Source organism: Peribacillus sp. FSL E2-0218 (assembly GCF_037992945.1).
Classification (GTDB): Bacteria; Bacillota; Bacilli; order Bacillales; family DSM-1321; genus Peribacillus; species Peribacillus simplex_B.
This window is the reverse complement of the sequence record NZ_CP150304.1, coordinates 2,685,455-2,800,797: the sequence shown is the minus strand read 5'-3', so window position 1 is coordinate 2,800,797 and position 115,343 is coordinate 2,685,455. Positions and strand designations below refer to the sequence as shown.

Annotated in this window: 99 protein-coding genes and 2 pseudogenes (1 of these 101 cut by a window edge); 72 read left to right on the top strand and 29 right to left on the bottom strand. The window is 41.8% G+C overall.

Going from position 1 to position 115,343, the window contains the following annotated elements; genetic code table 11:
- Positions 1-947 (top strand): annotated as a pseudogene (locus tag MHI53_RS13420) (glycosyl hydrolase 53 family protein) (its annotated part extends 46 nt beyond the left edge of the window); the annotation flags it as partial.
- A gap of 693 nt (positions 948-1,640) precedes the next feature.
- On the opposite strand, the gene MHI53_RS13415 reads toward MHI53_RS13420, so the two are convergent.
- Together MHI53_RS13415 and MHI53_RS13410 are read right to left on the bottom strand one after the other, a co-directional pair.
- The gene (locus MHI53_RS13415; protein ID WP_232732202.1) at positions 1,641-2,357 is read right to left on the bottom strand and encodes a GntR family transcriptional regulator; all 717 of its coding nucleotides are present in this window, start codon (positions 2,355-2,357) and stop codon (positions 1,641-1,643) included.
- A gap of 133 nt (positions 2,358-2,490) precedes the next feature.
- Positions 2,491-3,690, bottom strand: coding sequence for an enolase C-terminal domain-like protein (locus MHI53_RS13410; RefSeq protein WP_340371506.1), 1,200 nt, complete (start codon positions 3,688-3,690; stop codon positions 2,491-2,493).
- A 317-nt stretch (positions 3,691-4,007) separates the two neighbouring features.
- On the opposite strand from MHI53_RS13410, the gene MHI53_RS13405 reads away from it, so the two are divergent.
- Positions 4,008-5,357 (top strand): PTS transporter subunit EIIC, encoded by a 1,350-nt coding sequence (locus MHI53_RS13405; protein WP_340371505.1) that lies wholly within the window; start codon positions 4,008-4,010, stop codon positions 5,355-5,357.
- Between the two features lie 1,420 nt (positions 5,358-6,777).
- On the opposite strand, the gene MHI53_RS13400 is transcribed toward MHI53_RS13405, so the two are convergent.
- Positions 6,778-8,397: an ATP-binding cassette domain-containing protein gene (locus MHI53_RS13400; RefSeq protein ID WP_340371504.1), complete on the bottom strand. Its 1,620-nt coding sequence runs from the start codon at positions 8,395-8,397 to the stop codon at positions 6,778-6,780.
- A gap of 541 nt (positions 8,398-8,938) precedes the next feature.
- Positions 8,939-9,328, bottom strand: a complete 390-nt coding sequence (locus MHI53_RS13395; RefSeq protein ID WP_340371503.1) for a nuclear transport factor 2 family protein — start codon at positions 9,326-9,328, stop codon at positions 8,939-8,941.
- Between the two features lie 1,011 nt (positions 9,329-10,339).
- On the opposite strand from MHI53_RS13395, the gene MHI53_RS13390 reads away from it, so the two are divergent.
- Positions 10,340-11,071, top strand: coding sequence for a hypothetical protein (locus MHI53_RS13390; RefSeq protein ID WP_340371502.1), 732 nt, complete (start codon positions 10,340-10,342; stop codon positions 11,069-11,071).
- 312 nt (positions 11,072-11,383) lie between these two features.
- Complete coding sequence (gene helD / locus MHI53_RS13385) at positions 11,384-13,633, top strand: RNA polymerase recycling motor HelD (protein ID WP_340371501.1); 2,250 nt, start codon at positions 11,384-11,386, stop codon at positions 13,631-13,633.
- A 38-nt stretch (positions 13,634-13,671) separates the two neighbouring features.
- Here the strand turns inward: helD and MHI53_RS13380 are convergent, their stop codons facing one another.
- On the bottom strand, positions 13,672-14,193 hold the full coding sequence (locus MHI53_RS13380) for a GNAT family N-acetyltransferase (RefSeq protein ID WP_340371500.1): 522 nt from the start codon (positions 14,191-14,193) through the stop codon (positions 13,672-13,674).
- A gap of 141 nt (positions 14,194-14,334) precedes the next feature.
- On the opposite strand from MHI53_RS13380, the gene MHI53_RS13375 reads away from it, so the two are divergent.
- A complete protein-coding gene (locus tag MHI53_RS13375) occupies positions 14,335-14,526 on the top strand; it encodes a hypothetical protein (protein ID WP_100531668.1) in 192 nt (63 codons plus the stop codon).
- A gap of 73 nt (positions 14,527-14,599) precedes the next feature.
- A complete protein-coding gene (locus MHI53_RS13370; RefSeq protein ID WP_061140335.1) occupies positions 14,600-15,013 on the top strand; it encodes a hypothetical protein in 414 nt (137 codons plus the stop codon).
- Positions 15,014-15,443: 430 nt separating this feature from the next.
- On the opposite strand, the gene MHI53_RS13365 is transcribed toward MHI53_RS13370, so the two are convergent.
- Complete coding sequence (locus tag MHI53_RS13365) at positions 15,444-16,631, bottom strand: hydrolase (protein WP_340371499.1); 1,188 nt, start codon at positions 16,629-16,631, stop codon at positions 15,444-15,446.
- A gap of 278 nt (positions 16,632-16,909) precedes the next feature.
- Between MHI53_RS13365 and MHI53_RS13360 the strand changes: the two genes are divergently transcribed.
- The 4 genes from MHI53_RS13360 to MHI53_RS13345 all read left to right on the top strand — a co-directional run bounded on the left by MHI53_RS13360 (position 16,910) and on the right by MHI53_RS13345 (position 22,835).
- Positions 16,910-18,532, top strand: a complete 1,623-nt coding sequence (locus MHI53_RS13360) for a diguanylate cyclase (protein ID WP_340371498.1) — start codon at positions 16,910-16,912, stop codon at positions 18,530-18,532.
- 88 nt (positions 18,533-18,620) lie between these two features.
- Positions 18,621-19,004 (top strand): response regulator, encoded by a 384-nt coding sequence (locus tag MHI53_RS13355; protein ID WP_340371497.1) that lies wholly within the window; start codon positions 18,621-18,623, stop codon positions 19,002-19,004.
- Positions 18,979-21,843 (top strand): ATP-binding protein, encoded by a 2,865-nt coding sequence (locus tag MHI53_RS13350; protein WP_340371496.1) that lies wholly within the window; start codon positions 18,979-18,981, stop codon positions 21,841-21,843. The genes MHI53_RS13355 and MHI53_RS13350 overlap by 26 nt, the downstream gene beginning before the upstream one ends.
- Positions 21,844-21,962: 119 nt before the next feature.
- Positions 21,963-22,835: a S1-like domain-containing RNA-binding protein gene (locus tag MHI53_RS13345; protein ID WP_061140330.1), complete on the top strand. Its 873-nt coding sequence runs from the start codon at positions 21,963-21,965 to the stop codon at positions 22,833-22,835.
- Between the two features lie 75 nt (positions 22,836-22,910).
- Here MHI53_RS13345 and cotJC read toward each other — a convergent pair whose 3' ends face one another.
- The 3 genes from cotJC to MHI53_RS13330 are packed head-to-tail and all read right to left on the bottom strand — an operon-like array spanning position 22,911 to position 23,990.
- The gene (cotJC, locus tag MHI53_RS13340; protein ID WP_061140329.1) at positions 22,911-23,480 is read right to left on the bottom strand and encodes a spore coat protein CotJC; all 570 of its coding nucleotides are present in this window, start codon (positions 23,478-23,480) and stop codon (positions 22,911-22,913) included.
- A gap of 12 nt (positions 23,481-23,492) precedes the next feature.
- The gene (locus tag MHI53_RS13335; RefSeq protein ID WP_340371495.1) at positions 23,493-23,756 is read right to left on the bottom strand and encodes a spore coat protein CotJB; all 264 of its coding nucleotides are present in this window, start codon (positions 23,754-23,756) and stop codon (positions 23,493-23,495) included.
- Entirely contained in the window at positions 23,757-23,990 is a 234-nt protein-coding gene (locus MHI53_RS13330) for a spore coat associated protein CotJA (protein ID WP_340371494.1), read from the bottom strand. It lies immediately after the preceding gene.
- Positions 23,991-24,246: 256 nt separating this feature from the next.
- On the opposite strand from MHI53_RS13330, the gene MHI53_RS13325 reads away from it, so the two are divergent.
- From MHI53_RS13325 to MHI53_RS13310, 4 genes are all read left to right on the top strand, one after another.
- Positions 24,247-25,080 carry a LysM peptidoglycan-binding domain-containing protein gene (locus MHI53_RS13325; RefSeq protein WP_340371493.1) on the top strand — a complete coding sequence of 278 codons (834 nt, stop codon included), beginning with the start codon at positions 24,247-24,249 and terminating at the stop codon, positions 25,078-25,080.
- Positions 25,081-25,235: 155 nt separating this feature from the next.
- Complete coding sequence (recQ, locus tag MHI53_RS13320; protein WP_155645338.1) at positions 25,236-27,359, top strand: DNA helicase RecQ; 2,124 nt, start codon at positions 25,236-25,238, stop codon at positions 27,357-27,359.
- Positions 27,360-27,490: 131 nt separating this feature from the next.
- Entirely contained in the window at positions 27,491-27,697 is a 207-nt protein-coding gene (locus MHI53_RS13315) for a cold-inducible protein YdjO-related protein (protein WP_061140325.1), read from the top strand.
- Positions 27,698-28,551: 854 nt separating this feature from the next.
- Positions 28,552-28,746, top strand: coding sequence for a cold-shock protein (locus MHI53_RS13310; protein WP_034307294.1), 195 nt, complete (start codon positions 28,552-28,554; stop codon positions 28,744-28,746).
- A gap of 91 nt (positions 28,747-28,837) precedes the next feature.
- Here MHI53_RS13310 and MHI53_RS13305 read toward each other — a convergent pair whose 3' ends face one another.
- Positions 28,838-29,752: a YitT family protein gene (locus tag MHI53_RS13305; protein ID WP_232732207.1), complete on the bottom strand. Its 915-nt coding sequence runs from the start codon at positions 29,750-29,752 to the stop codon at positions 28,838-28,840.
- A 334-nt stretch (positions 29,753-30,086) separates the two neighbouring features.
- Between MHI53_RS13305 and MHI53_RS13300 the strand changes: the two genes are divergently transcribed.
- From MHI53_RS13300 to MHI53_RS13270, 7 genes are all read left to right on the top strand, one after another.
- Complete coding sequence (locus MHI53_RS13300; protein WP_340371492.1) at positions 30,087-32,273, top strand: PAS domain S-box protein; 2,187 nt, start codon at positions 30,087-30,089, stop codon at positions 32,271-32,273.
- 153 nt (positions 32,274-32,426) lie between these two features.
- Positions 32,427-33,623: an MFS transporter gene (locus tag MHI53_RS13295; RefSeq protein WP_260320072.1), complete on the top strand. Its 1,197-nt coding sequence runs from the start codon at positions 32,427-32,429 to the stop codon at positions 33,621-33,623.
- Between the two features lie 252 nt (positions 33,624-33,875).
- Positions 33,876-34,667 carry an SGNH/GDSL hydrolase family protein gene (locus MHI53_RS13290; protein WP_340371491.1) on the top strand — a complete coding sequence of 264 codons (792 nt, stop codon included), beginning with the start codon at positions 33,876-33,878 and terminating at the stop codon, positions 34,665-34,667.
- On the top strand, positions 34,664-35,578 hold the full coding sequence (locus MHI53_RS13285; protein ID WP_061140324.1) for an ABC transporter ATP-binding protein: 915 nt from the start codon (positions 34,664-34,666) through the stop codon (positions 35,576-35,578). Before MHI53_RS13290 ends, MHI53_RS13285 begins: the two co-directional genes overlap by 4 nt.
- On the top strand, positions 35,571-36,551 hold the full coding sequence (locus tag MHI53_RS13280; protein ID WP_340371490.1) for an ABC transporter permease: 981 nt from the start codon (positions 35,571-35,573) through the stop codon (positions 36,549-36,551). Before MHI53_RS13285 ends, MHI53_RS13280 begins: the two co-directional genes overlap by 8 nt.
- A 92-nt stretch (positions 36,552-36,643) precedes the next feature.
- A complete protein-coding gene (locus tag MHI53_RS13275; protein WP_061140322.1) occupies positions 36,644-37,480 on the top strand; it encodes an MBL fold metallo-hydrolase in 837 nt (278 codons plus the stop codon).
- Between the two features lie 77 nt (positions 37,481-37,557).
- Positions 37,558-37,989, top strand: a complete 432-nt coding sequence (locus MHI53_RS13270) for a CBS domain-containing protein (protein WP_340371489.1) — start codon at positions 37,558-37,560, stop codon at positions 37,987-37,989.
- A gap of 685 nt (positions 37,990-38,674) precedes the next feature.
- Here the strand turns inward: MHI53_RS13270 and MHI53_RS13265 are convergent.
- Positions 38,675-40,483 (bottom strand): BlaR1 family beta-lactam sensor/signal transducer, encoded by a 1,809-nt coding sequence (locus MHI53_RS13265; RefSeq protein WP_340371488.1) that lies wholly within the window; start codon positions 40,481-40,483, stop codon positions 38,675-38,677.
- Position 40,484: 1 nt separating this feature from the next.
- Positions 40,485-40,871 (bottom strand): BlaI/MecI/CopY family transcriptional regulator, encoded by a 387-nt coding sequence (locus MHI53_RS13260; RefSeq protein ID WP_061140318.1) that lies wholly within the window; start codon positions 40,869-40,871, stop codon positions 40,485-40,487.
- Positions 40,872-41,446: 575 nt separating this feature from the next.
- Here MHI53_RS13260 and MHI53_RS13255 point away from each other — a divergent pair.
- The gene (locus MHI53_RS13255; protein ID WP_340371487.1) at positions 41,447-43,477 is read left to right on the top strand and encodes a penicillin-binding transpeptidase domain-containing protein; all 2,031 of its coding nucleotides are present in this window, start codon (positions 41,447-41,449) and stop codon (positions 43,475-43,477) included.
- Positions 43,478-43,775: 298 nt separating this feature from the next.
- Complete coding sequence (locus MHI53_RS13250) at positions 43,776-45,797, top strand: penicillin-binding protein 2 (protein ID WP_340371486.1); 2,022 nt, start codon at positions 43,776-43,778, stop codon at positions 45,795-45,797.
- A 357-nt stretch (positions 45,798-46,154) separates the two neighbouring features.
- Here the strand turns inward: MHI53_RS13250 and MHI53_RS13245 are convergent, their stop codons facing one another.
- Both MHI53_RS13245 and MHI53_RS13240 read right to left on the bottom strand, forming a co-directional pair.
- A complete protein-coding gene (locus MHI53_RS13245; RefSeq protein ID WP_340371485.1) occupies positions 46,155-48,128 on the bottom strand; it encodes a S9 family peptidase in 1,974 nt (657 codons plus the stop codon).
- 171 nt (positions 48,129-48,299) lie between these two features.
- Complete coding sequence (locus MHI53_RS13240; RefSeq protein ID WP_061140314.1) at positions 48,300-48,620, bottom strand: YckD family protein; 321 nt, start codon at positions 48,618-48,620, stop codon at positions 48,300-48,302.
- Between the two features lie 269 nt (positions 48,621-48,889).
- On the opposite strand from MHI53_RS13240, the gene MHI53_RS13235 reads away from it, so the two are divergent.
- The gene (locus MHI53_RS13235; RefSeq protein ID WP_155645337.1) at positions 48,890-49,036 is read left to right on the top strand and encodes a lmo0937 family membrane protein; all 147 of its coding nucleotides are present in this window, start codon (positions 48,890-48,892) and stop codon (positions 49,034-49,036) included.
- 325 nt (positions 49,037-49,361) lie between these two features.
- On the opposite strand, the gene MHI53_RS13230 is transcribed toward MHI53_RS13235, so the two are convergent.
- Both MHI53_RS13230 and MHI53_RS13225 read right to left on the bottom strand, forming a co-directional pair.
- Entirely contained in the window at positions 49,362-50,279 is a 918-nt protein-coding gene (locus MHI53_RS13230) for an NAD(P)/FAD-dependent oxidoreductase (protein ID WP_061140313.1), read from the bottom strand.
- 153 nt (positions 50,280-50,432) lie between these two features.
- Positions 50,433-50,756, bottom strand: a complete 324-nt coding sequence (locus MHI53_RS13225) for a winged helix-turn-helix transcriptional regulator (RefSeq protein WP_061140312.1) — start codon at positions 50,754-50,756, stop codon at positions 50,433-50,435.
- A 253-nt stretch (positions 50,757-51,009) separates the two neighbouring features.
- Here MHI53_RS13225 and MHI53_RS13220 point away from each other — a divergent pair, with 253 nt between their 5' ends.
- The 3 genes from MHI53_RS13220 to MHI53_RS13210 all read left to right on the top strand — a co-directional run bounded on the left by MHI53_RS13220 (position 51,010) and on the right by MHI53_RS13210 (position 53,679).
- Positions 51,010-52,089 carry a nitric oxide synthase oxygenase gene (locus tag MHI53_RS13220; RefSeq protein ID WP_340371484.1) on the top strand — a complete coding sequence of 360 codons (1,080 nt, stop codon included), beginning with the start codon at positions 51,010-51,012 and terminating at the stop codon, positions 52,087-52,089.
- Between the two features lie 63 nt (positions 52,090-52,152).
- Positions 52,153-52,422 carry a hypothetical protein gene (locus MHI53_RS13215; RefSeq protein ID WP_340371483.1) on the top strand — a complete coding sequence of 90 codons (270 nt, stop codon included), beginning with the start codon at positions 52,153-52,155 and terminating at the stop codon, positions 52,420-52,422.
- Positions 52,423-52,740: 318 nt separating this feature from the next.
- Positions 52,741-53,679: a magnesium transporter CorA family protein gene (locus MHI53_RS13210; RefSeq protein ID WP_061140310.1), complete on the top strand. Its 939-nt coding sequence runs from the start codon at positions 52,741-52,743 to the stop codon at positions 53,677-53,679.
- A 394-nt stretch (positions 53,680-54,073) separates the two neighbouring features.
- On the opposite strand, the gene MHI53_RS13205 is transcribed toward MHI53_RS13210, so the two are convergent.
- Together MHI53_RS13205 and MHI53_RS13200 are read right to left on the bottom strand one after the other, a co-directional pair.
- Positions 54,074-54,265, bottom strand: a complete 192-nt coding sequence (locus tag MHI53_RS13205; RefSeq protein WP_061140309.1) for a hypothetical protein — start codon at positions 54,263-54,265, stop codon at positions 54,074-54,076.
- 338 nt (positions 54,266-54,603) lie between these two features.
- Positions 54,604-54,738 carry a YuzL family protein gene (locus tag MHI53_RS13200; protein ID WP_155645336.1) on the bottom strand — a complete coding sequence of 45 codons (135 nt, stop codon included), beginning with the start codon at positions 54,736-54,738 and terminating at the stop codon, positions 54,604-54,606.
- 99 nt (positions 54,739-54,837) lie between these two features.
- Between MHI53_RS13200 and MHI53_RS13195 the strand changes: the two genes are divergently transcribed.
- Positions 54,838-55,089 (top strand): YkuS family protein, encoded by a 252-nt coding sequence (locus MHI53_RS13195; protein WP_061140308.1) that lies wholly within the window; start codon positions 54,838-54,840, stop codon positions 55,087-55,089.
- Positions 55,090-55,138: 49 nt separating this feature from the next.
- On the opposite strand, the gene MHI53_RS13190 is transcribed toward MHI53_RS13195, so the two are convergent.
- A complete protein-coding gene (locus tag MHI53_RS13190) occupies positions 55,139-55,594 on the bottom strand; it encodes an OsmC family protein (RefSeq protein WP_061140307.1) in 456 nt (151 codons plus the stop codon).
- 248 nt (positions 55,595-55,842) lie between these two features.
- Between MHI53_RS13190 and MHI53_RS13185 the strand changes: the two genes are divergently transcribed.
- The 3 genes from MHI53_RS13185 to MHI53_RS13175 are packed head-to-tail and all read left to right on the top strand — an operon-like array spanning position 55,843 to position 58,134.
- Positions 55,843-56,604 (top strand): SDR family oxidoreductase, encoded by a 762-nt coding sequence (locus MHI53_RS13185; RefSeq protein ID WP_340373685.1) that lies wholly within the window; start codon positions 55,843-55,845, stop codon positions 56,602-56,604.
- Between the two features lie 23 nt (positions 56,605-56,627).
- On the top strand, positions 56,628-57,089 hold the full coding sequence (locus tag MHI53_RS13180; protein ID WP_340371482.1) for a hypothetical protein: 462 nt from the start codon (positions 56,628-56,630) through the stop codon (positions 57,087-57,089).
- Complete coding sequence (locus MHI53_RS13175; protein WP_340371481.1) at positions 57,082-58,134, top strand: alpha/beta fold hydrolase; 1,053 nt, start codon at positions 57,082-57,084, stop codon at positions 58,132-58,134. Before MHI53_RS13180 ends, MHI53_RS13175 begins: the two co-directional genes overlap by 8 nt.
- A 145-nt stretch (positions 58,135-58,279) precedes the next feature.
- Here the strand turns inward: MHI53_RS13175 and MHI53_RS13170 are convergent, their stop codons facing one another.
- A complete protein-coding gene (locus MHI53_RS13170) occupies positions 58,280-58,879 on the bottom strand; it encodes a nitroreductase family protein (RefSeq protein WP_155645335.1) in 600 nt (199 codons plus the stop codon).
- Positions 58,880-59,109: 230 nt separating this feature from the next.
- Here MHI53_RS13170 and MHI53_RS13165 point away from each other — a divergent pair, with 230 nt between their 5' ends.
- From MHI53_RS13165 to MHI53_RS13150, 4 genes are read left to right on the top strand one after another with little or no spacing between them, the layout of a single operon-like run.
- Positions 59,110-60,087 (top strand): ring-cleaving dioxygenase, encoded by a 978-nt coding sequence (locus MHI53_RS13165; RefSeq protein ID WP_340371480.1) that lies wholly within the window; start codon positions 59,110-59,112, stop codon positions 60,085-60,087.
- A 24-nt stretch (positions 60,088-60,111) separates the two neighbouring features.
- The gene (locus tag MHI53_RS13160) at positions 60,112-61,062 is read left to right on the top strand and encodes a ring-cleaving dioxygenase (protein WP_340371479.1); all 951 of its coding nucleotides are present in this window, start codon (positions 60,112-60,114) and stop codon (positions 61,060-61,062) included.
- Entirely contained in the window at positions 61,059-61,667 is a 609-nt protein-coding gene (locus MHI53_RS13155) for an alpha/beta hydrolase (protein ID WP_340371478.1), read from the top strand. Before MHI53_RS13160 ends, MHI53_RS13155 begins: the two co-directional genes overlap by 4 nt.
- A gap of 21 nt (positions 61,668-61,688) precedes the next feature.
- Entirely contained in the window at positions 61,689-62,297 is a 609-nt protein-coding gene (locus MHI53_RS13150; RefSeq protein ID WP_061140301.1) for a flavin reductase family protein, read from the top strand.
- 212 nt (positions 62,298-62,509) lie between these two features.
- On the opposite strand, the gene MHI53_RS13145 is transcribed toward MHI53_RS13150, so the two are convergent.
- Entirely contained in the window at positions 62,510-63,115 is a 606-nt protein-coding gene (locus MHI53_RS13145) for a hypothetical protein (RefSeq protein WP_340371477.1), read from the bottom strand.
- Between the two features lie 146 nt (positions 63,116-63,261).
- Between MHI53_RS13145 and MHI53_RS13140 the strand changes: the two genes are divergently transcribed.
- The 5 genes from MHI53_RS13140 (at position 63,262) to MHI53_RS13120 (ending at position 68,099) form a co-directional block, all read left to right on the top strand.
- Positions 63,262-63,705, top strand: a complete 444-nt coding sequence (locus MHI53_RS13140) for an SRPBCC family protein (RefSeq protein WP_340371476.1) — start codon at positions 63,262-63,264, stop codon at positions 63,703-63,705.
- Positions 63,706-63,871: 166 nt separating this feature from the next.
- On the top strand, positions 63,872-64,135 hold the full coding sequence (locus tag MHI53_RS13135; protein ID WP_053346459.1) for a metal-sensitive transcriptional regulator: 264 nt from the start codon (positions 63,872-63,874) through the stop codon (positions 64,133-64,135).
- Between the two features lie 196 nt (positions 64,136-64,331).
- A complete protein-coding gene (cls, locus tag MHI53_RS13130; protein WP_061140299.1) occupies positions 64,332-65,789 on the top strand; it encodes a cardiolipin synthase in 1,458 nt (485 codons plus the stop codon).
- Positions 65,790-65,869: 80 nt separating this feature from the next.
- Positions 65,870-66,619, top strand: coding sequence for a (S)-benzoin forming benzil reductase (locus MHI53_RS13125; RefSeq protein ID WP_061140298.1), 750 nt, complete (start codon positions 65,870-65,872; stop codon positions 66,617-66,619).
- A gap of 217 nt (positions 66,620-66,836) precedes the next feature.
- The gene (locus MHI53_RS13120; RefSeq protein ID WP_340371475.1) at positions 66,837-68,099 is read left to right on the top strand and encodes a LysM peptidoglycan-binding domain-containing protein; all 1,263 of its coding nucleotides are present in this window, start codon (positions 66,837-66,839) and stop codon (positions 68,097-68,099) included.
- Between the two features lie 85 nt (positions 68,100-68,184).
- Here the strand turns inward: MHI53_RS13120 and MHI53_RS13115 are convergent, their stop codons facing one another.
- On the bottom strand, positions 68,185-69,387 hold the full coding sequence (locus MHI53_RS13115; RefSeq protein ID WP_061140296.1) for an MFS transporter: 1,203 nt from the start codon (positions 69,385-69,387) through the stop codon (positions 68,185-68,187).
- Positions 69,388-69,597: 210 nt separating this feature from the next.
- Between MHI53_RS13115 and MHI53_RS13110 the strand changes: the two genes are divergently transcribed.
- The gene (locus MHI53_RS13110; RefSeq protein ID WP_061140295.1) at positions 69,598-71,313 is read left to right on the top strand and encodes an ABC transporter ATP-binding protein; all 1,716 of its coding nucleotides are present in this window, start codon (positions 69,598-69,600) and stop codon (positions 71,311-71,313) included.
- Positions 71,314-71,552: 239 nt separating this feature from the next.
- Here MHI53_RS13110 and MHI53_RS13105 read toward each other — a convergent pair.
- A pseudogene (locus MHI53_RS13105) lies at positions 71,553-71,788 on the bottom strand (NAD(P)-dependent oxidoreductase); the annotation flags it as partial.
- Positions 71,789-71,806: 18 nt separating this feature from the next.
- On the opposite strand from MHI53_RS13105, the gene MHI53_RS13100 reads away from it, so the two are divergent.
- The 4 genes from MHI53_RS13100 to MHI53_RS13085 all read left to right on the top strand — a co-directional run bounded on the left by MHI53_RS13100 (position 71,807) and on the right by MHI53_RS13085 (position 75,690).
- On the top strand, positions 71,807-72,337 hold the full coding sequence (locus MHI53_RS13100) for an MFS transporter (RefSeq protein WP_340371474.1): 531 nt from the start codon (positions 71,807-71,809) through the stop codon (positions 72,335-72,337).
- 438 nt (positions 72,338-72,775) lie between these two features.
- The gene (wecB, locus tag MHI53_RS13095) at positions 72,776-73,867 is read left to right on the top strand and encodes a UDP-N-acetylglucosamine 2-epimerase (non-hydrolyzing) (RefSeq protein ID WP_340371473.1); all 1,092 of its coding nucleotides are present in this window, start codon (positions 72,776-72,778) and stop codon (positions 73,865-73,867) included.
- The gene (locus MHI53_RS13090) at positions 73,860-74,846 is read left to right on the top strand and encodes a polysaccharide biosynthesis protein (RefSeq protein WP_061140292.1); all 987 of its coding nucleotides are present in this window, start codon (positions 73,860-73,862) and stop codon (positions 74,844-74,846) included. Before wecB ends, MHI53_RS13090 begins: the two co-directional genes overlap by 8 nt.
- A 1-nt stretch (position 74,847) precedes the next feature.
- Positions 74,848-75,690: an SDR family oxidoreductase gene (locus MHI53_RS13085; RefSeq protein WP_061140291.1), complete on the top strand. Its 843-nt coding sequence runs from the start codon at positions 74,848-74,850 to the stop codon at positions 75,688-75,690.
- Between the two features lie 297 nt (positions 75,691-75,987).
- Here the strand turns inward: MHI53_RS13085 and MHI53_RS13080 are convergent, their stop codons facing one another.
- From MHI53_RS13080 to MHI53_RS13070, 3 genes are all read right to left on the bottom strand, one after another.
- Positions 75,988-76,902 carry an NAD-dependent epimerase/dehydratase family protein gene (locus tag MHI53_RS13080; RefSeq protein ID WP_340371472.1) on the bottom strand — a complete coding sequence of 305 codons (915 nt, stop codon included), beginning with the start codon at positions 76,900-76,902 and terminating at the stop codon, positions 75,988-75,990.
- Between the two features lie 139 nt (positions 76,903-77,041).
- Entirely contained in the window at positions 77,042-78,274 is a 1,233-nt protein-coding gene (locus MHI53_RS13075) for a glycosyltransferase family 4 protein (RefSeq protein WP_340371471.1), read from the bottom strand.
- Between the two features lie 225 nt (positions 78,275-78,499).
- The gene (locus MHI53_RS13070; RefSeq protein WP_061140288.1) at positions 78,500-78,940 is read right to left on the bottom strand and encodes a hypothetical protein; all 441 of its coding nucleotides are present in this window, start codon (positions 78,938-78,940) and stop codon (positions 78,500-78,502) included.
- 513 nt (positions 78,941-79,453) lie between these two features.
- Here MHI53_RS13070 and MHI53_RS13065 point away from each other — a divergent pair.
- The 3 genes from MHI53_RS13065 to MHI53_RS13055 all read left to right on the top strand — a co-directional run bounded on the left by MHI53_RS13065 (position 79,454) and on the right by MHI53_RS13055 (position 82,089).
- The gene (locus MHI53_RS13065) at positions 79,454-80,353 is read left to right on the top strand and encodes an NAD-dependent epimerase/dehydratase family protein (protein WP_340371470.1); all 900 of its coding nucleotides are present in this window, start codon (positions 79,454-79,456) and stop codon (positions 80,351-80,353) included.
- Between the two features lie 49 nt (positions 80,354-80,402).
- Positions 80,403-81,116: a glycosyltransferase gene (locus MHI53_RS13060; protein ID WP_061140285.1), complete on the top strand. Its 714-nt coding sequence runs from the start codon at positions 80,403-80,405 to the stop codon at positions 81,114-81,116.
- A gap of 253 nt (positions 81,117-81,369) precedes the next feature.
- Positions 81,370-82,089 carry a sulfotransferase family 2 domain-containing protein gene (locus tag MHI53_RS13055; RefSeq protein ID WP_340371469.1) on the top strand — a complete coding sequence of 240 codons (720 nt, stop codon included), beginning with the start codon at positions 81,370-81,372 and terminating at the stop codon, positions 82,087-82,089.
- Between the two features lie 73 nt (positions 82,090-82,162).
- Here the strand turns inward: MHI53_RS13055 and MHI53_RS13050 are convergent, their stop codons facing one another.
- Positions 82,163-83,242, bottom strand: a complete 1,080-nt coding sequence (locus MHI53_RS13050; RefSeq protein WP_340371468.1) for a glycosyltransferase family 4 protein — start codon at positions 83,240-83,242, stop codon at positions 82,163-82,165.
- 273 nt (positions 83,243-83,515) lie between these two features.
- Here MHI53_RS13050 and MHI53_RS13045 point away from each other — a divergent pair, with 273 nt between their 5' ends.
- From MHI53_RS13045 to sat, 4 genes are all read left to right on the top strand, one after another.
- Complete coding sequence (locus tag MHI53_RS13045; RefSeq protein WP_061140282.1) at positions 83,516-84,232, top strand: glycosyltransferase; 717 nt, start codon at positions 83,516-83,518, stop codon at positions 84,230-84,232.
- Between the two features lie 363 nt (positions 84,233-84,595).
- Complete coding sequence (locus MHI53_RS13040; RefSeq protein ID WP_340371467.1) at positions 84,596-85,450, top strand: sulfite exporter TauE/SafE family protein; 855 nt, start codon at positions 84,596-84,598, stop codon at positions 85,448-85,450.
- A gap of 13 nt (positions 85,451-85,463) precedes the next feature.
- A complete protein-coding gene (cysC, locus tag MHI53_RS13035; protein ID WP_340371466.1) occupies positions 85,464-86,060 on the top strand; it encodes an adenylyl-sulfate kinase in 597 nt (198 codons plus the stop codon).
- A gap of 59 nt (positions 86,061-86,119) precedes the next feature.
- Positions 86,120-87,301, top strand: coding sequence for a sulfate adenylyltransferase (gene sat / locus MHI53_RS13030; RefSeq protein ID WP_340371465.1), 1,182 nt, complete (start codon positions 86,120-86,122; stop codon positions 87,299-87,301).
- Between the two features lie 191 nt (positions 87,302-87,492).
- Here sat and MHI53_RS13025 read toward each other — a convergent pair whose 3' ends face one another.
- Positions 87,493-88,407 (bottom strand): DMT family transporter, encoded by a 915-nt coding sequence (locus MHI53_RS13025; RefSeq protein ID WP_340371464.1) that lies wholly within the window; start codon positions 88,405-88,407, stop codon positions 87,493-87,495.
- 374 nt (positions 88,408-88,781) lie between these two features.
- On the opposite strand from MHI53_RS13025, the gene MHI53_RS13020 reads away from it, so the two are divergent.
- From MHI53_RS13020 to MHI53_RS12985, 8 genes are all read left to right on the top strand, one after another.
- Complete coding sequence (locus tag MHI53_RS13020) at positions 88,782-89,738, top strand: sugar kinase (RefSeq protein WP_061140277.1); 957 nt, start codon at positions 88,782-88,784, stop codon at positions 89,736-89,738.
- A 25-nt stretch (positions 89,739-89,763) separates the two neighbouring features.
- Positions 89,764-90,786: an ureidoglycolate dehydrogenase gene (gene allD / locus MHI53_RS13015; RefSeq protein WP_340371463.1), complete on the top strand. Its 1,023-nt coding sequence runs from the start codon at positions 89,764-89,766 to the stop codon at positions 90,784-90,786.
- Positions 90,783-91,814 carry a zinc-binding alcohol dehydrogenase family protein gene (locus MHI53_RS13010; protein ID WP_061140275.1) on the top strand — a complete coding sequence of 344 codons (1,032 nt, stop codon included), beginning with the start codon at positions 90,783-90,785 and terminating at the stop codon, positions 91,812-91,814. Before allD ends, MHI53_RS13010 begins: the two co-directional genes overlap by 4 nt.
- Positions 91,811-92,434, top strand: coding sequence for a bifunctional 2-keto-4-hydroxyglutarate aldolase/2-keto-3-deoxy-6-phosphogluconate aldolase (locus MHI53_RS13005; protein ID WP_061140274.1), 624 nt, complete (start codon positions 91,811-91,813; stop codon positions 92,432-92,434). The genes MHI53_RS13010 and MHI53_RS13005 overlap by 4 nt, the downstream gene beginning before the upstream one ends.
- Positions 92,435-92,449: 15 nt before the next feature.
- On the top strand, positions 92,450-93,526 hold the full coding sequence (gene uxuA / locus MHI53_RS13000) for a mannonate dehydratase (RefSeq protein WP_061140273.1): 1,077 nt from the start codon (positions 92,450-92,452) through the stop codon (positions 93,524-93,526).
- A complete protein-coding gene (locus MHI53_RS12995) occupies positions 93,523-94,359 on the top strand; it encodes an SDR family oxidoreductase (RefSeq protein WP_061140272.1) in 837 nt (278 codons plus the stop codon). The genes uxuA and MHI53_RS12995 overlap by 4 nt, the downstream gene beginning before the upstream one ends.
- A 204-nt stretch (positions 94,360-94,563) precedes the next feature.
- A complete protein-coding gene (locus tag MHI53_RS12990) occupies positions 94,564-95,565 on the top strand; it encodes a substrate-binding domain-containing protein (protein WP_061140271.1) in 1,002 nt (333 codons plus the stop codon).
- 145 nt (positions 95,566-95,710) lie between these two features.
- On the top strand, positions 95,711-96,952 hold the full coding sequence (locus tag MHI53_RS12985) for an MFS transporter (RefSeq protein WP_340371462.1): 1,242 nt from the start codon (positions 95,711-95,713) through the stop codon (positions 96,950-96,952).
- Positions 96,953-97,075: 123 nt separating this feature from the next.
- Here the strand turns inward: MHI53_RS12985 and MHI53_RS12980 are convergent, their stop codons facing one another.
- Positions 97,076-97,951, bottom strand: coding sequence for an AraC family transcriptional regulator (locus MHI53_RS12980; protein WP_061140269.1), 876 nt, complete (start codon positions 97,949-97,951; stop codon positions 97,076-97,078).
- A 162-nt stretch (positions 97,952-98,113) separates the two neighbouring features.
- Between MHI53_RS12980 and MHI53_RS12975 the strand changes: the two genes are divergently transcribed.
- From MHI53_RS12975 to MHI53_RS12920, 12 genes are all read left to right on the top strand, one after another.
- A complete protein-coding gene (locus tag MHI53_RS12975) occupies positions 98,114-99,619 on the top strand; it encodes an altronate dehydratase family protein (protein ID WP_340371461.1) in 1,506 nt (501 codons plus the stop codon).
- Positions 99,620-99,666: 47 nt separating this feature from the next.
- Positions 99,667-100,680 carry a zinc-binding alcohol dehydrogenase family protein gene (locus MHI53_RS12970; protein WP_061140267.1) on the top strand — a complete coding sequence of 338 codons (1,014 nt, stop codon included), beginning with the start codon at positions 99,667-99,669 and terminating at the stop codon, positions 100,678-100,680.
- A gap of 35 nt (positions 100,681-100,715) precedes the next feature.
- Entirely contained in the window at positions 100,716-102,233 is a 1,518-nt protein-coding gene (locus MHI53_RS12965; protein ID WP_061140266.1) for a tagaturonate reductase, read from the top strand.
- Positions 102,234-102,597: 364 nt separating this feature from the next.
- Positions 102,598-103,302: a TerC family protein gene (locus MHI53_RS12960; RefSeq protein ID WP_061140265.1), complete on the top strand. Its 705-nt coding sequence runs from the start codon at positions 102,598-102,600 to the stop codon at positions 103,300-103,302.
- A gap of 334 nt (positions 103,303-103,636) precedes the next feature.
- Entirely contained in the window at positions 103,637-104,407 is a 771-nt protein-coding gene (locus MHI53_RS12955; RefSeq protein ID WP_340371460.1) for a nucleotidyltransferase domain-containing protein, read from the top strand.
- Positions 104,408-104,857: 450 nt separating this feature from the next.
- Positions 104,858-105,985 carry a histidine kinase N-terminal domain-containing protein gene (locus MHI53_RS12950; RefSeq protein ID WP_061140262.1) on the top strand — a complete coding sequence of 376 codons (1,128 nt, stop codon included), beginning with the start codon at positions 104,858-104,860 and terminating at the stop codon, positions 105,983-105,985.
- A gap of 691 nt (positions 105,986-106,676) precedes the next feature.
- Entirely contained in the window at positions 106,677-108,083 is a 1,407-nt protein-coding gene (locus MHI53_RS12945; protein WP_340373684.1) for an amino acid permease, read from the top strand.
- A 343-nt stretch (positions 108,084-108,426) separates the two neighbouring features.
- A complete protein-coding gene (locus MHI53_RS12940; RefSeq protein ID WP_340371459.1) occupies positions 108,427-109,182 on the top strand; it encodes a hypothetical protein in 756 nt (251 codons plus the stop codon).
- Between the two features lie 213 nt (positions 109,183-109,395).
- Positions 109,396-110,391: a cation diffusion facilitator family transporter gene (locus MHI53_RS12935; protein ID WP_061140260.1), complete on the top strand. Its 996-nt coding sequence runs from the start codon at positions 109,396-109,398 to the stop codon at positions 110,389-110,391.
- Between the two features lie 216 nt (positions 110,392-110,607).
- Entirely contained in the window at positions 110,608-111,348 is a 741-nt protein-coding gene (locus MHI53_RS12930; RefSeq protein WP_061140353.1) for a Cof-type HAD-IIB family hydrolase, read from the top strand.
- Positions 111,349-111,521: 173 nt separating this feature from the next.
- On the top strand, positions 111,522-112,520 hold the full coding sequence (locus MHI53_RS12925) for a nitronate monooxygenase (protein ID WP_061140259.1): 999 nt from the start codon (positions 111,522-111,524) through the stop codon (positions 112,518-112,520).
- Between the two features lie 360 nt (positions 112,521-112,880).
- The gene (locus MHI53_RS12920; protein ID WP_340371458.1) at positions 112,881-115,271 is read left to right on the top strand and encodes a YhgE/Pip domain-containing protein; all 2,391 of its coding nucleotides are present in this window, start codon (positions 112,881-112,883) and stop codon (positions 115,269-115,271) included.
- The last annotated feature ends 72 nt before the right edge of the window (positions 115,272-115,343 follow it).

Genomic DNA, 115,343 nt, shown 5'->3' with positions numbered 1-115,343 from the left:
ATGGGGGCGTAAGTTGGGTCGATGACAATGGAAAACCAGCAGATTCTTTACAGATACTTAAAGATCACGGAATTAATTCCGTTAGGTTAAGAGTCTTTGTTAATCCGCCAAGTGACTATTATTGGTTAAAAGATGGAACAACTTGGACCATGCTGGGCTATAGTGACAAAGCAGGCGTGCTTGCTGCAGCAAAAAGGGCAAAAGCTTTGGGAATGAGGATAATGGTTGACTTTCACTATAGTGATGTTTTTGCAGATCCGGGTCATCAAATTAAGCCAAACGCATGGACAAGCTACACCAATACCCAGTTACAAACAGCGGTTTACAACCATACTTACGATGTCATGAACGAGCTAAAAAGTAATGGCATATATCCTGAATGGGTACAAGTTGGGAATGAGATGAACTCAGGGATCATGCTTCCAGATGGCAGTACTGACAATTTCAGTAAATTGACGGCGTTCCTTAATAAAGGCTATGACGCAGTTAAGGCTGTAAGCCCATCCTCCAAGGTGGTCAGTCATTTAGCACATGGGACTAACAACAGTCAATTCAGATGGTGGTTTGATAACTTCTTTAGTAATGGCGGTAAAACGGATGTTATTGGTGCATCTTTCTATCCATATTGGGATGGTCAGCCATATTGGGAGATTACCGATGATTTATCTTACAATCTGAACGACATGGCTTCACGCTATAACAAGGAAGTTATGGTTGTTGAAGTAGGTGGAGACGAAAAAAACCCTAAAGATTCTTATTGGACGATCAATGATACAATCAAGGTTGTGAAAGCGGTTCCGAACGGAAAAGGGATCGGAGTTTTTTATTGGGAACCCCAGGCTAACTCAAGTGTTCTTTCTGATGGTTATGCATTAGGCGCAACTACCGAGGTATCTAAAAATGTCCTGAAATATACAACGGCCATCGATGCTTTCAGTGATGCAGCTAAAGGATCGGCATCAAGCGGGAATCTTGTAAATAATGCCGGTTTTGAAACAGATGGAGCTACACAGAATCCAACAGGTTGGACCACTTGGTCAAATGGTAATGACCTTGCCAATTACACGGAAGCTGGCGGATATTCAGGAAGCTACAAATTATCTCATTGGAATAGCGTTGCTTATCAGGTTAGTACCCATCAAATAAAAACAGGCCTTCCTAATGGAACGTATACATTGAAAGCATGGGTAAGAAGCGGTGGTGGATTTAAAACGAGCCAAATGTACGTTAAGAACTTTGGAAGCTCAGAAAAAAACACTCCTATTCCGACAACAAGCACCTGGACTCAAATTACTATAACGAATATTCATGTAACGAACGGACAAGCTGAATTCGGTTTTTGGACTGATGCAAATGCAAATAACTGGATCAGTGTCGACAATGTGGAGTTTTTCAAAAATTGAAAAGGCATGATAAAACAATAAATAACTGAAATTTCGGTCTTTAACGGAATATGGGATGCTTTGTTCACTAGTGCTTTTTGTGGTGCCGGTATCCCATATTCACGAGACCATATTTAAAAATTCAGACATAGGCATGAGAAAAACAAAACAGTGGGCAGGTGGAAGGGAGTACGTTGTACCTATAAAGATTCCTTCGTACACTTGGGCCGGTACGGAAAAATGATTTAGTGAGAAATGTTAGGTTTTTCGGTGTTGATGACTATAAGGGTTAAACGGTGTAAAATAGGAACATGAATAATCTAAATTAATCATTTCACTATATTCAAACACTCTGCCATTTTGAAGAATTCCTCTGTTTATGATTTTCATCGCGGCAACCCCTTTCTTGCAATTTAGAAGCTCAGCATCCTCTTTGCTTACATTTACTGCGCTGTATGTTGTGATGAAATGAGATATTTGATAGCCGCATTGTTGTACATAGTCATGAACTGATTTTTTAACTTCTTCTTTATTAAGGTGTGGGAAAAAAGAGCATGGTAATCTTGAAGTTTCAATTTGCCTTTTTTGGTAATCGGCAATTCGAACCCGTTTATATTCCCATAATTTCTTCTGTTCTCCATTTATATCAAAAATTTTTTCAAATGTTTGATCAGGTTTAATCTTTTTAAGATAGATAATTTCGGATTGTATATCTTTGAATTTCTTTTCTGTTAATGAATTGTAAATTAATGGACTTTTATATTTTGTATCATTGACGAATATACCCGAACCTTGAATAATTCTGATACATCCAATATTCATAAGTTTTTTTAATGCCTCGCGAATTGTGTATCTGGATACATCATATTGATTTGCCAGATCCCTTTCGGTAGGGATTTTTTGACCAGCTTTATAAGTATTTTGATAAATTTTACTTAGAATATCATCTGCAATAAAATCACGTTTTTTCATCATCGATTACCTCAAGACAGATTGTTTTTTCTTACTGCATATAATATTAGCATAAAAGGATCCATTCGTTATCTTTCTTGTAATGTAAAACCCTTGAAGCGCATTGCTTCAAGGGTTTTCCTGCATTTTTATAACTTTATGGGGTATGGATGGTACCATTTGGAATACGAGCTTGAGTCCATTCATGTTTTCGATAAATGACTGGATATTCTTTTGCCATGTCTTCATTGAAATCAACACCGATGCCAACTTTTTCAATAGGATAAATATACCCGTCCACTACTTCCACTGAGTTAGGGAACATTTTTTTCGTAGTTTCATCAGGCTCTTGAATTTCTTGTATCGCTGCATTATGAAGGTGAATATTCAAGTGTGTATTCACTGCAACTCCAATAGGGGTCATATCCGATGGGCCATGCCAGGCAATTTGAACACCAAAATTTTCACATAGTGCAGCTAGTTTAAGAGCGGGTGTGATGCCCCCAATCTGTGAAACATGGCAGCGAATGTAATCAATTTGACGATTAACGATGAGATTTCTCCATTCAGTTGGGTTATTGAATAATTCCCCGGATGCTATAGGTGTAGTGCATTGTGATCTCAATTGAACCAACCATTCATTTTGATCAGGAGGTAAGATATCCTCTAAAAAGAATAGCTTATAAGGCTCTAGGTCTTTTGCCAATTGGAGGGCTTGGTTTGGAAATAGTCTTTCATGAACATCATGAAGCAAATGAATGGAATATCCATATTTTTCACGTAATGCTTTAAACATGGTCACGACATCTTTCATATAAATGTCTGGATCATAATATTCTCCTGCACTTAACTCTTTTGTTACGTGCATCGTATGATTTTTGCCGCCATAGAACCCCAATTGACAGCGAATATGGCGGTATCCTCTCTCGATCAAAGAATCAACATTGTTAAAGAGCTCTTCTAATGTTAATCCGTCAGCATGTGTATAGGCCGCAATTGCGTTTTTTGACTTTCCTCCAAAAAGTTGATAAAGGGGCATCTCGGCCAATTTAGCTTTAATATCCCATAAAGCCATGTCAATCCCTGCAATTGCATTGTTAATAACAGGACCATTTCTCCAATAAGAATTGACCATCATTAAGTGCCACAAGTCTTCAATGGCGTTCGCATCACGATCTATTAGAAGCGGTTTTAAATATTCATCAATCATGGTTTGAACAGCTAGAGGCCGTTGCTGGAATGTTGCACACCCATATCCAATAACACCTTTGTTTGTTTCTATTTTGACTACAATAAGATTATGTCTATTCGGGTTAATCACAAATGATTGTATATCTGTAATAAGTGTGGGTTCCAAGGTTGAATCTCCTTTTTTCATTAATTTCAATTATTCGTCAAATCAAAGTGAAATAATTAACTAGATTAAAACATAGTAAATATCCAACGTCAATTTGGTAAAGAAAGAAGGTCCGTTACGATAATTTACCATACCAATTTTCAAAAAACTGTGCAATAAATGTTGATAATATTGGATTTTTCATTATTTCATGGTTTATTTAAGCGTTTTCATTTATTTTTTTTATATGCTATCATAACCCTGTCAAATCGGAGTGAAAGAAAGAAAGTAATAGATTGAGATTTATCAATAATTTCTAGAAAGGGAATGATCCAAATATGAAAGATAAAGAGAGTGTCAAGAAAATTATAGAATATGTTGGCGGCCAAAAGAATATAAAGAAAGCTTGGCATTGCATGACAAGGCTGCGCTTTGATTTGTATGATAATTCTTTGATCGCCCATGAAAATGTAAAGCGATTGAGTGGTGTTATCGGAGAACAATTACAAAACGATCAATATCAGATAATAGTCGGGACAAATGTACAGCAATATCATTCAGCTTTAATGGAAGAAATAGGGATGGAAGGAGAAGAAGTTAAGAAAGAAAGTAGCAAGAAAAAAGGTCTCTTTTCACGATTGTTGGATGTTGTATCGGGTGTATTCGGTCCAATAGTTCCGGCAATCGCTGGTGCAGGCATGCTCAAAGGGCTTTTGGCAGGTCTAATTGCTTTGAATTTATTATCGAAGGATAATGAAACAATAATAATCCTAGACTTGATTTCAAGTGGAGTCTTTTATTTCTTGCCATTCTTTTTAGCTGCTTCAGCTGCCAAAATATTTAAAACAAATCAATATCTTGCCCTTGCTATTGCTGCTGGCTTTATGTATCCATCTTTAATTGACGCTGCTAAATTAGGTGAGGTAAGTCAATTTCATTTTATAGGTTTACCAATACCCGTTATTAATTACTCTGGTGCTGTCATTCCAGTCATTTTATCTGTGTGGGCATTAAGTTATATCCACAGATGGATTGATAAGTATATGCCAAACATTTTGAAAACTGTATTTACTCCTACATTAACTCTATTTCTTGCCATTCCTTTTGCATTGATCGTATCCGGACCATTAGGTAGTTACGTTGGTAAGGGATTAGCTTATATTATTGAAAGATTATTCGATATATCTCCCATCTTAGCAGGAGTTGTAATGGGCGGAGCGAGACCGATAGAAGTTGTATTTGGTATGCATCACGCTCTTACACCAATTGTGCTTCAAAACTTCGCGGATAAAGGATACGACATGTTAATGCCTATGATGTTTATGACAAACATGGCCATTGCAGGTGCCACTTTTGCAATGTTTTTTAAAGCCAATAGCAAAACTGAAAAGTCTATAATTCTATCAGCGACTATTTCTGCTCTTCTGGGCATTACAGAGCCTGCTATATTCGGGGTACTTATTAAAAATCGTAAAGCCTTCATAGCCTGTTCGATTGGTAGTGCAGTAGCCTCAACTTTTTTTGCTGCCATGGGTGTAAGAATTTATGGGTATATCCTTTCAAGTATTGTAAGTTTAGTCGCATATGTGGGCCCTTATTTTCCGTATGCGTTAATGGGAATCGTAATCGCAATAGGTACATCATTTGGAATATCTTTCGTCACTGTAAAAAAGACTCAATCAATATGAATCATAACTAATATCCAATAAGGTGATTTATAAGTGCTGGTGGGGGAGATGCCCCTTCGGTAGGGATTGGATTATACGGTATCATTTGCAACTGCTGGCTCAGCAAGAAGGCATACATACATTTTCCGGTGAGTGCAATCGATTCAATGAGAAAGGAAAGTATGTAAGAACCATAAAGAACAAAGAATTCTAGAAAGAACGTCATTTCAAATCCGGCTACAATCGTTGAAGAAGATAAAGAAGAACATGGGAGGTGTGAAGCTTGGAATACCATTTATAAAGCAACGCTAATTCTTCTTTCAATAAGGGGCGCTTGTCGAAGAAAGAATCTTTATCCAATCTTCACATCCAAAACTTTAAAAGCTTTTATACAAGGAGCATATCTAATTTATCATGAGCTTCCCACCGATATTTTTTAGATCTATTTTCTTATAAATAACCACCAACTGGTGTGAATTGGTAGGGGAGGCAGTAAAGAGGATACACACGTATAGTATCGGACACCTAGCAGAAAATTGCGGAAGCTTTTGAACAGTTCGGCCATATAGCAGACAGCATTTTGAAATTACTACCGGAGTATACTAAACTCATTTTGTAATATCGACAACATTAATGTTGTGAATAAAAAAGGAAGCTATGTAATGGCGGATCCTAATATTCAAAAGTTACTAAAAATATCTTCGGGCAATGAATTCATACACTTGCTTGTTTCTCGGGTAAGCGCATTAGACTATTAGCAGCCATCATAACATGAATACGGAAGCAGTCTAGGAGGAAGAGGGTACGGAGATTAAAAGCTTGGAGGGCGGGGAAAAAAGGGTATCGGAATGGCTCTTTCATTCCTATACCCTTTTTTGAATTTGTTGGATTTGAAGCAGTTAAGAATCAAATTATAAGATCCTCAAGTGAAACGGAGTTTGCCTTCAATCTCAGGTAAGGGCATTCAGATGTCCTTACCTTTCATTCTTAGTCAACAAATATGGTCATCATATTCAGGTTTGAGGAAATCTAACATTTGTTGCTTTTGCTGGGAGTAATGAAAGCAATTAAAGTAAAAGGAAAAGTCATCAAAAAAGAGTGAATTTTTTTCGTCAAAGGCAAATGCGCGTAAGAAATCAGATATGATCCGCTCTTGATCGACTGAGTCAAACAGTCCCGATACATAAAATTGATAATTGAATTTATCGTATAGGAAAAAATTTCCGGTATCTTCAAATATATGTTTCACTGAGTGCCCATCCAAACCAACCCACTCCTTTCTTCACAATATAGCTTTAAGTCAATGATTTTATACAGGACTCATCTTTGGTTTATTATTATATTTCAAGTAGATCATTTTTTATACCTTCAATAAGTGGGTAGGCAGGCATGGAGGTGAAAAAAAGCACATCCAATGAGGATGTGCCGCTTGTAATGAAGCTTATTTGTACATTTCAGCCACTTGTTTTTGCAATTGGCTATTATCCAGATACTCATCATAACTGACTTGCTTATCGACCGTACCTTTTGGTGTAAGCTCAATGATCCGGTTCGCAACAGTTTGGATGAACTGATGGTCATGAGAAGAGAAGATCATCGATCCTTTAAAGGCGATCAACCCGTTGTTCAATGCTGTAATCGACTCTAAGTCCAGATGGTTTGTCGGTTCATCAAGCATAAGGACATTGGATCCGCTTAACATCATTTTCGAAAGCATGCAGCGGACTTTCTCGCCCCCTGAAAGAACACTTGCCTTCTTCGTCACTTCATCACCAGAGAATAGCATTCTCCCTAAGAATCCGCGCAGGAAGCTTTCGCTTTGATCATTCGGGGAATATTGACGAAGCCAATCGACAAGAGTCAAATCGACGCCTTCAAAGAATTCGGCATTATCTTTAGGGAAGTATGCCTGTGAAGTCGTTACACCCCACTTGAAAGTACCTTCATCCGGCTCAATTTCTCCAGCCAAAATTTTGAACATGGTCGTTTGGGCAATCTCATCTTTGCCGACAAATGCAATCTTGTCGCCTTTATTCATCGTGAAGCTGACGTTATCCAAGATTTTGATGCCATCGATCGTTTTCGAAATTCCATCAACCCGCAGCAGGTCGTTCCCGATTTCACGCTCTGGTGTGAAACCGACATAAGGATAACGGCGAGATGAAGGCTGGATATCATCCAAACTGATTTTATCCAATAATTTCTTACGCGATGTTGCCTGGCTCGATTTGGATGCGTTGGCGCTGAATCGAGCGATGAAATTTTGCAGCTCTTTAATTTTTTCTTCTTTTTTCTTGTTCGCATCTTGAGTCAGTTTAAGGGCAAGCTGACTGGATTCATACCAGAAGTCATAGTTCCCGATATACACTTTGATTTTACCGAAGTCAAGATCGGCGATATGTGTACAAACTTTGTTAAGGAAGTAACGGTCATGGGAAACGACGATAACGGTATTTTCAAAGTTGATCAAGAACTCTTCCAGCCACTTGATCGCTTTTAAATCCAGATGGTTGGTAGGCTCATCCAGCAATAGAACATCCGGTTTGCCGAAAAGCGCTTGGGCAAGCAATACTTTCACTTTGTCGCCACCGGTCAATTCAGCCATTTTCTTTGTATGCAGTTCTTCTGTAATGCCAAGTCCCTTTAAGAGGATGGATGCTTCAGGTTCCGCTTCCCATCCGTTTAATTCGGCAAATTCACCTTCAAGCTCAGCAGCTTTCATACCGTCCTCGTCCGTGAAGTTTTCCTTCATATAGATGGCATCTTTTTCTTGCATGACTTGATATAATCTTTCGTGACCCATGATGACAACTTTAAGTACTTCCTCTTCTTCATAAGCGAAGTGATCTTGCTTAAGAACGGCAAGGCGTTCGCCTGGCCCCATATGAACATCACCGGATTGTGCTTCGATTTCACCGGAAAGGATTTTTAAGAAAGTGGATTTACCTGCACCATTTGCACCAATAAGCCCGTAGCAGTTACCAGGCGTGAATTTTATATTAACATCTTCAAACAGTTTACGATCGCCATAGCGTAAACCAACATTATTTACAGTAATCATTTATTTACATTCCTCCAAAATACTTTTGTTTCAACGTTTTCAACACAAGTTTGATTTTTTTCTCTGTTTCACATAAAAGACAGTTTACGTTCTTGTAGCTTTTAAATTTTAAACTGTGCATCATTTAAATTGTATCTTATTTCTGTCAAAAGTTAAAGGTTCATTAGCAAAAACCGATACAAATCATCTAAAAATTTAATGCACAAAGTGCGGAAAGGCGTATTTGAATAACTATCCTAACGTTTTTCATGTGCTTTAACGAATAGTAATGATAGAAAAATTTACATTGCTAATTACGATAAGAATGGCAAAAAAGAAGCTTTCAAGGAAATGGAAGAAGTGTTCTTGGCTGCAAGGGAAGGTAATATCTTTTGAGGGAATGAAGAAGTCGCTCCCCAAACGCAGCCGATAAGGGGACTTACAACGGTGCAATAGAAGGCAAGCCCAATAAGAAAAGGGCCTAAGCAGCTGTAAATAAGCAGGCATTTATGGATTCGCTTAGCAACAGGAAACTTCCGCTTTTTGAAATTATAGCTCTAATCTATCTATTGATTAAGTCTGTGCCATATGAATTGTCGATTGCGCAAAGCCATTCACCTTGTGAATTTTTCTTGAATACGTAAGTTGCCCTTCTATCATTTGAATATTTCGAATCCGTTTTATCGGCATGGATTAGCGTTTGCGAAATAACCAAAGCTGTGTCTCCAGCTTCCAAGATAATCATTTCTCCCTGAGTCGGTACAAGAGTGTTATTAAAATAGTTTGCAATTTTAATAAATGCTTCTTTGATCTCCTCTTTACCTCTTGCAATCATATCAGGCTTTACAACCAAAATCGCATCCTCCGTATAGTAATTCTTCAGAGTATTAAAATCTTCCTGTTGTATGGCGTGGTCACACTTTTTGATGAATTCCTTTAATTCATGTTCCATTATATATTCCTCCTCCATTGTTATTTGTGCAGTTTTCGTTTTTTGTGAGAGTGTTAATCGACTTTGTTCAGCACGCAAATCTGCGTCATCCTCATAATTCAATCAAGGTCACATGGGGGCTTTTGTGAATCTCTTTGATTTTACCATTTTTTCTCTTTATAAGCATGTTGAAAACACGACGTAATTGTCCAACTGAAAATTCTTCAATAGCAGGACGAGGGAATTTGCCTTAATTGGAACTTTTCATCTGTGTCCAGAAAGACTGTCTTTTTTGTTCCAAGCAAAGCATTGAATGGGGGTGCATCAAAAATTCGATTTGGGGAGAAGACTGGGTCTAGTTCTTCCATGTAATGAACTTGCGATTTGCTGTATTGAAGCAACAAGTCAACACAATTTCAGGGTGAAAAAATGAAAAAAACAAACGCTTAAAGAGAATAAAGTTAGAGGGGATTTGACTTGAAAAAGAATGCGGGGGAAGTGATCGGAAATTTCCCTTTATCATTATTTTTAATCTTCAATATATAAAGGTACAAAGACTCATTGTAATATGCTTTTAAATCAGTATTATAAATAATTGTGACTTATGTAATGGGAGGAACATTCATGGTTGACTGAGCAGGGTTTTAGGATGTGCACGATATGTGTAATTGTTGATAGTTACCAAATTCCTTAGGACGTCCGCCACATTTTTCGCTGGATGGTTTTAGATGGATGCAGAAGCATCATTGAAATAGTTTCAATTATAGGAAATATAGACTTCTAGCTTTATATTGTCACGTGATAGGGTCAGTTTAAGCCGATGGAAATTTAACGTAATGGAATGCGTTGAACAATATGGGGATTTATATAAAATCAAGAAACTTGAACGATATGTAATTAGCTGTTTTGTGCCATTCAAGGCTCTTTTTTTATTTTCATCGTTAAATTGAAAAAAAGGAATGCAATGTAATTGTTATTCGAATAGGATCGGTACATTCGTTGCGGGATTAAGAATCATTTGGAGGAATTGGAATGGGTTTATTTACAAGTAAGATTGCGGCTGGTGTTGTACTAGGGAGTTTTACATTGGCTGGGGCTGGATTGGTATTTACAGGTACTGGGACATTGCAGCAGGCTACGGATTTTGTTAAAGAAGCAGGAAGCAAGTTAACTCAATTCGAAGGAAATGAGAAAATATTGGTGAGCAAGATCAATACATTGCGGGATAGTGCTAATTCTAAAATTAATGAAGCGAATTCCATCATCACCGGGAAGAAAGCCGAGATCAATAAGTTAAATGAAAATATCAAAAGCATGACCTCGGAAAAAGATAATCTAACAGCGGACATAGCTTCCCTTAAACAAGATATCACAGGTCTACAAGCAAACTTAAAAGATTCCAACACGAACTTGGAGGCGACCAGGACGGCTCTTAATACTAAGACTAATGAGTATAATAGCAAAGTTGCGGAGTTGAATGCAACGAAAGAAAAGATTGCTAATTATGAAGGTTTACTTAAATATGCCGAGCAAAAAGCTGAAGAAGCTGATAAATTAGTGGCACAGCTTGAAAAAGAGATACAGAAGGCCAATGCAGAAGTCAAGGCACATGGTGAGGCAGTGAATAGTGTCAAAGAACAAACCAAAGATGACCAGCCGCTAAGCCAGAAGGAACTTGATGCATTGGATACAACTCTAAAAGATGTCAATTCCGGAGCTGCTGAAACTAAACCTACGGGAACGGGAGAGGGTTCCACCAAATAACGTTTACAATATGCTGATAAAGGGGCGGAGGTGCTTTCTCCGCTCCTTTGTTTTTGTTTATAGAACGAATCTTCATGGTCCCCTCATTAGGCCGTAGGCTCCCTGTTCAACTTATGCTTACTACCCCATCGAAATCTTCCTCCTACCTGAGTCTTCTGGATCCTGCAGCAGTCAAAGCATACAACAACTGAAAAATTGGAAAATTCATGTATTTAAATTTGTCAACCATGAGGTTTTCTGATAGTATAAATGTCCATTTCATCTAGGCATCGGTTTGATTATTCGTTTAAATCGGAAGGGAGAGTGAGGGAGTTGGGAAGTCATCCCGATTTTGAGAAGGAGCGACAGAGGCTGGATTTTACAAAACGCTATATCGATGTCGTCATCAAAACCTCAGAAACGAGCAAAGATCAATTTCAACGCAATATGCAAGAAGCTTTTGGTGATGCAGACTGGTCTGAATCCGGCTTATATTCTCAATTGCTGACGACAGCGAACTTTTTTGAAATGTCCAAAACCGAGCTTGAGAGTTTACGGAAAGCGAGTAAAAAGCCTTATTTTGCTAGAGTCGATTTTGAAAGAAATGATGGCAGCAGCGGTGAGATGCTTTATTTCGGAAAAACCTCCCTTTATCAAAGGGAAAGTCAGGAGCAGATCATCGTCGATTGGCGATCACCGATTGCCAATCTTTATTACGAGGGAAGAATTGGCGAAATTGAGTACGAAGCCGAAGGGGAAACATTTAGCGGCAGCATCACGTTAAAGAGGCAGCTAATGATCGAGGAAGGTGTCCTGGAAGACGTAAGGGACATCGATTTAACGACAACGGATGAACTGTTGCAGGAATCCCTTTCTAAAAGTTCAAGCAATCGGCTGACTGATATCATTACGACGATTCAGGAAGAACAAAATAAAATCATCCGCGCGGACTTGAACAAACCGATCATTGTCCAGGGAGCGGCCGGCAGCGGTAAAACAACAATTGCTTTACATCGGATATCCTACTTCATTTATCACTACAAAGACATGTTCGACCCACGGCAATTGATGATCCTGGCTCCGAACAGGGTTTTCATCGATTACATATCTGAAGCATTGCCTGAATTGGGTGTTGAAAAAGTAAAGCAGTTCACTTTCGCCGAATATGTCCAGGTGGCGATAGGTAAACAAGTGAAGCTCGCGCCGGATGATAAATTAACGCGATTGCTGGAAAAGGATGACGAAGAAACCAAGATCGCTGTTTGGATATCAGGCTTGAAGGGAACCCCTGCGTTTAAAAATATTTTGGACGAATATATAAAGGATATTTTCAGGGGATTTCATCCGGATGCTGATTTTTATTGTGATAAATATCGCCTCTATTCTTCTAAGAAGTTCATCAGATTATTGGAAGAGGATTATTGGTATTTGCCTCTATACACGAGATTGGATAAATTGAAGGCCATTTTACAAAATGAAGTGAAACGGAAAAAGAAAATCATACTTGAGAGGGTCACGGAGTTTTATGAGGCCAAAATTGAAAAGGCACTCTATAAGAATATCGATCCAGTCATACGTAAGGAATTCGTTACAAAATGCCACGATAAAAAGGAAGAGAGGATCCGGCAGGCCCAAAAAGCGATCCGAACTTCTGTAAAAGCCTATTTCAAGCAATTTCAAATGAAAAACCTCTTCCAATACTATCAGGAATTGTTCGAAGACCCAGAGCGGCTGGTCTCGTACAGTAACGGCAAACTGACTTTGGAAGATGCCGGCACATTATGCAGCTACAATCGTAAATCATTTTCCATGAAAAGCTATGAAACCGAGGATTTGGGTGCATTATTATATCTTCAGGAGCGGCTATTTGGCGTCGCCAAAGAAAATAAAGCAAAAAATGTCGTCATTGACGAGGCGCAGGATTATAGTTTCATGCAGTTACAAGCGCTCAAGACGGCAGTGGATACTGATATGTTCACATTGGTAGGTGACCTGGCACAAGGCATCCATTCATATCGTGGCTTGCAAACATGGGAAGAGGTTCACAGGCGTATTTTCCCGCGGGCGACCTATACGGAATTGCAAAAAAGCTACAGGACGACCGTCGAAATCATGAACCAGGCTAACCGAGTTCTTCAGTTGCTAACCTACGATTTCCCTGAAGTTGAACCTGTTGTCCGTCATGGCAGGGAACCTGAATTCATCTCCATTGATAAGGATGGGTGGGAAGAAGAATTGACCGAATTGATTGAAACACTTAAAGGGGAAGGATTCAAAACGTTCGCGGTAATTGCCAAAACGATGAAGGATTGTAAACTGGCGAACGATAAACTAAGTGAAATCAATCAAGACTTCCACCTAATAGATGAGGCGGGAAGCATCCCGAAAAATAAAACCCTTATCGTTCCCTCTTACCAAGCGAAGGGGCTGGAATTCGATGTTGTATTTGCCATATCGCTGGAGGAAACGTACGGCACCGAAAATGAGCTTGACATCAAGCTGCTATACGTCACGATGACAAGGCCTTTGCACCGTCTCTATTTTTTAGGACGGAAGAAAAACGCTTTCCTTATCGAGCCGTAAGATGGCCTGGCTGGAGGATGCCCAGCCTCCGGGAAGTTTTACAAATGAACAAGGATATCCTGGATATCATCCCATCCATATCCTACTTCGATTAGCTCGATTCCGGCCATTTTAACCGTTTTTTCAGCAATGACGTGACCGCCTAGCGCTTCGTAAAAACCGCATGAAGGATTATCCTTCAATGCCCAGATGATTAAATTCTTATGGCCCATTTTCATAAGTTCATCGATGATGGATTTTACCATTTGCCTGCCCAGTCCCCTTCGTTGATAGGTTTTCAAGAAGTAGATGGCATATACTTCACCTTGAATATGCGGGTCTTTTGTTTGTTCAGGCCCGCCTGAAGCGAAACCGATGATTTCCCCGTTGGAATTTTCCGCTACAAATGTGGCATTATGGAGCATTTTTAAATTCCTTTGCCAATTTTTCATCCTGGTTTCGATATTCAATGAAGCTAGATAGTGATGTGGCAGGATTCCTGCATAAGTAGATTGCCAACTGCTTATATGCACATGGGCTATACCCTTTACATCTTTCTCCGTCGCTTTTCTTATTTTCATGAAAAGTCCCCTTTGATTTCATTGTTTTTACCTAGAATATCATGGTAAAGGTGAATAAGCATTTAATTTATGTTTATAACTACCTTAGAAGGGATAAGAAATAAAAGAGCAATTCAACGAGATGAAGGGAAGGATGAGAAGATGACATTGAAAGTTGGTTTTTATTTTCCAGGAGGTAAAGAATTAGAGCATGAGGTTGAGGGTGACGATTCAACTCAAATGATTTCAAATATCCAAAAGCACCGTTATTATAATTTAGTTAAGGGCGATTGCCATTATGTCGTGGATACGGAAAAGGCAGCTTATTTTTCCGTAACGGAAATATCGGAGTAAGGGTGAGCCGCATTGGACTTTTGTTCCAATGCGGTTTATTCTTTTTAGTATCGATATAAAGGAGTTTAGGCCAATGAAGATCAATTTCACGAAAAAACAATATGAAACCTTATTCAAAATGGTTCAATACGGATATTGGGTTGCTTCCGATACGGAAAATAATAAAGAGTTCGGTGAACTGGAGCAGTATATCAATTCCCATGCCAAAGATTTCGGCATCGAAGGGGTTCAATTTGAACCGGAGTATGAACTATACGATATAAGCAGGGAATTGGAGGATCAGCTCCATAAAGTGATAGACGAATATGAAGAAGGAGTCTTCCAGGATAAGCTTGCCTATCATATGGCTAGAAAGGAGTTTATCGCTGAATCGGAAAAACATGATTACAATCAAGAAGAAGCGATGAAACGGATCATGGAGCTTGAAGAAAAGTATCACCTTCATATTGAAGAGCACGGCATTCAGAAATTGAAGATAGAAGAATAAAGGGAAAGAGGGCGGGTGGCCCTCTCAAACTGAAGGAACTTTCGGTGAATTGCAGTTTGTTTTCAGGTTTTTAAGATAAATATTTACCTATTCCATTCCGGTTTGCTTGAAAACGAAGATGGACTCCTGCTTGCCCATATTTTAGAATATTGTACGAAGACCGTTGTTTTCCACTGTGGGCACTGCACTGAGCATCCCGGAGGTTACTGAAAAAGTGTCCCACTGAATAATTAACAGGAATCCTTATCAACATATAATGAAAAAAAGAAGTTGATTATCTACATCCAGTAGGTATTCAACTTCTTTTTTTCTTGATTATGCGTTTATCCGTGCCCTCGCTTTGCGCCTAACTGGTTACGCTTGGACGAGCATTCCTAACCATTTCCATCCACATTGGATGATTTTAGGCGATTGTTCCTTTTGGGTTTGTTTATTCGGCGGAATTAGGACTCCATTTTTCGATAGTGAACTGATAAAAGGCATGCAGATCATTTAGTGAGCTAAACCCTGCTTGGGCGGTCTGTTCACTTCCGCCGCCTTTCCCGTTAAAGAGATTAAGCTCGGCTTTGAAATATTGTCCGCAATGTATGGGCAGCGGTCCGCTGTTGGATAGAATCATTTTTTGATCCTTCTTGGAAGCTAATAATACAAGCACTTTTTCTTTTTTTATTATCGTAGCTGCTAAATATTGCAATTCTTTCAGTGAGCTTTCTTCGAATAAATGATGGATGAACCCTTCCTGATTTCCAGTAAGCAAGGAGTCAGCCAGGAATTTTGCATTTTCAAGCTTTAGGTTTTCATTTTCCGAAAGCAGCTGTTTGTAGTCATTGTCCATTTTTTCGACTCGATTGAAGATTTCAGTGCGTCCGGTATTGAATTTATTTGATAGGGCCGAGAGGGTGCCTAGCCCTTCGGAGTAATCTTTCAATGCCCTGGAGCCGCATTTGAAATAGAGGCGGGTATGGTCCTTCTGCTTCTCGGTTTTGAGGATTTTTATCAAACCAATTTCCCCAGTTCGTTCAACGTGGGTTCCGCCACACGGGTTATACTCTATCCCTTCGATTTCGACAATGCGGATATTCTCGGAAACCTTAGGCATCTTTACGACAGCAAGTGTCTGTAATTGCTCCTTGGTGACGTAATATGTGTGCAGTTTGCGATTATCGAAGATATATTGATTCACCTTTTTTTCAGCTGCCGCCGTATGTATTTCAGTCCAATTGGCTTCGGTTATATCGATGGTCAAATACTCTTTGCCAAGATGGAAGCTGACTGTATTCGCATCGTAAAGTTCCCGGCAGACAGCTGATAGGAGATGCTGGCCGCTATGTGATTGCATGTGGTCGAAGCGGCGGGACCAATCCAGTTCACAGTGTACAGTCCTTGAATTTGGCTTTCTCTCAAGCTTATGAAGAATGCTTCCATCAGTGCCTTTCATTACGTCAAGAACGGGGAGGCCATCGATGGTTCCTGTATCCGAAGGTTGGCCGCCTCCTTCTGGAAAGAAGGCTGTTTCATCAAGTGTGATATAGTAATGGTCATTCTCCTTGAAGCACCCCAGGATCTCGGAATCCCATTGAGCGGTCTTGGGGGATGTGTAATACAATTTTTTTGTCATGACTGTTTCCCTATTCCTTTCTGTCATTATTTAAATTATATCATCGAAATCCCTATTTTTGAAAAGGGGAAATACCTCGCAAGACAAGTAAATAAGGAATTTTCATGAAATATTTTAAATAAATTTTGCAAGATGGCGATAATCTATTTATAGACAAACTTTTATGATGTAAAATATTCCTGAAAGTATATACTTTAGACCTAAATGACGTTGAACGACAAACAATTACTGGTCTAAAAGGCTTATTTGCATTTGAAGAAAGGGTCAAGTGATTAGAAGTGAAACTTGTAAATATGGACAAATACAAAAATAGCTTATTTGGAAATATAAAAAACCAACTTTCAGATTGGCTGGAGCTTGAAGATGTTCAAACGATCCCGGAGGATGAAGTATTCCGTTTCTTGCATTCCATCAAAGGGACCGCGGGAACGCTGCAATTATGTGGACTTATGGCAATTACGGAACAGCTATTAGAAGCCACGGATGAAGAAAGTGGCCGAGTATGGATTCCAACCGAACTTAGGAATTTCCTTTTCGAGCTTATTGAACATACATACGAATATGAGCATTTTGATGAAATTGAAGTAAAGGGAAAATCGGTACGTGATTCCCAGGCCCCGCTCATCCAGATCATTGACGATGATATTTCCATGCTCATTTTATTGAAGGATCTTCTGGAGGAACAGGGATGGATGGTGATCACGAATGCCGATCCCGTCAAGGCGACCAATCAATATTTTGAAATGCAGCCAGATTGCCTAATACTTGATATTCAACTGCCTGCAAAGGATGGGTTCCAAATCCTCCAGGACATTCATTTGCATAATGAGAAATATTTCATTCCAAAAATCATGATCAGCATCCAGAACGATAAGCCAACCAGAATCAAAGCATTCAAGATGGGAGCGGATGATTTCATCGGCAAGCCGATCGATATAGATGAGTTTATCGTCAAGATGGAAAGACATCTGCAGAGGAAGAGGATTTTTGATCAGTCGGTCCTGATCGATGAGTTGACGCAGGTATATAACCGAAGATTCCTTGAAGACACGCTGCCGCGCTATTTCAATGACTATAAGCGGTCAGGACAGCCTTTTACGATCAGCATCATTGATATAGATCACTTTAAACGAGTGAATGATCGGTATGGGCATGCGGTCGGGGATTTCGTACTGGCAGAGTTCGCCCAATTCATAAAAAGCAAGATCAGGAGCTCGGATTTGATCTGCCGCTATGGAGGGGAAGAATTCGTCCTTATTTTTCCTGATACTTCAAATGTACAAGCCAAGAATAAGCTAACAAGGTTAATCAAGGACTTTTCCGCAAAGGAATTCACCCACGAGGGGCAGCCTTTTTCGGTTACATTTTCTGCAGGAGCATTTACGGTTGAAAATGAGCAGGTTACACCAAAGGAAGCACTTGAGGAAGCGGACACTTCTTTATATGAAGCGAAACGAACAGGGCGTGCAAAGGTTGAAAGTATACAGCAAACCCGGTTTAACAAAAAATTTCTTAATGTGTCCGTAATCGATGATGACATCATTATCCGGACCATCTTGACCAAAGCATTGCGTTCGCTGCAGGTACCGTACTTCGATTTGGATATTGCCGTTTATGAAGACGGCCCTTCATTCTTGAATTCCGATCGAGCCAAGGAAGACGTGGGGCATTTTTTAATTCTTGACGGTGTAATGCCGATCATGGATGGAATTGAAGTGCTGCAGAAAGTGAAACAGGGAAGCAATGCGGATTTTTATACCGTATTGATGCTGACGGGAAGAAAAAGTACGGATGATATTGCCAAAGCGTTGACATTGGGGGCCGACGATTATGTAACCAAACCCTTTAGCATTACTGACCTGAAGTCGAGGATAGAGCGCCTGTTGACAAAGCTCATCTAACAACAATGAGATGATAGAAAGGCGCCAAAGTATGGATCGTTCATGCTTGACGATGTTAAACGTAAACCACCCTTAAGGAGATTGAATGATGAAACGAATTTTATTAGCGGAAGATGAAGAAGTGTTACGAATGCTGGTAGTGGACACACTGGAGGATGAAGATTATGTGGTTGACGAAGCGGCAGATGGGATGGAGGCCGTGCAGCTTCTCAAGCACCGGACATATGACCTGATTATTCTTGATTATATGATGCCAGGGTATACTGGTTTGGAGATCATTGAAAAAATCCAGTCTTCCGAAATACAAGCACAAGGAAAAATCCTCATGTTATCTGCCAAAAGCCAGCAATTTGAGCAAGAACGAGTATTGGAAGCAGGTGCGGACTATTTCATGGCCAAACCATTCAGTCCGTTAAAGCTAATCGAAAAGATAGAGGTCATTCTGCATGAAGCTGAATCCATACATTACTAAAAGTCTGTCAAGGCAGGTCGTGTCTTTGATGACGGGATGCATCATCCTATTCATTGCCGGGACAGGCATATTATTTTTCCATTTGCAGTCTTTGCACGCTGAATATATCCAGCACCGGCAAAGCATTGTCGGAAAACAATTAGTAATTGAAGATATACTCGACCAATATCATACGGTCTTTTTAAATTTGACAGCCTATAATTCACTTGATAAAGATGGGTTAAAGGAACAATCCACCCAAGAGGAAATTTCGATTCGGGAAAATATTGAACAGTTTAAGGCTATTGCTCATTCCAAGGAAGATAGGGTCATGACCGATAAGCTTGACAATTTTACCAGTTATTATTTTAGCGAAGCTCTCCCGTCCTTATTGGATTCCCCCGAAAACAACGGTGGCACACACATGGCGCAAGTTTCGGATTTTCGCAGCCTGATAAAATCATATTTGGGCAAGCTGACGGAGAAACGTGATGAAAACGTGAAGGATCTTACAAAAGAACAGTCCATCCTTCAAGGCGTATTTGTCGGATTCGTTCTTATTTTCTTATTCATCTTCCTGTTCATAGTCAGATCGATTATCAAGAATATCGGTAAGCCACTTGCCGATTTCTCAATGGCAGCCAATGAGATTGCTGCTGGTCGGGAGGCTGTCATTTCGGTCAATGAAAATCGCAGGGATGAGCTTGGGGCTTTGTCGATCGCCTTCAAAAAAATGTTATCCAGCGTTCAGGAAAAAGAGCAGGAATTGATGGCGCATAATGAAGAGCTGCTGGCACAGCAGGATGAACTGCAGGCCCAGCAAAATGAACTGCAAGTGACACTTGGGATCATAAGGGATAATGAACAGAAGCTAACAAGGAGAAATGAATTGATCAACGGGATATCCTCCACATTGGATAAAAACGAAGTATTGAAGAGCATTGTCTTTAATATGAGTAAGATCATTTCGGCTGATCGCGGGATGATTGCTTTAGTTCATGAAGATGCATCTTCTTCATTTGGAATTTCGGATAATGGCGTGAAGCAATTCCGAAACAACATCCACAGTGGTTTGAATTATCGTTTGCTAGAAGAAAAGAAACCCTTCACGATAAAAAGAGAACAATTGGACGCGGAGAAAGGGTATCACGAAAATACGAATTACAGTTATGATTTATATCTTCCCGTTTTATCCACGTTTCAAGAAGTAGACGCCATCATGGTTTACAGCAGATATGGAACGCCATTTAAGGATCAGGAAGTGGAAGAATGCGAAACACTGGCCAAGCAAATCGCCACGTCTCTTGACAAAATCAAGCTATACGAGCAAACCGAAGGTAATCGAAAATTAAATCAAGATATTTTGAACACGATAAAGGAAGGCATCCAGTTGATCGATCAGGATGGAAAGGTTGTGCAGGTCAATCAGCCCTTCTGCGATATTTTTAAAACCGGTTCAACCCCTGATCAAATCATTGACTTGCCATGGGAGAAGTGGAGTGCTGAGTTATCTGAACAAATGGAGGGGGATAGATTTTCCCGCTCGTTGGAGGAAGCGATTCAGCATCTTGAAGAAGCCAATCATGAACAACGCAGCTTCACTTTTAAAAAGAAAGAAACGAATCAGGTCATAAAGGTTTATTTCGAAGCTTTGCGCTATCGTGAAGAGGGTTTTGGGACTATCTTGGTTTATCGGGATATAACGATGGAATATGAAGTGGATCAAATGAAATCCGAATTCGTCAGTACGGTCAGCCATGAATTAAGGACTCCGCTTGCAAGCGTCCTTGGTTTTACCGAATTGATGCTAAATAAACCATTGAAGCCGGAAAGGCAGACAAAATATCTGCAGACGATCTACAATGAAGCGAAACGGCTGACAGCACTTATCAATGATTTTCTGGATGTTCAAAAAATGGAGTCGGGCAAACAGGTTTATGAAAAAAAATATGTGGAGGTCCTTCCATTGCTCCAGAAGGTCATCGAACACTTGGAAATAAATACAGCACACCATGATATTCAGCTTCAAGTGGAAACGACTGACGTGATGATTTTGGGAGATCGGATAAAGATCGAACAGGCCTTTACCAATCTTCTAAGTAATTCAATCAAATATTCTCCTGATGGCGGCAGGATATTGGTACGGGTTTATAGCAGCAAGGAAATGCTTTCCATTGATATCGAGGATGAAGGGCTTGGCATTCCCGAAGAATCACTGCCCCATTTATTTCAGAAGTTTTATCGGGTCGATAATTCAGATCGCCGCAGAATTGGAGGCACTGGACTGGGACTGGCAATCGTTGATGAAATCATCAAATCGCATGGAGGTCAGGTGACGGTGGTTTCACAATACGGAAAAGGGAGCACATTCACCATTTCTTTCCCTAAGGTTACGCAAAAGGAAGCGAGCTCGAATCATGATCGGCAATCGATAAAACTGAGCTATGAAATCATGGTAATCGAAGACGATATTAATTTGGCGGAACTATTGAAATATGAATTGATGGATAGCGGGTTTCATGTGAATTATTTCAATAGTGGGAGAAAAGCCTTCCAGGAACTGAAAAAATCACCGCCTGACGCCATTGTGCTGGATATCCTTCTTGAAGAAGGAGAGATGGATGGGTGGGGCATTTTAAGGGAGTTAAAAGTATCCGCTGGCTTGAAGGAGATTCCCGTTTTCATATCGACCGCACTTGATGAAAGGGAAAAAGGGCTTTCCTTGGGGGCCAAGGATTACTTAGTTAAACCTTACAAGCCGAGCCAATTATCGAAAGTGATCATGCATACGTTGTTAAGCAATCGTAAAAAAGGGCAAATCTTGATACCGCATTCCTGTAATGAAGGGGACCATGAGTAAAGAAAAAGCAGGAATGGGTATACATAACAACAAAAAGATGATAAATTCAATGATGTTGGAAAAAATAATTAATGCCATATAATTGTAGGTAAAGGTACGTTACAGGAGGATTCAAATACATGCAAAAAATTCAGGCCGGCATGGCTGTAGAGTTAGAAGTGGAACGTAAGGCGGATTTCGGCTGGTTTTTAACGGATGGTTCAGAAGATGTCTTACTTCATCATAATGAAACGAACGAAGGAACGGAGCTTGAGATTGGTGATGCGGTGACGGTATTCATCTATCATGATAAACAAGCTAGGCTTACGGCGACTATGAAAATCCCCGACATTCAAATCGATCGATATGGATGGGCGGAAGTTGTCAATGTGAAAAGGAAGCTTGGGGTGTTTGTGAACATCGGACTCTCCAAAGATATCCTTGTATCTCTTGATGATCTTCCGAATATTGACCGCTTGTGGCCGGAGGTAGGCGATCGGCTTTATGTATCCTTGAAGACCGATCGCAATGACCGGTTATTCGGTAAGCTTGCAACCGAAGATGTAATCCAGGAGATTGCCGTGAAGGCTCCTTTAAAAGGAGTCCGTAATACAACCGTGAGCGGGAATGTCTACCGGCTGCTCATGGTCGGATCATTCTTTGTATCACAAGAAGGCTATCGCTGCTTCATTCATGAAAGTGAACGCAAGGAGGAGCCTCGCCTTGGGGAATTAGTGGAGGGCCGCGTCATAGACAGTAAGGAAGATGGTACGCTGAACGTCTCTCTCATTCCGTTTAAACAAGATTTGATGGGTGAAGATGCCGATGTCATTTTCAAGTATTTAATGAATCGTGGCGGAGCGATGCCTTATGGAGACAAAACGCCTCCGGATGATATTCAATTTCACTTCGGTTTAAGCAAGGGAGCGTTCAAACGTGCTCTTGGCAAATTGATGAAGGAAGACAAGATTTATCAGGAAGACGGCTGGACTTATTCTTCAGATCGTAAATGATGATAAGCGCAGAATTCAAATGGACCCCCATTGTAGACAAAAGTCTTAGATGGGGGTCCATTTTTTTTATGCTCTTCAAAAAATCTTCTTTTTACCTTGTTCATCTTTTAAAATCTCCACTGCCTCTCTAAATCTCATGCTATGGACAATTTCCCTTTCGCGTAAAAACCTTAGGGAATCATTGATATCCGGGTCGTCTGAGATGTCAATTAACCACTGATACGTTGCTCGCGCCTTCTCTTCAGCGGCAATATCTTCATAAAGATCGGCAATCGGATCCCCTTTTGCTTGGATATACGTGGCTGTCCATGGGTTTCCTGCCGCATCATGATAAAACAGTGCACTATCATGATTGACATAATGATCTCCAAGTCCTGCTTCAGCCATTTGTTGTGGCTTGGCGTCCTTCGTGAGCTTATATATCATCGTAGCGATCATTTCCAGATGAGCGAATTCTTCCGTTCCGATATCGGTTAACAATCCAATCACTTTGTCAGGAATCGTGTAGCGCTGATTTAAGTAACGAAGGGCAGCTGCCAATTCTCCATCGGCTCCCCCGTATTGTTCAATTAAATATTTTGCCAATCTAGGATTGCAGTCCCTGACTTTAACCGGGTATTGCAGCTTCTTTTCATAAACCCACATCGATATCTCTCCTTATACTTGCCAAGGCCAGGGGCCTTGGCCCCATTCCCATTTATTTTCACCGCCGGAACTGTTTCCGAATCCCAATAAGGGACCGTATTTAGGTTCAAAAACCGCTTTCAGTTGCCTGGAATATTCATGGAATTGATTGAATTGCAGCAGGGCCTGCTGGTCATTAGGATGGGTATCCAAATAATGAGTCAGCTCGACAAGCACAAAATCCGCAGCTTGTATTTGTTCAAGCAAATTATAATATTCATCATCCAGTTTATTCATTTACGACTCCCTTTCCCGATATGGATTATCATAATAATCATAAAAAAACTTCCATAACGTCCCGTATTTCAGTGCTTCCTCTGGTGTGAATTGCTCCAGGTTCGGAGGTTGAAAATTGATATATAAATGGGGTGGCGTTCTGTAGTATTTCCTCCCTATGGGGGGACAAGGATCAAACTTACTATGAAAAGGTTTATATGATTTGACTAATGTAAAGGATTTATCGCGCGTCACGAATATGCCTCCTTCGTAAAAATATGGCCTTTAATTTTTATGCCTCGGCCGTGCATAATATGCCTATATTTCTTTGGAAAGGAGATGTTATGGAAAAAGATGTTTTTTCAGAATATTATAAATCGTTGTTATAATACCGTTATCTTCCTGTGATGTTTGTCATCTATTCTTTATCTGTTTGTTCTTTGTATAGAGAAAAACTATGTTAAGATTTAACTCGTAGCTTATAAAGTAGCTCACAAGGAGGTAACAACATATGAAAAAATCAATCTTATCGTTAGCGGCAGCGGCTGCAATATCCGGTGCATTCACCATTCCGGTACAAGCAGAAGATGTCAAAGTGAAAGATGGAGACACATTATGGGGGATATCTCAAACATATAAAGTATCAATAGAAGATATTAAGTCTTGGAATGATTTGTCTTCAGACTCGATTTATGTAGGAGAAACCATACATATCTCTCAAGAACAGCATCATAAAGTCAAGTCAGGGGAGACATTATCGGAAATAGCACACAAATATGATGTATCGGTACATGATATTAAATCTTGGAACGACCTAAATTCCGACACGATCCATCCGGATCAGGATTTAGTCATCAAGCCGGCAGGCAACAAAGTGGAAGCGGCGAGCGCAGGTCCTGAGCAAACATCAGAGCAGGCTGCACCGGAGGAACAAGAGAAGCCGGCAGAACAATCTAAACCAGCAGAACAAGCTAAACCAGCAGAACAAGAGAAGCCAGCTGAACAACCAGAAAAGGCAGATTCAAACCAGGAATCCAACGATCAAGCGGGTGTGGAAAAAGAATTGACTGTCAGAGCAACGGCTTACACGGCTGATTGTCAAGGCTGCAGCGGCACTACAGCAACAGGGGTTGATTTGAAAGCCAATCCGAATGCAAAAGTGATTTCCGTAGATCCATCAGTCATTCCGCTAGGTTCAAAAGTTTATGTGGAGGGGTATGGATACGCAACAGCTGCCGATACTGGAAGTGCCATCAAGGGAAATAGAGTGGACCTTTTTGTTCCTAATGAACAGGACGCCAATAATTGGGGCGTTAAAAATGTTAAAGTTCAAATCCTGAATTAATTTACCATGCAAAACATGTTCATATATTGAAAAGAGTAGACACGGAGAATTAATGTGTCTACTCTTTTTGTGCTTTTGGTTGATCGGAAAAGCAGGTACAATGAAAGTAATGAACCCTTACCGGACCTTACAAGATAAATAGGAGGAGTAGTGAATTGATGGAGAAGGCACGTGAATATTTACAGCAGTATTATGGTTATGAATCATTTAGAAAAGGACAGGAACAGATTATCGAACAGGTGTTAAAAGGAATGAATACAGCCGGTATCATGCCTACGGGCGGGGGTAAATCCATATGTTATCAAATTCCGGCACTTCTGTTGCCTGGTGTTACACTCGTGATATCCCCGCTTATTTCCTTGATGAAGGATCAAGTAGACGCCCTCGAACAAAATGGGATTGATGCCACATTTCTGAATAGCTCCATTTCAGGTTTGGAATCTTCAAAGAGAATGAACGATATTAAGCAAGGACGGTATAAGCTGGTATACGTTGCTCCTGAAAGACTGGAAAACCCTGCATTTCAACAGGAGTTGTTTAGTGTGGAAATTTCATTGGTCGCCATTGACGAGGCTCATTGTATCTCTCAATGGGGCCATGACTTCCGGCCAAGCTATTTAAAAATCAAAACTTTGCTGAAGAACATGCCAGCAGAGCCGACTGTCCTGGCCTTGACGGCGACAGCGACCCCGCACGTTATTGATGATATATGTCAGTCCCTTGGTATATCCAAGGAGCATGCCATTTCAACGGGATTCTCCAGGGATAACTTATTTTTTTCGGTTGTGAAGGAAGAAAATCGCGGCCGGTTTTTAATGCGCTATGTTGAAAAAAACAAAAATGAATCGGGCATTATCTATGCGGCAACCAGGAAAGAAGTGGATTCATTGCATGCGAAGCTTAATAAAGCTGGCTTCAAAACAGGACGCTATCATGCTGGGATGAATGAGCAGGATCGTTCAAAACAGCAAGATGAATTCATTCGTGATGAAGTTTCTTTGATGGTTGCGACTTCGGCCTTTGGCATGGGGATCGATAAATCGAATGTTAGGTACGTCATTCATTATCAAACTCCAAAGAATATGGAAAGTTATTATCAGGAAGCGGGCCGTGCAGGCCGTGATGGTTTGGAAAGTGAATGCATCCTGTTGTATTCCCCGCAAGATATGCAAATTCAGCGATTCTTGATCGATCAATCAAACCCATCGCAGGAGTGGCAAGCTCAGGAGCTGAAGAAGTTAAATAAAATGAAGGACTATTGCTTTACCGAAGGGTGTTTGCAGGCATTCATTCTTCGGTATTTTGGGGAAGAAGCCCCCGAGGATTGCGGTCATTGCGAGAATTGTACGGATAAACGCGATTCCGTGGACGTAACGACCCAGGCACAGATGGTGCTTTCGTGCATGCTGCGCATGGGTGAGCGATTTGGCAAGATGATGATTTCCCAGGTGCTGACAGGTTCACGGAATAAGAAAGTGGAGGAGTTTGGCTTTCAGAAGCTTTCGACTTATGGGATCATCAATAATCAAACGGCAAAGGATGTTGGCGATTTCATTGATTTCCTGACAGCTAAGCAGTATATCGAAATGACGGGCGGGCAATTCCCTGTACTGAAAGTAACCAATTCCGGCAGGGAGGTCCTTTTGGGGCATAAAAAAGTACTTCGAAAAGAAATGAAGCATGTTAGCAGCATCAGTGTCGATCATGGGTTGTTTGAAGAATTACGGCAATTAAGAAAAGAAATGGCTGCAAATGAAAATGTCCCGCCATTCATTATTTTTTCCGATGCTTCCTTAAAGGATATGGCTGCAAAACTGCCTGGAACGGAACAGGCATTCCTTGACGTCAAAGGGGTGGGCACCCAGAAGTTCGAGCGATTCGGCGCAGCGTTCCTCGAAAGGATTTCCCAATATGTACAGGCACATCCTGAAGTTGAAACCAATACAATGGTTACTAAGGAAACAAGTAAGCGCAGCACTACGCCTTCACATCTGGAAAGCTACCGCTTATACCAAGAGGGTAAATCGATGAAAGAAATTGGAGCCTTAAGAGGACTGTCCACGATTTCTATCGAAAATCATTTATTAAAGTGTGCCCAAGAACACATGGATATCAAATGGGAAGATATTTTCTCGGATGAAGAGTACGGTCTCGTATTGGAAACGGCATTACAATTGAATTCTGAAAAACTAAAACCATTGAAAGAAGCCCTGCCTGAACATATTTCATATTTTATGATAAAAGCGATCATGGTGAAAGCAGGGATGGAAAAAAGATAAGCGGATAGTTTTTTGGATAATTTTTTCCATGAATAAATAAGATTTTGGTTTAATGCGTATACTAGGGTTGATGTAAAGGTAAGGTTATTGCCTTTGGTCAGAGTCTTTATATAAAAAAGAGGAGGTTGCTCATGTATTTTGGCAAAAAGAATTCAGAGGAACCAGAAATCATTATGGAAGATACGATAGTATATGCATGCGGATCAGCAGATTGCAATGGTTGGATGAGAAAGGATTTTGCCTCGGAAAACTATGATTGCCCAATGTGCGGCAGTCAATTGATCGAAGAGGTCAGGGAACTGCCAAAAATCGAAAATGAATATAATGCATTTAAATAAAAGAGGTGAAACATTGCCTCTTTATTTTTTTGCGTTCAAGAAGGAAGAAGCTTGATTTGAATTTAACACTTTACATTTATATATATGTGTGATATTATAAAGTTTCAGTGCTATTAGCGATAAGCACTGGAGGGTAATTTAAAGTAACATTTTTATTAATCAAATAATTTTTCATCATAGGTATGATGAAGTAGAATCAAGTTAAACACATCTAGATAAAAGAAATACAAGTAGTCACCAAGTATTTTCCTCGATCCATTTCTGTTCTTCATTAACTTACTTCTATGTACCATTTATCTTTTGGAATATACTTTTCCCAATTGGAATTACGGACGGTTTTAATTAATAAACATGTACTTACAAGCTTTTACCTGATTCTCGCAGGCACGGTCTAGGAACCGTATGGATGGGAGAGAGGCAGGGCTTTCATTGTTTTAGGTTTTGGCACTAAAATTACTCTCATGCCCGGTTCATTTTGAAGCAATTCATGCGAACGGGCAGGAAGAACCATATGGAATGGATTCTTAAACAGCACAGTCCCGAATACCTCGAGGGTAATCGGGACTGTGCTTCAGATTTATCTGGCTTTTGAAAGTATTATTTACAGAATCATCTCTTCTTTACGATCTTTACTCAATTATTAACAGCTTTATATGTTATAATGGATAATGAGATATTAAAAATTCATGGTCCTACTTTCAACTTCTTGAAACTTGCGAGGTTGAGTGTGGAGAATAAGCATGAGTAACACTCACAATTATTTAGATTATTCGCCATCTATTCTTCTTTTATCTTTATGGCTTGGAAGCTTTTACGCAGGACGGAGTCAATTCAAATTCTAAGGAGTGAGATATATGTATAGAAGAAATAATACGGAAGAAATCATTCCTGAAGAAACAAAGGTATGGGAATGTACATCAGAAGATTGCAAAGGGTGGATCCGCGATAACTTTACAAGTAATGATGAACATGTTTGCCCGCTATGCAGCAGTGAGATGAAACCCGGAACCAGAATGCTTCAAGCGATCAACAATCCCAGAAATTATTAAAAGATAAAAAAAGCTGAAGGGAATTCCCTTCAGCTTTTTTTATCTTTTTGCCTAGAATCCTGGAAAAAAGCAGGAAGGGTAATTGAAAAGTTCAATGAATATCTTTTTTCTTGAACCTGCCCCCGCGAACTTCCGCGATGTCACCCACGGCAAGGAAGGCAGACGGGTCGAAACTTTTCACGATATCCTTAAGCTTTGCTTCCTCAAGCCTGTTGATTACACAAAAGATAACTTTTTTATCATCCCCGGAATAAGCGCCTTCACCAGCCAAAAAGGTTACGCCCCTTCCAAGGCGGTGCATGATTGCGTCTCCAATATCACCGAACTCATCACTGATGATCCATACGAATTTGGATTCATCCAAACCAGCGATAACGATATCCATCGTTTTGTAGGCTACGAAATACGCAATGATCGAGTACATGGCACGATCCCAAGAGAAAACGAAACCGGCACTCCCAAGGATGAATAAATTAAAGAACATGACAATCTCTCCAACGGAAAAAGGGAGCTTTTTGCTGGCGAGGATGGCCAGTATTTCCGTACCATCCAATGAGCCCCCATATCGAATGACCATTCCGACACCAATGCCAAGAATCATTCCGCCAAAAGCGGATGCTAAGAGGATATCTTGTGTGAATGCTGGTACGTGATGAAGCAATGTGGTAGTTATGGAAAGGACTAAAATTCCATACAGGGTAGATAATGCGAAGGTTTTTCCAATTTGTTTATACCCGATAAAAAAGAAAGGGAGATTCAAGATGAAAAGGAAGATACCGAGCTTCCAACCAGTTATGTAGGATAACATAATCGAAATCCCTGTTATTCCTCCATCGATAACATTATTCGGTACCAAAAAAATCTCGAGGCCGACAGCCATCAAAACTGCGCCGATCGTAATCAAAAGACCTCTCTGTAAAATTTGTCTTAGCGTCAATTTTTTATGCTGGGTCTTTTTTTGCATAATTTCCGCTGTGCTTGCTCCTGCCAGGTCTGACATAATCATGCCTCTCACTCCTTCGCTCTATACGTCTCAATTTAATTATAAACATATAGGGATCATTAAATAAAGAAATTAACATTCATATTTAATATATTTTCTGTATAATTATTTTGGTCATAAAATATACACCGCATCGACAAAGCTTGATTGGACGGTCGTTGGGCTTTGTCCTTTTTCTATTTTACTCTATACAAAAGAATAGTATTTCTATTTTTTTTGATTTTATGAAAGAAAGTCTCAACTTCAGCTGGAACGGGTCTGACAAAAGAGACGTGGGTGAAAGGAAATAAAAACCTATGAGTCACTGTAATTTTCCATTACAATATAGGAGAACGAGGTGATCATTGCAATAATGGAACATTCAATCGTAGCATTAAATCCCATCCTGTTTATGATAGCGGCACTTTTAATCATAATGGCCTGTTATACGGCATTGGATTTATTGACAACATTCCTGTCGGTCGAGAAGTATAAGCGCCTTTTATACATAGGAAGCAGCTGTTCGATGGGGGTGGCCCTATGGACACTTAATTTGGTGATCATATTTACACTCGATAATTCAGGAGTTGCATCATACAACTTTTCTACAATATTATTTTCATTACTATTGGCGATATCGCTCGCTGCGGTGGGGCTACTGGCCATTTCGTATAAAACAGAATTGCTGCAAATCACTTTCTGCAGTTTTATGTTTACGATGGCATTATTGTCTAATTATATGATGAGCATTTTAACCATCAATCACTCCGTACAATATAACCCGTATTTGCTTGTGAGTACGCTGCTCATCATTTTTAGCATTTTTGCAACAGCGCTCGTCATCTTCTTTTACTTTAAAAGGGTCAGTCAATCATCATTAAAGCCGCTGAGCACATTGATGATGAGCGGGGCGATCATTGAAGGGTATTATCTTTTGTTGCGGGTGATACCGATACCGGTCGACGGTAAGGACGAGCGGGGGGATTTTGTACAACTTACCCCATTCATGCTTTACCTAGTCTGCTTAGTTTCTTTGTTCATCCTTGCCAGCCTGATTGGTTCAAGTACGATCGTTGGTCGGCGTTTGGCAAAAAGTGATAATACGGTGAATGATATCAGGCATGCGTTAGATCAATCTGCAATCGTCGCTATCACGGATGCAAAAGGGACCATCACTTATGTGAACGAAAAGTTCATGGAAATATCGCAATATGAAGAGCAGGAACTAATCGGCACGAATCATTCCATCATCAATTCAGGCTACCATTCAAGAGAGTTTTTCACAGATCTATGGGTCACGATTGGCCAGGGGCAGACATGGAATGGTGAAATCTGCAATCGAACTAAAACCGGCGATACGTATTGGGTGGATACAACCATCGTTCCGTTTATGAAAAAGGGTAAACCTTATCAATATATTTCAATCTGTTCAAATATCTCGCCACGGAAAAAGGCGGAAAATGACTTGATGGGATCCATACAGGAACTAGAGGATATGCAATATGCCATCGATCAGTCCTCAATCGTTGCCATCACGGATGCAAAAGGTGTCATTATCGATGTGAATGAAAAGTTCTCAGAGATTTCCGGATATGAAAGAAATGAATTGATCGGCCAGACTCATAGGTTGGTCAATTCGGGGCTTCACTCCAAGGAGTTCTTCGAGGAGATGTGGCGAACCATCCATGATCGGAAGGTTTGGAAGGGGGAAATCAGGAACAAGGCAAAGGATGGGAGCTTCTATTGGGTGGATACAACCATCGTTCCGTTTTTCGGAGTGAATGGAAAGCCTTTTCAGTTTTTATCCATCCGGTATGATATAACAGAGCGTAAGCAAACGGAAGAGATGCTTCATCGGCAGGATAAATTGGCGGCAGTTGGGCAGCTTGCTGCTGGCGTTGCACATGAAATCAGGAATCCGCTGACTTCCATGAAAGGGTATACGGAATACCTGCAACTAGACGAAACGGACGAAACCAGGTTGGAATATCTCGAGATCATTCTCGATGAAATCCATCGGGTCAATGAGATCGTGGAAGAGTTCTTGCAATTGGCCAAACCGCAGTCCTTAAATTTGGAAACGAAGAATATCGTGAAAATCATTGAAAATGTTTTATCACTGACGGAGTTTGATGCAAGAAAGAAGCACGTATCGCTTAAACTCGTTGGCATCCATGAAGAAATACTCGTTAATTGTGATGAGAATCGGATAAAACAAGTGTTTCTCAATTTCATTAAAAATGGGATGGAAGCGATGCCAGGTGGTGGAGCCATTAAAGTCATGGCTGAACGTAAAGAGGAAAACGTGCAAATCTCGATAATCGATACAGGAAAGGGAATGCCGCCTGAGCAGCTAAGGAAACTGGGGGAACCGTTTTTCACCACAAAAAAATCGGGAAATGGCTTAGGCTTGATGATCAGCTTCAAAATCATTGAAAACCATTTGGGAAAAGTCTTTGTTGAAAGCGAGGTCAATAAAGGTACGGTCTTTAAGATCGTGCTTCCGATTAAACCTGTAAAGTACGCTTGGCCCCGTAAATCATGAACGAATCATCCGCCCAATAGGCCGGAATATGTCTGGTGCCGGCCTAATCATGCCTATGGACGTTGAGGCGTTTTTCATGAATGGGAATATCAGTAAAATTGGAGAAGGCAACGGTTGTCGCGGGAGAAGATGACTGCATGGGGGAAACTGGATTTGGAAAAACAAATACGAGCTAATATTGTAAGTTTAAAGGTGTTTTACCTATTTTCTTTTTTTGCTGTTGGAAGTTTAACGCCGCTGTTAAGCGTTTATTTAGCCAACGAAGCCGGCTTGTCCGGTCTTGAAATAGGATCGATTATGTCTGTAGGACCGATCGTGATGATCCTATTTCAGCCCATTTGGGGAATTGTCTGTGATTGGAGCGGAAAACCTGCAAAAATACTGGCATTGACCTCATTACTTGCTGGTGTATTCGGGTTAGGGTACTTGCTGTTCGAGCCCTATTTACTTTTAGTCGCCGTTGCGATTGCGTTGGCTGTCTTTCAAAGCGCCATCATTCCCGTCTCGGACAGCATCACGCTTCAATACACGACAAGAATCAAATCGAATTATGGGAAAATTCGTTTATTCGGTTCACTCGGTTTTGGTGTGGCCGTTTTTATGATGGGAAAGCTATCTGAATCGTTCATTGGTCCAGCGGTTATATTTTACGCCTTTTTCTTTGGTCTATTGGTTGCGGCCATTCTAGCACTCCGGTTGCCGGAAGAGCCGCCTAAAGGAAAGGTGAAGGTTTTCAGCGGGATGAAAGAATTGTTCAAAATGAAGAGATTCCTAATATTCCTTGCGATAACATTCCTGCTCTTTGGTCCGAATTTGGCAAATAACGTATATTATGGTTTATTTGTTGAGGCGAGAGGCGGGACATATACTGGAATCGGAATTGCCTTCCTCCTGGCTGTATTGTCGGAAATCCCGTTCATGAGAATGGCGGGCAGTTGGATTCATAGAATAGGCTTGCTTCCCATTACTTTATTGGCTGGAGCAGGCTCGTTGATTCGCTGGGGACTGTATTTTAGCGAACCGAGTTTAGCTACGGTATACGTGACTTCGGTCATCCAAGGGTTTTCATTGGGCCTATTCATTCCTGCAGCCTTACAGTATATCCGCAAAGTTGTCCCAGCCCATATTACCGTTACGGCCATTACGCTTTATTCGGCAATCGGCAATGGATTGGGAAATTGGTTCAGCACCTTTACTGGCGGAATCATCCTGGATCATTCAGGTATATATGCAGTGTATTTCTTCTACGGGGTACTTACCCTGATTGGCATGCTGCTTACAATCTGGCTTATGAGATTGGATAATGAACATAAAGTGCCAAGGATAAAAGCCGACAAATTAGAAATGTAATGGTATTCCATTCTTGAAGACCGCTGCAGACGACCTTGGAAGTACTGGGGGATGTCTGCAGTTTTTTGTTTTCATTTTACTGCAGGCCAATCAGCTTTCCAGAGGCGGTTCGTGAGCCATCTGCACCTGCTCGGGAGTCCGAGCGTTTAAGGGGATATGTTGATTTTTTTAATTCGGGAGCAATCAGTTTTTTGTTTTTGGAAATAATATGATTTAATGGAAAGTAGAGAATGAAGGGAAGGATGAGTGTTCTTGAGCAAAACCAAAGTGTTGGTTACTACGATAGTTTCAGCGGTTGTAGGACTGTTTTTTTTATTTTGTCTCGGATGGACGATTTTTGATCATTATGGAAAGAAATCTTCTGATATGGGAGCAAATGAAGCGGTCCCCAACAAAAAGGATCTGCCTAATGACTTTACGGTCGTGGCATTGGGTGATTCGCTCACACGAGGTACAGGTGATGAGTCAGGAAAAGGATACGTCGGACTTGTTTTAGAAGATTTGGAGAGTGAATATAAGCATAAACCGATCATTCACAACCTCGGCATCAATGGACAAGTTTCAGAAGAATTAGTGCAGCAAGTCAAGCAAACGGAAGTGAGGCGCCAAATCAAGGCGGCCGATGTTATTTTACTGACAATTGGCGGCAATGACTTATTTCAGAAAGGTCAGACGCTGATTGATTATGATAGTCAGGTCATCGCAGAATCACAACAGAAATATATGGAAAACTTACATGGTATTTTTAAGAATATCAATCAAGTCAATGATAAAGCTACCATTTTTTTGCTTGGTTTATATAATCCGTTTATAGAATTGGATGATGATCTGGATACGAACCGAATTGTTAGGGATTGGAATAATGATACGGCAGAAGTCGTGGCCCACTATAAAAATGCCATTTTCGTGCCGACCTTTGACCTTTTCCAATTGTCTGTTAATGATTATTTGTATACGGATAATTTTCACCCTAATAAGAAGGGGTATCGTTTAATAGCAGATAGGGTTGCTCCTTTAATAAAGTGGGAGGATGAGGAACGATGAAACAGGTGACATTGTCTGTCAAAGGATTGAAAAAAAAGATTGGCGACAGGGAAATTATTAAAGGAATCGATTTCGACCTGATTGAAGGCGAGGTTTTTGGCTTTTTAGGGCCGAATGGGGCCGGTAAAACGACGACCATACGCATGCTGGTTGGACTCATTAAGCCAACTGCGGGATCCATCCGAATTTGCGGGTTTGATGTACGCAAGGATTTCACGAAGGCGATGCAATATATGGGCTGTATCGTTGAAAATCCAGAACTTTACCCATTTTTGAGTGGTTGGGATAATTTGCTTCACTTTGCCAGAATGCTGCCTGAAGTGGGTAAGCAAAGAATAAGCGAGGTTGTAGAGCTGGTCGGCCTGCAAGCGAGAATTCATGATAAAGTGAAGACCTATTCGCTAGGAATGAGGCAGCGGTTGGGAATTGCACAGGCCATGCTGAATAGTCCGAAGCTGTTGATTTTGGATGAACCGACCAATGGCCTTGATCCTGCAGGGATCCGGGAAATGCGTCAGTTCATCAGGAAATTGGCTGAAGAAGAAGGGATGAGTGTTCTCGTATCATCACATTTATTAGGTGAAATCCAGCAGCTTTGTGACCGGGTTGCCATCATAAAAAATGGACAAATAATTCAGACGGATACTGTGGAAAGGCTATTAGCTACACAAGAGAGGATTTTGTGGAGGGTTGAGCCAGTCCAAAAAGGACTGGAAATCCTAAGTGGGTTCACGGAAGTGAGCATGGACCAAAAATACATCATTACCGCTTACGATGAACTTGAAACACCTGAATGGAATGCGGCCCTTATCCGGGCAGGAGTGAAGGTGCATGAAATGAACCGGAAGCTCCCGGGCCTTGAAGAATTATTTTTACAAGTAACCGGCGGCGGGGGTGCTGGTATTGAATAACCTGATCCAGAATGAAATGATGAAGTTGTTGGCAAAAAAACGATTGGTCATAATTGGGATCATCGTCGGGATTTTGGTGCTGATGTTTACGTACGCACAATATAAGCAAGCGGAAGAGCAGAAGGAGAAGTTAGGTACTACCGATTGGCGAGCTGCCCTTCAGCAGCAAATCATTGATACACAAAATCGCTTAAGCTCAAATAGGATGCTTGATGAGTGGCGTGAACAGCTCGAAGTGGGACTGAAGCAGCAGCAGTATTACCTTGATCACGATATAAACCCCTCAGAACCAGGGGCTGCCACTTTTACCCGCATGTTTTTGGAAAATGCCATCGATTTGTTCATTCCATTGCTCATCATGATTGTAGCAAGCGATTTAGTTTCCTCGGAAAATAGTCAAGGGACGATTAAACTTCTGCTGACACGGCCAGTGAAGCGGTGGAAAATCTTAATGAGCAAATATATAACCTTATTGTTGTCGGTATCGATTATCGTGGCGATGACAGCATTATTGTCCTATTTATTATCTGGTCTTGTTTTTGGCTATCAAGGCTGGGCGGCCCCGGTGATTACCGGATTCGAATTGAACGGCGCAGATGTGGATGTCAGCCAAGTAAGGCTAGTGGAACAATGGAAATTCCTTTTGATGGATTTGGGACTTGTATGGTTGGTTGCGGTCGTGATAGGAACGCTTTCGTTCATGCTATCGGTCCTCGTGCGCAGTACACCGGCAGGAATGGGTATCATGCTAGCAGCCTTGATTTCAGGAGCTATCCTGAACAATATGGTTTCTTCATGGGAATCAGCAAAATATTTCTTCATGGTGAATTTGAAGTTGACCACCTACATTAGCGGTTCGGCGCCGCCAATCGAGGGGATGACCCTTTTATCCTCCGTCATAACGCTTCTCGTCTGGTGGCTGCTTGCTTTACTCGTCTCGTTTGCCGCTTTTACCCGGAAGGATGTTTATTAATGAAAACCAGCCTATAAAAAATTATAGGCTGGTTTTTATTTTCATGTAAAGGGTAATCTAACGACAATATGTCCAAATCAGGAGGTTTAAACATGGATGATCACCATTTGAATGAAAAAATATTGCCAATGACATCAATGAGCAATGGGGATGTCAGGAAAGTTAGGGAGGGTATTTATTGTCTAACGGTTCAAATCGTCAATGTCATTTTTTTAGGACTTCCGAAAAGGGATGAATGGGTATTGGTCGATGCCGGAATGCCACGTTCAGCGGAGGTAATAAAGAAGACCGCAGAAGCCATATACGGACCGAACCATCCACCGGCAGCCATCATATTGACCCACGGCCATTTCGACCATGTTGGTGCATTGATCGAACTGATGGAACATTGGGAGGTGCCTGTCTATGCCCACCTAAAAGAAATGCCTTATTTGACGGGACAAGAAAGTTACCCTGAGCCTGACCCATCTGTAGAAGGGGGAATGGTTGCCAAGATTTCTTGGATGTTTCCGAATGAAGGAATCAATCTGGACGAAAAAGTTCAACCCCTTCCAGACGACCAGTCTATCCCATTTCTTGACGGATGGAAATGGATCCATACCCCGGGTCACACCAAAGGTCATATTTCACTTTTTCGGGAAAGTGATCGTAGTCTGATTGCAGGGGATGCTTTTGTGAATGTCAGGCAAGATTCTTTATATAAGGTTTTCACCCAGGAAAGGGAAATATCAGGCCCGCCGCGGTATTTGACAACCGATTGGGAGTCGGCTAAGCAATCTGTGAGCGTGCTGGCAGCATTGAAGCCCAAGGCGGCTGTAACGGGGCACGGGTATCCTGTCGATGGGGAAGAATTGGATAGTGGGCTATCGAAGCTATCAAGGGAATTCGACTCGTTGGCAAAGCCCGATCATGGGAAGTATGTGGAATGAACCTTGCATCAAGCTGAATAATATCTTTCCTATAGTCAACAATAAACAAGAAACGCGTGAATAATGGAGGGATTTCCATGACTACTTTAAGGGATATTATGTCTACGGATGTGGACTGTTGTACAGTGGAAGATAATATTTATGAGGCAGCCGTAAAAATGAAGAACCATGATGTGGGTATCATTCCTGTCTTGGATAGTGGCCAGTTGGTCGGCGTCATCACCGATAGGGATATCGTGCTTCGCTGTGTTGCCGGAAAAAAACCGAATTCAACCAGAATAACCGACGTGATTTCCACTCATCTTATAACGGGAACTCCCGATATGTCAGTGGACGAAGCGGAAGAGTTAATGGGTAATGAACAAATCAGGAGACTTCCTATTGTCGAAAATGGCAAGCTGCTCGGTATCGTTGCTTTAGGGGATCTTGCCATACACAAACAAACAAGTTCGGAGGCGGGCATTGCCCTAAGCTCAATTTCCGAGGATAGAGATCAAATACAGCACTAAAAATAAAAAGAGTCTGTTTAGCAAAGGGTGCCAAGGCGACTTAATCTATGCTTCGATTCATTTAGCTGATTATGGATATAATTCTTGACACTTTTAGATAAGGAAAAGGACGAAATTCAATTGCCTGTTGGCAGAGAATAAGGGGATTTAATGGACGCATCACCCATTAAAATATTGAAATGTGCTGTCAATCCGAGTGTGAAGCAGTCGATCTAGTACTGCTATGGCCAATACAAAATCATTGAATTCTCTCCCATCTTAGAGTGGTTAACGGTAGGAGTATGGCATGAATTTTGGATAAAGGTGTAAAAAGGGACAACTATGATGTCTCTTTTTTTCTTTTGTTTAGGCTCATTTCGTATAGGTTGTTGATTTTAAAACGAAACTATTTCGGGTTGCTTGGAGCAGAAGTACGAGATGCCTGCGGGAGCAGCGGGAAAGGTGAGGGTGCTCCACAGGCGTTCACGTCGAAGGGCCCCGCCGCACGTCCTCTTGGTCATGGAGTTGGTATAGTGCTGATAGTAGGGCGCAAGAAGATGAATCCCATCATAAGAGTCTTTCCTCATATAATACAGTAAGGGAAAATACAGCAAAAAAAGAAAAATAAGAGCATGTTTTGGCCCGCAGCAACAAAACATGCTCTAATCTTGGAGCTTATATCGAGAAATGAAAAAAATCGTATCGATCAGAATACGGATTGATAAATATGCTCCTTCTCCAAGATGGAAAGTGCCATCTCAGCAACATTGCTTCCACCTGAATCCTTTTCACCTTGAATGTGAAAGGCGAAGAAAAAGGTATTATCTGAAGTTTCTACATATCCTACAAACCAGCCACTTATATTTTCCCCGTTTACAGCTGTCGTCCCCGTTTTTCCGGATAACAGATTGCCATTGGATTCTTCTAAAAGCAAGGAGTCTTTCACAGTTTGAATATTAGATGGTTCAAAAGAAAATTCATTGTCATAGAATTTTTTCAACATATCCACCTGTTCGACAGGAGAAATTTTTAGTGAACCGTCTAGCCAATAATTAGATAAATCACCCGATAAATCGCGATTTCCATAATGTATCTGTTCAAAGTAATTTTGTAATTTCCTTTTTCCTATCTGGTGATCGAGTTTTTGAAAATACCATGAGGATGAGCTTTCCATTGCTGAGAATAAATCTTGATCTTTATTCCATTCCTCATATGGATATAAGCTCCCATCCCAAGTCATTTGGGAATTGTCCCTTGAAATAATCCCGGAATCAAGAGCGAACAATGCACTGAATATTTTATAAGTGGAAGTAGGGTGAAACCTGGTAGTGCTTTCTTCCTTGTTGTATATCGTATACTGCTTCATCTTGGTGTCGTATATTACAGCACTTGCCGTAAGTTTATCGAAAAAGCGGCTGTAATCCTTATACACTACATTAGTATAAGAAAGAGGATGTGTTTCTTTTTCTTTGCTCAGGGCCAATACAGATAAAGAAGGAATACTCATCAAAATGATCGCTAAAAAAAAGATGAATACTAGAGCACTTTTCATCTTTAGCATATTTGATTCAACCCGAAAATCACTGATCTTGACAATACGCCTTTTTACTTGTTTGTAAGACCTGCTAATTTCCGAAGCCACTAACAAAGATGATGTACGTTTGGAAAGAGATGCGAATTTTAAAATAACCTCACCATATTTTAGATGTGACTCATCATCCAGCGATCTTAAAACTGCATAATCGCATGAAATCTCCATCTCGGTTTTCATTTCATTCAAGAAATACCATACGAGAGGATTAAACCAATATACAGTTCTAGCTAGACACATGAAATAGTTCACTAGCATATCTCTTCGTTTACAATGATACAACTCGTGAAGCAGTATACATTTCATCTCTTCCGTAGAAAGCATGGAAATATCTTTTGGTATGACAATATATGGAGTGATGACACCAAAAGTAATGGGTGATTTTATCAATGAGGAATACCCCAAGACCACTTTTTTATTAAAATGTATATCCTTTTTACATGTATAAAAAAGCGTGGATAACTTCTTGTTTTCTATTACTTGTAGGTTTTTTCTTATCTTATAAATTCTTAGATTGCTATATAAAGTAGCCAAAAGGATAAAAATCATTCCTGATATCCATACTATGAAAAAAATAGAATCCATCATTCGGAAAGGTGATTGTTCAATTGACAGGGAAAAATCTTGTAGCCAATTTGCATTTTGAACACTTGTTGTTGATGTTTTACCTGCAGAATGGATATTCGCTAACTTTGGATTGCTTGCACCTAAGTTTATCATCCAATCAAAAAAAGAATTTGTTTTTAGAAAATGAAAAGGGATAAAAGGAACAATCAATAACAATAGGGAAATGACGCTGATATAATATTGGGTATTTACAGTTATTTGTATTTTTAATAGCTTTTTTATGAGAAGGATCATGCAATAAATGAGAGACAATGTGATATTACTGATGAGAAAGAAAGTAAAGAAAGAGCTGCTCATGTTATTCCTTCTTTCTGTTCATACGTTTTTCTAAAATTTGATACAGCTCATTAATTTCATCCTCTGACATCCTATCTTTTTCCAAGAAGTTTAATACCATAGAATTTAACGTTCCATTATAAAAACGTTCTAAAAAACTGCGACTCTCAATTTCCAAATAATCACTTTTATCAACGTTTGGTGTATAAACGAATACACGACCTTCCTTATAATGATTCAATGCCCCTTTTTTTATAAGCCTTAATAACATTGTTTGAATGGTTTTAGGGCTCCATTTACTAGTTTTGGATACCTTTTCAATCACCTCATTGGTATTGATATTAGGGTGTTTCCAAATTATTTTCATAATTTCAAGCTCTGCTTCTGAAATTTGGGGTGTTTTTTTCATATTATTTAACCATCCTTAAAATTACGATTGTAATAATTTAATTATATTGTTCATATTTTTAGAAGTCAATGCAACTAGATGAGGACGTAAAACACCTTCATGATCATATATGTCATTTTCATTTTATATGCCTTGATTCTTCAAGTCTACCTATCCATATTTTAAGAAGCGATATTTCGGTAAAATGATTTTTAGCCATTAAACTTACAAGTGTAAGTTCAATATTTTACAGTGAGTACATTAAGCATAATTGTATTGACTGGAAATCTTACATGTGTAATACTTTAAAAAACTACACGTGTAATAGTTATGTATTTGTAAACTGGAGGGGAGGTGCAGGAATAGTTCTTTCCATTGGTTATTTATTGTGAACAATTAGTAAACATTTTTGAAAGGTATAACGAAGCCAAAGCATTAGTGAACGAAGATGATAAAAATCTTTAAATATTCACCAAGTTGGAAAGAGTTCATTAAGATGGTTGATCTGATTGAGACCAACATGGTAAATTTTATGCTTTATTTTCGTCGGAATTTAAAATTGCAAATCAGGCATATATGAGGAAGAGTGAAAAACGATGAAAAAAATAATCATATTGGTGCTAGTTGTAGCATTGACAGTTGGAGTATTGCCTCTATGGCATTATCTTAAAGCGAACAAGGCTACCCCGGAAGAAGTTTTTAATGAATATGTCAGACAATTTTCCCAACAAAACTACGAGGAAATGTTAAAACTTATTGCAGAAGGAGATTTGGAAACATACGATTATTCGAAAAAGAGTTTTACCGAAAAGTATCATGCGATTTTTTCGGGTATTGAGACTTCTTCAATTGAAGTTTTATCCAAAGAGTTGCTTTACGAAGATGATAGCGAGACGTATAAAGGAATCTTCAAGGTGAAAATCAATACATTTCTTGGAGAAGTGACAGCGTCCTATCAAACTTTTTTTATAGAAGAGAAAACAGAGAATGGGGATGTATGGAAAATAAAGTGGGATCCGTCTTTGATCTTCGCTGGGATGGAAAAAGGAGATAAGGTCAGCGCTCAGTCCTTTTTGCCGCAACGGGGCGATATCCTTGACCGAAATGGTAACCCGCTCGCCCTAGATAAAGATGTGTATGAAATGGGGATCATCCCCGGGAAGCTTGGAGAGTCCAAGGAAGCTGAAATAAGTAAGCTAAGCGCTTATTTCAAGATTCCAGAACAACGCTTTCAACAGGCGCTTGATCAAAAGTGGGTGACAGAAGATATCTTCGTCCCGATTGCTGTCATGCCTGCAGAGTTTCAGCCGGAAAGCATGGATGAGGATTTAGCGGGAGTATATTTCCAAACGAAAAAGATAAGGTATTATCCTGAAAAAGATCGAGCTGCCCATCTGATTGGGTATGTGAAGCAAGCAACGAGTGAAGACCTTGAAAAGGACGCCGGCCATGAATACACTTCAGGAGATTACATCGGTAAGTCGGGATTGGAACAAGTATATGAAAAGCAGTTAAGAGGAAAGAAGGGCGGCATCATTCAAATTAAGAACGAGAAAGGTGAACAGAAAAGCATTCTTAAAAAAGTGGATGTCATCAATGGTAAAAACATAAATCTGACGATCGATGCTGCATTGCAGAGTAACATGTATGAAGCGATGAAGCAAGATGCGGGCGCGGTGTCAGCGATCCATCCTGTGACCGGAGAAATGTTAGCGCTCGTCAGCTATCCATCCTTCGACCCGAATTTAATGGTGAGCGGGATGACGGAAGACCAGTGGAAGGCATACAGTGAAAACCCGAAGCTTCCATTCTTGAACCGTTTCTCCAGCTTATATGCACCAGGATCAACCTTCAAGGCAATTACTGCAGCCTCCGGACTCACCGCCGGAACGACATTCCCGGAGAAGAAACGAGAAATATCCGGCTTGCAGTGGAGGAAGGACAACAGCTGGGGAGGCTATTTTGTCACCCGTGTTAAGGAAGCAAGTCCGGTGGACATGGTTGATGCACTGGCCTATTCCGATAATATCTATTTCGCTCAGGAAGCCCTGGAAATGGGAGCTGCCAATTTTGAGAAGAATGCTTCGGCATTTGGGTTCCAGGAGGATTTCCAGCTGCCGATTCATTTGAAAAAGAGTCAGCTATCCAATGATGGAATCGAGAATGAAGTCTTACTTGCTGACTCCGCCTATGGACAGGGTGAAGTCCTGATGTCAGTTGTCCATTTAGGGACTGCGTTTACACCGTTTGTGAAGGGCGGAAATATGGTGCTGCCTGTTTTGATAAAGGAAGAAAACAATAAGCCTATCGACAAACCCGTCATATCCAGTGAGGTTGCTTCAATCGTCCAAAAGGCACTGATTCAGGTGGTGGAGCGTGATACGGGGACTGCTCATAATCTTAAGACGGCAAAAGAGGTACTGGCTGCAAAAACGGGGACAGCTGAGCTGAAGAGCAAGAAAGGCGAAGACGGGATGGAAAATGGCTTTGTGGTCGTGTTTGATACAAAAAGTCCATCTATCTTGCTCACAGCCATTGTGGAGGATGTGAAGAATCGCGGGGGAAGCCACTATGTAACCGCGAAAATAAAGCCTGTGCTGGATCAGTACTTAGCGGAGAATGAATAAAGAAAGTCAGCTGAATTTTTTCGTAAGCTAATGGTTGGAACCAACCAATTAAAATGAAGTTGTGTGCAGGATGAGTGAATGGAGGGACCAATGAGATCCATACATATTCAGGTGATGATTATCAGCAGTGTGATATACACTATTTTTCCTCAGCCTCTTACACTTGGTTTATTTTGTACCGTAGGCATAGCTTGTGTCAGTCTGACGATGCGAAATGAAAAAAATAGGGGGAAAGTGAGGGAACAGGACGTTGGGAAATCGGCAGAGGACTAAAAAAAAGCGGATGGAATCGACCAGGATGCTTATTATTACGACCCTTGTGTTTGCATTGTTTGCCGTTCTTATATTCAGAATAGCTTTTGTCCAGCTCTATCAAGGGGATATGTACGAAAAGAGAGTGAATGGTACCAATATGAGAGAAGTGAGGCATCACCTGTCAAGAGGGAAAATATACGACAGGAACTATCAAGTGATTGTCGATAATGAAGCGTCAAACATCATTATCTATACGAAAACCGGAAATGAAACAGATCAGGAACTACTGGAAATTGCTACGAAACTGTCAGCGTGTATATCGGTCAAAACAGACAAGATTACAGAAAGGGACATGAAAGATTATTGGATTGTGACCCGTCCTAAGAAAGCACTGAAGAAACTGACAGACAAGGAGCTGCAGAACCAAGAGCTGACAAATAATGATATTTATCAGAGACAGCTGGACCGAATTGTTGAATCCGATTTAAAAGACATCGGAAATAGTGAAATGAAGGTTCTTGCCATCTTAAGAGAAATGAAGAAGGGCTATGCCTATACTCCTCAGCCAATCAAGGACAAAAATGTAACCTATCAAGAATTAGCCCGAGTGAGTGAGGCGCTGTCTGAAATTCCTGGAGTGGATATTTTGACAGATTGGGAAAGGACATATCCGTATGGAGGATTATTTCGTTCCGTATTAGGAAGCACGACGTCTCGAGATGAAGGGATACCGAAAGAGGGGGTCGACGGTTACCTATCTAGAGGTTACAGCCGGAATGACCGGGTAGGAAAAAGCCAATTGGAATACCAATATGAAGATGTCCTCAGGGGCACGAATTCCGTGACGGAAATTGAAACGGATAGAAAAGGAAACATTATTGGAACTCATGAGGTCTCAGCTGGTAAGCCTGGTAAGGACCTGATACTGACTATTGATATGGGTTTACAGGAGAAGGTAGAAAAGATACTCACTGCTGAATTGATTAATGCTAAGAGGAATGGAGGGGGGGCATTCCTAAATAAGGCCTTTGTCGTCATGATGAATCCCGTTACAGGAGAAGTTCTGGCTATGGTTGGAAAACAGATTAAAGAAGTCAACGGCAAGTGGGTAGCGACTGATCATGCCCTTGGCACTGTCAACTCATCTTTTGAAATGGGGTCATCTGTAAAGGGGGCGACAGTACTTTCCGGGTATGAGAGCGGCGCCATCCAACTTGGTCAGTCTTTCCTGGATGAGCCTATCTACTTGCTGAGTACCCCAGTCAAGAAGTCAGTACGAACGATGGGGATGGTCAATGACTTGACTGCCTTGAAGCAATCCTCCAACGTCTATATGTTCAAGACGGCTATGAGTATGCTTGGGAAGACCTATTATAGAAACATGAAACTGCCGCTGGATTCAAATGCATTTGAAACGTTTCGCTATTATTTCAATCAATTCGGGCTTGGGGTTAAGACAGGAATCGACCTCCCGAATGAAGCCAGCGGATATCGCGGCCAAGGTGGGTCCCCAGGCCATTTGCTGGATTTTACAATCGGCCAATATGATACTTATACTCCCATGCAACTGACGCAATACATATCGACCATCGCTAATGGAGGATATAGGGTCCAGCCACATCTTCTTAAGGAGGTCCGCGAACAGGACATGGAAGACCAAAATCCTGTTGTTTTCCAAAGCGTCTCCCCAGTTTATCTAAATCGCATTGACATGGATAAACAAAAGATTGAACGCGTGCAAGAGGGGTTCCGTAAAGTGTTTCACGAACAAGGCGGGAGCGCTGCCTCCCATTTCAATAAACATCCATACAAAAGCTATAAAATAGCCGGTAAAACGGGGACGGCACAATCCTTTTATTATGATCCTGTATTACGAAAGACATATACAGACAAACCGACGAACAACCTGACACTGGTGGGGTATGCTCCCTACGACAGTCCTGAAGTAGCTTTTTCAGTAGTAGTCCCGAATGCCAAGACAAACTCTCATCCAATCAGCCAGAAGATTGGACAGGGAATTATGGAGGCATTTTTCGAAGAGGATGTTCAAGAACCGCACGAATGATGAGTATATGGGATAGGCGGAGTCGTTTTATTCCTGTAAGGATGTTCAATTATTTAATGAACAATTTAGTGTTTTCCATGTTTAGATGATTATTATTAGAGTGAGGCTATGAGTAAATTAAGTGGAGGGAATCGAATATAAGAAGGTACAAGAATTTATTCACATAAAGTACCTTGAAAAGCTCGAAATCGGTGAATATATTACGAACCATGACGGAACGGTCATATTCCTCTGAGATGAAAAGAGAAGCGAAAAATGTTTGCGCGAATATTTGCATCGTGATCTTCTTATGAAGGGAGAACAAGGAGGTGCTGTCCCAAAAGTCATTTTGCGACTTTTGGGACAGCATCTTTGTTTTTAAAAATATTTATTGAACCATCCTTTGATTTCCTCAATATGCCCAAGCCGCATCTTCGGTGATCCACTGCGCGACACTTCATGAGTTTCATCTGGGAAGGTTACGAGGACCGCTTCTTTGTTTTGTCGCTTCAATGCAACGAAAAATTGCTCGCTTTGTTCTACCGGGCAGCGATAATCACGTTCGCCATGAAGTAACAATAATGGAGTTTCCACATTACCCACATATTTTAAAGGGGAGTGGTGCCAAAGCTTTTCGGCAGAATGAACGATATCTCCCCCGATTTCCCACTCTGTAAAATAATAGCCGATATCGCTGACACCATAAAAGCTTAACCAGTTACTGATGCAGCGCTGGGTTACAGCAGCCTTGAAGCGGTTCGTATGACCGACGATCCAATTTGTCATGAACCCGCCGTAACTTCCACCGGATACCCCCAAGTCTTCCGCGTTTATAAAATCATATGTAGCTAAAGCATAATCAACACCAGCCATTAGGTCGCTATAATCCATGCCTCCATAATCCCCTCGGCAAGCATTGACGAAATCCTGGCCATACCCTTTACTTCCACGGGGGTTTGTGAACAAAACTGCATACCCTTCATTAGCCAATGTCTGGAATTCGTGAACATAGGTATTGGCATACATCATATGCGGGCCGCCATGAATTTCCAGGATGAGTGGGTATTTTTGATTTTCATCAAGACGGGCCGGTTTTATGATCCAGCCGTGAATCGTAAGGCCGTCGGCAGCTGGAAACGAAATCGGTTCAGCTAAAGATACATGCTTATCCTTCAAAAAATCTTCATTTACAAAGCTGATTTGTTCTTTATCTCCATTTGTCAGGTTATAAGTAAACAGGTCGCCCGGATGAACGGAAGTGCTGATGGCCACGACGGCACGATGGCTTTCCGGATCTATAGTCAGACCGTATATATGCTGGGCATCGAGGATGGAGGGATACATGGCTCCCTCAATCGAACCATAATAGACGCCGGTATTTCCATAATCACTAATCAAAAAGTAAAAGCCCTGGCTATCGTTTGTCCATAAGATTCCTGGGTCGACTGCCCCGATTTGAAAATCCCCGATTGCTGAATCCCCGATCTCGACGTCCCACCCATCCGTTAAACACTGAGTCGTTTGATCGAAAAAGGTATATAACCAGATTTTTGAAAGGGTCGCACCGGCAAATTCCTTATCATGGCCAATGTAGGAAAGATATTCACCATTTGGAGACCATTTCGGATCTTTATAAAACCCAGTGCTATTCGTTACTTTCCGTAGAGATTTTGTTTCAACTTCCATAGTGAAAATATCTGAGAAAAGCTCATCATCACTTTTGTCTGCGTCGCCGCATACGAAGGCGATATGCAGACCGTCAGGGGACCAGGCATTAGGAAGATGGTCCACGCCATTATCGGTTAGGACCACTGATTCGTTCTTCAAGACATCCACTATCACTAGCTGGTGATATAAATGATCGAAATAGCCTCTGCCATCCCATTTATACTTGATCCTGTCATATCGATGAATCTCTTTAGACCATTCATTTTCCTCTGCCGTGTCGAGTGTTTCTCCTTTTTTCAAAGCTGTTGAAAGCAACAGCTTGGTGGAGCATGGAGACCAGATCGGGGTGGTTGCACCATTCGTGAAATGGGTAAGCTGCCGAGCTTCCCCGCCAATGCTGCCCATGATGTGGACTTGTTTTTTCCCTGACCTATCCGATAAAAATGCGATATGCTTACCATCTGGGGACCAGGCAGGTGATGTATCGCGATTATCTCCAAAGGTCCATTGTTTTGTTTCGTTCGTGATCAGGCTGAACATATACAGATTGGAAATGTACTTTTCCGTTTTTTCGTCAATTCTCGTTTGGACATAAACCGCCATGCTGCCATCTGGTGAAAGCTTTGGATCGGTTACCGATTTCAAGTGAAATAAGTCTCTTGCTGTTATACCTGTTTGGTTCATCCTATTCACCCTTTCCATTCTCATAGTTATGTATTTCGCTAAAGTGAAATATAAATCCTTTAGTAAATGGTAAACGCGTAAGGTTTATTTATCAAGAATGAAAGAAACGAAAAAAATCCGGCCTGAGGATCAGGTCGGATTATCATGCCAAATGAATAAAGGGCTGGCGGATTATTTATGCATGTTCCTTGAATGAGGGCGGTGAGGCGGAATTTGGAAATTATGTTCTTCCATCATTTTATAATGCTTTTCAAAGTGTGAAAGCATTTTATCGCCTTCTTCCTTCGAAAGAGCGCCATACTCCACGTATTTTCCAATCAATTCCTTTTTGTCCGCAAGAATCCGCTTTTGAATTTTGGCAAGCTCGGTTTTTTGAGCTTCAGTGAATTGGACTCTTTCCGGGTTTGCATGAGTATCCTGTGCAGCCGGGTGATCCAAGTTAACGAGGAAAAGGGAACAGGCAGTCAAACAGATGACTAAAAATTTTTTCATGAATGAACGACTCCTTTTATTTTGTTATATCATGCTTTCAGGTCGATAAATAATCCAAAAACAAGGGACATTTCCGCATATGAATTATTTATCGGCCTTTTGATATTCTTTATTTCGTTATTATCTTTTACATCATTTACAGTTTTATGTAAAAAAAATGGTTCACCCACTAGTGGAAGTGGGTTTGTAAATGAAAGAAATGGGTAATTTAAATGTAAGCCATCAGGAAAAATTCTTTGATGGGAAGGATATTAGAAAGGGAGATTATCATGTTTTGGACAATTATCGGTGCAATTATTTTATTATGGGTACTTGGTTTAGTTTTTAAAGTGGCTGCCGGCTTTATACATATATTGCTTATCATTGCGGTCATTCTGATCCTGGTTAAAGTGTTTAAAGGCAGGAATCGAATGTAGAGGAAATACGTAGAAGGGAGGCCAAGTGACCAGGCCGCCCTTTATGGACTGGAGGCAGACTCGTCATGAAACGAGCCTGTCTCCAGTTTTTTCGTTTTTGTACTTTAAGCATCCTCGGTTCGTTGGAACTCATTTTGCGAAAGGCTTCTTCCCGGGGGCATGCCACAGTGCGTGAGAACGGGGGAGGAAAGCCTTTTCCTCCTGTAAAATTCATCAGGGAGATGAATGCTCTCTTGGTTTTGTGTGACACCAAACCGTACGCTGTTAAAATGGAAAGGGCTTCCTGGTGAACAGGTCGCTCTTTCCATTTTCGGTATGGTTCGCATTAATCATAGGGAAGTGGCTGCCCGAGAAGTCTCTTGTGAATCCAAATCGCTGCTTGGGTTCCATCACCCATGGAAATGGTGACTTGTTCCGAATGAGCAATCAGGTCGCCGCCTGCCCACACCCCGTTAATATTCGTTTCTTTAGTGCGGGGATGAATTACGACATGATTGTTTTCATTTACCTGCACGCCTAATTGCAACGCAAGTTCATTGTTCAGTTTGTTTCCTTTGAACGCGGTAAAAGCTTTTGTGGCTTCAATGATTTGGCCACTTACCAATCGGACCCCAGTCAACCGTTGTTCATCATCGACAAGTACTTCCTCGACCTCTTCTTCGAATAAGGGGATTTGGCTTTCTTTCAGCATTTCCCGTTCCTTTTCATCAATGGTTGTTTTCAAGTGATTGACGTACAGGATATCGGTTGACCAATATAATAGTGCCAAGGCCATTTTGACCCCTGTATTTCCGCCTCCAAGCACAACGGTTTGTTTATCCATGATCTCATATCCATCACAGTCTGGACAAATGTAAGTCGATGTTCCGAGAGTGGAGTAAATGTTTTTGATCGGAGGAATATTATCAGTAATGCCCGTTCCAAGAAATATCGTTTCGGCTTGATAGTGACTGTCGTTTTCTGTGCGGACGATAAACTTGTCCTCTATTTTTTCAAGTGATGTGACCGTATCCTCCAGGAATTCCACTCCGGATTTTTCTGCGTGCTGCCGGCCCAAATTCCTTAATTGGTTGCCGCTCACCCCATCTGGCCAACCAAGAATATTGTGATAGGCCTTTGCGACGGAAGAGCGGCCGTGAGCTGAATCAATCACGATAATATCATGTTTATATCTGCCGAGCTGGATGGCAGCCTGAAGACCTGCGATGCCTCCACCGATAATAATGCAGTCTGCTTGCTTCATGAATTCACCGCCCATACTATTTTTGGATAAACCTAGTGTGGTTCTATCTGTGAAAAATATACCACCAGTATTGGATGGTTAAACAAATGCAGCATATAAAAAAGGAAAGAGCGCCATGCAGCGATCTTTCCTTTTCATTACTGTATGCCTATGTTATTGATTCTCGATTGGTTCAAGCCATTCTTGAGCCCAGTTTTGAATTTCACCCATTACCGGTGCGAGCGCCATGCCCTTTTCGGTTAAGGAATATTCGATTCTGACTGGTGTCTCAGGATAAACATCCCTTTTCACTATACCTTCCAATTCCAAGTCCTTTAAACGTTCAGATAAGATCCTGCCGCTAATCGGGAAGGCAGATTCAATATTACAAAACCGTTGAGGGCCATTTAGCAATTGATTGACAATCAATCCAGTCCAGCGTTTACTCAAGATTTGCATCCCTTTTTCAAATCGTGGACAAAGTGTCGTATTATTCATCATATCACCCCATATTACTATATTATAATGCATTTACCTCTTCTGTAACAACTTTACCGATTATTATTTAGTTACTAGAGATGTTATAGTGTAAATAATATATGAACTTACTTTAAGTATCATGATGTAGAATTACTTCCATAAGGAAAAAAGAAATGCCTGTTCCAAGGTGGTTCTTTTAGAGATTCTCCAAGAAATATGTTACTTTAGTAGTGAAAGTAAAGTTTTGCAAATGGAAGGATCCGTGGGAAAGATGAGTGATTTACTGCAAGAGGCCATTTCCTTTATCAGGTCAAGCTATACGGAATTATCTAAAACCGAAGACGAAATAAATGATAGAATCGAGCAAATCAAGAGAGAAATCAATGATACAAACAAATATGAACATACATATGAAGAATTGGTATATGGCGCTAAGTTAGCCTGGCGTAACAGTAATCGCTGTATCGGACGCTTGTTTTGGGAGTCAATGCGGGTGCTTGATAAAAGGATGGTTCAAAGTGAGGAAGAAATTGTTTCATCTCTTTTTGAACATATCGAGTACGCTACGAATAACGGAAACATCAGGCCTGTGATTACCATTTTCAAACAGAATGAACAGAAAGTAAAAGTGGATATTTGGAACCATCAGCTTATTCGTTATGCCGGATATGAGACGGAGCATGGCATCATCGGTGATCCAAGCTCCATAGAATTCACGAAGCAGTGCCTGGCATTAGGCTGGGAAGGGAAATTTGGCCCGTTCGATATTCTGCCTCTTGTGTTCCAACTGGATGGCAATCGACCGAGGCTTTATGATATTCCAGAACGACTCGTGAAAGAAGTTCCCCTCAGCCACCCGCTATACAATTGGTTCGAAGAGCTTCAAATAAAATGGTATGCTGTCCCGATCATATCAGGTATGAGGCTGGAAATCGGCGGCATAACCTATTCCGCTGCACCATTTAATGGGTGGTATATGGGAACGGAAATCGGGGCTAGAAACCTCGCTGATGAAGAGAGGTACAACCTGCTTCCTGTAATCGGCGAGAGGATGGGTCTAGATATCAAACGTGATTCTAATTTATGGAAGGATCGTGCTCTGATTGAATTGAATGAAGCTGTCCTGTATTCGTTCAAGAAAAATGGGGTCAGCATCGTCGACCATCATACTGCGGCAAAGCAATTCAAGAAATTTGAAGAAAAAGAAGCTTCAAAAGACCGGAACGTAACCGGGGACTGGACATGGTTGATCCCCCCTGTTTCACCAGCAACCACACACGTTTTTCATAAATCGTATAAAAATGAAATACTGAAGCCGAATTTCTTTTATCAAAAGCCTCCATATAAATAAAGGTTTACATGACCCGGAAGCGGGTATATATATATAAATCCAAATTTAAGGAGGATGGTAATGATGGCATTAGGGAAAAACGTAGTGTTATTTGGAGTCGGAGTTGCCGGAGTCTCATTTTTAACAACTAAAGCGAACAGAGGTAAAGTAAAAGATATTTGGATTAGTGCAAAAGATAAGACAATGAGCTTTTTAAATAGGAAGTGTTCAGAATTGGATCCTTTGATTGAAAAGGCGGGTCACCCAGATCCATATGATCATGAGGACAATAAAATGGTCGATGAAGGCGCCATGTATGGGGTCCATTATTATAATAACGCAAAGCATGGTTAAGGTAGTGCAAATCGCTTGGGAATTCCCAAGCGATTTTTTCATGAATAAATCCGGTCGTTAGTGGTTGGTAAATCAGATAATTTTGAATTTAAAGTGAGGGATACCAGAAGGAAATTCGTTATTGTGCTTTAAAAGAATAAGGATTAAGATAAAAGAATCGAAAGGAAGTGGATACGAGTGAGCAGCAGTTCTTATGATCCTGAACCCAGAAAGCAAGAGGAAGCCAATATGATGCTTGACGTCGAGACTGTTATTCTTCCTGAGTATCTGCTCGAAGAAGGTAAATAGGGCTTCCTCTAAAGATGAGGAGGTCAACGAATGATTGAAATCTACAAAACAAATGAAAACCGTCTCTTGAACAATATCGAGGAGATGACTAAAGGCTCATGGGTGAACATTGTCGCACCTACAGAAGCAGAAATTGAATACATTTGCAACACCTTGGAGCTACCAGTCAATTTCATGAAAGATCCACTGGATGATGAGGAAAGGCCGAGGATTGAAAAAGAAGATGATAATGTTTTAATCATTGTCGATTTTCCGTATTTGACCCGTGACGAGGCCAACTTACCCATTTTTGAAACGATTCCCATCGGGATGATTTTTACCAAAGATTGCTTCATTACCGTATCTTTGAAGGAAACACCGATATTAGCGAATTTTAAGAATAATAAAATCAAAGGTTTTTTCACCAACAAAAAGACAAGGTTTGCCTTGCAATTATTATTTGAAATTTCATCTTACTATTTACGTTACTTGAAACAGATTAATAAAATGACCAATGAAGCGGAACGGGAATTGCACCAATCCATGAAAAATAAAGAGTTATATACTTTTCTCGCTTTGGAAAAAAGTCTTGTTTATTTCACGACATCATTAAAATCAAATCGTGTCGTGCTTGATAAGATCCTTCGCTTTAATTATTTGAAAATGTATGAAGAAGATAAAGAATTGCTCGAAGACGTGATCATCGAAAATGCCCAGGCAATCGAAATGGCAGAGGTGTATCTTTCCATCCTGAGTGGGATGATGGACGCATTTGCTTCGATTATATCCAATAATGTCAATAATGCCATGAAGTTTTTAACTTCGGTTACCATCATTTTAACGCTCCCGACGATGGTGGCGAGTTTTTATGGGATGAATGTGAAACTTCCGTTCGAGCAAAATTCGTATGCTTTTATCTTCACTTTATTGATTGCCATCACTTTAGCTGGAACGACAGCATTCATTTTTTGGAAGAAGAAATATTTTTAAGGAAGATTGGCTAAACCGGATTCAGACCACAGGCATACTCGATTTATCGAGTTGCCTGTGGTTTTTTTGTTTCATTTTTTGAAGGTTAGTTTCCAAACCCCAAAATCCTTTACCCTTAGTAATGATTATTTGTCCTAGACCCGTTTCATTTCACTGCAGGCGCTCCCTTTCCTCGTGCGGTCAGGGGGCCTCTCCGGCGTACATGCGCCTTGCGGTGTCATCCCAATGCCCGTATAACCCGCAGGAGGTCTGCAGGCATTCTCTTGAAGGGGTAAGGCTTTACTCAGTGGCGAGTCTACCCCTGTTCATAAGGCTGCTGCCATAGAGCTTTTTGTAGGGAGGTAGTTTTAATTTACATAACAACATACAGAAACCGGCTTTTAAGCCGGTTTTTTCATTCTTCAAAATAGTCTTCAAAGCCTTCACTGTTAATTCTATCGGAGTAGGGATTTCCGTCCTTTACGTTCTTGGCATCCAAGTTTGTTCCGATGACTAGGCGTGGACTTTGGGAAGCCTCCCTGAAGATTCGGTCATTCATCTCCTTAAAATCCGGAATATCCTTTTTCCCTGGCTTATTTGGTTCCAAAAAAACACCTCCATTGTTATTCTTGCATGAAATGAAACGGGGTATTCATCAATATTCTCATGTTTGGTGACTGTAGAGAAACAGGTGAAGGGAAGATGAACCGATCAAGCCGCTCTTGAAAAGATATTAGAGGCACAAGTTTTGCATCTCAATGGTTCCGACTGGAAAAGCAGGGTGCGGAAACCAATGCCCAGTTCGATTAGCTACCTTAATGGTTTGTGGGAAATTAAAAAATAAATGGATGAAAGCTTGATTATAAAACGACAGGGCAACAGGACATGAAACAGGAAAACGCTTGGCGGTGGAACCAAGCGTTTTTGTGAATGGTGATCGGTTTGTCAAGAACGCTTTTGCTTTTTTAGGGAAGAGGGCCGAGTGAAGGACCCGGTTTCTTTCGTAGTGGTACCTTGCCCCTCTATTTGAGAAGACCCTAAACGAGTTTGAGTGGCATCTTTTTTGTTTTTTCCATTCATAATTCATCACCTCAAGATTACTTTCCCTATTTCCTTTGCCTTCTATACATATATAGAAGGGAAAAAGGACAGGTTAGCAAGTAGAGGGGGTGTGTGTTCATGTCAAAAATCGGTGTTGAAGAATCATTAACGAACATTCAGGAAGCACTTCGTGAAAAAGGTTTTGATGTAGTGGAGATTAAACAAGAAGCTGACGCAAAAAACCTGGATTGTTGTGTAGTGACAGGATTGGAAAGCAATGTGATGGGAATCAGCGATACTTCAATGAAAGCGTCCATCATCGAAGCGAATGGTTTAACGGCTGATCAAGTGTGCAGTGAGGTTGAAAACAAGTTGAACGCAATTCAATAGTTCCAAAAAAATGCCTAACCCTTTTGCGAGGTTAGGCATTTTCTTTTGGTCAGGTGTGCTGAGCAATGGAAATCGTTGCGTCCAATTCTATTGCTACATTCCCTTTGACCGCTCTTGATATCATGCAGGAGGATTCTGCTTTTTCAGCAAGTTTTCTCGCTTTTTCCGCCGTTTTTTCAGAAGTGTCCGGTGCCAATACAAGTGTCGGGCGATGAATGATTTTCTTGTAGGTGAATACACCGTTCGTAACATCGACCAATGCTTCGGACTGCATGGTCAAGCTGTGATTTTTGATTGAGCTTCTCTCCAGCATTGCTGCCAAGGTGATGATATAGCAGGTCGAGGCTGCTCCAAGAAGCATTTCATCGGGATTGGTGCCAACCCCGGGTCCTTCCATATCGGTGGGGATGCTTATCTCTGTCTGGAGATTACCCGAATGAATTGTGCCAATATCATTTCTGCCCCCAGGCCATGAGGCCGTTAAATGAAAGTGATGCATTGTCATAGTAAAACCTCCTTCATAACCCTTAGTCTAAACGATTAAGGCGGTTTAGTATGTGATTTTGCTCTAAGTTTTAAAGAGAACAATTCGAAAATAGTCATTCGAAGGAGAACGGAACGTGAAACAAAAGGCTAAGGCATTAGGCTATTTTAAGCACAATATCGGCCGGGCTTTTCTATAATGATATAGATAGTTTATCTCCATAATAAATCATGACAGAAAGGGCTGAAAAGTTGACAACATTGAGTGATATGTTCAATCTTACAAATAAAACGGCTATTGTCACCGGAGGCGGAAGAGGATTGGGCAAGCAGATTGCCATGGCATTGGGGGAGGCTGGAGCTAATGTCGTCATTGCATCCAGGAATCTTGCGGCATGCAAAGAGGCATGCGAGGAGCTGAAGGCTCTTGGCGTTCAAGCAAAGGCTTTTGAGTGCGATATCACCAACGAGAGTGAAGTTGATCTGGTTGTGCAAGAAACGGTTGCTCAATTCGGCACCATCGATATTCTCGTCAATAATAGCGGTACGTCCTGGTCAGGCCCCTTGCTAGATCTTCCTAAGGAAAAGTGGGAGAAAGTATTGAATGTCAATGTTACAGGGACATTTTTATTTTCACAGGCCGTTGCAAGGATCATGGTGCAGCAAAATTCGGGAAAAATCATCAATATAGCATCCGTTTCGGGTCTTGGCGGCACATTTCCGGAACTATTGGATACCATTGCTTATAACACGAGTAAAGGCGCTGTCATAACGATGACCAAGGACCTGGGAGTCAAGCTTGCTAGACATAACATTCAAGTCAATGCAATAGCACCAGGTTTTTTTCCGACCAAGATCACCAAGAAAATCCTTGAAAAATCAGATTATGATATTCTTGGCAAAACCCCTGCCCGCCGATTTGGAAATGAAGCTGATTTGATGGGGGCAGCCGTATTTTTGGCTTCACAGGCATCTGATTATATGGTTGGACATGTGTTAATCGTTGACGGAGGAATATCGGCATTAGTGTAAACGGAGAAGAAAGGAAGATATATATGGCGAAAAAGACAGATTTTTATAAAGGGCTAAAATTGCTTGGATCTCAAAAAGAGCAAGAGCTGAATAGCCGCATTCAAGGCTTGCTCAATAATCGCAAATTATTGGAATCCGTAAGTGAAAACGCACAACTGCAGGTTCCGAAGATAAATAGGATGCAGGAAGCGTCAGAAAGAATGTCAATCATCATGAATTATCCTACAAAAAAAGACGTGGCAACTGTAGCCAAATTGGTCATCCAGCTAGAAGAAAAAATTGATAGGTTAGAAGAAATGCTTTCAAGCCTTGAAAAGAACGGATATGTGAAAAGCGGGAGTTCTTCATCACGGGGAAAGAAGAAGTCGAGAAGCAGCTCCGCTGAAAAGGAAGGGAGTAAAAAAAGGATATCGGATTTCATCACGGAGTCCTTGTTATTAAGTGCAAAGTTACCTGAGGGCAATGGACAGAATAATAATGTCTAAACGGAAAGTGCCGTCAAATCAAGCTGGGATCGAGCCCAAATGGAAGCATTTTTTGAATATTCCCAATCAACCTATGCCTGAAATGGGACTCACACCGAAAATTCCAGTGTGGAAAAAAAATAAATCCACACTATGGCACTATCCATCGGCACAAAAAAAATATGATGTGCCGGTTTTTCTCATTTATTCATTGATTAATACTCCCTTAATCCTTGATTTGTCTCCAGGGAATAGTTTAATAGAGTCTTTCGTTAATGAAGGGTTCGACGTATATTTACTTGATTTTGGAAGTCCGGGATTTGAGGATGGAGAAATATCGATAGAAGATTATATCGTCGATTATATTCAAAACGGAGTAAAGCGTGCTTTGCACCATTCAGGGGCAACAGAAATTACCGTAATGGGGTTTTGTCTCGGTGGCACGATATCGGCCATTTATGCAGCCATTGCAGACGAGCCAATCAAGAATTTAATCCTCTCCGTTACCCCGATCGATTTCAGCGCCTCGCAATTTTTCGACCAGTGGCAAGAAGCCATGAAAGAAGGCACTGCGGATTTCGACGAGACGATCGATATATATCAAACGATTCCGGCCAGTGCTGTTAAATATGGAATTCGCTTAATTACCTCACCCGTCTATCTATCACCTTATTTATCCTTGCTGAATCAAGCAGATGACGAGAAATATGTACAAAATTGGCGCCGTTTCAATGCCTGGGCCAATGGACATGTGCCATTATCGGGAGCCGCCGCAAAACAGATAACCAAGGATTTTTTGATAAAGAACCGCTTGGTCAATGGCGGATTCAAGGTACGGGGGAAAAAAGCGAAGTTATCGAAAATCAATGCCAATGTATTGGTCATTGCTAGTAAGTATGATCGTTTGGTCCCCCAAGAAATGATTCATCCGGTCATGGACCATTTAACTTGTAAAGATAAGACATATAAAGTATTAAAAAGTGGACATGCATCCAAGCAATATGCGGGGAGTTTACCATCTTATTTAAAGGATTGGCTGCCTAAGCGTTCTTCGCCCATACAATAAGATCTGTATAGGGGATGCGATAGGGAACGCAGCGGACAAAATAGGGAAGTCCATGCCATTCCCAAGATCTAGTGCGACAATCCTGGATTGTTAGTCGACATCATATTAAGGGGCTGGCTCGGCATATCGAGCCAGCCCAAAATCATTATTGATAATACTTCACTCGTTCATCTATTGGGTTGAATGCTTTATCACCAGGTTCCGCAGTAGCCTTACCAAAGGGCATCTGGGCAATGAGCTTCCAATGTGGGGAAATGTCCCATGTCTTTCTCACTTCATCGTCAATTAACGGATTGTAATGCTGAAGACTCGCACCAAAGCCCTCGATTTCCAATGAAGTCCACACAACAAACTGTAAAATGCCTGATGATTGGTTCGACCAAATCGGAAAGTTTTCGGAATATGTTTTGAATTGATCTTGGAGTCTTTCAATAATAACCTGGTCTTCAAAGAATAAAACAGTACCATAGCCATTCTTGAATGATTGAATTTTTTCCTCCGTTTTGCCAAAGTCCTTTTCACCGACGGCCTTTCGTAATGACTCTTTCGTAATATCCCATACCAGGTCATGGTTTTGACCGGTTAAAACAACCAGCCTGGCGCTTTGGGAGTTGAAGGCGGAAGGGGAATATTGAACGGCATGGTCGATCACTTCTTTAATCCGATTATGAGGGACAACCTTTTCCTTGCTAAGAGAATAAAAAGAGCGCCTATCTTCAATTGCGTTATAAAAATCCTTAGTCAAATAGCACACCTCCATCATCTATACCGACCTTATTTTGACCTGAATTCATTTTTTTATGATACGGGTGGTAGGAAAGGTTGACAAATGGGCTTTCATCAATTATCTTTAAATCAAGATATTTTTATTAAAGGTATTTATGGTTGGTTTAATATCTCGAATTCGAGATAAAATATTAGCGTTAATTTTTCTTGGTTAAGGAAAGATTGATAATAAAGATAGGAGTGATATGGATGGAACTAAAGGGATTGCACCATGTTTCGGCCATTACAGCAAAAGCGGGAAACAATTTTGAATTCTACACGAAAGTGTTGGGAATGAGATTAATAAAAAAAACGGTGAATCAGGATGATATAAATGTGTATCACTTATTTTATGGCGATCAAATCGGGTCACCGGGTACGGAACTGACATTTTTTGAAATTCCCCATGCTGCACGGACGCATGAAGGAAATAATAGCATTTCGGAAATCTCTTTACGAGTGAGTAATGATGAAGCACTCGAATTTTGGGAAAACCGTTTCATTGAGTACGAGGTAGATCATGATGAAGTAACGACCCGCTTTCGGCGACGGGTCCTGCCATTTAAAGATCCGGAAGGCCAGAGGCTTCTTCTTGTATCCGATCAGGAAAATAGGGGCGTCGAAGGTGGAATCCCTTGGGAGGGAAGCCCTATTCCCCACGAGTATTTCATTCTTGGTCTGGGACCAGTCAAACTTACCGTACCAAATATTGAACGGACAGAAGCTGTTTTAACTGAATTGCTTGGGTTCAGGAAATCAGGCACATATCCGTCGCCTATAAGCGGACAAAATCCGATTGTCGTTTACGAGACAAGTGAGGGTGGAACAGGAGCGGAAATCCATATAGAAGAAAGGACGGATATCCCCCGCGAACGATTAGGTAGGGGCGGAGTGCACCATGTCGCTTTTAGGGTCGATAATGAAGAAGAATTGAGAAATTGGATAGCAAAAATCAACGAATCCAAATTCGCGAATTCGGGATATGTGGACCGCTTTTATTTCCGCTCCCTTTATTTTAGGGAGCCGAATGGCATATTATTTGAATTGGCAACCGATGGCCCCGGATTTGCAACGGATGAAACGGAGCAGCATCTAGGTGAAACCCTTGCTTTACCCCCTTTTCTGGAATCGAAAAGAAAAGAAATTGAATCTAAGCTAAAACCGCTGAATACAAAGTCTACCAATTAATCTCACGGAAAGGGAGGTATCGGCATGATTAAGCAAACGGATGGAATCCATCATATTACCGCAATTGTTGGTGATCCCCAAGAAAATGTTGATTTTTATGCTGGAATATTAGGATTAAGGATGGTGAAAAAAACCGTCAATTTTGATGATCCAGGGACCTATCATTTATATTTTGGAGATGAGTCGGGTTCCCCAGGCTCCATCATCACATTCTTCCCCTGGCCTGCAGCCTATAAAGGGCAAGTCGGATCTGGTCAAGTCGGGACTACCACGTATGTCGTTCCTGAGCATTCGATGGCTTTTTGGGAAAGGCGATTGGATAAATTCAACATAGATTATGAAAAAACGAGCCGGTTCGGCGAGGATTATATGAAATTTCAAGATCCACACGGATTACAACTTGAACTGGTTGAACGTAAGGAAGGGAAAATGAACCGGTGGTCCTTTGGCGGGGTCCCATCTGACAAGGCTGTCAAAGGCTTCGGCGGTGCCGTTTTATTGTCAGCAAATCCGACCAAGACGATGGAATTATTGGAGCATGTGATGGGCCTGCAGAAAGTGGGGGAAGAGGGGGACTACATCCGTTTCAAAGCCGTTTCGGACATCGGTAATTTAATCGATGTGAGGAAAACGGTCTTGCCAACTGGTAAAATGGGAGTTGGAGTGGTTCATCATATTGCATGGCGGGCGAGTGATTCTACTGATCATAAAGATTGGAGACTGCATATCGGAAACCATGGGTACGTGGTGACGCCATTTAAAGACAGGCAATACTTCGATGCCATTTATTTTCGGGAAGACGGAGGGGTGCTTTTTGAAGTTGCCACAGATCCCCCCGGATTCGCCAACGATGAAACGAAGGAAACGATGGGCAGTAAATTGATGCTGCCCCCTTGGCTTGAAAAAAAGCGGGAGCACATGGAAAAAACGCTGCTGCCGGCAGTAACGCGAGTATTGGAGGAGGATAAATCATGAAACATATTTATCAAAAAGGAAGTAATGTAGAGGCACCGGTGCTTTTGCTTTTACATGGTACAGGCGGAACGGAAACGGACCTCCTGCCATTAGCGGAAATGGTTTCACCTGGTTCTTCGGTATTGAGCGTACGTGGAAATGTGCTTGAAAATGGAATGCCCCGTTTCTTTCGACGGTTATCTGAAGGGGTTTTTGATGAAGAAGATTTAATCCTTCGTACAAAGGAACTTTATGATTACTTGGAATGGGCGTCACAAGAGTATGATTTTGATAAAAACAAGGTAGTGGCATTAGGCTATTCCAATGGTGCCAATATAGCTGCAAGTTTGATGTTCCATTACAAAGGGGCTTTGCAGGGGGCGATCCTTCATCACCCGATGGTCCCAAGGCGGGGGATTGCCTTGCCGCCCCTTTCTGATACGCCTGTCTTTATCGCTGCTGGGAATAACGATCCAATCTGCCCGGCAGCAGAAACGAACGAACTTACCCGGATTCTAGAGGCAGCAGGCGCCAAGGTGGATAATCACTGGGAAAACTTCGGTCATCAGTTGACGCGCTCAGAGGTTGAGGCAGCAGGCTCATGGTTTCATAGAAACTTTTTATAAGATTGGTAAGGGGGGAAATAAATGATCTCCGTAAATCCTGAAAGCTTAACCGAGAGGGAAAACTATAAGTTTTTGACAGGAAGTATCATTCCGAGACCTATAGCCCTTGTTTTGACAAAATCTGTGAATGGGACGGTCAATATAGCTCCCTTCAGTTTTTTTAATATTGTCAGTTCCAATCCTCCGATGATTTCCATTTCGGTGCAACGGAAAGAAGGAATTTCCAAGGATACAGCGAGAAATGCCATCCAAACAGGAGAATTCGTCGTTCATATCACCGATGAAGAAAATGTTGCGGAAGCTAATCGAACGGCCAAGGAACTTCCGCCTGAAGAAAGCGAGCTTGCATTGACCAATTTCACAACCACTGAAAGTGATGTCGTATCCGTACCAGGGTTACTTGAAGCGAAAGTCCGGTTTGAATGCAAATTGGAAAAAGCCATACCGTTAGCAGGCACACCGGAAAAACCGGGTTGTGATTTATTGATTGGGAAAATAGTCCGCTACCATATAGGGCAAGAGATTTACCATAATGGCCGGATTGACCCAATTGGACTGAAGCCTGTAGCCAGATTGGCAGGCCAGACCTACACAAAACTGGGCGAATTATTTGAGATCGTTCGTCCCTAAGTCCATATAAAGGTATCGGAAGGGGATCCATTCCGATACCTTTTTTTGGGACGATTCCTATGGCCGGATGTCACCCATCATTTCCGCCACACATACAGTGGAGATTCGACAAAGCAAAAATCAGTTTCATAGAAAACGCCTTGTTCCCTTTTCCGGTTGGATTATTGTCCGACGGAATATCTTGTTTTCGTTAATGAAGGGGAAGCGGGAGGTCATTCAATTCTAATGATGATAAGGGAAGGGGATGTATATGTGGCAGTTCCCGAACCAGTGGATGTACTCCTGAATTTGAGCGTGACGGTATCGTTGCTGTTCATTGATCTGATGACGCTCTTACTAACCGTTCCAGACTGGGCCAACGTCGCCGCTACGCCTGAAAAGTTTGTAATGGAATAGGTACTGAAGCTAGTCGGATCTTCCGTGCCGTTTATGTTCAGGGCAACATCCACAATCCTGCTTGAACCAGCAATCAAAGTAGATAGGACTGAAAATCCCAGGCTTATGTTATAGTGAATCAAATATGTGCCGGACGCTGCCACCGTTATGGTGTTTGCAAGTAAATTGACAGTTGTATTCAATAGTGGACCAGAAGAAGTAAAATCAACTACTGAATCAGCAGTTACAGGGCCGGCGGAACTCGATCCGTAAACGGAGCCATACGCCAAAGCGCCGGGTGCGTTTATTCCGACAGGCCCGATCGGCCCGTTGAATGCTTGCTTAGTCAGCTCATATTGACTGACAGCATGTTCTGATGGATCTGCATTTTCATCGTTGCTTTCGAAAGAGCTGGATCTATCTTTTGACATATCATTTTCCATTGCGGCGTTCCTTTCAAAATGTTCTTTATAGCATGATATGTAGTAAAATGGAAATGTACTGGACGCTCCCCGTAATACGGTTCTGGTCTGCCTGATCCAGGCATACAGTAAAAGGATGGAAGGAAAATGATTAAGGGGGTACTGCTTTGTCGGAAGGAATGCATAGTATCATTTTACCAGTGTCAATCGAAAACGTATGGGGATTTGTCAGTGTCATAGATCGATGGGCACCCCTTGTCCCCGGTTATATCAATCACGAGATGATGGATGATGAAACACTCATATGGGAGTTTAAAGGCGACCTGGGATTGATGAAAAAGAAAATTAAGCTTGAAGTGAATATATTGGAATGGAACGAACCGGACAAGGTGACATTCAAACTTAAGGGACTAAATGAAAAATTTGATGGGTATGGCTATTTTTTAGCTGAAAAATATGGAATGGCAGAAACTAAAATGACAGGCTGCCTCGCCATTGTCGCAAAAGGAGCAAAAGCCCCAATTGCCAATGCCTTGCTCAAAACCTATGTTCCTCAAATGACAATCGAGTTTTCCGAGGCTATCGCACAAAATCTCCTCCTGCATAAATAGTTATACATATCGACTATAGATGCTATAGGCACTTGACAATCATACCTAGGGGATATGTATTATAAATTGTAACAATTTTATTAAGCTTCATTTTAAGCGGAAGCCGCTAGGGGATGAAGCCGGCTAAAAATGATAAGCTATAGGTATGGCAGGAGGTAGGCCTCACATGGAATATGAAAAGCAAATGAAAAATAGAGTGAAGCGAATCGAAGGACAGCTTCGCGGGATATTGAAAATGATGGAAGAAAATAAAGATTGCCGGGATGTTGTAACGCAGCTATCCGCGACTAGATCTGCAATCGACCGGACAATCGGGGTTATCGTAAGCTCCAATCTTGTAGAATGTGTCCGCGAGGCTAATGAAACGGGAGAAAAGAACCCCGAGGAGCTCGTTAAGGAAGCCGTCAATTTGCTGGTGAAAAGCAGATAGGCCGTTTTGCCCTTCTTTTATAATGGCAACCTGAACAGGATGGACGGTCAATTATTTAATAAGTGGATGTTGGGCCTCTGAAGGAAGAGGCCCTTTTTTGCGAATTCTCTGTTTTCCTTTTCTAATAAGCAAATCCTTTGATATAAAGAATTTGCATGTTATCCTTAAAGGGATAAAATTTGAGTGAGGGTATGCTATGGAATTTACGCATGTTACATCAGTTTTGCTCGGCCTCGTAATCATTCTTAATATATTATTCGCAACGATCGTTATATTTTTTGAAAGAAGAGAAGCGAGCACGACCTGGGCCTGGTTATTGGTGTTATATTTTCTGCCTGTAGTTGGTTTTATTTTATATCTTCTTTTTGGCACTAGCTTAAGACATGCCCATTTATTCCAATGGGAGGATAAAAAGAAGATTGGGATCGAAGAAATATTGGATAAACAGATGGAGGAACTTTCAACGGAGAATTTTCCGTTTCGGAATACGTCATCTAGTCATTATCGGGATTTGATCTATATGCATCTGAGGAACAATGATGCCGTTCTGACTGAAGATAACAGGGTGGACATATTTACGGAAGGAAAAAAGAAGTTTGAACAGCTTTTTAAAGATATTGAAGCGGCCGAAAACCATATTCATGTACAATATTACATCATTCAAAGGGACGGTCTTGGTAAACGGTTCCTTGAAGCTTTGACTAAAAAGGCTAATGAAGGCGTCAAAGTCCGCTTGCTATATGATGAGTTGGGGTCAAGGGGAATGACAAAAAGCTTTTTCAAGGAATTTAGGCAGGCTGGCGGCCGAGTCGAAGCATTTTTTCCTTCCAAGTTGAAGTTTATTAATTTACGCCTGAACTTCCGTAACCATCGAAAGCTCGTCATCATTGATGGAAAGGTAGGGTATGTTGGCGGATTCAATGTCGGGGATGAATATTTGGGACTTAATCCGAAATTCGGTTACTGGCGTGATACTCATCTTCGCATAATGGGATCTGCCGTCAAAGCCATTCAAACGCGTTTTATCCTGGACTGGAATCAAGCTTCCAAAAACCATGATATCATTTATCAACCTCATTATTTTCCTACTTTAGAACCTCAAGGCAATATAGATTTGCAAATCGTGACGAGTGGGCCGGATTCCGAATGGGAACAAATCAAGAATGGCTATATTAAATTAATTTCTTCAGCAAAGAAATCAATTCTCATTCAAACCCCTTACTTCATACCGGATGCAAGTTTATTGGATGCACTTAGAATTGCCAGCTTGTCAGGATTGGATGTTAAAATCATGATACCGAATAAACCTGATCACCTTTTCGTTTATTGGGCAACAACATACAATGCAGGGCAATTATTAAGGGCGGGAGCCAAGGTTTATATCTACGATAACGGCTTCATCCATGCAAAGATGATCGTGGTGGACGAGGAGGTTTCTTCTGTTGGGACGGCGAACATAGATGTCCGAAGCTTTAAATTGAATTTTGAAGTCAATGCCTTCATTTACGATGAAGGAATGGCGGAAACGCTGACCAGGTTTTTTTATAAGGATGTCAAAGTCTGCAGGCAGCTTACTATTGAAGAATTTGAAAAACGATCGAAATGGATCCGCTTTAAAGAATCGATTGCAAGGCTGCTTTCACCTATTTTATAATCATTAAATGAAGCGGTCCTGACAATAGGGGCCGCTTTTTTTGATACAATGATGGTGTCGAAAAAGAAGGGGGATATATCATGAAAACTTTTATCATAACAGGAGCATCAAAAGGATTAGGGGCTGCCATTGCCAAGCGAGTTTTGGGCTCAAGCGATCGATGCATTTTGATATCTCGTACGAAAGATCCCGAGTGGGAGGAGGTGGCTAGCCAATCGGGGACGAAATTCACTTTCCTGCCGATGGACTTAAAGGAAACGGAAAAGCTCAGTTCGTTAGTCCGGGACATGCTCATGGAAGTTGATGCAAAAAGTGATATATATTTCATTAATAATGCTGGTGTCATTGACCCAATCAAGCCGATTGGAAATCTAGGCCAAGAATCCTTGGAAACGAGCATGAGAGTTAACTTCATGGCACCCGCCGTCTTGACTGATGAATTCATTAAGCAAACAAAGGATTCCGACAGGAAGAAGGTAGTGGTCAACATCTCATCAGGAGCCGCAAAAAATCCTTACCATGGCTGGGCCGCCTATTGCAGTACGAAGGCAGGACTCGAAATGTTCACAAGGGTGGCAGGTTTGGAACAAGGTAAAGCACCTTTCCCTGCGTCTCTCATTTCTTTCTCTCCTGGTGTAATGGATACGGATATGCAGGGAACGATCCGGTCAGCAGATGAGCAAGACTTTGCCGATCGGGACAAATTTCATGAATATAAAGACCAGGGGATGCTGAGGAGCCCTGAATTGGTAGCTGAAAAACTGTTGCAGCTACTTGAAGCAGGAGATTTGGATAATGGGAAGTTCTATGATATTAAAGATTTGCTTTGAAGGCTGAAAGGATGAATGGAACGGGAAGCAGGTGAATTACATGGGGGCATCCTTTTGGATTGCCTCCTTTTTTGATGAGATTTGCTTATTGGCAAGGTAAAGTCGCTTTTGATGGAACAGGCTGAGGCGATATTCGTCTCCGTGAATTTGTGAGAATCCGTTCTATCCAAATGCCTGAATATCATAAACTTCTTGAAGGGAGTTTGGAGGGGTGTAAATGACGATCATTGTTGTGGAAAAAGGTGATAGTCTTTGGGGAATTGCCGAGAAAAATCAAGTTACCCCGTCGCGGATAATGGAAGTCAATGGATTGGAATCAACTGCTTTGGTTCCTGGCCTGGCGTTGTATATACCGGATGCAGCCGTCGCAAATCGAAAATATATCATAAAAAGCATGGATACACTTTCAATGGTTGCCCGTCGTTTCGGCACGAGTGCAGCATCCATCATCAAAGCCAATCCAGGCATTGTCGCAAACTCTTTAAGGGTAGGCACGGAAATTTTGGTTCCGTCGCCTTATAAAAACCAATTGATCACGCTTGGCTTTGCCTTTCCGACTTCAGGAGGAGCGGTGTTCGAGACTCTTGAAGAGCATGGTGATAAATTAACTTATTTAGCGATTGTGGCTTATTCCTTTACGAGGGAGGGAAATGCTTACGTTGAAGGCGATGATCGACCGCTTATCGTGAAATGCAAGCAATCAGGGGTGACGCCGCTGTTGATGCTTCGCAATTTTCAAAACGGTGATTTTGATGCCGATTTAGCAGGAGATGTCCTCGCAAGTTCAGGATCCAGGCGGAATTTAATCAATAGTTTGCTTAATTTCGTCAGGCAGAGGGAATATGGGGGAGTCAGTATGGATATCGAATTCATTCCTCCCGCTAGACGTTTCGATTATGTCCAATTTTTAAAGGAGTTAAAGGAAGAGTTGAACGAACTGACTTTACATGTGAACGTGCATGCAAAAACGGCAGATAACCCTGACAATCGCATTGTCGGGGGGCATGATTATCGGGGGATTGGGGAGGCAGCTGATCTTGTGGCAATCATGACGATTGATTATGGGTACCCAACTGGTCCGCCGGAACCGATTTCCCCGCTTTGGTGGATGGGCGAGGTTCTCCGGTATGCGTTGACGAATATACCTGAATATAAATTGCAGTCGGCATTCCCCATGTATGGGTATGACTGGATCATCCCAACTCATGAGACAAAAGCCTTATCGGCTCAAAGTGCCCAAAATTTGTCGATTGCAATGGGAGCCGAAATCTATTTTGATACGACAGCGGCTTCCCCTACCTATTCGTATTGGAGAGAAGATGCGAAACATGTCGTTTGGTATGAAGATATCCGTTCGATTAGTGCAAAATACGAAATGATTGATGCTTATGAACTGATTGGTGCCACGTATTGGCAAATCGGTTTGGCATTTCCGCAAAATTGGGCGTTTTTGGATCAGAACATTATGATTATAAAATAGCATGATTATGTGAAGGAATAGTGGGCGTTTTATCAACAAACTGAAAGGAGCCTTAAACAAGGCTCCTTTTCCGATATGTGGTGCTTTAAGACTCTTTCCTGCCCAGTTCCTTTCTTTTTAGAAGGGCATAAAGAAAGGCTAGGAACACGATTGCGGAAGAAAATTGAAACGTCGTTTGGACACCATATGTTTCCGTTATATATCCTAATAATAAGACAGAGCCGGCGAATGTAAGGTTGATTACCGCTCCCCAAACGGCATGAATTTTGGCTAACGTCTTTTCCGATGCGTGATCTTGGAACAGCTTGGTGTAGATTACATCGCGAATTTGTTCTGGGAATCCGTACAGACATGCAAACAACAAAGCCAATGCAGGCATCGTTGTCGATCCGAAAAACAGGATCAGCAAGGAATTGAGTAAAAGCCCGATGATAATGAAGTCACGGGTATGCTTTTCAATGAATCTGGCAAAACGGATGACGATCAATCCACTGAGGATCATGCCGATGAAGTAGCTTGTGTTAATGTATCCCCACCATTCCTCACTTAATTGCAAGTTCTGTTCAACATATACATATATCACGGCAGCCACCCAAACGCTTGAAGCTAAAGATGTTATGAAATCAAGCGAAATGAGGGTGCGGATGGTTCGGATTTGACGAATCGCCATCCATCCGGATGTAATCGAATCCCAGCTGGATGGATGGGTGTGGACTGTAGTCAGTTCCTCATGAACTTCCATTTTCACAGCAAGGCCCGTTGATGCGGCAAATAAGATGACCGTAAACCAAATGATGAACTGGCTGTTCGTATTGATTAATAAAACGGAACCAAGTGGCCATCCTGCTACAAAGATGGTCTGCGTGAGTACATTCAGGAAACCATTCGCTTTCATCCGTTCTTTTGCCGGGACCAATTGCGGAACCAAAGCTGCACTCACTGGGGCAGCGACACCATCCAATAATGAGATCGAAGCAATGAAGCATATGACGACAATGGCAGAACCGTGACTGAAATGAAGGGTGATTCCCATGATAACGAGCAGGATGGTCTTCCACCATTGCGATTGGACAAGGATCTTTTTTAATGGGAACCTGTCGATAACGAGTGGCGCAAGCAAACTGCTGATAAACCGGAAAATCGTTGTGGTGAACGGAAGCAAACTCAAATAAAAGGCAGATCCCGTCATGGCATATATGAGTGAAATCAACCCGACTACATAAAATATATCACCGAGATTTGCAAATGCTTGCCCGACCCATAGGAAGCGAAACGATCTATTTTTCATGAATACCATCCTTATAAGATTTTTTTAGTGTAATAGAATGGTTGTAATCGTTACATTGGATTCACTCCTTGATTTGTTTTCCATGGGTCGGGCCGGTTTGGTTTTATACAGATGATTTTACCATATTTCATCTACATGAAACCGTAATGCTTGCCGAATATCCAATATCGAATTATACTCCTTAGTATATGTATAAAAGGAGAAAATTTGATGATTCGACGTTTTGCTTCATATTATCTGCCGCATAAGCGGTTATTCATTATCGACTTTTTCAGTGCAGTCGTTGTTGCTGTACTTGAACTCGCATTCCCTCTCGCGGTTCAGTGGTTTATAGATACGCTGCTGCCTGGCGATGACTGGTCTGCAATTGTTACTGTAAGTGCAGGTTTATTGCTGATTTATATCATTAGTACCTTCCTGCAATTCATTGTAGGATATTGGGGTCACAAACTAGGCATAAATATTGAGACGGATATGCGTGAGGAATTATTCCAACATGTGCAAAAGCAATCTTTTCGTTTCTTTGACAACACGAAAACCGGCCATATCATGAGCCGTATCACCAATGACCTGTTCGATATCGGGGAACTTGCCCACCATGGTCCTGAAGATTTATTCATTGCCTTCATGACCTTTGTCGGTGCCTTTTGGATCATGCTGACCATCAATGTGAAACTGGCACTCGTATCTGTTTGTATATTGCCGCTCCTCGTTTTATTAATTGTCATAAGCAATTTAAAGATGAATAAAGCGTGGAAGCAAATGTATACAGAGGTTGCCGATGTCAATGCCCGTGTCGAGGATAGTGTCTCAGGAGTGAGGGTCGTTCAATCCTTCACGAATGAAGCATATGAAATGGACAGGTTTTCAACGAATAATCGCAAGTTCCGCAAAGCGAAGCTCGTTGGATATAAAGTGATGTCGTTCAGCTTATCAGGCATATACATGATGACGAGATTCATGACCCTGGCCGTATTGGTGATGGGTGCTTGGTTAACCTACCATGGGCAGCTTTCTAACGGGGAATTAGTGGCTTTCGTATTATATGTCAACGTGTTATTCAAGCCAATCGACAAAATCAGTGCTTTGATGGAGCTTTATCCAAAAGGGATGGCAGGTTTCAAGCGATTTACTGAACTGCTTGACGTCGCTCCGGATGTAGTGGATAAAAGTGATGCCATCGCAGTCAATTCCCTTTTGGGGGATATAGCTTTTAAACAGGTATCGTTTAATTATGAAGACAAAAAGCCTGTATTAAAAGGTATCGATTTAACGATAAATGCTGGGGAAACCATCGCATTTGTAGGTCCGTCAGGGGCAGGGAAAACGACGATTTGTTCATTGATCCCCCGATTTTACGATGTGAATGCGGGCTCCATTTCCATTGATGGAATCGATATCCGGGAAATGACGAAAAAGTCGTTGCGGTCCCAAATTGGGATTGTCCAGCAGGATGTATTCCTTTTTACAGGTACATTAAAGGAAAATATCGCTTATGGAATGCTTGATGCGACGGATGAAAAAATTCATGAAGCTGCCCGTAAGGCCCATTTGGAAGCTTTCATCGGAGGACTTCCAGATGGTTATGAGACTCAAATCGGGGAACGTGGCCTGAAGCTATCGGGAGGACAGAAACAAAGGATTGCGATAGCGAGGATGTTCTTGAAAAATCCGCCAATATTGATTCTCGATGAAGCAACCTCCGCCCTTGATACGGAGACGGAAAGAATCATTCAGCAGGCCCTTACGGAACTTGCCGAAAACCGGACGACATTGATCATTGCGCACCGATTGGCAACCATTCGGAACGCTGACAAAATCATCGTGGTTACGGAAGAAGGTATTGCCGAAGAGGGAAGTCATGATGATTTGCTTAAGAAGGGCGGCATTTTTGCCAATCTTCATGAATTACAATTTCAAAAATGATTGCCAAACCAATCCCTGGAGATTGATGGCGCTTATGCAATCTCCTTAAACAGTAGTATGATGGTGCACAAAACGGACTTGGATAAATGCCAAGTGCGTTCAGTTTGTAGACAAAAGAGATCCGGCATTATTAAATCTCGAACTTCTTTTGAACCTAACGTTCAACCCCATTAACTGCAAAGGGAAACATGCGACATAAAGAGGGCTCTTCCACATTTTTGGTGGAAGGGCCCTTTTCTTTATTGTGCTTCTCCCACAAGAGTGAATCTTTGATTGACGTGTTTTGGATTCTCAATCTCATCTACAACGGCAATCGCGTAGTCAGCATAGCTGATATAGCTATTTCCTTGACTGTTACGATGACATGATTTTTTCCTACTTGGTAAGAACCTGTGCGTTTTCCTTTTGGATCGAAGAATGAAGCAGGACTAATGTATGTCCATGTGATGTCTTCTCTATTTTCTAGCTCAACCAATCCCAAGTCCTATTACCGATGTATGGACAAGGACCACTTGGATTTGAGGCGAAAACAGTTGGATTGCTTTTATTGCCAGGAGCCTTGTTGAATGGTGCTTTATCACCGAAAATTGGGATATTATTCGATAAGTATGGCCCAAGAAGGATGATCATTCCTGGTACAGTCCTATTGATTGTGACCATGATCATCTACAGTACCATTTCATTCTCTATACCAGCCTGGGCATTTATCCTGGTCTATATGGCATTGATGTTGGCGATCGCAACCATTATGATGCCGTCTCAAACAGGAGCTCTCAACCAATTGCCGCCTCACTTATATCCGCATGGAACAGCCATGTCGAATACGTTACAACCGATGGCAGGTGCTTTAGGGGTTTCCACGCATGGCCGGACAAGCTTCTTGGAGCAAGCAGGGGTGACGCCTACAAAAGGATTGTTAAACGAAGCGATGATATGTGGTTTCCATCATGCGTATGGGTTCGCACTTGCTTTATGTTGCATCGTTTTTGTGACAGCCGTATCCCTTAAAAAGAAAACAGCCTAACAAGGACAACCTGCTATCACGATATGAACTGCCCCCCGTTGTACAACGTTATCGACGATGCAGAACAATAGATCGAAAAAAAAGCACTGCCTAAATGTTAAACCATAGGGGAGTGGAGTTGGCTTGCAAGACTCCTGTGTTAAAACGCGTCCAATGGAGTGCCTTGGACACCCTTATAAAAAGACTCTAGACAAGCTGTATTACAATAAGCTTGTCTAGAGCATGAAAGGACTTGGAGATACTCCTAGTCCTTTTTGGGCGGGGAACGATCATTCAACGCATCTTGGGCCATGGACGGAAGTGGCGTTGAAAAGCCGCTAATTGCTTAAATAGAGGCTTAAATCTAATAGGTTAGCCTATATCAATAGGATTTGAGGTGCATACAATAAAGGGTAGACGGAGAGGACACATACTAGAAAAGAGTAAGGAGTGCAAATCGTGAAAGTAATGACCATATTAGGGACTCGGCCTGAAATCATCAGATTAAGTCTCATTATAAAGAAATTGGATCAGTATGCCGATTCACATATACTCGTACACACCGGGCAGAATTTCACCTCATCCTTAAGTGAGATTTTCTTCCAACAGCTTCAGGTAAGGAAGCCTGATTATGTCTTGCTGAATCAACAGAAAACCCTCGGCGAACAATTAGCTGCCATTTTCAAGGATTTGGAAACCATCCTTTTAAATGAAAAGCCGGATAAAGTATTGGTGTTGGGGGATACGAACTCCGGGCTCAGCTCCATTCTAGCGGAAAGACTGGGAATACCGGTCATTCATATGGAAGCTGGAAACCGTTGCTTTGATCTTGAAGTACCAGAGGAGAAAAACCGACGGATCATCGATGCCGTTTCAAGCTTGAATTTACCTTACACACCTCAAAGTAAGGAGAATCTGTTGAAAGAAGGTATTCCAAGTAAAAGGATCTATTTATCGGGAAACCCGATTCATGAGGTCTTGAACCACTTCGATAATGAGATTGAGCAAAGCTTTATTTTGGACAAAATCAACTTGGAAAAAGAGGATTATTTCCTCGTAACTATCCATCGTGCGGAAAATGTTGATCATGAAGACCGTTTGCTTGAAATCATGAAGGGCATTAATTTAGTTGCCGAAACGTATCAAAAAAGAGTCATTTGCAGTTTACATCCCCGGACAAAATCCCGCATAGAACGCAGTCCCCAATTAGATGTACACCCGCTGATAGAATTTCACGAGCCCTTCGGTTTCTTTGACTTCGTGAAGCTTGAGAAAAATGCCTATTGTGTATTGACCGACAGTGGTACCGTCCAAGAAGAATGTTGTTTATTCCATGTTCCTGCCGTTACCATCCGGAAAACGACTGAAAGGCCGGAAACGATTGAGTCTGGCAGTAATATGTTATCGGGGATAAATGCTAAACAAATCCTCAATTGTGTGAACATTATGGTTAACCAACAAAAAGACTGGTCTTTTCCAGAAGGGTACGACCATAAAAACGTGTCAGATAAAGTCCTTAAAATTATACTGGGAGGCCATGAAATTGATTAAGAATCGTAAAATTTTAGTAACAGGCGGTACAGGCTCGTGGGGATATGAATTGGTTCGTCAATTATTGGATTTCGAACCAAGTGAAATCCGGATTTTCTCCAGAAATGAATCGAACCAATTCACGATGAAACAGGAATTCGATAATAATCCAAAGCTGCAATTCATCATTGGCGACGTAAAAGAAAAGGAAGCATTGGTGGAGGCATGCCAAGGCGTCGATTATATTTTCCATTTGGCAGCTTTAAAGCATGTGCCTGTATGTGAAGATCAACCGATCGAAGCGCTAAAAACGAATGTGATAGGAACACAGAATGTAATAGAAGCAGCCATTAGCTGTAATGTACATTCGGTCGTGAACATTTCCACCGACAAAGCATCCAATCCATCCAATTTTTATGGTCTTTCAAAAGCTATGGCGGAAAGATTGATCATCCACGCGAATACGTTAAACACGAAAACCAGATTCGTATGTATCCGCGGCGGCAATGTTTTAGGAACCAACGGAAGCGTCATTCACGTCTTCAAAAAGCAAATTAAAGAAAAAGGGAAAATCGGAATAACCGACTTGAATATGACCAGGTTCTTTTTGACCATTCAAGAAGCGATAAAATTAGTATTCAAAGCAACGTTTGAAAGTGTCGGCGGAGAAATATTCGTGATGAAGATGCCTTCCTGTAAAATCATCGACCTTGCTGAAGTGTTGATCGAAGCATCGAAAAAGACAGATGTGGAAGTCGAGGTCCTGGGTATACGTCCGGGTGAAAAGCTCCATGAAATCCTGCTTTCGGAATATGAAAGCACGACGGCCATTGCCTATGATGATGAATATTATGTCATCCTTCCAGCCATCCACATCAAGGGGATAAAGGAGCATTACGCCCAATACCAGCCTGTTAGTTTGGAAGATTATAACTCTGCCACAGGGTTGATCGATAAATCAAAAATCAAGGAAATGTTAAAGAATGGGGGCTTCATTTAACATGAAGGTACTAGTACTTGGTGGACAAGGAATGGCAGGCCATGTAATAAAAGACTATTTCACTCAGGACTCCAAGTATCAGGTAACATATACGACGCGGGATCCGAATGATGTGAAGGGATTGTATTTGGATGTAACCGACGTAACGAGTCTTGAAGATGTAATGGATAAGGTAAAACCGGACATTACGATAAATTGCATCGGCATTTTAAATGATCATGCAAGTGATAATACAAAACTAGCTTTTCAGGTTAACAGTGTATTTCCGCATCAGCTTGTTAAGCTGACTGAACGCAATAATGGGAAATTGATTCATATTAGTACGGATTGTGTCTTTTCAGGTTCAACAGGAGATTATACGGAGAAGGATACACCTGATAGTTCCACCATTTATGGTCAATCCAAACACTTGGGTGAAATAATAAGTGAAAAACATTTGACCATCCGTACCTCCATTATTGGACCGGAGTTAAAGGAAGACGGAATTGGTTTATTTCTTTGGTTCATGAAGCAAAAAGGTGAGATCAAGGGATTCGAAAAAGTGTTTTGGAATGGGGTGACAACGCTCGAACTGGCCAAGGTTCTGGATAGGATGATTCAACAGAAGATTACTGGATTATATCATCTTGGGTCAGATGAAAAAATCTCTAAGGCCGCTCTATTAAAATTGCTGCAGCAAATTTTTCAAAAAACCGATGTCGAAATCATTCCTGATTCATCCATGCATTTAGATCGATCCATAAAGAATACAAGAATTGATTTTCAATATAAAATGCCTACGTACCAAGAGATGTTAGCGGAATTGAAAAAATGGATGGAGAATAAACCCGGACAAAAGTTTTGAATAAATTATCATGCCATTCAATTAAGATTGGACTCGGTATGTAACTATCTCTTTGTACAGGAAACTTACCATTTAATAGGGCGAGTCAAAAAACTCCGTCCTATTAAATGGTATCCACTTTTTTGGTGATGATAAAGGTGGATGAATCAAGTTTCCTGGCGGGGGGGCAACTAAAATGTAAGCGCTGTCATTATTGCGTTAGTTCCTGCTTAGGGTTTTTTTATAAGAAAGAAGGGTTAAGTCATGGATTCCCTTAACCCGAAGAATCATCGATAGTTCTTGAGAATTTCCAGGTACCTACCGTTTACTAGAGAAAGAATAGGTTTCGGATAACCCTTGAAAGATAGCTGTCTTTGGATACCAATTCAGCGATTGCCGGGCTTTCCTGTTATCGAGGCAGCTGTGCTTGATATCTCCAGTCCTTCCGACTGAATGAAGGGTTTCCACGGCAGAGCCATGTATTTGCGTAAGCATACTCAACAGTTGGTTTACTGATGTTTTCTGTGCCGTACTGACCTGGATGGTTTCTTGATTGCCGTGATTAACCGAAGCGGTATTTGCTCTGACTATATCCTTCACATAGATAAAATCCCGGGTTTGTTCACCATCACCGTGTATGCGTAAAGGCAGCCCTTTTTTTATCCTTTCTAAAAAGACAGCGACGACTCCGCCTTCACCCTTTGCCGTCTGTCTAGGACCATACACATTTCCATAACGGAGAATCGTATACTCGAGACCATATAGCCCATGAAATAAACGGATATAAGCTTCCGCCGCTAACTTGGATAGACCATAATAAGAAACCGGTCCGGTCGGGTCACTTTCTGAGATCAAGTCCTTCTGTAAATTCCCATAGACTCCTGAAGTGGAAGAGAAAATCAGCTTCCTTACAGAAGCTTCCTGACATGCCTTGAGCATATTGATCGTTCCGTTGATATTAACATCAGCATCATACTGGGGATCGAGGATGGAGCGAGCCACATCTGCCTGTGCTGCCAGATGGAAGACCACGTCAGGCTTTACCTTCATGATCGTTTGAGCAGCTTCCTTGCTGCGTATATCTTCAGTATGGATGACGGCATTGGGATGTACATGATCGATGTGTCCGGATATCATATTATCCAATACATGTACCTCGGCACCATTCAAGATAAGTTCTTCCACAAGATGGGAACCGATGAACCCCGCTCCGCCAGTCACGATAGCCTTCATGCATCATACCCCTTTTATCTGTTTTTAGTATTGTATGTCAGCTGATTCAGATTGGCTTAAGCTGTTACCTAGCGTTCTTTAGGAAAAAAGCTACAGAAAGATGCTGAGATTTTAATTGCCGGTCAGCATCTTTTTGTAGCTAGTGATTATTTCCCTTTTGGGATAATGCATGTTCGTATACACTCAGCACATTTTGTACCGCTTTATCTGGCGACCAATGATCCAATCCCCACGTCAGGGCATTTACTCCAAGATTGTTGCGATAGGAATCATGTTCCAATAAATATTCAATATGGGTGGATAGCATCTGCTCATCCCCGGCAGGTGATAATACTCCCGTGATTCCATGATCAATGATTTCAGGAATTCCTCCAACATCACTGGCAATGACAGCCATTCCGGAGATTTGCGCTTCTATTACCGACAAAGGTTGATTTTCCATCAAAGTAGGCAGTACAAAGATATCCGAAATGGATAATAAATAAGGAATATCATCCCGTCTGCCTAAAAAGACCACATCATCTTCCAAACGAAGAGCTTTCGTTTTATTTTTCAGCTCCGTTTCCATCGGGCCGTCCCCGGCAATCCAGCAAACCCAATCGGTTCTGGATTTTTTTAATCGAGATAGTGCATTTAATAAATGATGAACTCCTTTGAACTCACTCAGCCGGCCTGTATAAATAAGTACTTTCTTCTTTTCAGGTCGTTCGATTTCGGTTTTTTCATCCACCCGTTTCAAGAAGGCCTCGGTATCATAGCCATAATGAAAAACACTCAGCTGTTCTTTCGGAACGTTAAATTCATCAGTCAATACATCCCTCATCCATTCATTCGCCACTATCGTATGGTCAGCAGAAGTCGCCCCATCATATTCCAATTGATCAAAATGATCACGGCCTTCTTTTGCAATGCTTTGTTTAGGGACTTTGGAGCTATAGTAAGCACTCCTAAGTTCATGGGCAACACAACCGTGAAGCGTAGCGACGAGCGCTGTTTTTTTCGCTCTGATCCGATTAATGCAGACAGTTGAAAAGATATCTTGCGTATGAATGACATCATATTTATCCAGTCCTAAATAATCGGCACCCAGCTGAAAGAAATCACACCGAGTTTCGTAATAGTGGATGATTGGATCAGGATGAGTGGGAGAATTATGCTGTTTCATGTATCGCAAAACCTCTTCGGAAAGCAATTCATCCATATCTATCCTGCGGTTTTCGTTAATGATGTGGACATATTCATGATTTTCACCGTAGCTAAGAAAGTCGACCTCATGTCCTAATGTTACAAGCTTATCCTTTAATTGCTGCATATAATTCCAGACACCGCCAACATGTGGCGTGACCCAAAAAGTGGCAAGTAATATTTTCATGGCAATCTCCCCTTTGTTCATATTATTGAATGATCGAGCGTTATGTAACTCGTTATGAGCATTCGTGAAAAATGGGCTGTCAAGAGCCAACACATTATGTAGCTAGTTTAGGGGGCAAATAGAAAAAAAGAAATATATAAGGACGGGTACTTGTCCCACCATTTAGTACCCGCCCTGAAGCTATTCAAAGATGGCGCAACATCACCATTTACCACTAAGAATCAATCAGTCGGAATAAGCAGCTGCGAAAAAACTCTCCGGTCCAGTTCGGGTCGGTGCGATGACGATCCCGCCAGGTGTGCTGATGAATGCTTGATAGACCAAAAAGTTACTGGGTGCAGGTGGATTAAAGTCCGCACCGGACAATGAAATGATCGTTTCGGAGGCAACCCCCAAACCAGCTACCGGTAAGGTTTGTTGGGCGGAATAAACGAGAACCCTGCCGACACCTGAGCCCCTGTAAATCTCGATGTTGATGGGAGTCAGAATCGCGGCCAAGCTGCTTAAAGTAGCCGTGAAAGTGAATTCAACTCGAAGATTAGCTCCGGTTCCGGTCGTATTAAGCCCCAATGAACCGAACAGCGCTGGAGTTGCACTTACAGGTATGGAAATGGAATCCCGATAACTAGCATTCTGTGAAGTCTGAGCATCTAAAAATTTCCCCATAGTGTTAACACCTCTTTTATTATGGAATACTCTAATATATTAAAGTGGCGCATGTTTCGTATAGACGAGTTGTTCACTATCAAAAAAAATAGTCGGATTTTCAGCGGGGAAGCCTATGTCCAGGAATTCAAGGGAGTTTGCCCTTCAGTTTCAATGAGCAAAAAAACGGTTACCCTTCATACGTTCAAGAACTATTCTCAATCTTCGAGTGTGGTCGCCGATGTGGAGCTAGAGGAAAGTGGGTAACAACGGTCCGGCATGTAGGGCAAATGAGTTAATTTCCCCTTTCGGCTGTGTATGTGAGAACAGCCCATGGCAATCAAGCAGATGCAGACATAATGTAATAGGGAAACTGTATTTAAGATGGCGATTCATGCACCGCTAGAGATGGATGGCTTCACAAGTTGGTTTGGGGGAGGAAATAAGGTCTTTCCTGCCCCTGACTGGACGGACATTCAGCATAAGGGCGATCGTAGCGGTTATTTAGATCATTAACGAATGGATGAGAAGTCAATGAAGCAACGAAGGAAATTAATAATCACCGGGGCAAGCGGATTCACGGGCCAGCATGCATGTGCCCATTTTTTAAAAGCAGGCTATGACATTACAGCCGTTTCACGGAAAAAGATAAATGTCGATGCTCAAATTAACATGGAATATTGTGATCTTACGAACGGAAACGAGGTTTATCAGCTTGTCAAAAAGATCAAACCTCAGTATGTCCTTCATTTGGCAGGCCAAAATCACGTTGGTGCATCATGGGTGGATCCATTATCGACCTTAGAGGCAAATTCCATGTCCACAGCCTACTTGATCGATGCCCTACGCAGGGAAAGTCCAACCTGCAAAATCGTGATAGTTGGCTCAGCTCTCCAATTTGACCCTGCCTCCCTCAATTCGATTCCCCATCCTTATAGTTTGAGTAAGACACTTCAAGTACTTATTGCACAATCCTGGGCAGCTTTATATAACATGGAAGTCATCATTGCCAAGCCGTCCAATTTGATCGGACCAGGTGTATCCACTGGGGTTTGTTCCATTTTTGCGCAAAAAATCATTGAAATGGAAAAGAAAGGATCAGAAAAGGTGCTTGAAGTCGAAAATCCCAACGCTCAACGTGATTTCTTGGACGTTAGAGATGCAGTGAGAGCTTATGATTTTCTGTTGAAGGATGGGAAGTCTGGCGAAACGTATGACGTTGCTTCAGGTCATACTTGTTCTTTGGGGCAAATCATTCAAGGGTATAGGACTGTAACGAGGGAAGAAATAAAAATGAGCACACAGAGCAATGATTTAATCGACAATAAGCCAGCAATCGAACCTATTAAGCTGGTGAATTTGGGATGGAAGCCCAGTATTCCGCTTGAAACATCTATAAGGGATATCCTTACCTTTTACCGAGAGTTAAACTGACGAAGAAAAGGACCTATAGTAAGTGAAAGTTATTTTGGGAGGGTAGGCAATGGAGCCGAAAGTATCAATCATTATTCCATTTTATAATTGCCCCTATATCGATCAAGCCATTCAAAGTGCACTTGATCAAACTTATACGAACATAGAAATCATCGTGGTGGATGATGGTTCGACCGATTTTACTGAGAAAATCGAGCCATTCCTTACGAAAATCCGTTATGAAAAAAAAGAAAACGGGGGAACCGCTACTGCGTTGAATCATGGAATCCATGCTGCTGAGGGTGAATATGTCGCATGGTTAAGCTCGGATGATTACTTTCTGCCAGAAAAGGTATCAAATCAAATTTCCTTTATGCTCGAACATGGTGCAGAGGTGAGCTTTACGAATTTTGATAGTATCAATAAGGACGATGAAATCATTTTGTCTTGGACGGGAGAGCGCTTTACGGATATAGAAAACGGAGTGTACCATGCATTTTTACTTCGTAATGCCGTGAATGGTTGCACCGTGGTGTTGAAGAAGGACGTATTCGATGTGGTCGGCTATTTTAATACCTATCACCGCTATACGCATGATTATGAAATGTGGCTTCGTCTTTTAGTCAATGGATATAAAATGTATTATTTGGATGAAGTTCTCACAAAATTTAGGATACACGAAGGGTCTGGTACAAGTAGATTCCAGCCTGAAATGCTAGCGGATATTCTCACGATTGAAAGCCATTATCGTCCAATTCTTAAAAAGAACTTGAAAAATTTATAGGCTCTTTTCGTAAGGATCGTTGTTTTTCAAATGAAACGATTTAAGGTTGATTGGAGTGGCGGACTCCTGCTTGAGCAGCTGGATAGGCGGGACATAACAAGGTCCACGCCGGAGAGGCTCACTGACGGCCTTCTGTAAAGCGGAGCACCGGAGGGGAAATCGACTACAACGGATTACTTCGTGAATGGTAACAAAGTATGAGAAAACAGCCCACTCATAAAAAGAGCTTTTTGGAAGAGGGAGGAGTACATTTATGTCCGAAGGTGTACTGGATATTTTTATGCATGTTCCCAAAACAGGGGGAACGACGATCAATGAAATATTAAAAAAACAATACAAACTTAGAGAAATATATGATCATGACTCGTTCGAAAAGAAGATGATGAAGCTGTCCGAGTTAACGGAACAGGAAAAGAAGAATATCAAAGCGGTTTCCGGTCATTATTTCTATGGAATACATGAGGAGTTTTCAAAACCATTCCATTATTTTACGATGCTGCGCGATCCTGTAGATCGGGTCATTTCTGCTTATTATTTTTTAAAGGACTACCCAGGTTACGAAATGGTAAAAGAAATGACTTTGGAGGAATTTGTAGTAAAAGGCCCCGAAGCATCGAATCTGCAAACATTGATGGTATGCGGGAGTCAGGAAATACCTGATTTGGAAAAAGCGAAGGAGAATCTTAAAACATTTTCATTGGTTGGAGTCACCGAGATGTTCAATGAAACACTTTTTTGTTTGAAAAAGCAACTTGCATGGGGAGATATACACTATACTAGAAAAAATATTACAAAAAAACGACTGGCAAAAAAAGAAATACCATCGGAATTAATAAACCTGATCAAGCAATATAATCACCTGGATATGTCCTTATACGATTTTGCAAAGGAACTGCTTCATGAAAAGCTTCAAACGTTGACAGTAGTTGAGCGTCAGCAATTGGAAGAATTCAAGCTTAAGCAGGGCTCCTGAATTAAACAGCCAGGGAAATGTTTCAATAAAATGAACGACAGCCGGAATGAAATAATCCCGGCTGTTTTTCTTATTATTCAGAGGATATTCCTAGTGCTTCGAGCATTTCGATGAAATTGCGGGCATATAAATCTGGACTGAAATTCTTGATTACGTGCTCCAGCGCGTTTTCCCGGATATTTTCCCTCAGGCTCTCGTTATTCATTAGCTCCTTCGCCTCTTTGACGGCACTATCAATGTTGCCCAATGAATAAAATTTCCCTGTTTGATCATGGATGATGGAACTTCTTACACCATCGGAATCGGTCGTGAGCACCGGGCATCTGCAACTCATTGCTTCAAGCAATGCATAAGGGGCCCCCTCCACCTTGGAGGTGGAACATAAAAAGCCACCCGAATCACCGATTACAGAGAAAAAATCGGCCATTTGCGAATTCGGAACATTGGAGTGCAACGTAAGTCTGCTTTTCAAATTTAACCGGCTGACCGTTTTATCGAATTTGATTCTTTCAATGGGGTCACTTAATGTAGGGTCTTCAAACATAAGTAATCGGATATCCGGATTGTAATTGTTGATTAGTTGATATCCTATCTTCAGGAATTCGCTCCAATTCTTGTTATCTTCGATTCTTCCGATCCAAGCGATTTTTTTAAAGCCATCCAAGGACATTTCTTTGTGTGCGAATTGAGTGGTATCAAAACAATTATTAAAAGAGAAAGTTGGAAAGGACGGGTAAAGTTCATCCAATAACTGCATGATATGTGGCGTTTTCGGATTAAGGAACCCATCTGCATGTTCATTGACAACTTCAATGGCATTGGTAAGTGCCTTTCTGGCGACATGTTTCGGACCATATCCCTGTATTTCTATGATCATTTTTCCTTTATAGCCCATGGACCTGAATCTGGGTAACGTATTGAAATCCGAAACGATGACGATAGCGGCATAGTTCCCATCTTCCAATATCCCCTTGATTTCATCATTGTCATTCGTTACGAATGTTGGGGCACTATGGTCATTCAAGTAATTCCTTCTGTTTTCATAATAAAGAAAATGAGCATGGATACCGTGCTCTTTCAGCGCGATAAATCGCTGCCGATTCAATGTTTCCACACCGCCACTCGGAACGTAGAAAACAAACAAAATATTCATTCTTCCCCTCCTCATAAAAATGGAGCAACAGGGCTCTGGGTTTTCAATTTCATATTATCTGAACAAGCTACCTATCCCTCCAATTCGAATGGATACGACCATCTAATATACGTATGACATGAATGGTGGTTTTATTGCCGTTTTAATCTCAGTAATGACCAGACTAGGGAATGGAACACATCTTATACGTGTGAAATAAATATAACCATGGAAGAGTTCATCCTTATCCATAACGTATGGGTAGACAATCATTACTTGAAAGGCGGTTCGTACATGTCAAAAGTATCGATCATTGTTCCATTCTACAATTGTCCATACATTGAAAAAGCTTTGGAGAGTTTAATCAACCAAACCTACAAAAATATTGAAATAATCGTAGTTGATGATGGCTCTACATTATATTCAGAAAAAATCGAACCGTTTCTAGATAAAATCCTATTTATCAAAAAGGAAAATGGCGGAACAGCGAGTGCCTTGAATACTGGCATCGAACATGCAACAGGTGACTATATATGCTGGCTTAGTTCTGATGACATCTTTTACCCGGAAAAAACGGAAATCCAGTTACGTTTAATGGAAAGGGAAAATGCCCAATTTAGCTATACGAGTTATTATTGCATCGATGAAAACGGAGAAATCATCACCCCGGTCATCGGGATCAATCCGCCCACACGGCTTGAATTCATTAAAGCGATGATCAAGGGGAATATTATCAATGGCTGCTCCGTCATGATTCAGAAAAAGGTATTTGAGCAAATCGGGGTTTTTGACGAAGCCCTCCTATACACACACGATTATGATTTATGGCTGCGCATCATGCAAAACTACAAATTTCACTTTGTGCCCAAACCGTTATTACAATATCGAATCCATACTCAAATGGGGACCAAGAAATATGCAGGCAGCATCAAAAGGGAAAATCGGTTCGTTGTCAATCGACATCATGCAAAAATGAAGCAATTGTTAGTGACGGAGCTGAGGAACCAGTAGGGAAATAGCCTCTCTTTAAGGGGCATATTGTTGGAGCCTTTAGCCTGGTGGTGTCTCCCTTGGACTCGCATACCCGATCCATTCCATCTTGCATGATAACTAAACTGGAAAAGAAGGCCCTTAAGGGGCTTTTTTTGTTGAGGGAATCGAGTGGTCCTTCTTCATGCATTGAATCTTTTTCAGACACAAGTCTATAGCATCCAGCGCTTTGATTGCATATCCTATAGAAGTTGCATATATGGCGGGGATGTCATTTATTTTGTTATGGGGTAATGGACATCGGACGAGCGCCAATGGATTGAATTGTGATGGAAGTTATGGAAACAGCTCCTTTAAAAAGGAAATGCTTTGTAGGAGGCTAACATGAGAAAGCTTATTGTTTTCGCGTTTATTGGATTTTTGGCTCAGCTAATCGATGGCTCTTTAGGAATGGCATATGGAGTTACATCCACCTCTTTGTTGTTGACTTTCGGAATCGCTCCGGCTGTAGCCTCTGCATCCGTCCATTTGGCGGAAGTCGTGACAACGGCGGCATCTGGCGTTTCGCATTTGAAATTCGGGAATGTCGATCGCCAAGCGCTTTTCAAATTGATCATCCCCGGATCGATCGGGGCATTTGCAGGAGCTTGTTTTTTAAGTCAATTGCCTGGTGAAGTGATTAAACCGTATATTTCCTTGTTTTTACTGATTCTTGGCGTATTTGTCCTTTTTCGTTTTTTAAGAACGACCAAAACAAGTGAAAAGAAATCAATTAATCTCTCAAGAAAAAAATCGGTACTATTGGGACTTGTAGCTGGCTTTGCCGATGCAACCGGCGGGGGAGGATGGGGACCGATCACCACTCCAGTTCTACTATCACAAAAAGGAGTCCCTGCCAGAAAAGTGGTGGGTACCGTTGATACAAGTGAATTCGCGATTGCCGTTTCAGCAACCCTTGGTTTTCTCATTGCCCTGGGGTGGCAGGACGTGAATTGGTTTTGGGTCATCTCCTTGATGGCTGGGGGAATCATTGCCGCTCCCATTGCTGCATGGATCGTAACAAAATTGCCTTCGCATTTATTGGGTGTCCTCGTTGGGGGCTTCATCGTTCTGACGAATGCGCGAACGTTGATTGTCACTTGTGGCGTCGATGATTGGGCTGTGTCCATTTATTTGCTGATTTTGCTTGGGTGGGCAGGTTCCTTGATTTTTGTCATCCGGAACAATAAAAAACGGTAAAAGGGGAAATAGTGTGAGTCAACATGAGAATATCCATAAACATGTTTTTTCAATTACGAAACAGCATAGGCAAGCGCTGCACGGACATAAAAGCTATATTCTTTGGTTTACAGGATTATCAGGTTCAGGTAAGTCCACCATCGCAAATATGGTTGAGGCCAGGCTTCATGCAAAAGGTATTTCGACGTATATATTAGATGGAGATAACTTACGAAATGGTCTGAATGAAGATCTTGGCTTCAGTGCGAATGACCGGAAAGAGAATATAAGGCGAATAGGAGAAATGTCCAAAATTTTTGTTGATAGCGGAATCGTCGTATTGGCCACTTTCATATCTCCCTATGCCAATGACCGCAACGATGTCAGAAAAAAGGTGAAAACCGATGAATTTATCGAGATATATGTAAAGTGTCCGATTGAAGCCTGTGAAGAACGGGATCCAAAAGGATTGTATAAGAAAGCTAGAATTGGTGAAATCACTCACTTTACTGGCGTATCGGCTCCCTATGAAGAACCGGAGAATCCGGAAATCATCATTGAAACGAGTCAGAACACGATAGAGGAATGCGTGCAGCAAATCATCGACTATTTAATCGATGCGGGTATGTGATGTCGGGTTTGAAAAGGAGCATATAAAACGAATGAAATCAAATGATTGAGAGGTTATATATGAATGTTCAATGGAACACTATTGATCCACATGGCGGCAAACTGATCCAGCGTGAATTAACGGAAAAGGCCAGAAAACAGTATTTGGATATGTGCGAATCCTTATTTTCACTGACAATATCGAAATGGATTGCGTCTGACTTGGAAATGATTTCAAATGGTGGGTTTAGTCCACTAATTGGATTCATGGGAAAAGCGGATTACGAAAGTGTCATTAATGATATGCATTTAGCGAACGGATTGCCATGGACCATACCCATCACTCTCCCTGTAACGAAAGAAGAGGCAGGGCAAATGAAAATTGGCGATGAAGTCGCATTATACACGGATGAAGGAGAGCTTGCCGGCATCATTTTAGTTGAAGAGAAATTTGAATACGATAAACATCAGGAAGCAAAACTTGTGTATAAAACAGTGGACCATAACCATCCTGGAGTGAAAAAACTGTTTGGTCAGGGGGACATATATGTAGCAGGACCTATTCATCACATAAACAAGGCCTCACATAAACCCTTTGAAAAATTTCATTTGAATCCTGCACAAACGAGAAAGATGTTCGCTGAACTAGGTTGGAAGACGGTGGTAGGTTTTCAGACGAGGAATCCTGTACATCGGGCTCATGAATATTTGCAAAAAACCGCATTGGAAACCGTTGATGGACTCCTATTGCACCCTCTGGTCGGTGAGACGAAAGAGGATGATATACCAGCAAATATTCGAATGGAAAGCTATCAGGCCCTATTAAAAAATTACTACCCCACGGATCGGGTCTTGCTTGCCATATATCCTGCTGCCATGCGCTATGCAGGTCCTCGGGAAGCGGTCTTTCATGCCATCGTCCGCAAGAATTATGGGTGCACCCATTTTATTGTTGGCCGTGATCATGCGGGTGTAGGCGATTATTATGGCACGTATGAGGCCCAAGAAATTTTCAGCCAGTTCGACCCGGTGAAGATTGGCATAAAACCGTTGTTCTTTGAGCATAGCTTTTACTGTAAAAAGTGTTTGAATATGGCGTCCTTGAAAACTTGTCCACATACAGAAGAAGATAGATTCATATTAAGCGGGACGAAAGTCAGGGAAATGCTGCGGAAGGGACTGATTCCACCGTTGGAGTTCACCCGTCCGGAAGTGGCAGAAGTACTGATAAGAGGCATGAAGCTAAATGATAAAGGCAAGTAAACGATCAGCATTCTTGCGTGGGATATCTCACTTAACAACCCTATGAAAACACGAGGCTTTCAACCATGAAGAATACTAGAAAAAATCAATTCGGACTCTAGGTTTACAGACCATACCCATCTCTGGTATGGTCCCTGTTGTGTAAACCAGTGACCTATAAAATGTACAAAAGGTAAGCTGCCTGAAATCAATCAGGCAGCCTTCTGTTTTTTCCTCTGGAGAATCCACATTTCCGTCGCTCCTGAACCGAGCAACACGCCTATAACGATCAAAATCAGCCCGATGAAATGTGAAGGCAGGATGGCTTCTTTCAGAAAAATGACAGCCCCTACCAATGCGAATAAGGTATTTAAATTAAGAAATATGGAGGATTCCGCTGCACCGACCTGCCCAATCGCATAATTATAACTCATATGCCCCAGCGCAGTGGCAAAAATTGCCGAAAAGAAGAAAGCTCCCCACATGGAAGGGGGGGCAGCGGCAAGCGAAGATAAACCGTCCGGTTCCTTCCAAAAGCTGATGGCAAAAAGAATGAAAGAACCGACTAGCATCATATAGCCGGTCAATAGCCGTGGATCCATCGTTTTCGACGCTTGATTAATCAAAATGAAGCTCAGCGCCTGTGAAAGGATGGATAACAGAATATCGACATCTCCGAGATTGATAGAATGAACGCCACCGCCTCCAGCCATGACGGTAAAGCTTACGCCCAAAGCGCCACACAGAAAACCAAGCAGGCGGATCACTGTAGGTTTTTGGCGAAAGAAAACCATGGTCAAGATGACTGTCAATATCGGCCCCATACCCAAAATCAACCCAGCATTGGAGCCGGACGTCATTGTTAACCCTTCAGCTAAGAAATAATGGTGAAAAACGACACTCAATAACGCTCCGCCAAAAACGTAAAATAGCTCCTTTTTCTTAGGGAGGCGTATCAGGCCTAGATAAAAAAGAATAAGAATGACGATAAGTGAAGCTGTAAAGATCCTTAATGCTGTTATGGTTACTGGTTGCGTATTCATAACGATAAATTTAAGGACGGAAACGTTTAATCCCCAGGTGATCATGATTCCTGTAAGTAACATGTAAATTTTTACATAACTCATTCAAAACAACCCTTCCAAATTATTTAGCAATTGATTCAGTATAGCAAAGAGTGCAATTGTTAGGAACCTGGATAATGTAAAAATCCAATCTGCTAATCATTCAAAACGAAGGAGAAAGTATGCTATTAGCATTAAATGGATTAATTCCTATTTTTTTATAAAAAGAGCTGTAAATGTGCCGAATAAAAATTTAATTTAAAATTATCTAATTTTTCTATTGTTTTTGGCAGGGTTTTCATTTACAATTTCCTTATGAATTACAAAACCGGTTTAGTAAAATCATTCTTTTTCACTAAACCGATTTACTAACGAAAGCGGTTTGAATCACAATAGTAGCTTGGATTTGTGATTGGCCGAAAGAAGGAGGTACTGCATTGTCATCAAAATATGGTGTTTTAACGCTGGGTGACGCCATGATTACGCTAAATCCGGAAGAGACAGGACCTTTACGCTTCGTAAACCGTTTTGAGCGAAAAGTAGGAGGGGCCGAGCTGAATTTTGCCATTGGCTGTGCAAGACTTGACATGCGCGTGAAATGGATTAGCCGGTTAGGAAATGATGAGTTTGGCAGGGTGATATATAATTTCGCACGCGGAGAAGGCATTGATGTGAGTGATGTTGCTTTTGTATCCGGGTATCCTACATCTCTTAACTTTAAAGAAATTCGTGAGGATGGGTCGGGAAAGACTTTTTATTACCGGCAACAATCACCCATCTTGACTTTAAATCCCGAAGATATAACAGGGAGCATGTTTGATGGGATTGATCTCGTCCATCTAACTGGAGTTTTTCTGGCGATAGATCCGAGGAATATACATATAGCCAAGCGTGTCATGGAAATGGCCAAACAAAAAGAAATCCCTGTTTCATTCGATCCGAATATACGCTTGAAGCTCTGGTCCATCGAGGAAGCGAGAGCCGTCTATTCAGATCTATTCGGTCATGTGGATATTTTGCTTTCAGGTTTAGATGAAATAAAGCTGATTACAGGTAATGACTCGGAGGACTCCTTGGCGGAATTCGCCAAAGTAAATGGCATTGAACAGCTTGTCATTAAAGATGGGGAAAATGGTTCAAAACTATATAACAAAGGCGAATGGCATAAAAAAGAAGCCTTCCCAGTTAGGCCGGTTGACACTGTGGGTGCTGGGGATGGCTATGACGCAGGGTATATATACGGATACCTCCAAGGGTTACCGATCGATGAAAGGTTGACATTCGCCAATGCCGTCGGCGCAATTGTCACCACTGTTTCCGGAGATAATGAAGGATTGCCATACTTGGATGAAGTACTGCCGTTCATCCGCAAAGAAGCTGTTGTTGAAAGATAGACAATAGAAACAATGGGGGGAGAATATGGCAACCGTAACGATACAAGCAGGGGAAGCCAAACGATTGGTCATACAAAAATTGACTGAAGCGGGATTGAAGGAAGAAAGTGCCGAAAAAGTCGCAGAGGTACTGGTTCATGCAGATCTAAGAAATGTCAATTCGCATGGGGTATTGCGAACGGAGCATTACGTAAATCGGATAAAAGCCGGTGGTATCAATCTTGATGCGCAAATGTCCTTTGAAAAGACTGGACCTGTTACGGGTGTTGTTGATGGGGACGATGGATTCGGACATGTGATTGGTGAAGAGGCGATGAATCACGCCATCGAAATGGCACGAAATAATGGTGTCGGGATGGTGACCGCATTCAATAGCAGCCATTGCGGGGCACTAAGCTATTTTGTCCAAAAAGCAACTGATGAGAAGTTGATCGGGATTGCGATGTCACATACGGATAAGATTGTCGTTCCATTTGGAGGAAAGACTTCATTTCTGGGAACAAATCCAATTGCATACGGAGTGCCTGCCAAAAGTAAGAAGCCCTTCATCCTGGATATGGCAACTTCAAATGCTGCATTGGGGAAAATCCTTCAGGCAAAAGAAGAAGGCAAGGAAATTCCTGAAGGCTGGGGCGTCGATGATAATGGGGCTCCTGTGACGGATCCCAATTCAGTCGTTTCCCTTTCCCCTTTCGGCGGCCCAAAAGGGTATGGCCTATCCGTGATTGTCGATGTATTTTCCGGATTATTGGCAGGTGCAGCGTTTGGACCGCATATCGGGAAAATGTATGATGATCTTGATAAGAAACGGAAACTTGGACATTACTTTTGTGTAATCAATCCTTCTTATTTTACGGATACGGATAGATTTCTGGAGCAAATGGATCGAATGATCGAAGAATTGCAACAGGTTGAGTCTGCTCCTGGATTCGATCGGGTATACGTTCCAGGTGAAATTGAACAAATCAATGAAGAAAAAAACATAAAAGAAGGTATTACGATAGCTTCGACTGTTTATGAATTTCTTACAAAGCAGGTGGGGAAATGAAAGCGGTTCAAGTACGGAAAGCACATGAGCTGGTCATACAGGAAGTGGAGAAGCCCCGGATTTCAAACCCGACGGATGTTCTTGTGAAAGTGAAAAGGGTTGGGATTTGCGGGTCGGATATGCATATTTACCATGGAACGAATCCCCTTGCAACGTTGCCGCGAATCGTAGGACATGAAGTGGCAGGTGAGGTTGCGGAGATTGGTGAAGAGGTAGTCGGCATTAAAGTGGGGGATCACGTGGTCATAGAGCCGATTCGATATTGCGGAACATGTTACGCCTGCCGCAAGGGACGCCAAAATGTTTGTGAAACATTGTCTGTATTCGGTGTACATGAAGAGGGCGGAATGAGGGAATGGTGCGTCCTTCCCGAGAAACAATTGCACGTTGTCGACTCCGCTATCGCTTGGGAGGAAATAGTATTGGCTGAGCCATATACAATCGGTGCCCAGGCGGTTTGGCGGGGCGAGGTAGAGGAAGGGGACACGGTCCTTATCCAAGGAGCGGGACCGATTGGAATTTGCATATTGAAGATGGCCAAGCTGCAAGGCGCTTCGGTAATGATTACGGATTTAAGTGAAGAGCGATTGTCATTCGCCAAAAAAAGTGGTGCTGATGTTACCGTCCATGCCGGAAAAGAAGATGTTCAGGCGCGAGTGCAGGAATGGACGAACTTTGAAGGAGCCAATGTCGTCATTGATGCGGTTTGTTTACCGATGACATTCGAAATGTCCTTCAATGTAGTTTCTACAGCAGGCAGGATTGTCGTGCTCGGTTTTGATGAACGCACTGCAGCGATATCCCAGCTTCCCATCACGAAGAAGGAAGTTTCGGTGAAAGGCTCCAGGCTGCAAACCAACCAGTTCCCTAAAGTGGTCAAACTGTTAAATGAAGGGAAGCTCAGACAAGAAGGGTTAGTTACACATACTTTTTCCCTTGAGGATGTCCAGGAGGCATTCAATTTTGTTGAAAGCCATCCGGAACAGGTTCGCAAAGCGATCATCGTATTCAATGAAGGGGGAGCATGATGGAAAAACATTCAATAATCAATCAACTAACCGAAATGAAGGTTGTCGCGGTAATTCGGGGTCAGCATGCAGAGGAGGCTGCCCAGCTGTCTAAAGCAGCTATCGAAGGCGGTATACGTGCAATTGAATTGACGTATACAACACCGCAAATAGAAGAAGCGTTCAAGCACCTGGTGAATACGGACGCCCTCATCGGAGCTGGCTCTGTATTGGATTCGGAAACGGCCCGGCATGCCATATTATCTGGTGCCCAATTCATTGTCAGTCCCTATTTTGTCGAGGGTGTTGCCACGCTTTGCAATCGATATGGGGTGCCATATATGCCTGGTTGCATGACAATAAGGGAAATGGCTTCAGCACTTGAAGCAGGGTGTGATGTGTTAAAGTTATTTCCGGCAAACCATTTTGACCCTTCATTCATCAAGAGTGTCAATGGTCCGCTGCCTAATGTACGGATCATGCCGACCGGCGGAGTCAATCTGGACAATATGAATGATTGGCTCCAAGCCGGTGCAGTTGCGACAGGGATTGGCAGTGACTTGAATAAAGCTTATAAGAGCGGCGGCTATGACGCTGTAGTTGAATTGAGTAAAAAATACATGCAGAAAATTGCGGAATGATGGAGGTGGTGCACGATGAATATTACATTTAGATGGTACGGGAAGGACAATGATACAGTCACGTTGGAGCAGGTTAAACAAATTCCGGGAGTCAAAGGGATCGTTTGGGCATTGCACCAAAAACCGGTAGGTGAGGTATGGGAAAAGGAAGAAATCAAAAAGGAAATTGACTATATCCAATCCTTTGGTTTTCACACGGATGTTGTGGAAAGTGTTAACGTTCATGAATCGATTAAATTGGGCAATGAAGATCGCATGAAGTACATCGAGAATTACAAAGAGACGATCCGCAACCTTTCAGAGGTGGGCGTAAAAGTCATTTGTTATAATTTCATGCCGATATTTGATTGGACGCGAACGGAAATGTTCCATCCTCTCGAAGATGGTTCAACTGCATTATTTTATGAAAAGGGAAAGGTGGATACGTTAGATCCGCAAGAGTTGATCCGAACGGTAGCCGAAGCTTCGGATTTAACGCTGCCAGGCTGGGAACCGGAAAAAATGGAGCGGATTTCGGAATTGTTCGAAGCCTATAAACGCGTGGATGAAGAACAGCTATGGGCGAATTTGGGAATATTCCTTAAGGAAATATTACCGGTTGCCGAGGCATCAGGCATTAAAATGGCTATCCATCCAGATGATCCACCATGGTCCATTTTTGGTTTGCCGCGAATCATTACCGGGGAAGCGAGTTATGAAAAGCTAATCTCGATATCGAATTCACCATCGAATGCATTCACGATGTGCACAGGCTCGATGGGGGCCAATCCGGAAAATGATATGGTTCAGGTAGCTAAAAAGTATGCGTACCGCGCTCCTTTCTCGCATATCCGGAATGTAAAGATCTATGAAAACGGTGATTTTGTGGAAACGTCTCATTATACACAGGATGGTTCCATAAACGTACAGGGTGTTGTAGCAGAATTGAATAAGCAGCATTATTCGGGCTATGTCAGACCAGACCATGGCCGCCATATTTGGGGAGAGGTTTGCCGTCCTGGTTATGGATTATACGACCGGGCTTTAGGGATCATGTATTTGCTTGGATTATGGGATGCCAATGAAGCGGCAAAATTAGGCGGCCGCTCATGATTCCCATCCATGAAAACCTATCAAGCAGAGTAGCGGTAATCACTGGAGGCAGCGGTGTATTGTGTTCCAAAATGGCAATAGAATTAGCTCGCCACGGAGTCAAGATTGCCATATTGAACAGAACGGCAGAAAAAGGTCGGGAAGTGGTCGAGCTCATTGAACGAGATGGCGGCACTGCCCTATCGATCGCGACTGACGTATTGGACAGGAGCTCATTGGAAAAGGCAAGAGAGGAAATCAAAAAAACGTTCGGCCGTGTGGATATATTAATAAATGGAGCAGGGGGCAATCATCCAGATGCGATTACAGCTCCTGAGACATATGGCGAGGAAACCGAAGGGAAATCGTTTTTCGATTTGGATGAAAATGGTTTCTCGCAGGTTTTTTCCAGTAATTTCACGGGTACATTTTTGGCAAGTCAAGTTTTTGGGAAAGAGCTGCTGCAAGCGGAAGCACCAGCCATCATTAATCTGTCTTCCATGAGCTCATACTCCCCGATGACAAAAGTGCCGGCATATAGTGCTGCAAAAGCTTCGATCAATAATTTCACCATGTGGATGGCCGTTCATTTTGCCGAAGCGGGTTTACGGGTGAATGCCATTGCTCCAGGATTCTTCCTGACGAAGCAAAATCGAGATCTGTTGTTAACCGAAGATGGCAGCCTGACGGCTAGATCCAATAAAATCATTACGGCCACACCGATGAAGCGTTTTGGAAAGCCAGAGGATTTACTTGGTACTTTGCTTTGGCTGGCAGATGAATCATACTCAGGGTTTGTCACTGGGATAACGGTGCCTGTCGATGGGGGCTTCATGGCTTACTCGGGCGTCTGAATGCCAAAGCAATGGCATTGATGGATTGGCATGAACTTGAAGGCGTCATTCGTTCAACGTATGGGGAAACCAGAGCTTATTTCACTGCATAAGAAGTTGATTGTAAACGATCACTTTCTATAATAGAATATTCATTATATCTGAGCAATTTTGTTTACAGGCTATTTAGCAGATAAATGAAATCACATGACAGGAATGAACGATATGAAACCCATTACAATTACTGATGTTGCCAATCACGCAAAAGTATCAAAAAGCACGGTTTCCCAATACTTGAACAAGAGATATGAGTATATGAGCGAGAAAACGAGGAAAAAGATCGAAGAAACGATCGAAGAGTTAAACTATCAGCCTAATATCCTTGCACGCAGTTTAAAGCAAAAATCCACTTTTACCGTAGGGGTGGTAGTGGCCAATATCCTTCACACGTTTTCTACGCAAGTGATTAGGGCGATAGAGAACTACTTCTACGATCATGGTTTCCATATCATCGTATGCAATGCAGATGACAATCCTGAAAAGGAAAAGAATTATATTGAAATGCTTAGAGCCAAACAAGTGGATGGGATCATCATTTTCCCGACAGGAGACAATCTCGATTTATATAAGCGCATGAAGAGTGACCAATTTCCGATTGTCTTCATGGATAGGACCATTGAAGAATTGAATATTGCAACGGTCATGCTGGATAATCATCTAGCGTCAAAGCTTGCGGTTGATAGGTTTATTGAAAAGGGCATTGAACATATCGCAATCATAACCACATCAATAATCCGTGATATCAGTCCAAGAATCGAGCGGATCCAGGGATACAAAGATGCACTCTCTTCACACGGAATACCATCCAATTCGGATTATATAAAAACCGTCAATATAGATGAAATTCCAGTTGCGCTTTCAGAATTTTTCGATTTGGAAAGGCGGCCTCAAGCGATACTGGCAGGGAATGATATCGTCCTGAATGAAGTGTTGCGATATATGAAAAAACACGAAATCAATATTCCCGGAGATATAGCCGTTATCGGTATCGATGATGTACCGTATGCCAGTTTTTATACACCGACAATCACGACGATTGATCAGCCAGCGATTGAAATGGCCAACTTGGCAGCCGAATTACTGCTCAGTCAAATCAATAAAGAAGAAAAAAAAGACACAAGCGTTCATCGCTTGAAGCCGACTTTGCTTATGAGGAATTCGTGCTAGAGCCAGCAGCTCGAATTCCCCCAAAAAAAGAAAGCGCTTTTTTATTGGCGTTCTAAACCGATTTAGTCTGTTTTAACTGGACTCCGGTTGGAAACGGTTTCAAATTTGCTGTATTAATTGTCGAAAACGTATTAGGGGGGTCATTATGTTTTCAAATGGTAGAGGAATGATCATTGTTTTTTTGTTCTTGGCAGGGGTGATAAATTATTTGGATCGTTCCGCACTGTCCATTGCAGCGCCGTTCATTCAAGATGATTTATCTTTAACAGCAACACAGATGGGGATTATCTTTAGTAGTTTTTCGGTTGGATATGCGATATTCAACTTCCTTGGAGGAATGGCCTCGGATAGGTGGGGGGCAAAGTTGACGCTTTTCGTGGCAATGATTGTTTGGTCCTTATTTAGCGGTGCGCTTGTACTTGCCGTGGGATTTGCCAGTATGATCATCATCCGCATCTTGTTTGGGATGGGTGAAGGACCGCTTTCGGCTACGATCAATAAAATGGTGAATAACTGGTTCCCGGCCAATAAGCGGGCATCCGTGATCGGATTGACGAACAGCGGCACTCCGCTTGGCGGTGCGATAGCAGGACCGATTGTTGGTTTTATAGCGATTTCCTATGGGTGGAGAGTGTCTTTCATCGCCATTATGATCATCGGCCTGATATGGGCGATTTGCTGGTGGAAATTTGCCAAGGAAAAACCAAATGACTCGATCGCTCAGGAAAATCCAGGAAACCAATATGTTGCAGCAACAACGGAGGGAAACCTGAAATTCACGTTTTACCTAAAACAAAAAACCGTTTTATTTACAGCACTCGCGTTTTTTTCGTATAACTATATTTTGTTCTTTTTTTTAACCTGGTTTCCAAGCTATTTGGTCAACGCTCGTGGTCTAAGCGTGGAAAACATGAGCATCATCACGGTGATTCCTTGGATTTTCGGGTTCATTGGTCTTGCTCTGGGTGGTTTCGTGTCGGATTTCTTCTATAAGAAGTTCGCACAAAAGGGTGTCTTATTCTCCAGAAAGTTAGTGCTTGTAACCTGTTTGTTCCTATCTGCCGTCTGTATTGGCTTGGCAGGGATTGTAACGACGACGTTGTCGGCCGTTACGCTGGTGGCACTATCTGTTTTCTTCTTATATTTAACAGGTGCCATTTACTGGGCAATCATTAATGACGTGGTGGATCCCGATAACGTAGGCTCTGTTGGCGGATTCATGCATTTCCTGGCCAATACAGCAGGAATCATTGGACCAACTTTAACGGGATACATTGTCGATACTTCAGGTACATACACGGTAGCCTTCTTGCTGGCAGGAGGATTAGCTGTTTTTGCCTCGCTTGCAGTCATTCGTTTTGTACGTCCAATCGTAAAACCAGCATAGTGGATTAATAGAATGGAAGTGTCTCCCAAATGATATTTGATGGGGGACACTTCCATTTTACGTGGCCGGATCATTCTTGGCGGAGACGGGCTTGCCTGCCTACCTGGGTAAAGGCTGGAATCCCTATCTCAGCCCATTCGATTTTCCTTTCCGAAATACTGCAGGTGTTTTATCATTGTATTTTTTAAAGGTTCGATAAAATTGAGGCATGCTTTCAAAGCCGCACATTTCCGCGATGGAGGAAACGGTCAGATCCGTTCCCGATAACAATTCTTTCGCTTTGATGATTCTTTTCATGTTCAAATATACCACCAACCCGATTCCCGTCGTTTCCTTAAAAACCCTGCTGAAATGGGAGGGGCTGACCGAGGCTTTGCCGGCCAGCGTAGAGAGGGTCAATGGTTCACTTAAATGGTCATGGATATGGATCAAGATCGCTTGGATCCATTCTGGACTATATGTATGTCCAATATAGGGGGCTTGTTCATCATCGGCAATTGCTCGATGTAAATCCAGCAGAATCTGATGAACAGTGAGAATGCAGGCATGCCTTGAGCCCAATGCGTCGCTGGTTGCTTCACGTTGAATGTTGAGCAGCTGCTCCTCCAATCTTGATTGTTCGATTTTTGACAAGGATATTTTATATTTCTTTCGCTTTTTCAGTAGGTCAAACAGATGTAAATATGAAAAAGAATCATCCATCATGTCTTTATATAGTAAGGCCGGACTGAAAAAGGTGATCGTCGAAGTAACCGGATCGCCCCTATCAGGCATTGCCCTATGAATGGTGTTGTTGGGAATCAGGAATACATCCCCTTGCTGCATATCATAAAACACATCACCAATGAAAAAGGTTCCTTTGCCGCTATAGACATAGACGATTTCATAAAAGTCATGCATATGATCTGACAACTCATTCTGCGGGCTTTTTGTATCTTGAAAGAGGAAAGCAAATGGGAATAATGCATCATGGCCAAGTACTTTTGTAGATTTGTTCATATTTCATTCAGCTCCTGAAAGTATCATACATCAAAAATAAGTATATTTATAGCAAAAACCGCCATTTTTATTTCAATTATTGATGTTAAACTAGAAAATGAAAGGGCTTTCTATAAGCGGGGGCATGGACGGTGATCACCGTTAAGAAAAGGAGAGGATAATATGGATAAAATCGTTCAATTGCATGCAGATGATAATGTGGTCGTCTCGTTGGCAGGAATTCGTAAAGGACAGGTTCTCGAGATTCAATCAAGAGATAAAGGACTGCTACAAATAAAGGCAGGTGAAGACATCGGAAAAGGCCATAAGATGTTAATTCGTCCGGTTCAGCCTGAAGATGACATCATTAAGTTCGGTTATTCAATCGGCAAAGCGAAAGAAAATATCGATGTTGGTGAGTGGGTTCACACTCATAATCTCCAATCCGGCCTCGAGGGGATATTGAATTATTCCTATCAGCCAAGCATCCCAACGATGGAAACGGAAAATCCGGTCCAAACGTTCCAAGGATATATCCGTGAAAATGGGGAAGCGGGTATCCGCAATGAGATTTGGATCATCAACACGGTCGGCTGCATTAATAAAACCTGTGAAGTGCTCGCGAAAATGGGAAATGAGCAGTATAAAGATCGTCCAATCGATGGGATCCACCACTTTCCCCATCCGTATGGTTGTTCGCAATTAGGGGACGATTTGTCTCATACGCAAAAACTCCTGGCAGCCTTGGCGCAGCATCCGAATGCAGCGGGTGTACTGATTGTAGGATTAGGCTGTGAAAACAACCAGATCGAAGCCTTCAAGCAAGTCATCGGTGATTACCCCCCAAATCGAATCAAGTTCTTAAAAGCCCAGGAGGTTAATGATGAATTGGAGATGGGCTTGCGCTTAATCGGGGAGCTAGTGGAATATGCGGAAGGATTTCATCGGGTGCCAGTTCCGGTTTCAAAGCTGAAAATAGGGCTGAAGTGCGGAGGTTCCGATGGTTTTTCGGGCATAACGGCCAATCCATTAGTCGGGGCAGTATCCGATCTGATTGTAGAAAACGGCGGTACAACGATTTTGACGGAAGTGCCTGAAATGTTTGGAGCGGAAACGATATTGATGAACAGGGCAAAGGATGAAGAAACATTTCAAAAAATCGTAAACCTAATCAATGATTTCAAACAATACTTCATGCGCCATGATCAGGAGATTTATGAAAATCCTTCACCCGGAAATAAAGAAGGTGGCATTAGTACACTGGAGGAAAAATCACTGGGCTGCACGCAAAAAGGCGGTCATGCTTCGGTTGTGGATGTCAGCGCATATGGTGAAAGAGTTGTGAAGCCAGGATTGAATTTGATTAATTCACCTGGTAATGATCTGGTATCGGTGACGGCATTGGCAGCAGCTGGCGCACATATCGTTTTATTCACGACCGGAAGAGGCACACCATTTGGCGGGCCCGTGCCGACGGTCAAAATAGCTACGAATACCGAGTTGGCAAACCGCAAAAAGCACTGGATCGATTACAATGCCGGCCAATTAATGGAAGGGCATAGTATGAATGAATTAAAAGAAGAGTTATTCCAATTCATTCTAGCGCTTTCATCAGGCAGAAAAGAAACCAATAATGAAAAATTCGGATATAGGGAGATCAGTATTTTTAAAGAAGGAGTCATCCTTTAAACGATGTGAATTTCAAGAAAGCAAATATAAAAAAGGAGTGCTGAATAATGAAAAGTATCGTGTGTGAAAAACCATATGCATTTAAGATGATAGAATCAGAAAAACCGGTTCCAAAGGAAGGGGAGGCTTTGATTCGGGTACGGCGCATAGGGATTTGCGGAACGGATATTCATGCGTTCGGGGGCAATCAGCCATTTTTCAGCTATCCGAGAATACTTGGCCATGAACTATCCGGCTTTATTGAAGACATATCGGAAAACCCGGAAGGACTGAAGGCCGGGGATCAAGTATCCATCATTCCCTACCTGGAATGTGGGAAATGTATCGCTTGCAGAGGGGGCAAAACGAATTGCTGCACGGATATGAAAGTGTTAGGTGTCCATGCAGAAGGCGGGATGAGTGAATGGATCACGGTTCCTTGCGATCATTTAGTGAGGACCGAGGGACTCACGCTTGATCAATCTGCCATGATCGAACCTCTAAGCATAGGGGCTCATGCGGTTAGACGGGCCGCCATACATGAAGGCGAAGTTGCATTGGTCATCGGTGCTGGTCCGATTGGCTTGGGAGTCATGGCGTTTGCTAAAGAAAAAGGTGCGAAAGTGATTGCAATGGATATGAATGATGAACGGCTGGCGTTCGCCCGGAAATGGGCCAAAGTGGATCATACGTTGAATGTTCTGGAGAATCCATTGGAGAAATTGGCTGAGATGACGAAAGGGGATATGCCAAGCGTGGTGTTCGACGCTACGGGGAACGCTAAATCGATGATGAATGCATTCAAGTACCCTGCCCACGGCGGAAGGTTAATTTATGTAGGTTTGGTGAAATCGGATATTTGCTTTAATGATCCTGAATTCCATAGCAAGGAGCTTACATTGATGGGAAGCAGAAATGCCACGCGGCAAGATTTTGATGAAGTGGTGAATACTCTGAGAAATAAGCGGTTGGATTTAAGTATGTATATTACACATCGTGCAGAGCTGGACGAAATGATCGATCAATTTGAAGGGTGGCTACAACCGGAAGCTAAAGTGATCAAGGCCATTGTCGAAATATAAGCATGCATATACCGTAAGAAAGGAGTTTTGTGGCCATGCACATGAATGAAGGAAACTTGAAGCGATTAAATCGAAATACCCAGGCTGTCCAATCTGCACAAATGTTGCATTATCCGATAAAAGTTTTGCAGATTGGGGAGGGGAATTTCCTTCGCGGCTTCTTCGATTGGATGATAGCCGAAAGCAATAAACAAGGTCATTTCAAGGGAAGTATAGCGGTTACACAACCTCGTCCTACAGGAAAAAGGAAAATCGAAGAATTGAAGCAGCAGGACGGACTTTATACATTAATGATGCGTGGTTTCCATCAAGGTGAAGTGGTGGAATATACAGAGATCATTTCCGTATTTTCAAAAGTTATAAATCCCTATGAAGAGTGGTGGGGGTTTTTGGAAATGGCCGAAATTCCTACATTGGAATTCGTAGTATCCAACACGACAGAGGCAGGGCTTAAATATCAGCCAACTCCTTTTGTTGAAGGGGAGCCGATCGAAGCCTTTCCGGGAAGGCTTACCGCCTTTTTATATCGGCGTTATCTTCATTTTCAGGGAGATTCGGAAAAAGGACTCATCATGCTTCCTTGTGAGCTTTTGGAGAGGAACGGCGATTCATTGAAGCAGTGTGTGCTAAAGCATTGTGCGGAATGGGAGTTGCCAAAGTCATTCATTGAATGGCTAGAACAGGACAACCTCTTCCTTAACTCGCTTGTTGACCGAATCGTAACAGGTTTCCCGGTTAAAGAGTCGCATGAGTTATTTTCTTCTTTGGGATATGAGGATACATTGCTAACTACTGCCGAAGCTTATCATTTATGGGTCATTGAAGGTGATCAGGCCCTCGATAAGCGCCTTCCGTTGCAGCAATCAGGCTTGAATGTACGATGGGTGAAGGATTTGACACCCTATCAGCTAAGGAAGGTCCGGATATTAAATGGGTTACATACATTAATGGCACCTCTTGGGATTTTGTTTGGCCTGAAAGAAGTGAAACAAGCCACCGAACATCCGGATTTCCATCAATTTCTATATCAGGCTATCGAAAAAGAAATCATTCCTTCCTTGCCATATGGCAAGGATGAACTGCTCGAATACGGGGAAAGCGTTTTGGAGCGATTTGCCAATCCATTTGTTCAGCATTTCCTTTCCGATATCTCTTTGAATAGCATTTCAAAGTTTAAGGTCCGCCTCCTACCTACGCTGGAAGACTATCATGAAAGAAATGGGAAGCTGCCTGCCTCCATTGTAAGAGGTTTTGCGGGTCTGCTCCGCTTTTATAAAGGAGAAACAGTAAATGGGAAGTATATTGGCAAAAGCTTTGGCGGTAAGGAATATATCATTCAAGACGATTTACAGGTTATTGGATTCTTCCAAGATCTATGGAGGCTTCACGATAAGAAAGAAGTCCCAACCTGGCAATTCATCGAGGCCATCTTGCATAATCAGCAATTATGGGGAAAGGATTTGAACACAATACCGCGCCTTGCAGAGAAATTAACCAATCACTTGACAGAGATGATTGATGGAGATATTGGTCCAGCTAAATTAAACTTTTAAGATAGGCCTGCAGTGATGAACTTTTTTGTAAAATCTTCATATATGAAGGAATAGCCAATATTTTGCAAAAAAAACAGGTCTATGATTCCTTATTTTTTTTCTTTCATTTATTCGTAATTTTGGTATACTGAACTAGTGATATTTTTTTATGGTATTTTCCTAAGAGGCCTATACCATAAGTGAAGCGGAATTACATAGCTCTTCATTCCCGTGAAGGGGAGTAGCGTCAGGGATAACCTGAAATAAAGTCGTCATTACGTGGAATCCCACCGGCTTTATTGGCCTAATTCATTTAGTGCTCAGCGAGACCTTTGCCATTTATGGCAGAGGTCTCTTTATTTTTGTATTAAAGGAGGAAGATGTGTTGGATTTTTTAACAGGTGAATTCATTTCAGGACTTTTAGCAATCATTATGATAGATTTGGTTCTTGCTGGTGATAATGCAATCCTAATCGGGCTTGCTGCCAGAAAGCTTCCGAAAGATCAGCAAAAAAAGGTGATCATTTGGGGAGCTGTCGGGGCGATTGTGATCAGGATCATTGCAACGCTGCTTGTTGTCGTTATCTTGGAGGTTCCAGGATTACATTTAATTGGAGGATTACTTCTCGTATGGATCGCTTATAAGCTCCTTATCGATGAAGAAGAACCAGATTTGAAGCCGGCAGATTCAATGTGGGCTGCGATTAAAACGATCATCATTGCCGATGCCTTGATGGGACTGGATAATGTCCTGGCTGTGGCAGGTGCTTCACATGGTAACTTCACGTTGGTGGTAATCGGCTTGCTAGTTTCGATTCCAGTCGTTATGTATGGAAGCACATTGATCTTAAAACTGATCGAGCGTTTCCCATTCATCATCATTATCGGGGCAGGGATTCTTGGCTGGACAGCTTCCAAGATGATCGTTGCTGAACCATTCATGCAAGACTACTTTGCTAATCCCTTCATGAAATATGGATTTGAAGCCCTAGTGGTGATCGGCATTTTAGTAGCCGGAACCTCAAGGCAGCAAAAAATAGAAAAAGAAAAAGCAAGCAGGGAAAAAATGCAAATCGAACGCAATGGATAAAGAGAGAAACAAAGAGACCCTTCGCATTTGAAAGGTCTCTTTGTTTATATATGGAAGCTTACTAGCCGTAAAATGATATAATTGCAATGGAGTCTGATCCATGAAAGCAACATCTCTTCAATCACAAATGACATCTGGAAAGTGGCCATAGGACGAAAACAAGCGGATGTAAGGCGAACCGCTTTATGGATGTGCACCGCTGAACTCGTATGGGGCAGCTTTCGATCGGTTTAGGAAAGCATGTTCAGAGAGTAAGGGAGATTTATAAAAGCTAAAGGCGGAGGCGAAGGTTAAACTTCCAAGCTTCGTGATAAATCGAGAAGGGGGAAGTGTCATGAAAGAAAAAATAATAGAAGAATTAAAGGGTATTGAAGCAGCCAATGATGTCAAAATCCTGTACGCATGTGAATCGGGGAGCCGGGCATGGGAATTTCCATCGAAAGATAGTGATTACGATGTTAGGTTCATTTATATACATAAACAAGATTGGTATTTGTCCATTGATAAAAAGCGAGATGTCATTGAGCTGCCAATCAATGATGAATTGGATATCAATGGTTGGGAACTTACGAAAGCCCTGCGGTTATTCAGAAAATCCAACCCCCCGCTTCACGAATGGTTGAACTCGGGAATCGTATATCATCAAGCTTATTCGATTGCCGGCAAGCTGAAGGAAATGAGTGACAAGGTGTATGTACCAGCCGCAGCATTGTATCATTATTTGAACATGGCCAAGGGCAATTATAGAAATTATTTACAAAATGAACAGGTGAAAATCAAAAAATATTTTTATGTGCTTCGTCCAGTCATGGCATGCCTTTGGATCGAAAAATATAACACCATCCCCCCGATGCCGTTTCCGGCATTACTCGAAGGTATCATTCCAGGGGGACCACTAAAAATGGAAATCCAAACTTTGCTCACGAGGAAAATAAATGGCGAAGAGTTGGACCTTGAACCTAGAATTGTAGTCATTCATGACTTTTTAGAAAAGGAAATGGCGCATTTGACGAATTATGCTAAAACATTAGATATGAAACCTGAAGACCCGACAGAGTATTTAGACCAACTATTTAGGGACGCTTTGGATGAGGTTTGGAAATAACGGGACACGATACATAATCCTGAAAGACTAAGTTAATGGAAACGCCGGGAACTTTGAACTCCAGCAAATTCACTTTGGAAGATATTTGAATCTTCTGTTATAATTATATTGTCTACAGGTCCGTTTACGCACCATTGATCGATTGCTTGGAAAAGGAAGCACCCGGGATAATTCCACAAGTGAAAGGTAACATGAGGGAAAGGCAAGACCTGCCCCTTTCTCAATCCAATCCCGTCAACATTGGAAAGTTGCGATATACGGCAAAGTGTAGTCCTGCCCCCCTTAAAGCTCCATTTCTTGTTTTTACCATGCTTCCTTTCGTGGAAAGAGAGGGGTTCACCATGTTGATAAAAACATTAAATATTGAAGTGCAGGAAATCAAAATCTCATATAGAATGGTGTTATTGATGCATTGTCTAAAATTCCGCAAGGGGATGTGGTGGTCATAGTATGGAGTTGTCGTCTGAAAATAATCAGTATAAAAAAGTATTGATTCAATACTTGGAAGAAAATCAAACCTTATTTTTAAATGAATGGAACGAGACAATTAAGATTGATGAAATAGATCCGTATAAAGAAAAAATCAAAGAGAATGGCTATGGCATGTATGCCCTGGTCATCCAAACGTTCAAGGGCGACTTATCTGATGACATGCTGACAAAATTGGCCCATCAAGTTGCAAAAGAGCGCCTTGAAGCAAATATTAACATTGGGGATTTTCTCTATAATATTAATTTAGGGAGAAATATCATCATAAGAAATATTTTCGGGGCCAATATTCCACTTTCTCATTTGCAGGAATTCATTAATGCGATTAATGTACACTTTGATACTTTCAGTTATCATGCCGTAACGGAATATACGAATCTTACGAATGAGTTGATTGAGGAGAAAAAGTCTTATATCAGCGAGAATCATAAAGATAAATTAGCGGTACTTGGGCAAATATCATCTAGCTTTGTGCATGAGTTCAGAAACCCGCTTACAGCCATTATGGGGTTCAATAAATTGCTGAAGCGAGAGAATCCAGAATTGAAATATTTGGATATCATCGATTATGAATTAAATCAGTTGAATTTCAGGATAACCCAATTCCTTCATACTTCCAAATCTGATTTTAACGAGGAGCAAATAGAGGACATTTCCGTGTTGAATTTAATTGAAGAAATACAGGAACTGACATATGCCAATATTGTGGATGCTAGCGTTAATGTTGAAATAGACATTTTTCCGAATTTCTTCATAACAGCGAGCAAGGACGGTTTGAAACAAGTGTTTTTAAATCTCTTTATAAATTCCATTGATGCATTGAAGGACAAAGAACATCCTAGAATTTTGAAGATACACTCTTCAATAGAAGAAAATGAACAAATCATTCGCATTTCCAATAATGGGCCTGTCATTGCCAGTGAACTGATTGAAACCATTTTCGAGCCGTTTGTCACCACAAAAGAGTTAGGAACGGGAATCGGTCTATACGTATGTAAAAAAATCATCGAAAGCAATGATGGGTATATGAATTGTGAGTCCAATGAAGCTTTAACCACCTTCAGCATCCACTTCCCATATGATGGATAGTGCACTTATCTTGGCCTGATACATAAAACATACATATTGAAATTTTTTTTCCTGTACTTAAATAGTGAGCTTTAGAATATAAAATGTAAAATAGGTTCAGTTTAACCATTTGGAAGATGCCGGTATCCAAGCAGTGAGTCGAGGCATCTTCTTTTGTTTTATCATGAAAACATCAATCTGAATTTTACAAAACAGATATCCAGTTTTTGATTCAGAAAAGAATCGGAAAATCCATAATGAATCAAAAAAATCTTTTTTCAATTCATTATTGTATCAATTTTTCCTATCAAAGGCGTGAAATCTAGCTATGTGGACGATCCTTTTTTGGCATGGATATTGCTCTAAAATATAATAGCTTTACTAATTCAAGTAGAGGAGGCTGAAGCACACGATATAGACTTCGTTTTTTGTGATCATTCCACTAAAGTACAAGGCTTTGCCTATCATTGGACCACACAGGCGTATCACTGCAGATCAAGGATTAAGAAAAAAGAGTAAACGTACAAAGCTGTCCATAGTTTTTCTCGTCATTATGAATGTACATATAAGTTTTACCAATCGATCTTCTAGAAGCGGAGAAACAAGGATTGAATCTCTTGTATCCACGTAAGAATGAAAGATTTCGGCTAGTGTATCCATGGCACGGAAAAGGCATTATCGCAAAATGGAAATCTGACAGGTTTAAAGGATGGTGACAATAGTGGCTTTGCAATCGAATGAATTGAAGCATGGTCTCAAGACCAGACATGTGACCATGATCTCCATCGGCGGGGTTATCGGGGCAGGCTTATTTATCGGAAGCGGCACGATCATTGTTTCCGCAGGACCAGGCGCTATTTTATCTTATATCATTGCAGGTCTGATGATCGTACTTATCATGCGCATGCTAGGTGAAATGGCTGTGGTGAATCCTGATAGCGGTTCCTTTTCAACCTATGCACATCAGGCGTTTGGTCCTTGGGCCGGATATACGATTGGCTGGCTGTACTGGTTCAACTGGGTCATCATCATTGCCATTGAAACGACTTTATTGGGTACGATGGTAAACGATTGGTATCCTTCCATCCCCATGTGGGCAGCTAGTTTATCTTTCCCCATTTTGATGACCATCACGAATATCTATTCGGTAAAAGCCTACGGGGAATTTGAATACTGGTTAGCCTTTATGAAAGTTACGGCCATCGTTATCTTTTTATTTCTCGGTGCTGCCATGATATTTGGATTTGTGCCAGCATTCGAATCACCTGGCCTTTCCAACATTTCAAACGAAGGGGGATTTTTCCCTAATGGCTTTCTTCCCGTACTCCTGAGTGTCATCTTCATTACTTTCTCGTTATCAGGCAGTGAAGTTGCGGCCATTGCAGCAGGAGAATCGGAAAACCCTGAAAAAAATATCATTAGGGCCATTAACGCGGTTGTATGGCGTCTGCTCCTTTTCTTTGTCGGGTCAGTTGCTGTATTGGTCATCTTGATCCCGCAAGGAGCAAATGAGTTATTGAAAACCCCCTATGCCAGCGTATTCGATATGGCAGGACTTCCTGCCGCGGGTCAAGTCATGAATATCGTAATCTTCATCTCGTTGCTATCCGTTTTGAATTCTGGACTATATACAAGCTCTCGTATGCTGTATTCCTTATCAAAAAAAGGAGATGCACCAAAAATCCTTTCACGCGTCAATAAGCGGGGAATCCCGATCTGGGCTTTAATGGCCAGTGTGTTCTTTGCCTATGTGTGCACAACATTTAAATTTGTCTCCCCTGATAAATTATTTGCATTTCTCGCAAATAGCTCGGGTGGAGTTACCATGATCATGTATATCTTCATCGCTTTTTCTCATTTGTACCTAAGGAAAAAGACCGAAAAAGAAAATCCAGGAACACTCAAAGTGAAAATGTGGCTATTCCCTTACTTAACCTACGCCACGATTGCCGCCTTATTCATCATTTTTGCCGCACAAGCGTTCATCGATTCCATGCGGTTGCAATTCTTTCTGACGACCCTTCTCACGGTTCTCGTTATCGGATCATACTTTCTGTTTTATCATAAAAGAGCCGCCATCATTCCTGAACCACGAGAACAACTGAAAAAAATTCAATAGACCACGGCAATGGTAGAGTGAATATTCGATAAAAAGGGTTGCTCCTTAAGGGGCAGCCCTTTTTTGATATCCGGCTTTTTTATGAGTGTGGGTCTCTTCCTAGACCGCATTTTCCCAGAGGCCCCGCAAACGTTTTATCGTTATTACCATGACCCATTCATTCCGCTCTGCGTGAAAACCCACCGTGTATGTAGACGTTGCTTACCACTACGGTGCTCGCCCTTCCAAAGGCAGTTGGGGAGCCTCTTCGTCATTCTCGTTGAACTTATAATCATGATTCATTTGCATCTTTGAGATCCTTTGCTAGAATATAAACATATATATAAAATTAGGAGTGGTGACTGTGGCTGAAACTCCAGCTGAAGAATTGATTCATTGTATTGTCCCGAAAGGCGAATTTATCACTTTTGATGATGATGAAGATTATATTTCCAAAGGGTTGGAATGGAAATTGTTCACTGCCCGATCGGTAAAAAGGGAACTGGTATATAAAAGCGGCAGCTATCAAGGAAAGGTAAAATTGGCAGGGTACGAACAATATGGGAACGGACTTGATACGGTTGTCGTTGAATTTGAAAATGGAAAGCTCAGCTGTATCCATCCTTCCTACTTAAAGGAAATGCAAAGTTCCAATTTCGGAAAAGAGTTGTTGAGCGGTCCTGTTACCGACATGACGGCCATTTCAAGTGAAAATGAAAAGGGGACAGAGGCTCCCATATCGCAACCTTCCGATCCATTAAGTGAGGAACCAAAAAAGGCAAAAACGAAAAGCAAAAAGGCGACAGCGAAACCAAAATTGGATTTACCAGCTGAAAAAGTGCATTTTAATGCAACAGTCAAGGAATTCACGGCGAAAATGAACCATTTTACTGGTGAGGAAGATGAAGTTATCCTGCTGTCGAATGTCAAAGTTACGACGGAACCAGAGCTGTCGATCGGCGACGCTTGGTGCGGGTATAGCAAGACATTGAAAAAAGCTGAGCTGTCGATCGGCGACGAAATTGAATTTGATGGTAAAGTGGTCGATAAGAAATACGATAAAGAAATCCGATATAAAGTCAATAATCCATCAAAGTTAGTGAAACGGGTGGAAGCCTGAACCATATATGACCTGATAGGCGGTAGGCAAAGTGCTTACTGCCAGTTTTTGTGCCGCAATAATCATTTAAGGGTGTCCGAGCCTTCTAGCTTGTCCCGAAATATAGAAGGTAGAAAGCAACGTCGTTTTTCCCTATTGTGGTTTCATCTAATCGAGTGTTGGGGATAATACATTATGATAAAGGATTAATAAAAAAAACTGGGGGGACTCTTATTGAAGGAATTGTTTCAATTATTAAAGCAAGGCAATAAATCGGCATTCACTGCTGCCTGCGTGAATAGCATCATTGCCGTCTTAAAGGGAATAGCTTATTTCATGACTGGAAATGTCGCTATGTTTGCGGAAACATTACATACGTTGGGCGATGCCGCAAACCAGTTTTTCGTATTCATCGGTTCAGCATTAAGTAAAAAATCACCAACAGAACGATTTCCGGATGGATTCGGCCGTCTGGTCAATCTCGTCCTTTTAGGTGCAGTGCTTGTTGTCGGAATCATGTCCTATGAAACGATCAAAGAGGGGTTCCACCACATTTTGCATCCTGTACATTCTACTGGAATCATCATTAACTTGTCCGTTTTAACCTTGGCTGTCGTGCTGGAATCATATGTATTATTTAAAGCGATGAAGGAAGTCGTGCATGAGACTGGTATCGAAGCAACAGGCACAGCGATCATCTTTAAAAGTTTTGCTGGTTTGAAGCGGGCAAAACCAGCGACGAAACTTGTTTTCATGGAAGATATGGTAGCTACCGGCGGTGGACTTCTTGCGATTCTTGCCATTTTGTTAGCGAACTTCACCCCCTTCATTCAAGCGGAAGGTGTCGCTTCTGTCATGATTGGCCTTGGTATGTTCTACGTGGTTGGCCGGGTTTTCCTTGATAATGCAGCAGGCGCTCTTGGAGAAGCAGATATAGAAATGCGGCAAAAAATCGGAAGCATGGTCATGAGTGATCCGGATGTAAGGGATATCCAGAAACTTGCGGTACTAAAAGAAGGCGAAGACTTTCACGTTGAATTGGAAGTGGAGCTTGATCCCCATATTTCGATTGCCGAAGCGGATGACATTAAAGATCGACTGTTTGATGAAATATTCAAGGAACGGGGAGTAACGGATGTCATTATCGAATTCGATGAAAATGACGGAGTTCCTAAATGGGAAGGACAAATCAAACAAGAATTGGATGAAATGGAAAAAGAGAAGGAATAGATATGTCCGGATATCTTGTTTCTTCGTCAATTTGGATTGGCGGAGGTCATGGTCATTCTTGACCTCGCTTTCAAAATGATGATGTAGAAGTAGGATAAGCAAAATCTTGCTGGAAGAAACCTGTTCAATCAATCACGTTCTTTCCTTGTAATCACAAAATAAGCTATCATGGTATGAGGTACATAGAGAAGGTTTTACGAAAGGGTGAAGAAAATGATGAAACCAGATATTAAGCTGGTCGCGTTAGACATGGATGGAACACTCCTGAATCGAGCCGGGGAGATTTCCGAAGAAAATCGGAAAGCGATCAAAGAAGCAGAAGAGCAAGGCGTGTTTGTTGTATTGAGCACAGGAAGGTCTTATGCGACATGCAGTGATTTTGCAAAGTCAATGGCACTCAGATCTTATCTCATTACGGTAAATGGAAGCGAGATTTATGATAATCAAGGAAAACTGGTCGAAAGAAATATCGTGGATACAGAGTCCGTTCAATGGATGTGGGAATTAAGCCAAAAGCATGGCACGCATTTTTGGGCCATTAGCTGCGATAATGTGTACAGAGCTGAAATGCCTGAAAAAATCACCGATTCCGAATGGCTTAAATTCGGATTTGATACAGAAGATGAAGCAACCCGCAAAATCATCATGGATGAATTGGTATCAAGAGGCAATCTGGAAATCAGCAATTCAAGTCCCACGAATATTGAAGTCAATGCCAGGGGCGTAAATAAAGCGAAAGCGATAACGCTCGTTTGTTCATTGCTTAATATCACGATGGATCAGGTAATGGCAGTCGGAGACAGCCTTAATGATCTAGCGATGATTTCCGAGGCGAAAATGGGAGTCGCGATGGGAAATGCACAAGCTAAAGTGAAGGAAAAAGCGGATTGGGTCACAGCGACGAATGAAGAAGATGGTGTAGCAAAGGCCATTCGTAAATGGGTCCTTACCAATTAAATCGAAACCGTATATGGAGCATTTTCCATATACGGTTTTTTAATTGAAATCTTTTTCTTTCCATCAGAATAGAAGTCAGCGTAATTAATTTCTTGAAAATTCCGCATTTTAGAAGTATGATAATCTTGTTAAGTTATATTTTGGTAATATATTAATAGCGGGAGGTTTCGTAGATGAGTAGAACTTTGCCTGAACAGTGGTGGAATCAATTATCTCTGCCAGTCATCTCTGCACCCATGTTCTTGATATCGGGTCCTGAGTTAGTGAAAGAATGTTGTTTGAATGGTGTGATTGGTTCTTTTCCAGCGCCAAATGCCCGCCCGATAGAGATGCTTGACCAATGGATGGGCGAAATAAGCGATACATTGAAGGCGGCAAAGGATAAAGATCCGAACAGCAAGATTGCACCATGGGCAATGAACATGGTTGTCCATCGTACATATAGCCGTCTGGAAGAAGAATTGGAACTAGTCAAAAAACATCAACCTCCCATCATCATTACATCATTAGGGTCCCCTAAACATGTGGTGGACGTCGTACATAGCTATGGCGGATTAGTCTTTTCGGATGTCAGCAGTGTGGAGTTTGCCAAAAAAGCTGCCGATTCCGGTGTCGATGGATTGATCTTGGTAGCTGCTGGAGCTGGGGGCCATGCGGGTGAAATCAATAGCTTTGCGTTTGTGGACAGCGTCAGGACATTCTGGGACGGCATCATATTGCTCGCTGGTTCGATAAGTACGGGTCACAGCATCTTGGCTGCTCAAGCCGCAGGAGCGGATCTTGCATATATGGGAACGCGTTTTATCGTAGCGAAGGAGAGCAGGGCGAATGATGAGTATCGTGAAATGCTTGTCGATTCGGATCATGATGATATCATCTTGACTGATGCTTTTTCAGGCGTGAATTGCAATATGCTGAAGCCAAGCATCAAAAAGGCAGGCATGGACCCCGAGCAATTAGCCAAAAAAGAAAAGGTGGATTTCGACAGCATGTCCAAAACTTCCGAATCAAAAGCGTGGCGTGACATTTGGTCAGCCGGACATGGCGTTGGAGCGATAAAAAAAATCGATACAGCTGCAGACATCATAAAGCAACTGGAAAAAGAGTATCGGGATTCATTGGATAAATTGACTAGGCAGGCGGAAAAGTTAACGGGCATCACTTCCAAATGATATGAAAGCGCTTCATTTAGTTATTTGGAAATAATTTTTATAGAAGAAGGCAAGGGCATCCGATATTCCGGATGCCTTTTTTTGGGGAGAATAACATGAAATATGTTTCGAGGTGCGCCGCCCATTGTTGATGTAGAGATGTAAGGAATAGGGATTTAAGTAGCAAAAGTTAGAATGGGGAAAATGAAAAAATATTGATAAAAGGCTGGATAAATGTTATATTCAATCCTATGAATGACCAAATGAACAATACGGTCATTTATTATCATTTCATTGGAAAAGAATGAACGTAACGATAAATATTAGATGCAATCCAACATACAAACGGCAATATTGCCGTAAAGGGAGGACTTGGTAAGTGTGTTCAAATCTTTAAAGGGTGAATTTTCAGCAATCATCAAGCATCCTATGATACTCATTTCCATTATCGGGATCATATTGATTCCTTTACTATACAGTGGAACATTCCTTTGGGCGTTTTGGGATCCATATGGAAAGGTGGACCAATTGCCGGTTGCCATCGTCAATATGGATGAGGGAGCCGAGTTCAATGATACGGAACTCACAATAGGAAAAGACCTTGTGAAGGAGTTAAACGATAAAAATGACTTTGATTGGCACTTCGTCACTCAAAAAGAAGCAAATGAAGGTCTTGAAAACCAAGATTATTACATGAAAATAGAGATACCGAAAAACTTTTCCAAAAATGCAACGACTTTGCAAGAGGATAATCCGGAGAAACTCGATTTAATTTACACCTCTAACGAGGGGTTTAACTATATATCTACGAAAATCGGAGATGCAGCTACTGAAAGAATCAAAGGGGAAGTGTCGTCAGCTGTTACGAAAACGTACGCGGAATCCATGTTTGACAATTTGAACGAAGTTGCTGACGGATTAAAAAGTGCCAGTGATGGTGCCGGGAAGTTAAAAGATGGAACGGATACCGTTAAAAACGGATCAACTGAACTTGGTGAAGGTATTAACTCTGCTAAAGAAGGCTCCAAAAAAGTGGAAGACGGAATTGATTCGGTTCATTCCGGTTCAGTTGAAATTCATGAAAATCTCGAAAAATTGGCCGAAAAATCTTTGACCTTTTCCAATGGAATTGGTTCGGCAGCAGCAGGGTCAAAAGAACTGAATCAAGGATTGCAACAGTTTAGCTCTGGTGTCGGTCAAATGAAAGACGGACAATCCCGGCTTTTGGAGGGTGCCAAAAAATCCGAAGCAGGAACCGGTGAATTGGCCAACGGCTTGCAGCAGTCATTAGCTGGTTTCAATCAGATCGAAGAAAAGCTGCCAGCTTTGACTGAGGGAGCAAATGGTGTCGCTGCCGGTGCTAGTCAGCTTTCAGGCTCCTTATCCGAATGGAGTGCAGCTACAGGTGATGCGAAAGCTGGGGCAGCTGAAGTTACAGCCGGTTTGGAAGAAGTTATTTCCGGTATGAAACAACAATCCGAAAGCACGGAAGATCCCGCCGAGAAAGCACGGCTGGATGGAGTGATTGCCTCGCTCTCCCGTATCAGCGAAGGAAGTAAAGGAGTTTCCGAAGGGGTTGGAAAGCTTTCGGCGAGCGCATCCGAAATTGCCAAGGGAGGCAACAATTTAAACGACGGAGCAGCTCAATTAGGTGAAGGGGCAAGTGCGCTGAGCGGTGGTTTTAATCAATTGAAGCAAGCTCAAGATAAACTTGCCGGCGGGGCGAATGAGCTAAAAGACGGTCAAGGTCAATTGGTAGCCGGATTGACAACATTTGGCGAAAGTATCAATGCCGCACAAAACGGCCTTGGACAGTTAACCGATGGCAGCAACAACCTGGTTAACGGGCTTGATCAGCTTGAAAATGGCTCCAAGCAGTTATCGAGCGGCACCTCTCAGCTTTCCGAAGGTTCCAAAAGTTTGATTACCGGAACGGATAGGCTGAAAGAAGGCTCATCGAGCTTGACAAATGGAATGGGGGATTTGGCGAACGGAGCGATTAAGCTGCAAGATGGCATCGCCAAACTATCTGATGGCTCGGAAGAATTGCATGATGAATTGAAGGATGGCGCAGATGAAGCTGGCAAAATAAAATCAAATGATGATGTATATGATATGTTTGCAAGTCCAGTTAAAGTGGATAAATTGCCGATCCATAACGTCCCAAACTATGGCACAAGCTTTGCACCGTATCTCATTTCCTTGAGTTTATTCATCGGGGCGATCGTCCTGACGATCATTTTCAAGCTAAGGGAGCCTGCCGTTAAGCCTGCAAATGGATTCAGTTGGTTCATCAGTAAGTATAGCGTCATGGCCCTTATAGGAATCTGTCAAGCCATATTGGTCGATTCGATTCTGATTCTAGGACTGGGAATCGAGGTTACGAGCTTACCGCTATTTTTCGCAGTAAGTATCCTTGCTAGCTGTACATTCATGGCGATCATTCAGTTCCTTGGCTCGGCATTGGATAATCCTGGGAGGTTTATCGCGTTGTTGATCTTGATTCTTCAATTGACAAGCAGCGGTGGGACCTTCCCGAATGAATTGGTTCCAGGATTCCTGCAAGGTTTCACACCTTTCCTACCGATGACGTATTCGATCAATGCATTTAGGGCAGTCATTTCAACAGGCGATTATAGCTTCATGTGGCATAATCTAAGCATCCTGGCAATATTCCTTGTAGTCGCGTTAGTCTTATCTCTTCTTTACTTCATTTATCGGTTCAGGAAATTGCACGCAACGGATGAAAACAAGGAAGAGACAATCGAATAACAAAAAACGGCCCCAGGATGGGGTACAGCATACTGTAGATGAACTCCGTTAATAAGGGAGTTCATCTACAGT

Excerpts from the sequence above, each read along its gene's own strand:
- MHI53_RS13345 (WP_061140330.1), top strand. The coding sequence starts at position 21,963 with ATGCAAAAAATTCAGGCCGGCATGGCTGTAGAGTTAGAAGTGGAACGT.
- MHI53_RS13060 (WP_061140285.1), top strand. The coding sequence starts at position 80,403 with ATGGAGCCGAAAGTATCAATCATTATTCCATTTTATAATTGCCCCTAT.
- MHI53_RS13400 (WP_340371504.1), bottom strand. The coding sequence starts at position 8,397 with ATGATTACTGTAAATAATGTTGGTTTACGCTATGGCGATCGTAAACTG.
- MHI53_RS12975 (WP_340371461.1), top strand. The coding sequence starts at position 98,114 with ATGGATAAAATCGTTCAATTGCATGCAGATGATAATGTGGTCGTCTCG.
- MHI53_RS13005 (WP_061140274.1), top strand. The coding sequence starts at position 91,811 with ATGATGGAAAAACATTCAATAATCAATCAACTAACCGAAATGAAGGTT.
- MHI53_RS13040 (WP_340371467.1), top strand. The coding sequence starts at position 84,596 with ATGAGAAAGCTTATTGTTTTCGCGTTTATTGGATTTTTGGCTCAGCTA.
- cls (WP_061140299.1), top strand. The coding sequence starts at position 64,332 with ATGGAATTTACGCATGTTACATCAGTTTTGCTCGGCCTCGTAATCATT.
- MHI53_RS13215 (WP_340371483.1), top strand. The coding sequence starts at position 52,153 with ATGGCATTAGGGAAAAACGTAGTGTTATTTGGAGTCGGAGTTGCCGGA.
- MHI53_RS13375 (WP_100531668.1), top strand. The coding sequence starts at position 14,335 with ATGACATTGAAAGTTGGTTTTTATTTTCCAGGAGGTAAAGAATTAGAG.
- MHI53_RS13110 (WP_061140295.1), top strand. The coding sequence starts at position 69,598 with ATGATTCGACGTTTTGCTTCATATTATCTGCCGCATAAGCGGTTATTC.
- MHI53_RS13125 (WP_061140298.1), top strand. The coding sequence starts at position 65,870 with ATGAAAACTTTTATCATAACAGGAGCATCAAAAGGATTAGGGGCTGCC.
- MHI53_RS13075 (WP_340371471.1), bottom strand. The coding sequence starts at position 78,274 with ATGAAAATATTACTTGCCACTTTTTGGGTCACGCCACATGTTGGCGGT.
- MHI53_RS13390 (WP_340371502.1), top strand. The coding sequence starts at position 10,340 with ATGGGTTTATTTACAAGTAAGATTGCGGCTGGTGTTGTACTAGGGAGT.
- MHI53_RS13145 (WP_340371477.1), bottom strand. The coding sequence starts at position 63,115 with ATGGAAAATGATATGTCAAAAGATAGATCCAGCTCTTTCGAAAGCAAC.
- MHI53_RS13200 (WP_155645336.1), bottom strand. The coding sequence starts at position 54,738 with ATGAATGGAAAAAACAAAAAAGATGCCACTCAAACTCGTTTAGGGTCT.
- MHI53_RS13270 (WP_340371489.1), top strand. The coding sequence starts at position 37,558 with ATGACTACTTTAAGGGATATTATGTCTACGGATGTGGACTGTTGTACA.
- MHI53_RS13305 (WP_232732207.1), bottom strand. The coding sequence starts at position 29,752 with ATGATTATGTCAGACCTGGCAGGAGCAAGCACAGCGGAAATTATGCAA.
- MHI53_RS13010 (WP_061140275.1), top strand. The coding sequence starts at position 90,783 with ATGAAAGCGGTTCAAGTACGGAAAGCACATGAGCTGGTCATACAGGAA.
- MHI53_RS13175 (WP_340371481.1), top strand. The coding sequence starts at position 57,082 with ATGTCTAAACGGAAAGTGCCGTCAAATCAAGCTGGGATCGAGCCCAAA.
- MHI53_RS13050 (WP_340371468.1), bottom strand. The coding sequence starts at position 83,242 with ATGAATATTTTGTTTGTTTTCTACGTTCCGAGTGGCGGTGTGGAAACA.
- MHI53_RS13335 (WP_340371495.1), bottom strand. The coding sequence starts at position 23,756 with ATGAATAAACTGGATGATGAATATTATAATTTGCTTGAACAAATACAA.
- cotJC (WP_061140329.1), bottom strand. The coding sequence starts at position 23,480 with ATGTGGGTTTATGAAAAGAAGCTGCAATACCCGGTTAAAGTCAGGGAC.
- MHI53_RS13310 (WP_034307294.1), top strand. The coding sequence starts at position 28,552 with ATGTATAGAAGAAATAATACGGAAGAAATCATTCCTGAAGAAACAAAG.
- MHI53_RS13260 (WP_061140318.1), bottom strand. The coding sequence starts at position 40,871 with ATGAAAAAAACACCCCAAATTTCAGAAGCAGAGCTTGAAATTATGAAA.
- MHI53_RS12970 (WP_061140267.1), top strand. The coding sequence starts at position 99,667 with ATGAAAAGTATCGTGTGTGAAAAACCATATGCATTTAAGATGATAGAA.
- MHI53_RS13165 (WP_340371480.1), top strand. The coding sequence starts at position 59,110 with ATGGAACTAAAGGGATTGCACCATGTTTCGGCCATTACAGCAAAAGCG.
- MHI53_RS13115 (WP_061140296.1), bottom strand. The coding sequence starts at position 69,387 with ATGAAAAATAGATCGTTTCGCTTCCTATGGGTCGGGCAAGCATTTGCA.
- MHI53_RS13315 (WP_061140325.1), top strand. The coding sequence starts at position 27,491 with ATGTATTTTGGCAAAAAGAATTCAGAGGAACCAGAAATCATTATGGAA.
- MHI53_RS13120 (WP_340371475.1), top strand. The coding sequence starts at position 66,837 with ATGACGATCATTGTTGTGGAAAAAGGTGATAGTCTTTGGGGAATTGCC.
- MHI53_RS13210 (WP_061140310.1), top strand. The coding sequence starts at position 52,741 with ATGATTGAAATCTACAAAACAAATGAAAACCGTCTCTTGAACAATATC.
- MHI53_RS13085 (WP_061140291.1), top strand. The coding sequence starts at position 74,848 with ATGAAGGTACTAGTACTTGGTGGACAAGGAATGGCAGGCCATGTAATA.
- MHI53_RS13405 (WP_340371505.1), top strand. The coding sequence starts at position 4,008 with ATGAAAGATAAAGAGAGTGTCAAGAAAATTATAGAATATGTTGGCGGC.
- MHI53_RS13065 (WP_340371470.1), top strand. The coding sequence starts at position 79,454 with ATGAAGCAACGAAGGAAATTAATAATCACCGGGGCAAGCGGATTCACG.
- allD (WP_340371463.1), top strand. The coding sequence starts at position 89,764 with ATGGCAACCGTAACGATACAAGCAGGGGAAGCCAAACGATTGGTCATA.
- MHI53_RS12930 (WP_061140353.1), top strand. The coding sequence starts at position 110,608 with ATGAAACCAGATATTAAGCTGGTCGCGTTAGACATGGATGGAACACTC.
- MHI53_RS13355 (WP_340371497.1), top strand. The coding sequence starts at position 18,621 with ATGAAACGAATTTTATTAGCGGAAGATGAAGAAGTGTTACGAATGCTG.
- MHI53_RS12965 (WP_061140266.1), top strand. The coding sequence starts at position 100,716 with ATGCACATGAATGAAGGAAACTTGAAGCGATTAAATCGAAATACCCAG.
- sat (WP_340371465.1), top strand. The coding sequence starts at position 86,120 with ATGAATGTTCAATGGAACACTATTGATCCACATGGCGGCAAACTGATC.
- MHI53_RS13380 (WP_340371500.1), bottom strand. The coding sequence starts at position 14,193 with ATGAAAATAAGAAAAGCGACGGAGAAAGATGTAAAGGGTATAGCCCAT.
- uxuA (WP_061140273.1), top strand. The coding sequence starts at position 92,450 with ATGAATATTACATTTAGATGGTACGGGAAGGACAATGATACAGTCACG.
- MHI53_RS13265 (WP_340371488.1), bottom strand. The coding sequence starts at position 40,483 with ATGAGCAGCTCTTTCTTTACTTTCTTTCTCATCAGTAATATCACATTG.
- MHI53_RS13055 (WP_340371469.1), top strand. The coding sequence starts at position 81,370 with ATGTCCGAAGGTGTACTGGATATTTTTATGCATGTTCCCAAAACAGGG.
- MHI53_RS13370 (WP_061140335.1), top strand. The coding sequence starts at position 14,600 with ATGAAGATCAATTTCACGAAAAAACAATATGAAACCTTATTCAAAATG.
- MHI53_RS12980 (WP_061140269.1), bottom strand. The coding sequence starts at position 97,951 with ATGAACAAATCTACAAAAGTACTTGGCCATGATGCATTATTCCCATTT.
- MHI53_RS13245 (WP_340371485.1), bottom strand. The coding sequence starts at position 48,128 with ATGAACCAAACAGGTATAACAGCAAGAGACTTATTTCACTTGAAATCG.
- MHI53_RS12950 (WP_061140262.1), top strand. The coding sequence starts at position 104,858 with ATGGAGTTGTCGTCTGAAAATAATCAGTATAAAAAAGTATTGATTCAA.
- MHI53_RS12925 (WP_061140259.1), top strand. The coding sequence starts at position 111,522 with ATGAGTAGAACTTTGCCTGAACAGTGGTGGAATCAATTATCTCTGCCA.
- MHI53_RS13180 (WP_340371482.1), top strand. The coding sequence starts at position 56,628 with ATGGCGAAAAAGACAGATTTTTATAAAGGGCTAAAATTGCTTGGATCT.
- MHI53_RS13275 (WP_061140322.1), top strand. The coding sequence starts at position 36,644 with ATGGATGATCACCATTTGAATGAAAAAATATTGCCAATGACATCAATG.
- MHI53_RS13415 (WP_232732202.1), bottom strand. The coding sequence starts at position 2,357 with ATGATGAAAAAACGTGATTTTATTGCAGATGATATTCTAAGTAAAATT.
- MHI53_RS13365 (WP_340371499.1), bottom strand. The coding sequence starts at position 16,631 with ATGACAAAAAAATTGTATTACACATCCCCCAAGACCGCTCAATGGGAT.
- MHI53_RS13045 (WP_061140282.1), top strand. The coding sequence starts at position 83,516 with ATGTCAAAAGTATCGATCATTGTTCCATTCTACAATTGTCCATACATT.
- MHI53_RS12990 (WP_061140271.1), top strand. The coding sequence starts at position 94,564 with ATGAAACCCATTACAATTACTGATGTTGCCAATCACGCAAAAGTATCA.
- MHI53_RS13155 (WP_340371478.1), top strand. The coding sequence starts at position 61,059 with ATGAAACATATTTATCAAAAAGGAAGTAATGTAGAGGCACCGGTGCTT.
- MHI53_RS13185 (WP_340373685.1), top strand. The coding sequence starts at position 55,843 with ATGTTCAATCTTACAAATAAAACGGCTATTGTCACCGGAGGCGGAAGA.
- MHI53_RS13025 (WP_340371464.1), bottom strand. The coding sequence starts at position 88,407 with ATGAGTTATGTAAAAATTTACATGTTACTTACAGGAATCATGATCACC.
- MHI53_RS13190 (WP_061140307.1), bottom strand. The coding sequence starts at position 55,594 with ATGACAATGCATCACTTTCATTTAACGGCCTCATGGCCTGGGGGCAGA.
- MHI53_RS13285 (WP_061140324.1), top strand. The coding sequence starts at position 34,664 with ATGAAACAGGTGACATTGTCTGTCAAAGGATTGAAAAAAAAGATTGGC.
- MHI53_RS13255 (WP_340371487.1), top strand. The coding sequence starts at position 41,447 with ATGAAAAAAATAATCATATTGGTGCTAGTTGTAGCATTGACAGTTGGA.
- MHI53_RS13230 (WP_061140313.1), bottom strand. The coding sequence starts at position 50,279 with ATGAAGCAAGCAGACTGCATTATTATCGGTGGAGGCATCGCAGGTCTT.
- MHI53_RS12955 (WP_340371460.1), top strand. The coding sequence starts at position 103,637 with ATGAAAGAAAAAATAATAGAAGAATTAAAGGGTATTGAAGCAGCCAAT.
- MHI53_RS13150 (WP_061140301.1), top strand. The coding sequence starts at position 61,689 with ATGATCTCCGTAAATCCTGAAAGCTTAACCGAGAGGGAAAACTATAAG.
- MHI53_RS13235 (WP_155645337.1), top strand. The coding sequence starts at position 48,890 with ATGTTTTGGACAATTATCGGTGCAATTATTTTATTATGGGTACTTGGT.
- MHI53_RS13160 (WP_340371479.1), top strand. The coding sequence starts at position 60,112 with ATGATTAAGCAAACGGATGGAATCCATCATATTACCGCAATTGTTGGT.
- MHI53_RS12985 (WP_340371462.1), top strand. The coding sequence starts at position 95,711 with ATGTTTTCAAATGGTAGAGGAATGATCATTGTTTTTTTGTTCTTGGCA.
- MHI53_RS13325 (WP_340371493.1), top strand. The coding sequence starts at position 24,247 with ATGAAAAAATCAATCTTATCGTTAGCGGCAGCGGCTGCAATATCCGGT.
- MHI53_RS12995 (WP_061140272.1), top strand. The coding sequence starts at position 93,523 with ATGATTCCCATCCATGAAAACCTATCAAGCAGAGTAGCGGTAATCACT.
- MHI53_RS13080 (WP_340371472.1), bottom strand. The coding sequence starts at position 76,902 with ATGAAGGCTATCGTGACTGGCGGAGCGGGGTTCATCGGTTCCCATCTT.
- MHI53_RS13225 (WP_061140312.1), bottom strand. The coding sequence starts at position 50,756 with ATGAATAATACGACACTTTGTCCACGATTTGAAAAAGGGATGCAAATC.
- MHI53_RS13070 (WP_061140288.1), bottom strand. The coding sequence starts at position 78,940 with ATGGGGAAATTTTTAGATGCTCAGACTTCACAGAATGCTAGTTATCGG.
- MHI53_RS13250 (WP_340371486.1), top strand. The coding sequence starts at position 43,776 with ATGCTTATTATTACGACCCTTGTGTTTGCATTGTTTGCCGTTCTTATA.
- MHI53_RS13135 (WP_053346459.1), top strand. The coding sequence starts at position 63,872 with ATGGAATATGAAAAGCAAATGAAAAATAGAGTGAAGCGAATCGAAGGA.
- MHI53_RS13395 (WP_340371503.1), bottom strand. The coding sequence starts at position 9,328 with ATGGAACATGAATTAAAGGAATTCATCAAAAAGTGTGACCACGCCATA.
- MHI53_RS13220 (WP_340371484.1), top strand. The coding sequence starts at position 51,010 with ATGAGTGATTTACTGCAAGAGGCCATTTCCTTTATCAGGTCAAGCTAT.
- MHI53_RS13195 (WP_061140308.1), top strand. The coding sequence starts at position 54,838 with ATGTCAAAAATCGGTGTTGAAGAATCATTAACGAACATTCAGGAAGCA.
- MHI53_RS13100 (WP_340371474.1), top strand. The coding sequence starts at position 71,807 with ATGTATGGACAAGGACCACTTGGATTTGAGGCGAAAACAGTTGGATTG.
- MHI53_RS13350 (WP_340371496.1), top strand. The coding sequence starts at position 18,979 with ATGAAGCTGAATCCATACATTACTAAAAGTCTGTCAAGGCAGGTCGTG.
- MHI53_RS13240 (WP_061140314.1), bottom strand. The coding sequence starts at position 48,620 with ATGAAAAAATTTTTAGTCATCTGTTTGACTGCCTGTTCCCTTTTCCTC.